The 112,424-nt window shown below is 71.0% G+C and carries 109 protein-coding genes and 1 pseudogene (1 of these 110 running past the window's edge); 46 read left to right on the plus strand and 64 right to left on the minus strand.

Annotation, left to right across the window (positions count from 1 at the left end; all coding sequences use genetic code 11):
• Positions 1–229 precede the first annotated feature (229 nt).
• The gene (locus ABH926_RS07150) at positions 230–595 is read right to left on the minus strand and encodes a hypothetical protein (protein WP_370364580.1); all 366 of its coding nucleotides are present in this window, start codon (positions 593–595) and stop codon (positions 230–232) included.
• Between the two features lie 252 nt (positions 596–847).
• Here ABH926_RS07150 and rpsF point away from each other — a divergent pair, with 252 nt between their 5' ends.
• The 6 genes from rpsF (at position 848) to dnaB (ending at position 6,148) form a co-directional block, all read left to right on the plus strand.
• Positions 848–1,153: a 30S ribosomal protein S6 gene (rpsF, locus tag ABH926_RS07155; RefSeq protein WP_012784585.1), complete on the plus strand. Its 306-nt coding sequence runs from the start codon at positions 848–850 to the stop codon at positions 1,151–1,153.
• Between the two features lie 30 nt (positions 1,154–1,183).
• On the plus strand, positions 1,184–1,828 hold the full coding sequence (locus ABH926_RS07160; protein WP_370364581.1) for a single-stranded DNA-binding protein: 645 nt from the start codon (positions 1,184–1,186) through the stop codon (positions 1,826–1,828).
• 88 nt (positions 1,829–1,916) lie between these two features.
• Entirely contained in the window at positions 1,917–2,153 is a 237-nt protein-coding gene (gene rpsR, locus ABH926_RS07165) for a 30S ribosomal protein S18 (RefSeq protein ID WP_012784583.1), read from the plus strand.
• 18 nt (positions 2,154–2,171) lie between these two features.
• On the plus strand, positions 2,172–2,627 hold the full coding sequence (gene rplI / locus ABH926_RS07170) for a 50S ribosomal protein L9 (protein ID WP_370364582.1): 456 nt from the start codon (positions 2,172–2,174) through the stop codon (positions 2,625–2,627).
• A gap of 156 nt (positions 2,628–2,783) precedes the next feature.
• Positions 2,784–4,403 (plus strand): N,N-dimethylformamidase beta subunit family domain-containing protein, encoded by a 1,620-nt coding sequence (locus tag ABH926_RS07175; RefSeq protein WP_370364583.1) that lies wholly within the window; start codon positions 2,784–2,786, stop codon positions 4,401–4,403.
• A gap of 362 nt (positions 4,404–4,765) precedes the next feature.
• The gene (gene dnaB, locus ABH926_RS07180; protein ID WP_370364584.1) at positions 4,766–6,148 is read left to right on the plus strand and encodes a replicative DNA helicase; all 1,383 of its coding nucleotides are present in this window, start codon (positions 4,766–4,768) and stop codon (positions 6,146–6,148) included.
• A gap of 21 nt (positions 6,149–6,169) precedes the next feature.
• Here dnaB and ABH926_RS07185 read toward each other — a convergent pair whose 3' ends face one another.
• The 9 genes and pseudogenes from ABH926_RS07185 to ABH926_RS07225 all read right to left on the minus strand — a co-directional run bounded on the left by ABH926_RS07185 (position 6,170) and on the right by ABH926_RS07225 (position 13,673).
• Complete coding sequence (locus ABH926_RS07185) at positions 6,170–6,790, minus strand: hypothetical protein (RefSeq protein WP_370364585.1); 621 nt, start codon at positions 6,788–6,790, stop codon at positions 6,170–6,172.
• A 29-nt stretch (positions 6,791–6,819) separates the two neighbouring features.
• Entirely contained in the window at positions 6,820–7,377 is a 558-nt protein-coding gene (locus ABH926_RS07190) for a hypothetical protein (RefSeq protein ID WP_370364586.1), read from the minus strand.
• A gap of 30 nt (positions 7,378–7,407) precedes the next feature.
• Entirely contained in the window at positions 7,408–8,706 is a 1,299-nt protein-coding gene (locus ABH926_RS07195) for an ABC transporter permease (RefSeq protein ID WP_370364587.1), read from the minus strand.
• Positions 8,703–9,431, minus strand: coding sequence for an ABC transporter ATP-binding protein (locus ABH926_RS07200; RefSeq protein WP_370364589.1), 729 nt, complete (start codon positions 9,429–9,431; stop codon positions 8,703–8,705). The genes ABH926_RS07195 and ABH926_RS07200 overlap by 4 nt, the downstream gene beginning before the upstream one ends.
• Positions 9,432–9,447: 16 nt before the next feature.
• Complete coding sequence (locus tag ABH926_RS07205; protein ID WP_370365178.1) at positions 9,448–9,543, minus strand: gallidermin family lantibiotic; 96 nt, start codon at positions 9,541–9,543, stop codon at positions 9,448–9,450.
• A gap of 493 nt (positions 9,544–10,036) precedes the next feature.
• Positions 10,037–10,630: pseudogene (locus tag ABH926_RS07210) on the minus strand (peptidoglycan-binding protein); the annotation flags it as partial.
• Entirely contained in the window at positions 10,521–10,889 is a 369-nt protein-coding gene (locus ABH926_RS07215) for a hypothetical protein (RefSeq protein ID WP_370364590.1), read from the minus strand. The gene ABH926_RS07215 and the pseudogene ABH926_RS07210, both read right to left, overlap by 110 nt.
• 302 nt (positions 10,890–11,191) lie before the next feature.
• Positions 11,192–12,964 (minus strand): sensor histidine kinase, encoded by a 1,773-nt coding sequence (locus ABH926_RS07220; RefSeq protein WP_370364591.1) that lies wholly within the window; start codon positions 12,962–12,964, stop codon positions 11,192–11,194.
• Positions 12,957–13,673 carry a response regulator transcription factor gene (locus tag ABH926_RS07225; RefSeq protein ID WP_370364592.1) on the minus strand — a complete coding sequence of 239 codons (717 nt, stop codon included), beginning with the start codon at positions 13,671–13,673 and terminating at the stop codon, positions 12,957–12,959. Before ABH926_RS07225 ends, ABH926_RS07220 begins: the two co-directional genes overlap by 8 nt.
• A 39-nt stretch (positions 13,674–13,712) precedes the next feature.
• Between ABH926_RS07225 and ABH926_RS07230 the strand changes: the two genes are divergently transcribed.
• Positions 13,713–14,228, plus strand: coding sequence for a hypothetical protein (locus ABH926_RS07230; RefSeq protein ID WP_370364593.1), 516 nt, complete (start codon positions 13,713–13,715; stop codon positions 14,226–14,228).
• Here the strand turns inward: ABH926_RS07230 and ABH926_RS07235 are convergent.
• The gene (locus ABH926_RS07235) at positions 14,225–15,205 is read right to left on the minus strand and encodes an NADP-dependent oxidoreductase (RefSeq protein ID WP_370364594.1); all 981 of its coding nucleotides are present in this window, start codon (positions 15,203–15,205) and stop codon (positions 14,225–14,227) included. The two genes, ABH926_RS07230 and ABH926_RS07235, sit on opposite strands and share 4 nt — an antisense overlap.
• A 120-nt stretch (positions 15,206–15,325) precedes the next feature.
• Between ABH926_RS07235 and ABH926_RS07240 the strand changes: the two genes are divergently transcribed.
• Positions 15,326–15,910, plus strand: a complete 585-nt coding sequence (locus ABH926_RS07240; protein ID WP_370364595.1) for a TetR/AcrR family transcriptional regulator — start codon at positions 15,326–15,328, stop codon at positions 15,908–15,910.
• Positions 15,911–15,974: 64 nt separating this feature from the next.
• Here ABH926_RS07240 and ABH926_RS07245 read toward each other — a convergent pair whose 3' ends face one another.
• Entirely contained in the window at positions 15,975–16,382 is a 408-nt protein-coding gene (locus ABH926_RS07245) for a VOC family protein (RefSeq protein WP_370364596.1), read from the minus strand.
• A gap of 88 nt (positions 16,383–16,470) precedes the next feature.
• Between ABH926_RS07245 and ABH926_RS07250 the strand changes: the two genes are divergently transcribed.
• Positions 16,471–17,454 carry a helix-turn-helix transcriptional regulator gene (locus ABH926_RS07250; RefSeq protein ID WP_370364597.1) on the plus strand — a complete coding sequence of 328 codons (984 nt, stop codon included), beginning with the start codon at positions 16,471–16,473 and terminating at the stop codon, positions 17,452–17,454.
• A gap of 135 nt (positions 17,455–17,589) precedes the next feature.
• Positions 17,590–18,276: a DUF6882 domain-containing protein gene (locus tag ABH926_RS07255; protein WP_370364598.1), complete on the plus strand. Its 687-nt coding sequence runs from the start codon at positions 17,590–17,592 to the stop codon at positions 18,274–18,276.
• Positions 18,277–18,328: 52 nt separating this feature from the next.
• Here the strand turns inward: ABH926_RS07255 and ABH926_RS07260 are convergent, their stop codons facing one another.
• Positions 18,329–19,102, minus strand: a complete 774-nt coding sequence (locus tag ABH926_RS07260; protein ID WP_370364599.1) for an alpha/beta hydrolase — start codon at positions 19,100–19,102, stop codon at positions 18,329–18,331.
• A gap of 191 nt (positions 19,103–19,293) precedes the next feature.
• Positions 19,294–19,749, minus strand: a complete 456-nt coding sequence (locus ABH926_RS07265; protein WP_370364600.1) for a MarR family winged helix-turn-helix transcriptional regulator — start codon at positions 19,747–19,749, stop codon at positions 19,294–19,296.
• Positions 19,750–19,899: 150 nt separating this feature from the next.
• Between ABH926_RS07265 and ABH926_RS07270 the strand changes: the two genes are divergently transcribed.
• The 4 genes from ABH926_RS07270 to ABH926_RS07285 all read left to right on the plus strand — a co-directional run bounded on the left by ABH926_RS07270 (position 19,900) and on the right by ABH926_RS07285 (position 24,963).
• On the plus strand, positions 19,900–21,483 hold the full coding sequence (locus tag ABH926_RS07270) for an MFS transporter (protein WP_370364602.1): 1,584 nt from the start codon (positions 19,900–19,902) through the stop codon (positions 21,481–21,483).
• A gap of 182 nt (positions 21,484–21,665) precedes the next feature.
• Positions 21,666–23,273, plus strand: a complete 1,608-nt coding sequence (locus ABH926_RS07275; protein WP_370364603.1) for a TROVE domain-containing protein — start codon at positions 21,666–21,668, stop codon at positions 23,271–23,273.
• A gap of 60 nt (positions 23,274–23,333) precedes the next feature.
• The gene (locus ABH926_RS07280; RefSeq protein ID WP_370364604.1) at positions 23,334–24,176 is read left to right on the plus strand and encodes a sterol desaturase family protein; all 843 of its coding nucleotides are present in this window, start codon (positions 23,334–23,336) and stop codon (positions 24,174–24,176) included.
• 43 nt (positions 24,177–24,219) lie between these two features.
• Positions 24,220–24,963, plus strand: a complete 744-nt coding sequence (locus tag ABH926_RS07285) for a phytanoyl-CoA dioxygenase family protein (RefSeq protein ID WP_370364605.1) — start codon at positions 24,220–24,222, stop codon at positions 24,961–24,963.
• On the opposite strand, the gene ABH926_RS07290 is transcribed toward ABH926_RS07285, so the two are convergent.
• Positions 24,960–25,490 carry an SRPBCC domain-containing protein gene (locus tag ABH926_RS07290; RefSeq protein ID WP_370364606.1) on the minus strand — a complete coding sequence of 177 codons (531 nt, stop codon included), beginning with the start codon at positions 25,488–25,490 and terminating at the stop codon, positions 24,960–24,962. The genes ABH926_RS07285 and ABH926_RS07290 overlap by 4 nt on opposite strands.
• 57 nt (positions 25,491–25,547) lie before the next feature.
• Here ABH926_RS07290 and ABH926_RS07295 point away from each other — a divergent pair, with 57 nt between their 5' ends.
• The gene (locus ABH926_RS07295; RefSeq protein WP_370364607.1) at positions 25,548–26,018 is read left to right on the plus strand and encodes a winged helix-turn-helix transcriptional regulator; all 471 of its coding nucleotides are present in this window, start codon (positions 25,548–25,550) and stop codon (positions 26,016–26,018) included.
• A gap of 6 nt (positions 26,019–26,024) precedes the next feature.
• Here the strand turns inward: ABH926_RS07295 and ABH926_RS07300 are convergent, their stop codons facing one another.
• Positions 26,025–26,888 (minus strand): TIGR03621 family F420-dependent LLM class oxidoreductase, encoded by an 864-nt coding sequence (locus tag ABH926_RS07300; RefSeq protein WP_370364608.1) that lies wholly within the window; start codon positions 26,886–26,888, stop codon positions 26,025–26,027.
• Between the two features lie 135 nt (positions 26,889–27,023).
• On the opposite strand from ABH926_RS07300, the gene ABH926_RS07305 reads away from it, so the two are divergent.
• Entirely contained in the window at positions 27,024–27,779 is a 756-nt protein-coding gene (locus tag ABH926_RS07305; RefSeq protein ID WP_370364609.1) for a class I SAM-dependent methyltransferase, read from the plus strand.
• A 124-nt stretch (positions 27,780–27,903) separates the two neighbouring features.
• On the opposite strand, the gene ABH926_RS07310 is transcribed toward ABH926_RS07305, so the two are convergent.
• Positions 27,904–28,416: a tetratricopeptide repeat protein gene (locus tag ABH926_RS07310; RefSeq protein WP_370364610.1), complete on the minus strand. Its 513-nt coding sequence runs from the start codon at positions 28,414–28,416 to the stop codon at positions 27,904–27,906.
• Between the two features lie 39 nt (positions 28,417–28,455).
• Positions 28,456–29,895: a sugar porter family MFS transporter gene (locus tag ABH926_RS07315; protein ID WP_370364611.1), complete on the minus strand. Its 1,440-nt coding sequence runs from the start codon at positions 29,893–29,895 to the stop codon at positions 28,456–28,458.
• 77 nt (positions 29,896–29,972) lie between these two features.
• Here ABH926_RS07315 and ABH926_RS07320 point away from each other — a divergent pair, with 77 nt between their 5' ends.
• On the plus strand, positions 29,973–30,386 hold the full coding sequence (locus ABH926_RS07320) for a Mov34/MPN/PAD-1 family protein (protein WP_370364612.1): 414 nt from the start codon (positions 29,973–29,975) through the stop codon (positions 30,384–30,386).
• A 78-nt stretch (positions 30,387–30,464) separates the two neighbouring features.
• The gene (locus tag ABH926_RS07325; RefSeq protein ID WP_370364613.1) at positions 30,465–30,770 is read left to right on the plus strand and encodes a TfoX/Sxy family DNA transformation protein; all 306 of its coding nucleotides are present in this window, start codon (positions 30,465–30,467) and stop codon (positions 30,768–30,770) included.
• 42 nt (positions 30,771–30,812) lie between these two features.
• On the opposite strand, the gene ABH926_RS07330 is transcribed toward ABH926_RS07325, so the two are convergent.
• The 3 genes from ABH926_RS07330 to ABH926_RS07340 form a co-directional block, all read right to left on the minus strand.
• On the minus strand, positions 30,813–31,955 hold the full coding sequence (locus tag ABH926_RS07330) for a peptidoglycan-binding protein (protein ID WP_370364614.1): 1,143 nt from the start codon (positions 31,953–31,955) through the stop codon (positions 30,813–30,815).
• 224 nt (positions 31,956–32,179) lie between these two features.
• Positions 32,180–33,043, minus strand: a complete 864-nt coding sequence (locus ABH926_RS07335) for a LysR family transcriptional regulator (protein WP_370364615.1) — start codon at positions 33,041–33,043, stop codon at positions 32,180–32,182.
• A 90-nt stretch (positions 33,044–33,133) separates the two neighbouring features.
• Positions 33,134–33,766: a TetR/AcrR family transcriptional regulator gene (locus ABH926_RS07340; protein ID WP_370364616.1), complete on the minus strand. Its 633-nt coding sequence runs from the start codon at positions 33,764–33,766 to the stop codon at positions 33,134–33,136.
• A 111-nt stretch (positions 33,767–33,877) separates the two neighbouring features.
• Here ABH926_RS07340 and ABH926_RS07345 point away from each other — a divergent pair, with 111 nt between their 5' ends.
• Both ABH926_RS07345 and ABH926_RS07350 read left to right on the plus strand, forming a co-directional pair.
• On the plus strand, positions 33,878–36,100 hold the full coding sequence (locus ABH926_RS07345) for an MMPL family transporter (RefSeq protein ID WP_370364617.1): 2,223 nt from the start codon (positions 33,878–33,880) through the stop codon (positions 36,098–36,100).
• Between the two features lie 121 nt (positions 36,101–36,221).
• On the plus strand, positions 36,222–37,517 hold the full coding sequence (locus tag ABH926_RS07350; RefSeq protein ID WP_370364618.1) for a M18 family aminopeptidase: 1,296 nt from the start codon (positions 36,222–36,224) through the stop codon (positions 37,515–37,517).
• Between the two features lie 18 nt (positions 37,518–37,535).
• Here ABH926_RS07350 and ABH926_RS07355 read toward each other — a convergent pair whose 3' ends face one another.
• From ABH926_RS07355 to ABH926_RS07365, 3 genes are read right to left on the minus strand one after another with little or no spacing between them, the layout of a single operon-like run.
• The gene (locus tag ABH926_RS07355) at positions 37,536–38,474 is read right to left on the minus strand and encodes a M56 family metallopeptidase (RefSeq protein WP_370364619.1); all 939 of its coding nucleotides are present in this window, start codon (positions 38,472–38,474) and stop codon (positions 37,536–37,538) included.
• A complete protein-coding gene (locus tag ABH926_RS07360) occupies positions 38,464–38,586 on the minus strand; it encodes a hypothetical protein (protein ID WP_370364620.1) in 123 nt (40 codons plus the stop codon). Before ABH926_RS07360 ends, ABH926_RS07355 begins: the two co-directional genes overlap by 11 nt.
• A 52-nt stretch (positions 38,587–38,638) precedes the next feature.
• The gene (locus tag ABH926_RS07365) at positions 38,639–39,028 is read right to left on the minus strand and encodes a BlaI/MecI/CopY family transcriptional regulator (protein ID WP_370364621.1); all 390 of its coding nucleotides are present in this window, start codon (positions 39,026–39,028) and stop codon (positions 38,639–38,641) included.
• 58 nt (positions 39,029–39,086) lie between these two features.
• On the opposite strand from ABH926_RS07365, the gene ABH926_RS07370 reads away from it, so the two are divergent.
• The 4 genes from ABH926_RS07370 (at position 39,087) to ABH926_RS07385 (ending at position 43,374) form a co-directional block, all read left to right on the plus strand.
• Positions 39,087–40,526: a cytochrome ubiquinol oxidase subunit I gene (locus tag ABH926_RS07370; protein WP_370364622.1), complete on the plus strand. Its 1,440-nt coding sequence runs from the start codon at positions 39,087–39,089 to the stop codon at positions 40,524–40,526.
• A complete protein-coding gene (locus ABH926_RS07375) occupies positions 40,523–40,681 on the plus strand; it encodes a hypothetical protein (RefSeq protein ID WP_370364623.1) in 159 nt (52 codons plus the stop codon). The genes ABH926_RS07370 and ABH926_RS07375 overlap by 4 nt, the downstream gene beginning before the upstream one ends.
• Positions 40,678–41,697 (plus strand): cytochrome d ubiquinol oxidase subunit II, encoded by a 1,020-nt coding sequence (locus ABH926_RS07380; RefSeq protein WP_370364624.1) that lies wholly within the window; start codon positions 40,678–40,680, stop codon positions 41,695–41,697. The genes ABH926_RS07375 and ABH926_RS07380 overlap by 4 nt, the downstream gene beginning before the upstream one ends.
• A gap of 150 nt (positions 41,698–41,847) precedes the next feature.
• Complete coding sequence (locus ABH926_RS07385) at positions 41,848–43,374, plus strand: cellulose binding domain-containing protein (RefSeq protein WP_370364625.1); 1,527 nt, start codon at positions 41,848–41,850, stop codon at positions 43,372–43,374.
• 308 nt (positions 43,375–43,682) lie between these two features.
• Here ABH926_RS07385 and bldC read toward each other — a convergent pair whose 3' ends face one another.
• Complete coding sequence (gene bldC / locus ABH926_RS07390; RefSeq protein WP_012784549.1) at positions 43,683–43,886, minus strand: developmental transcriptional regulator BldC; 204 nt, start codon at positions 43,884–43,886, stop codon at positions 43,683–43,685.
• Between the two features lie 404 nt (positions 43,887–44,290).
• Positions 44,291–45,211 carry a hypothetical protein gene (locus ABH926_RS07395; protein WP_370364626.1) on the minus strand — a complete coding sequence of 307 codons (921 nt, stop codon included), beginning with the start codon at positions 45,209–45,211 and terminating at the stop codon, positions 44,291–44,293.
• 266 nt (positions 45,212–45,477) lie between these two features.
• Here ABH926_RS07395 and ABH926_RS07400 point away from each other — a divergent pair, with 266 nt between their 5' ends.
• The gene (locus ABH926_RS07400) at positions 45,478–46,566 is read left to right on the plus strand and encodes a Glu/Leu/Phe/Val dehydrogenase (RefSeq protein ID WP_370364628.1); all 1,089 of its coding nucleotides are present in this window, start codon (positions 45,478–45,480) and stop codon (positions 46,564–46,566) included.
• A 242-nt stretch (positions 46,567–46,808) separates the two neighbouring features.
• The gene (locus ABH926_RS07405) at positions 46,809–47,084 is read left to right on the plus strand and encodes a DUF3073 domain-containing protein (protein WP_370364630.1); all 276 of its coding nucleotides are present in this window, start codon (positions 46,809–46,811) and stop codon (positions 47,082–47,084) included.
• A gap of 177 nt (positions 47,085–47,261) precedes the next feature.
• Here the strand turns inward: ABH926_RS07405 and purM are convergent, their stop codons facing one another.
• From purM to ABH926_RS07420, 3 genes are all read right to left on the minus strand, one after another.
• On the minus strand, positions 47,262–48,377 hold the full coding sequence (purM, locus tag ABH926_RS07410) for a phosphoribosylformylglycinamidine cyclo-ligase (RefSeq protein ID WP_370364631.1): 1,116 nt from the start codon (positions 48,375–48,377) through the stop codon (positions 47,262–47,264).
• Between the two features lie 38 nt (positions 48,378–48,415).
• Positions 48,416–49,933 carry an amidophosphoribosyltransferase gene (gene purF / locus ABH926_RS07415; RefSeq protein WP_370364632.1) on the minus strand — a complete coding sequence of 506 codons (1,518 nt, stop codon included), beginning with the start codon at positions 49,931–49,933 and terminating at the stop codon, positions 48,416–48,418.
• 109 nt (positions 49,934–50,042) lie between these two features.
• Positions 50,043–50,810: a sterol carrier family protein gene (locus ABH926_RS07420; protein WP_370364633.1), complete on the minus strand. Its 768-nt coding sequence runs from the start codon at positions 50,808–50,810 to the stop codon at positions 50,043–50,045.
• Between the two features lie 188 nt (positions 50,811–50,998).
• Here ABH926_RS07420 and ABH926_RS07425 point away from each other — a divergent pair, with 188 nt between their 5' ends.
• Genes ABH926_RS07425 through ABH926_RS07435 form a run of 3 tightly spaced genes read left to right on the plus strand, consistent with a single transcriptional unit; the run spans position 50,999 to position 53,233 of the window.
• Positions 50,999–51,430: a hypothetical protein gene (locus ABH926_RS07425; protein ID WP_370364635.1), complete on the plus strand. Its 432-nt coding sequence runs from the start codon at positions 50,999–51,001 to the stop codon at positions 51,428–51,430.
• On the plus strand, positions 51,427–52,389 hold the full coding sequence (locus ABH926_RS07430; RefSeq protein WP_370364636.1) for a hypothetical protein: 963 nt from the start codon (positions 51,427–51,429) through the stop codon (positions 52,387–52,389). The genes ABH926_RS07425 and ABH926_RS07430 overlap by 4 nt, the downstream gene beginning before the upstream one ends.
• A gap of 31 nt (positions 52,390–52,420) precedes the next feature.
• Positions 52,421–53,233, plus strand: coding sequence for a HEAT repeat domain-containing protein (locus ABH926_RS07435; protein ID WP_370364637.1), 813 nt, complete (start codon positions 52,421–52,423; stop codon positions 53,231–53,233).
• Positions 53,234–53,438: 205 nt separating this feature from the next.
• Here ABH926_RS07435 and ABH926_RS07440 read toward each other — a convergent pair whose 3' ends face one another.
• The 15 genes from ABH926_RS07440 to purD all read right to left on the minus strand — a co-directional run bounded on the left by ABH926_RS07440 (position 53,439) and on the right by purD (position 71,819).
• The gene (locus ABH926_RS07440) at positions 53,439–56,036 is read right to left on the minus strand and encodes a cell wall-binding repeat-containing protein (protein WP_370364639.1); all 2,598 of its coding nucleotides are present in this window, start codon (positions 56,034–56,036) and stop codon (positions 53,439–53,441) included.
• A gap of 119 nt (positions 56,037–56,155) precedes the next feature.
• Positions 56,156–58,519 (minus strand): phosphoribosylformylglycinamidine synthase subunit PurL, encoded by a 2,364-nt coding sequence (gene purL / locus ABH926_RS07445; RefSeq protein ID WP_370364640.1) that lies wholly within the window; start codon positions 58,517–58,519, stop codon positions 56,156–56,158.
• The gene (gene purQ / locus ABH926_RS07450) at positions 58,516–59,202 is read right to left on the minus strand and encodes a phosphoribosylformylglycinamidine synthase subunit PurQ (protein WP_370364641.1); all 687 of its coding nucleotides are present in this window, start codon (positions 59,200–59,202) and stop codon (positions 58,516–58,518) included. Before purQ ends, purL begins: the two co-directional genes overlap by 4 nt.
• Positions 59,202–59,465, minus strand: a complete 264-nt coding sequence (purS, locus tag ABH926_RS07455; RefSeq protein WP_370364642.1) for a phosphoribosylformylglycinamidine synthase subunit PurS — start codon at positions 59,463–59,465, stop codon at positions 59,202–59,204. The genes purQ and purS overlap by 1 nt, the downstream gene beginning before the upstream one ends.
• A gap of 43 nt (positions 59,466–59,508) precedes the next feature.
• Entirely contained in the window at positions 59,509–60,720 is a 1,212-nt protein-coding gene (locus ABH926_RS07460; protein ID WP_370365179.1) for a TDT family transporter, read from the minus strand.
• 106 nt (positions 60,721–60,826) lie between these two features.
• A complete protein-coding gene (locus ABH926_RS07465; protein ID WP_370364643.1) occupies positions 60,827–61,714 on the minus strand; it encodes a phosphoribosylaminoimidazolesuccinocarboxamide synthase in 888 nt (295 codons plus the stop codon).
• Between the two features lie 21 nt (positions 61,715–61,735).
• Positions 61,736–62,506, minus strand: coding sequence for an ABC transporter permease (locus ABH926_RS07470; protein ID WP_370365180.1), 771 nt, complete (start codon positions 62,504–62,506; stop codon positions 61,736–61,738).
• Positions 62,507–62,700: 194 nt separating this feature from the next.
• Entirely contained in the window at positions 62,701–63,630 is a 930-nt protein-coding gene (locus ABH926_RS07475; RefSeq protein ID WP_370364644.1) for an ABC transporter ATP-binding protein, read from the minus strand.
• 8 nt (positions 63,631–63,638) lie between these two features.
• Positions 63,639–64,532 carry a DUF4097 domain-containing protein gene (locus tag ABH926_RS07480; RefSeq protein ID WP_370364645.1) on the minus strand — a complete coding sequence of 298 codons (894 nt, stop codon included), beginning with the start codon at positions 64,530–64,532 and terminating at the stop codon, positions 63,639–63,641.
• Positions 64,533–64,635: 103 nt separating this feature from the next.
• On the minus strand, positions 64,636–65,169 hold the full coding sequence (locus ABH926_RS07485) for a DUF1778 domain-containing protein (RefSeq protein ID WP_370364646.1): 534 nt from the start codon (positions 65,167–65,169) through the stop codon (positions 64,636–64,638).
• Between the two features lie 197 nt (positions 65,170–65,366).
• Positions 65,367–66,677 carry an adenylosuccinate lyase gene (gene purB / locus ABH926_RS07490; RefSeq protein ID WP_370364647.1) on the minus strand — a complete coding sequence of 437 codons (1,311 nt, stop codon included), beginning with the start codon at positions 66,675–66,677 and terminating at the stop codon, positions 65,367–65,369.
• Positions 66,678–66,808: 131 nt separating this feature from the next.
• On the minus strand, positions 66,809–68,368 hold the full coding sequence (locus ABH926_RS07495; RefSeq protein ID WP_370364648.1) for a hypothetical protein: 1,560 nt from the start codon (positions 68,366–68,368) through the stop codon (positions 66,809–66,811).
• Positions 68,368–68,925, minus strand: a complete 558-nt coding sequence (locus ABH926_RS07500; RefSeq protein WP_370364649.1) for a SigE family RNA polymerase sigma factor — start codon at positions 68,923–68,925, stop codon at positions 68,368–68,370. Before ABH926_RS07500 ends, ABH926_RS07495 begins: the two co-directional genes overlap by 1 nt.
• An 80-nt stretch (positions 68,926–69,005) precedes the next feature.
• The gene (locus ABH926_RS07505) at positions 69,006–70,376 is read right to left on the minus strand and encodes a hypothetical protein (RefSeq protein WP_370364650.1); all 1,371 of its coding nucleotides are present in this window, start codon (positions 70,374–70,376) and stop codon (positions 69,006–69,008) included.
• A gap of 165 nt (positions 70,377–70,541) precedes the next feature.
• On the minus strand, positions 70,542–71,819 hold the full coding sequence (gene purD, locus ABH926_RS07510; RefSeq protein ID WP_370364651.1) for a phosphoribosylamine--glycine ligase: 1,278 nt from the start codon (positions 71,817–71,819) through the stop codon (positions 70,542–70,544).
• 61 nt (positions 71,820–71,880) lie between these two features.
• On the opposite strand from purD, the gene ABH926_RS07515 reads away from it, so the two are divergent.
• From ABH926_RS07515 to ABH926_RS07525, 3 genes are read left to right on the plus strand one after another with little or no spacing between them, the layout of a single operon-like run.
• Entirely contained in the window at positions 71,881–72,342 is a 462-nt protein-coding gene (locus tag ABH926_RS07515; RefSeq protein WP_370364652.1) for a MarR family winged helix-turn-helix transcriptional regulator, read from the plus strand.
• Positions 72,339–73,733 carry an MFS transporter gene (locus ABH926_RS07520; protein WP_370364653.1) on the plus strand — a complete coding sequence of 465 codons (1,395 nt, stop codon included), beginning with the start codon at positions 72,339–72,341 and terminating at the stop codon, positions 73,731–73,733. The genes ABH926_RS07515 and ABH926_RS07520 overlap by 4 nt, the downstream gene beginning before the upstream one ends.
• 13 nt (positions 73,734–73,746) lie before the next feature.
• The gene (locus ABH926_RS07525; RefSeq protein WP_370364654.1) at positions 73,747–74,361 is read left to right on the plus strand and encodes an isochorismatase family protein; all 615 of its coding nucleotides are present in this window, start codon (positions 73,747–73,749) and stop codon (positions 74,359–74,361) included.
• On the opposite strand, the gene ABH926_RS07530 is transcribed toward ABH926_RS07525, so the two are convergent.
• From ABH926_RS07530 to ABH926_RS07585, 12 genes are all read right to left on the minus strand, one after another.
• Entirely contained in the window at positions 74,358–74,933 is a 576-nt protein-coding gene (locus ABH926_RS07530) for a hypothetical protein (protein ID WP_370364655.1), read from the minus strand. The genes ABH926_RS07525 and ABH926_RS07530 overlap by 4 nt on opposite strands.
• Before the next feature lie 24 nt (positions 74,934–74,957).
• A complete protein-coding gene (locus ABH926_RS07535) occupies positions 74,958–75,200 on the minus strand; it encodes a hypothetical protein (protein WP_370364656.1) in 243 nt (80 codons plus the stop codon).
• Positions 75,201–75,309: 109 nt separating this feature from the next.
• Entirely contained in the window at positions 75,310–76,704 is a 1,395-nt protein-coding gene (locus ABH926_RS07540; RefSeq protein ID WP_370364657.1) for a hypothetical protein, read from the minus strand.
• 77 nt (positions 76,705–76,781) lie between these two features.
• Positions 76,782–78,155 (minus strand): aspartate aminotransferase family protein, encoded by a 1,374-nt coding sequence (locus ABH926_RS07545; protein ID WP_370364658.1) that lies wholly within the window; start codon positions 78,153–78,155, stop codon positions 76,782–76,784.
• Between the two features lie 88 nt (positions 78,156–78,243).
• On the minus strand, positions 78,244–79,527 hold the full coding sequence (locus tag ABH926_RS07550) for an adenylosuccinate synthase (protein ID WP_370364659.1): 1,284 nt from the start codon (positions 79,525–79,527) through the stop codon (positions 78,244–78,246).
• A gap of 188 nt (positions 79,528–79,715) precedes the next feature.
• Positions 79,716–80,867 carry a hypothetical protein gene (locus tag ABH926_RS07555; protein WP_370364660.1) on the minus strand — a complete coding sequence of 384 codons (1,152 nt, stop codon included), beginning with the start codon at positions 80,865–80,867 and terminating at the stop codon, positions 79,716–79,718.
• The gene (locus ABH926_RS07560) at positions 80,864–81,412 is read right to left on the minus strand and encodes a SigE family RNA polymerase sigma factor (protein WP_370364661.1); all 549 of its coding nucleotides are present in this window, start codon (positions 81,410–81,412) and stop codon (positions 80,864–80,866) included. The genes ABH926_RS07555 and ABH926_RS07560 overlap by 4 nt, the downstream gene beginning before the upstream one ends.
• 93 nt (positions 81,413–81,505) lie before the next feature.
• Positions 81,506–84,526 (minus strand): tetratricopeptide repeat protein, encoded by a 3,021-nt coding sequence (locus ABH926_RS07565; protein WP_370364663.1) that lies wholly within the window; start codon positions 84,524–84,526, stop codon positions 81,506–81,508.
• 9 nt (positions 84,527–84,535) lie between these two features.
• Positions 84,536–86,470, minus strand: a complete 1,935-nt coding sequence (locus tag ABH926_RS07570) for an HSP90 family protein (protein ID WP_370365181.1) — start codon at positions 86,468–86,470, stop codon at positions 84,536–84,538.
• Positions 86,471–86,550: 80 nt separating this feature from the next.
• Positions 86,551–86,760 carry a DUF397 domain-containing protein gene (locus tag ABH926_RS07575; protein ID WP_370364665.1) on the minus strand — a complete coding sequence of 70 codons (210 nt, stop codon included), beginning with the start codon at positions 86,758–86,760 and terminating at the stop codon, positions 86,551–86,553.
• A 252-nt stretch (positions 86,761–87,012) separates the two neighbouring features.
• Positions 87,013–87,219 (minus strand): DUF397 domain-containing protein, encoded by a 207-nt coding sequence (locus tag ABH926_RS07580; protein ID WP_370364666.1) that lies wholly within the window; start codon positions 87,217–87,219, stop codon positions 87,013–87,015.
• Positions 87,216–88,163: a helix-turn-helix domain-containing protein gene (locus ABH926_RS07585; RefSeq protein ID WP_370364667.1), complete on the minus strand. Its 948-nt coding sequence runs from the start codon at positions 88,161–88,163 to the stop codon at positions 87,216–87,218. Before ABH926_RS07585 ends, ABH926_RS07580 begins: the two co-directional genes overlap by 4 nt.
• 631 nt (positions 88,164–88,794) lie before the next feature.
• Between ABH926_RS07585 and ABH926_RS07590 the strand changes: the two genes are divergently transcribed.
• Positions 88,795–88,917, plus strand: a complete 123-nt coding sequence (locus ABH926_RS07590) for a hypothetical protein (protein ID WP_370364668.1) — start codon at positions 88,795–88,797, stop codon at positions 88,915–88,917.
• A gap of 90 nt (positions 88,918–89,007) precedes the next feature.
• Here ABH926_RS07590 and ABH926_RS07595 read toward each other — a convergent pair whose 3' ends face one another.
• Positions 89,008–90,021 carry a hypothetical protein gene (locus ABH926_RS07595; RefSeq protein WP_370364669.1) on the minus strand — a complete coding sequence of 338 codons (1,014 nt, stop codon included), beginning with the start codon at positions 90,019–90,021 and terminating at the stop codon, positions 89,008–89,010.
• 112 nt (positions 90,022–90,133) lie between these two features.
• Positions 90,134–92,362 (minus strand): (Fe-S)-binding protein, encoded by a 2,229-nt coding sequence (locus ABH926_RS07600; RefSeq protein ID WP_370364670.1) that lies wholly within the window; start codon positions 92,360–92,362, stop codon positions 90,134–90,136.
• A 158-nt stretch (positions 92,363–92,520) separates the two neighbouring features.
• Here ABH926_RS07600 and ABH926_RS07605 point away from each other — a divergent pair, with 158 nt between their 5' ends.
• The 3 genes from ABH926_RS07605 (at position 92,521) to ABH926_RS07615 (ending at position 95,389) form a co-directional block, all read left to right on the plus strand.
• The gene (locus ABH926_RS07605) at positions 92,521–93,483 is read left to right on the plus strand and encodes a MurR/RpiR family transcriptional regulator (protein ID WP_370364671.1); all 963 of its coding nucleotides are present in this window, start codon (positions 92,521–92,523) and stop codon (positions 93,481–93,483) included.
• Between the two features lie 95 nt (positions 93,484–93,578).
• Positions 93,579–94,091: an ArsR/SmtB family transcription factor gene (locus ABH926_RS07610; RefSeq protein WP_370364672.1), complete on the plus strand. Its 513-nt coding sequence runs from the start codon at positions 93,579–93,581 to the stop codon at positions 94,089–94,091.
• A complete protein-coding gene (locus ABH926_RS07615) occupies positions 94,091–95,389 on the plus strand; it encodes an MFS transporter (protein ID WP_370364673.1) in 1,299 nt (432 codons plus the stop codon). Before ABH926_RS07610 ends, ABH926_RS07615 begins: the two co-directional genes overlap by 1 nt.
• Here ABH926_RS07615 and ABH926_RS07620 read toward each other — a convergent pair.
• Both ABH926_RS07620 and hutH read right to left on the minus strand, forming a co-directional pair.
• On the minus strand, positions 95,362–95,784 hold the full coding sequence (locus tag ABH926_RS07620; RefSeq protein WP_370364674.1) for a hypothetical protein: 423 nt from the start codon (positions 95,782–95,784) through the stop codon (positions 95,362–95,364). The genes ABH926_RS07615 and ABH926_RS07620 overlap by 28 nt on opposite strands.
• A gap of 346 nt (positions 95,785–96,130) precedes the next feature.
• Complete coding sequence (gene hutH, locus ABH926_RS07625) at positions 96,131–97,681, minus strand: histidine ammonia-lyase (protein ID WP_370365182.1); 1,551 nt, start codon at positions 97,679–97,681, stop codon at positions 96,131–96,133.
• A 99-nt stretch (positions 97,682–97,780) separates the two neighbouring features.
• On the opposite strand from hutH, the gene hutU reads away from it, so the two are divergent.
• The 4 genes from hutU to hutI all read left to right on the plus strand — a co-directional run bounded on the left by hutU (position 97,781) and on the right by hutI (position 103,285).
• Positions 97,781–99,451 (plus strand): urocanate hydratase, encoded by a 1,671-nt coding sequence (hutU, locus tag ABH926_RS07630; protein ID WP_370364675.1) that lies wholly within the window; start codon positions 97,781–97,783, stop codon positions 99,449–99,451.
• 65 nt (positions 99,452–99,516) lie between these two features.
• Positions 99,517–100,710 (plus strand): allantoate amidohydrolase, encoded by a 1,194-nt coding sequence (locus ABH926_RS07635; protein ID WP_370365183.1) that lies wholly within the window; start codon positions 99,517–99,519, stop codon positions 100,708–100,710.
• Entirely contained in the window at positions 100,707–102,104 is a 1,398-nt protein-coding gene (locus ABH926_RS07640) for a formimidoylglutamate deiminase (RefSeq protein WP_370364676.1), read from the plus strand. The genes ABH926_RS07635 and ABH926_RS07640 overlap by 4 nt, the downstream gene beginning before the upstream one ends.
• On the plus strand, positions 102,101–103,285 hold the full coding sequence (hutI, locus tag ABH926_RS07645; protein WP_370364677.1) for an imidazolonepropionase: 1,185 nt from the start codon (positions 102,101–102,103) through the stop codon (positions 103,283–103,285). Before ABH926_RS07640 ends, hutI begins: the two co-directional genes overlap by 4 nt.
• Positions 103,286–103,330: 45 nt before the next feature.
• Here hutI and ABH926_RS07650 read toward each other — a convergent pair whose 3' ends face one another.
• On the minus strand, positions 103,331–104,725 hold the full coding sequence (locus ABH926_RS07650) for a cell wall-binding repeat-containing protein (protein WP_370364678.1): 1,395 nt from the start codon (positions 104,723–104,725) through the stop codon (positions 103,331–103,333).
• Between the two features lie 150 nt (positions 104,726–104,875).
• Between ABH926_RS07650 and ABH926_RS07655 the strand changes: the two genes are divergently transcribed.
• The 3 genes from ABH926_RS07655 to ABH926_RS07665 are packed head-to-tail and all read left to right on the plus strand — an operon-like array spanning position 104,876 to position 107,810.
• On the plus strand, positions 104,876–106,189 hold the full coding sequence (locus tag ABH926_RS07655; RefSeq protein ID WP_370364679.1) for an MFS transporter: 1,314 nt from the start codon (positions 104,876–104,878) through the stop codon (positions 106,187–106,189).
• Between the two features lie 45 nt (positions 106,190–106,234).
• On the plus strand, positions 106,235–106,795 hold the full coding sequence (locus tag ABH926_RS07660; RefSeq protein ID WP_370364680.1) for a SigE family RNA polymerase sigma factor: 561 nt from the start codon (positions 106,235–106,237) through the stop codon (positions 106,793–106,795).
• Positions 106,785–107,810, plus strand: coding sequence for a hypothetical protein (locus ABH926_RS07665; RefSeq protein WP_370364681.1), 1,026 nt, complete (start codon positions 106,785–106,787; stop codon positions 107,808–107,810). The genes ABH926_RS07660 and ABH926_RS07665 overlap by 11 nt, the downstream gene beginning before the upstream one ends.
• A 70-nt stretch (positions 107,811–107,880) precedes the next feature.
• Here the strand turns inward: ABH926_RS07665 and serS are convergent, their stop codons facing one another.
• Complete coding sequence (serS, locus tag ABH926_RS07670) at positions 107,881–109,158, minus strand: serine--tRNA ligase (protein ID WP_370364682.1); 1,278 nt, start codon at positions 109,156–109,158, stop codon at positions 107,881–107,883.
• Between the two features lie 110 nt (positions 109,159–109,268).
• Between serS and ABH926_RS07675 the strand changes: the two genes are divergently transcribed.
• Positions 109,269–109,589 carry a rhodanese-like domain-containing protein gene (locus ABH926_RS07675; RefSeq protein ID WP_370365184.1) on the plus strand — a complete coding sequence of 107 codons (321 nt, stop codon included), beginning with the start codon at positions 109,269–109,271 and terminating at the stop codon, positions 109,587–109,589.
• Here ABH926_RS07675 and ABH926_RS07680 read toward each other — a convergent pair.
• The gene (locus ABH926_RS07680; protein WP_370364683.1) at positions 109,555–110,256 is read right to left on the minus strand and encodes a glycosyltransferase family 2 protein; all 702 of its coding nucleotides are present in this window, start codon (positions 110,254–110,256) and stop codon (positions 109,555–109,557) included. The two genes, ABH926_RS07675 and ABH926_RS07680, sit on opposite strands and share 35 nt — an antisense overlap.
• 30 nt (positions 110,257–110,286) lie before the next feature.
• Here ABH926_RS07680 and ABH926_RS07685 point away from each other — a divergent pair, with 30 nt between their 5' ends.
• On the plus strand, positions 110,287–110,913 hold the full coding sequence (locus tag ABH926_RS07685; protein ID WP_370364684.1) for a TetR/AcrR family transcriptional regulator: 627 nt from the start codon (positions 110,287–110,289) through the stop codon (positions 110,911–110,913).
• Between the two features lie 181 nt (positions 110,914–111,094).
• On the plus strand, positions 111,095–112,255 hold the full coding sequence (locus ABH926_RS07690) for a hypothetical protein (RefSeq protein ID WP_370364685.1): 1,161 nt from the start codon (positions 111,095–111,097) through the stop codon (positions 112,253–112,255).
• 108 nt (positions 112,256–112,363) lie between these two features.
• Here the strand turns inward: ABH926_RS07690 and ABH926_RS07695 are convergent, their stop codons facing one another.
• Positions 112,364–112,424 carry the final stretch of a DUF5926 family protein gene (locus ABH926_RS07695; RefSeq protein ID WP_370364686.1) on the minus strand. The gene runs 938 nt beyond the window's last position, so the window shows 61 of its 999 coding nt (coding positions 939–999); its start codon lies off the right edge, out of view — the gene reads right to left on this strand; it ends in the stop codon at positions 112,364–112,366.

Genomic DNA, 112,424 nt, shown 5'->3' on the forward strand with positions numbered 1-112,424 from the left:
CCTGCGGCCGGGCCCCCCCGGCGGGGGGCGCCGCCGGGTTTCGCCCCCGGGGGCGGGCCCCCCCTGGCGGGGCTCCCCCCCTTCATCTGGCCCCCGGGGGGGGGGGCCCCGGGGCCCCCCCGCCTCCGCGATCGGATCTTCGTTTCCGACGTGGGAGCCAATACGCATAGCCATGGCCTCCACGCTAACCGCTCGCGCCGACAGCTCCGCTCAGGACGGTGCGGCAGGGCTACCAGAGGCCACCGTGGTGCAGGTTGAAGGCGAACGCCACCGCGGCGATCCCGATCGCACAGACGTTCACCATCCGTTCGTAGGTGGTGTCGGACGTCAGCTGCGCGTACAAACCGACCACGATCCCCGCCAGGGAGATCCAGCTGCCCAGGATGTGCCCGCCGGTCCAGCCGATCAGAGCGGCGCCGATCACCGCGAGCACCAGGGCGGTCGTGGTCAGGGCCATTTCGGTCGAGTGGCTGCCGATGTGGAATCCGGGGCGTTCCTTGGGGTCCCCCGCGTAGTCCGCGGCGGTCGATCCGGGCCGGCCGGCCACCTCGGGGCCGTAATCGCCGGCGCCCGCGCTGGGCGTCGTCTGCGTCATGCCTGTCACCTCGCTCACTTGAGCACAGCGGATCACAAACGTAATCGGACCATTACCCAGGATGGGACGAACCGACACGGATTTCAATCCGGACGGCTCGCCGGGGTAACCTTGACCGTTCCCCGAGTGTCAGAGGGCCGGAGTAGCTTCGCCGCAGGCAAGTGATGACGGCACCGATCCGGGGAGACGCGCAAAACCCTCCTGCCACGGAGAGACCGTGGCCGCATAGTCCAAAGGAGGTGGGTTACGCATATGCGTCAGTACGAAGTCATGGTCATCCTGGACCCGGACCTCGACGAGCGTTCGATCGCCCCGGCCCTCGAGGGATTCCTCAAGGTGATCCGCGATCTGGGCGGCAGCATCGAGAAGAACGACATCTGGGGCCGCCGTCGGCTCGCCTACGAGATCAAGACCAAGAGCGGCAAGAAGGTCAGCGAGGGCATCTACGCCGTCGTCGACGTGCAGGCCACGCCGGACGCCGTCAAGGAGTTCGACCGTCAGGCGAACCTGTCCGAGACCGTCGTCCGCACCAAGGTCATCCGTCCCGACCAGCGGTAAGACACCCGCTCTCACGTTTGAGGACCTGACATGGCAGGCGAGACCGTCATCACCGTCGTCGGCAACCTGACCGACGACCCCGAACTGCGCTTCACCCCCTCGGGTGCGGCGGTCGCGAACTTCACCGTCGCGTCCACGCCGCGCACCCTGGACCGCCAGACCAACGAGTGGAAGGACGGCGACGCGCTGTTCCTGCGCTGCTCGATCTGGCGGCAGGCGGCCGAGAACGTCGCCGAGTCGCTGACCCGCGGTATGCGGGTGATCGTCTCCGGACGGCTGCGCCAGCGGTCGTACGAGACCAAGGAGGGCGAGAAGCGCACGGTCGTCGAACTGGACGTCGAGGAGATCGGCCCGTCGCTGAAGTACGCGACGGCGAAGGTCACCAAGGCCAACCGGCCCGGCGGTCAGGGCGGCGGCGGAGGCGGCGGCGGCTGGAGTGGCAACTCCGGCGGCGGCGGCAACTCCGGTGGCGGAGGCGGCGGCGGCTGGAGTGGGAACTCCGGCGGTGGCGGCAACTCCGGCGGTGGCGGAGGCGGCGGTTGGGGTGGGAACTCCGGCGGCGGCGGCAATGGCGGCGGCGGGAACCAGGGCGGCGGCAACGACCCCTGGGCTTCCGGCGGTGGCGGCGGCGGCGACGGCTGGGGCGGCTACGGCAACGACGAGCCCCCGTTCTAGGCCTCCTTGTGAACCAGCGCGCCTCGCGCGCCCGGTCCTTCAAACGGACCCTTGAACTCGTAGTGAAGAAGTAACCAGGAGAGATCCAATGCCTAAGGCACCTCTCCGCAAGCCGAAGAAGAAGGTTTGCGGATTCTGCAAGGACAAGGTCGCGTACGTCGACTACAAGGACACCACGCTGCTCCGGAAGTTCATCTCGGACCGTGGGAAGATCCGCGCGCGTCGCGTGACCGGCAACTGCACCCAGCACCAGCGCGACGTCGCCGTGGCCGTGAAGAACAGCCGTGAGATGGCGCTGCTGCCCTACACCAGCACCACCCGCTAGGAAGGGGGAGGAAGAGAAATGGCTACCACGAAGCTCATCCTCACCCACGAGGTCGGCGGTCTCGGCGAGCCCGGCGACGTCGTCGAGGTCAAGGGCGGCTACGCCCGCAACTACCTCGTCCCGCGCGGCTACGCGATCGCGTGGACCCGCGGCGGCGAGAAGCAGATCGAGCTGATCCGCAAGGCCCGCAAGGTCCGCACGGTCCGCGACCTGGCCCACGCCACCGAGCTCAAGGGCGAGCTGGAGGGCCTGAAGGTCCGTCTGGCCACCCGCGCCGGCGAGTCCGGCCGGCTGTTCGGCGGCGTGACCGTCGCCGACGTGGCCGACGCGGTCAAGCGCGCCGGCGGCCCGGACGTGGACAAGCGCCGGATCGAGATCGGGAACCCGATCAAGACCGTCGGCGCCCACACCGTCGCGGTCCGGCTGCACCCCGAGGTGCAGGCGAAGGTGGAAATCACCGTCGTCGCCGCCTGAGAACCTTCTCGGGATGGTCCGGATATCCTCCGGACCATCCTCGAAGGCTCAACGGAACTGTTTTACACAACCGCTCCGCCGCAGCTCAAACGCGGCGGAGCGGTTTGTCGTACCTGACGTTTGCTTAGTGACGCAAGCACCTGGTTGACTTCGCTCATGCATGCCCCTTCCCGCCGCCAATCGCTGCTGATCCTCGGCAGCCTCGGCCTGGCTGCCGCCGCCGGCGGCGCCTACATGCTGGAGAATCACGGCGGCGACAAATCCTCGAAGCCGACCGCGTTCGGCCGCGGCCGCAGCCGCGGCGGCGCCCAGGACGACATCAACGAGGGCCTCGAGGGCCAGACGAACAACGCGACCGGCGAGACCGTCCCGACCCTGGCGCTGGCGCTGGCCGACGACGGCGCCTGGCGGCCGGACGCGGAGGGCTTCCAGGCCGTCGACGACGAGGGCCACCAGATCAAGGGCTACGCCTCGGCGACCAGCATCAACGTCGGGGAGTCCATCGACTTCCACGTCAGCGTGCGTCCGGTGCAGGGCTTCAAGGTCAAGGTCTACCGGCTCGGCCGCAGCAGCACCGGCAAGGGCTCCGAGCTGATCTTCACCAGCCCCCGGATCAGCGGGACGGCGCAGGCTCCGGCCAAGGTCGTCGAGCCCACCCGGACCGTGGTGGCGCCGTGGAAGCTGTCGTACACGCTGAACGTCCCGAACACCTGGCGCGGCGGCCTGTACGTCGCGACCCTGGAGTCCGACGACAAGTACCGGAGCTGCGTCCCGTTCGTGGTCCGCGAGGACGGCAAGGCGGCCGACCTGCTGGTGGTGCTGCCGTTCACCACGTACCAGGCGTACAACATGTACCCGATCGACAAGCAGCTCGGGTCCAGCCTCTACAACGCCTACCAGCCCGACGGCAAGGAGGGCGGCGCCGACATCTGCTCGACCCGGGTCTCCTTCGACCGGCCCTACCACCAGGACGGGCTGCCCCGGCTGTTCGAGCTCGACCAGGCCTTCGCGCAGTGGGCAGAGGCGCAGCCCTACACGATCTCCTACGCCTCGAGCATCGACCTGCACGCCGGCCGGATCGACCCGACGAAGTACAAGGCGCTGGTGTTCTCAGGCCACGACGAATACTGGTCGCCGCAGATGCGCACCGTGCTCCAAGGTGCGCTCACCGAGGGTGTCAGTGCCGCGTTCATGGCCGCGAACAACGTCTACTGGAACATCCGCCTGGACACCTCGGACGGCGGCTCCCCGTACCGGCAGGTGACCTGCTACAAGCGGCACGAGGACCCGGCGGCGAAGGGCGGTGTGGCGCCCACGGTGCTGTGGCGCGACCTGAACCAGCCCGAGCAGCAGACGCTGGGGTCGATGTACACCGCGATCATCACGGACGCGCAGCCGCAGCCGCTGGTGGTGAGCCAGACCGGGCACTGGTTCTGGGCCGGGACCTCGCTCAAGGACGGGGACCAGATCCCGCACCTGGTGGCCGGGGAGGCCGACAAGGTGTTCCCGCATGTGAAGGGCGGGCCGAAGGCCACGGTGCTGGCGTCGTCGCCGTTCACCGCCGAGGGGCCGAAGAACCAGCCGGTGACGGACACGCAGCAGACGGTGCTGTGTCAGTACCCGTCGGGGGCGTGGGTGTTCGACGCGGGGACGTTCCACTGGAACCACGGGCTTTCCACCCCGGGATTCGCCGATCCGCGGATCCAGCGCGCGACGCGGAACCTGCTGGACCGGATGACGGGGAAGTCGGGGAAGTCGGGGAAGACCGGGGCGTAGCCCGGCGCCCAGGCCCGGCGCTTAGCAAAACCCAGGGGCCCCGAGCAAGATTCTTCCAGGAAAATTTTTCTCCACAGCCGGTGGACGAATCGGCGACGCTCCCGTGCACGTCAGAGCTTCACGATCAGTCGATGGTCAGATTATTCACAGGGGGCTTCCACACTCTGTCCCCAGGTACGTCGGCGTGTCTCCACAGCTTTCCCCAGGTTTTCCACAGGTTATCCACAGGGTGTGTGGACGACCGCCTCGACCCGGGGGGCGCGGTTCCGTACCGTGGAGGCTTCAAGGCTGTGGGGACCCGTCAGGTACAAAAGACATACAGGGTTTCGCGGGTGTAGCGGCACGGGCAAGGGAGGCGGGTAATGAGCATCGACGACCTCCCGTACACCGCCGACGAGGCCTACCAGGGCGGCTTCGAGCGCACGCCGCCGCAGGACATCCCGGCCGAGCAGTCGGTGCTGGGCGGCATGCTCCTGTCCAAGGACGCCATCGCCGAGGTCATCGAAGTCATCAAGCCCATCGACTTCTACAAGCCGGCGCACGAGGCCGTCTTCGGCGCCATCCTGGAGCTCTACGGCCGCGGCGAACCGGCCGACCCGGTCACCGTCGCCGCGCTGCTGACCAAGAAGGGCGACATCAACCGCATCGGCGGCGCGCCCTATCTGCACACCCTGATCAACTCGGTCCCCACCGCCGCGAACGCCGGCTACTACGCCGAGATCGTCAAGGAACGGGCGGTCCTGCGCCGCCTGGTCGAGGCGGGCACCCGCATCGTCCAGATGGGCTACAGCACCGACGGCAGCGACGTCGAGCAGATCGTCGACGCGGCCCAGCAGGAGATGTACAACGTCACCGAGGCGCGCACCAGCGAGGACTTCGTCCCCCTGGCCGACGCCATGGAGGGCGCCCTCGACGAGATCGAGTCGATCTCCAACCGCTCCGGCCAGATGACCGGCGTGCCCACCGGCTTCCACGACCTGGACGCGCTGACGATGGGCCTGCACCCGGGGCAGATGGTGATCATCGCGGCGCGCCCGGCCATCGGCAAGTCGACCCTCGGCCTGGACCTGGCCCGCAGCTGCTCCATCAAGAACGGCCTGACCTGCGTCATCTTCTCCCTCGAAATGGGCCGCAACGAGATCATCATGCGCCTGCTGTCCGCCGAGGCCCGCGTCGCCCTGCACCACATGCGCAGCGGCACCATGACCGACGAGGACTGGGCCCGCCTGGCCCGCCGCATGGGGCCGGTCTCCGAGGCGCCGCTGTTCATCGACGACTCGCCGAACATGTCGATGATGGAGATCCGCGCCAAGGCGCGGCGCCTGAAGCAGCGCCACAACCTGCAGCTGGTGATCATCGACTACATGCAGCTGATGCAGCACAGCGCGGCCAACTCCAAGCGCCCCGACAACCGCCAGCAGGAGGTCTCGGAGATCTCCCGCTCGCTGAAGCTGCTGGCCAAGGAACTCGAAGTCCCGGTCATCGCCATCAGCCAGCTGAACCGCGGCCCCGAACAGCGCACCGACAAGCGCCCGATGATGAGCGACCTGCGCGAGTCCGGCTCCCTGGAGCAGGACGCGGACGTCATCATCCTGCTGCACCGCGAGGACGCCTACGAGCGGGAGTCGCCGCGCGCCGGCGAGGCGGACCTGATCGTGGCCAAGCACCGTAACGGTCCGACCGCGAACATCACGGTGGCGTTCCAGGGGCATTACTCGCGGTTCGTGGACATGGCTCAGAGCTGAGTCAGGGTACTTCGAGCTCCGTCACAGGAAATCGCGCCAGAACGGCACCGTCACCTGCGGATCCGCGTGATCGTCCCAGTTCAGGCCTTGGCCGCCGAACTCCTGCTGGACGTAGTCCAGCAGGTTGAGGCCGTAGCAGATGATGTCGGTCTGCCACACCGACAGCACCGGGTGGCCGAAGCTGCCGTGTCCGGCCGGCAGGAATCGGTGCCCGTACACCGGGACCAGTACCGGGACCTGCGTTAGCGCCTCGCGCGCGATCGCGAGCGCGGCGTCCATGGCGTCCGGACGGGGGCCCCAGGCATCGTCCCAAAAGGCATTCTGCTCGACGTCGAACAGCACGCCTTCGGTCGGCCGGTCCAGCTGATCCCGGAGTTTGGCGCGGTCTCCGTCACGCCAGTCCGGCCACGGCTCGCGCCAGGTGCTGATGACGCCGGGCGGGTCGCTGTGCGGGATGCTCACTGGCAGGCCGGCTGCCAGGAAGGCCCGGTGGTCGTCGGCGAACCGGAAGGCGAACTCGTCCTCGATCCGGGTGAACTCCGCGGAGGTCAGCCCGGGTTCGATCACCCACTCGGTCCCGGCCAGCCCGGCCAATCGCCGGGCCGCCTCGGTCCCCAGTTCCGTACCTTCGTCGGCGGTCACCCGCCAACCCTAGCGATTTGGCCGCCCGTCTAGCCGCGGACGACGATGCCCGTCCACTCCGTGGGGGCACCGCCGTCCAGGGTGAAGCCCGGGTAGTTGAGGCCGTCGGTCGCGGCGGGGTGGGTCTTCTCCAGCAGGGTGACGAGGTTGTCGAGCACGCCGGGCTGGTTCAGCTTGTCCTGCGACATCCGGCCGTTGCTGAGGCGGACCAGGCCGAACGTGTCGTGCTCACGGGCCGCCTCGTCGACCAGGGCGATCAGGTTCAGGGTCTTCGCATCGATCTTGGCGCCCCCGCTCATCAGCGGCTGGACCCGGGCGATCCACTCGGCTTGGCAGTCGGCATCTTGGCCGTGGATATCTCGCCGCCGGTGCCGACCAGGTCCGAGATCGTGTGGCCGGTCGTGGACGGTCCCGCCGAACTGCTGCTGCCCGTCAAGGGGGCGGAGGGGGCCGAGGGGGCCGTCGCGGCCGAAGTCGCCGTCGAAGCGGCGGACGTCGACGCGGAGGCCGACGCGGTCACCGTCGCCGAGGTGCTCGGCGCCGGCTGGCCCGCGGCCGCCGCCGACGACGACTTCGAGCTGGAGCATCCAGCCAGGACCATGACAACAGCCATACCCTCACACAGTCGCCAAAGCCTCCGTGGGCGGCAGCCGCGAAGCGCGCACCGCCGGGTGCACCCCGGCCAGGACGCCGACCGCGAGCGCGGCCGCGACCCCGCCCGCGACGGCTTCGGCGGGGATGACGGCGGGCCAGTTCCGCGACATCGCGTAGCCGGCGGTGCCCAGGATGCCCACCGCGGCGCCGGCCACGCCGCCCATCAGGCACAGAAGGACCGATTCGGTGAGGAACTGGCCTCTGACCTGGCGGCGGGTGGCTCCGAGGGCGCGGCGCAGGCCGATCTCCCGGCGGCGTTCGAGGACTGAGACGATCATCGTGTTGGCGACGCCGACCGCGCCGACCAGCAGGGCCACGCCGGCCAGGCCGAGGAAGAGGCCGGACAGGGCGGTCTCGGTCAGCTGCTTGGCGGCCAGAGCCGCGGAGGGCTGGCTGACCACGATCTGGCCCGGGTTCTGCGCGTACATCGTGGCGGCCAGGACGGATTGGACCGCGTAGATCTGCGATTCCTGGACTCGTGCGTACAGCTGCGTCGGGTGCTCGTCGAAGGCCAGGTAGTGGCGGGCCGCGTCCCAGCCCACGATGACGGACTGCTGGATCTCGGGCGTGAGGGGGCTGGCCGTGAAGATGCCGACCACGGTGAACGCCTGGGAGCCGATCCAGATCTGCGGCGCGGGTTCGCCCTGCGGGAGGGTGGTGATGCCCAGCCAGGTGGCGGCCACGGAGCCGAGGACGACAGTGGGGAACGCTTCGTCCGAGGCGTTCAGGTAGCGCCCGGCGGCGAGGTTGGCTCCGATCACCGCGGGCAGGTCGTAGCCCTTGGCAGCCAGGGCGGTGATCCCCGAGCTCTCCTGGGCCGGGATGGCCTGAGAGCGGCGTACCTCGGCCTGGGTGTTGCCGACCTCGGCGACCTTCTCGACCGGGGGGATCCTGGCGACCATGGCGTCGGCCGTCTTCGGCACCGGCGGCAAAGTCTGGGTCTGCTGGTCGACCACGGCCTGGGCGCTGAGCAGGTTCGTGCCCAGGGCGGAGAGCTGGTCGGTCAGGGCTCGTTGGGACGAAGCCGGGATGCCGACGACCATGATCACGGTGGCGATCCCGATCGAGATGCCCAGGGAGGACAGCACGGCTCGCATCCGGCGGGTGCGCGGGCCGAGCAGGCCCAGGAGCAGGATGTCGGCCGGATTGAGGCGCACGGGCTGGCGCGCGGGAGCGGAACGGACGGTGCGCGCGGTACGAGCGGCGCCGGCCGGGTCCGCGCCACGGCGGGGCGCTGACGGGTGGCGATCCGAGCGGGTCACGGTGCTGATCCCCCCGGGGTGGCAAGAGGCGTACCGGCCGTGCCGGGCATGCCGCGCACCGAGTCCGACCTGATCTTCCCGTCCAGGATCTCCACCCGCCGCGGCAGTTCGTCAGCGATCTGCCGATCGTGCGTGATCAGCGCGATGGTGGTCCCGCCCTGGTTCAGGGCGCTCAGCAGGTCGAGGATGGCACGCCCGTTGGCGGTGTCCAGGGCGCCCGTCGGCTCGTCGGCCAGCACCAGGGCCGGGTCGTTGACCAGGGCCCGGGCGATGGCGACGCGCTGCTTCTCGCCGCCGGAGAGCTGGTGGGGCTTGTGGCCGCGGCGGTGGGCCAGCCCGACCTTGTCCAGCGCGGTCTCGGCGAGCGCTGTGCGGGAGCGCCGGGGCACGCCGGCGTAGAGCAGGCCGGTGGCGACGTTCTGCGCGGCCGTGAGGCCTTCGATGAGTTGGAACTGCTGGAACACGAATCCGATCTCTCTGGCGCGCAATGCGGACAGCTCGCGGTCATTGAGGGTGACGACGTCCTGGTCCCGGATGGACACGGTCCCGCTGGTCGGCCTGTCGAGGGTGCCCATCAGGTTGAGCAGCGTGGATTTGCCCGAGCCGGAGGGTCCGACGATCGCGATCAGTTCGCCGGCCTCGATGACGAGGTCGGCCTCCTCGAGCGCCCGCACGCCCCCGGGATAGTCCTTGGTGGCGCGGTCCAGTCTCAGCACCGGGCTCATGAGACGGTCACGACCTTCAGCCCCTCGGCGATGCCCTGCCCCGAGATCTGGACGAGCCCGTTCGCGAACAACCCGGTCTGCACGCCGACCAGGATGCTGGTCTGCCCGTCACCGGTGACCTCCTGCACCGCGTAGCCGCCGCCCTGGACCGCGACCAGCGCCTCCACCGGCACCGCCAGGACGTTGTCGACCGAACCCGTGGTCACGGTGATTCCGACAGACCCGGAGTCCATGCCGGACAACGCGGATTGGTCCGCGACGTCCACGGTCATCGACGGTCCGGAGGCACCGCCGCCCCCACCGCCACCGCCACCGGACGAACCAGACGACCCGGCCGGAGCCGCCGCGCCGGGCGAGCTCAGCGCGGAAATGGTTCCGGTGGCCTGCTTGCCGTCGGGCAGCGTGAGCGAGACCTTCAGCCCGCGAGTCAGCACGCTGGTATCGACCTGTCTCGGGTCGACGGTCACCGTGACATGCTTCGTGGTCGAGCTCAGGCCCAGCAGGTCGGCCGCGGCCGGCGCTCCGAGCTGGGTGTCGAGCGAGGCGACGCGGACCGGCGCGGGGAGCACGACGAGGTCGCCGATCGCCAGGGTGCCGTTCGCCGCGAGCCCTTTGCTCTGCTGCCACTTCTTGAGCGCGTTCTCGGTGCCCGGGGTGTAGGCGTCGCCGGCCGGCACGAATCCGTAACCGAGGGACCGCAGGTTCGCGTTGACCTCGGCGATGTCCGGGCCGGGCGCGGCCTTGTCGTCGATGGCCCGGTAGAGCGGGGTGGTGCCGAGGAAGAGGGCCACGGGCAGTGCGTCGACGCTATAGAGCGTCTGGCCTTGGCCCACAACTGTGCCGACTGTGGGAAGCCAGGTGACGGTGCCGGCCTTGCGCCCGGTGAAGGGCGTGGATGTGCCATAGCCGAGCGTGCCCTGGAGCGTGACAGTGGTCGACAATGTCGTGCGCGCGATGGTGGCCGTCTGCGGCGGTGCGGATCGCGCTTGAGGCACGGCCGCGGGTTTGAAGCGCAGCATGGTGACGGCCGTGACGGCGACCGCGGACACGGCCACGGCGCCGAGCGCGACAGAGAGCCATCTGCGCACCTCAGTTACCGATCCCTTGGGCGGCGACCTGCTTCTCGCAGTCCGGTGTGTATTTGAGGCCGAGGGTGATCGACTGGGAGTCGTTGTTGGGCCCGCCGAAGGACCACACATAAGCGCCGCCCTGAGGCGAGCCCGCGTCTACGTACTGGACTCCCTTATTGCGCAGGCACTGCACGACCGCGTGGACGAAGTCGCCGGCCTTGGGATTGCTGGCGTCCATCTGCCACGGGGGGAGCGGATTCTCTGAGACGCATGCGTTCTCGGCCTTCGTCATGGCGGCCTCGCCAGGAAACTTCCCCTTGACGAAACCATTCGCGGCCAAACACTGGTTGTACTTGTTGTAGAGCGCGTCGAGTTGGGCGTTGGTCATGTCGAGGGTGATACGTGGCCGTGCGGAAGTGGCAGTGCCCGATGCCCCTGTCGCCCCCGTGGAACCGGTGCCCCCCGCAGCCCCCGCGGCGCCCGGCGAGCCGGGCGACGCCGGCGAGTTCGCCGAAGCGGAGGTGGGCAACGCGGGAACCTGGGCCTGAGGCTTGGAAGAGCCGGACGAGCACGCGGCGAGGGCCAGTATGGCGATGGCCGACACGCCGCCGGCGACAGGCCTGATACGTCGAGTATGAGCGTTCATGGCGCACGAGCCTGCCGAGCAAATGCGAAGAACTTGTGCGGACGCTATGCGGAATCCTTCGTCACCGGCAGCCGGATCGTGAACGTGGCGCCCGCGCCCGGCACGCTGGTCACGCTGACTTCGCCGCCATGCGCCTCGACGAGGTGGCGCACGATGGCCAGTCCCAGCCCGCTGCCGCCGGTGCGGCGGTTGCGCGACTTGTCCGCACGCCAGAAGCGGTCGAACACGTAGGGCAGTTCCTCCGCGGGGATTCCGGGCCCGGTGTCGGCCACCTCGACCAGGACGGCCGGCCCGCTCCTGTGGGCGCGCACCGTGATCCTTCCTTCGGCCGGGGTGTGGCGATCGGCGTTGGCCACCAGGTTCCCGACGACCTGGCGCAACCGCATGGGGTCCGCCACGACCCGCAGGTCCGGAGGCGCCTCCACCACAGCGCGTCCGCCGCCGACCGCCGCGATGTGCCGGAGCAGTTCGCCGAGGTCGAGCTCCACCCGTTGCAGGCGTAGTCGCCCGGCGTCCGCGAGGGCGAGGTCCCGGAGGTCGTCGACCAGGCGCTGGAGCAGAAGGGCCTCCTCCAGCAGCGAGGAGACCAGTTCGTCGTCGAGGGCTGCCACGCCGTCGTGCGCCGCGATCAGCCAGCCCTTGATCGTGCTCAGCGGGGTCCGCAGCTCGTGCGAGATGTCGTTGACCAGTTCCTTGCGCTGCCGGTCGGTTCTGGCGACGTGCTCGGCCATCTCGTTGAACGCCGCGGTCAGCTCGGCGATCTCCCACCGGGAACTGGTCGCGGCCCGGGCCGTGCCGTCCCCGGCGCGCATCCGCCGGGTCGCTTCCGTGAGCGCGCGGACCGGCCGGATCACGCGGTTCGCCAGGAGCATGGCGACGCCCACCGTGAACAGCGCCACGAGCGTCGCGACCTCGGCGATCCGCACGGTGTCGGCCGAGGACAGGCCGACGGCCGCCGGGCCGCCGGTGTGGCCGAGCGGCATGGCCTGCATGAACGCGGCGGGCGCGACATACGGCCGCAGCTGGAGCCGCCGCGCGTTGAGCAGGCACGCCCGATTCCGCGGGTCGTCCGCGGTGCCGGCGGTGTTGACGACCTCACCCGTCCCGGTCAACGTCAGCTGCACCGCGCTGGCGCAGCCCTTCATCGACAGCGACAACTGCGTGAGCGCGGCCTGCTCAGTCGCGGTGGGCGTGACCGATTGCGAGTCTTCGAACCCGAGGTATCCGCCGCCGTAGGCCAGCACGACGCGGCAGCTCTTGGGCACGGCGGCTTCCGCGATGGCCAGGTAGGGCCGACCGCTGGCCACCTCGGCGATCCCCGCGTCGAGCCGGTTCGCGTCGAGGCACGCCGCCTCCTTCTCCGCGAGCACCTCCAGGGTGGCGTGTTCCTGGGTGGTCAGCTGGAACGGACTGGCCACCTTCGGATCGATGCCGTCCGGGAACCGGCTCGCCGCCAGCGCGTTGTCGACGGTCAACGGATCGATGGCCACCGCCGGCTCCGCACCCCGGGGATCCCCGGTCGACGCGGGCGAACTCTCGATCGCCGGGCCGCCGACCGGCGTGACCACGACGCGCACCCCCTCCTCCTGCGCCACGTCGGCCACGACCGGGCCCGCCGAGGCCCAGGTGGTGTGGGTCGCCGCGTAGTCGACCATCGCGTCGTACACCAAGGGGTAGGCGTCGCGGACGACGTTCTCCTGCTGCGCGATGGAGGTGGTCGTGCCATGGACCGACAGCCAGGCCGTCGCCGCGACCGCGCTCGCCGCGACCAGGATCGTCCCGGCCAGCAGGCGGGCGCGCAGCCCGTACTTAGGCATCGGAGGCCTGGTGACCGTCGGTTATCCGATAGCCCACGCCGTAGACCGTCTGGAGGAGCACGGGCTTGCGGGGGTTCGCCTCGATCTTGCGGCGCAGGTTCTTCACATGGGCGTCGGCGGTGCGGTCGGTGACGAAGCTGTCGGCACCGTGCGCCTGGTCGAGCAGCTGCCGGCGGCTGAAGACCCGGCCGGGGCTGGACATCAGGGTCTCCAGGAGGCGGAACTCGGCAGGGGTGCACTCGACGCGCCGCCCGTCCAGCCGGACCTCGTGCCGGACCTGGTCCAGGGACAGCGGCCCGACTCGCAACGGCAGAACGACCGAGCCGCCCGAGGCCTGCGCGCGCCGCAGCAGGGAGCGCACGCGGGCCATCAGCTCCCGGGGGTCGTAGGGCTTGGTGAGGTAGTCGTCGGCGCCGAGGTCGAAGCCGGCGAGCTTGTCGTCGGCCGCGGAGCGGGCCGTCACCATCAGGATCGGGATGTCGTAGTCGCGCCGCACGACGCGCAGCACGTCGAGCCCGTCGAGCTCGGGCATCATCACGTCGAGGATGAGCAGATCGGGGCGCCTGCTGCGGATCTGGTCGATCGCCGCGCGCCCGTCGGAGACCACGAGGACCGCGTGGTCCTCGCGCTGGAGGTAGCGCCGGACGAGCTCGGCTTGTTTCGCGTCGTCCTCGGCGACCAGGACGAAGGCGCCTGCGCCAGGTGTCATGGCGCGAGACCCTACGCTTGCCGGGTGACCTTGGTGTGGGTGACCGGAAACTCGGGGGTCGGCAAGTCAACCCTTTGCGATCTGTTGAAGAGCCGCGGCCTGGCGGCTTCCGACGCCGACTGGGACGGCTTCAGCCACTGGGCGGACCGGGCGAGCGGGCATCCCGTCGCCGATCCGCCGGATCCGGTGCCCGGCGGCTGGCTCGACCGGTTCGGGTGGCGGATCAGCCGCGAGCGCGTTGAGGTACTCGCCGCGCGGATGCGGGGCGACACCGCGTTCCTTTGTGGATCGGCCGAGAACGAGGACGAGGTCCGGGACCTGTTCGATCTCGTGGTCTGTCTCGTGATCGACGAGCGGACGCTGCGCCACCGCCTCCGGACCCGCACGAACAACAGCTTCGGGCAGCATCCGGAGGAACTGGCCGCGGCGCTGGATCACAACAGCCGCGCCGAGTCCGTCTATCGGAGCCTCGGCGCGACCATCATCGACGGCACACGCCCTCCGGCGGAGGTCGCCGACGCGGTCCTCGCGGCCGTGGCGGCGGCCGGACTCTAGCGGTCGAGGCCGGGCAGCAGCAGGAGCTTGCCGCGAGCGTGTCCGGACTCGCTGATCTCCAGCGCCGCCCGCCACCGGTCGAGCGGGAAGGTGCCCGCAACCGGCACGGTGAACTTCCCTTCCGCCGCCAACTGTGCGAACTCCGGGAAGTGGCCGAAGCGCGCTTCGTCGCTGAAGGCCGCAGGGTCCTCGTGGAACGAGTCGCGCACGCCGAGGTCCGCGGCGGCCGTCAAATCGGAGCAGGTCAGGACGCGCTTGGGGTCGCCGCCCGCGGCGCGGACGAGCTCGGGGAGGGCCCCGTTGGGCGGTGCGGTGTCGAAGACGATGTCGACGGGAGTCTGGCCGAGGTCTGCGATGCGGTCGGCCAGGCCGGCGCCGTAGGGGGTGACCGTGGCGCCGAGGTCCTTCAGCCGGCCCGCGTAGGTGTCGCCGGCGGTGGCGATCACGCGCAGGCCGCGATGCAGCGCTATCTGGACCGCCGCGAAGCCGATGGTGGTGCCGGCGCCGTTGACCAGCAGGGTGCGGCCCGCGTCCAGGCCGAGGCGCGCGAGATGCCAGTAGGCGGTACTCAGCGCCATCGGCAGTGCGGCGGCCTGCAGGAAGTCCAGCCCCTCGGGGATGGCGAACCAGTGGTCCATGACCGCCACGTCCGCCGCGCCGGCGCTGGGCTGGCCGGCGTAGTCGGCGGTGCCGAAGACGCGGTCTCCCGGCACGACGTCGGTGACGCCCGGGCCGACGGCCTCGACGATGCCGGCGACGTCGCAGCCGATGCCCCGGGGCAGGTCGCCGGCGAACAGGCCGCGGCACAGCGCCCAGTCGGCGGGGGCCAGGCCGCAGGCGTGGACGGCGACGCGGACGCGGCCGGGGCCCGGCTCGGGGACCGGCGCGGTCTCCAGGCGCAGCACGTCGGCGGGCTCGCCGTACTCGTGGAAGCGCACCGTGCGCATGGTGCGGGTGTCTGGCTTGTGATCGGACATGTCGGTGCTCCTGCCAGGTGTTCGAGGCACGGGGGAAGGGTAAACGGAACACGCTCCGTTTAGTCCGCGCGGCCTATACTAGCCCGATGACCGGCAAAAGTGGAACGCGCTCCGTTTAACATGGCGCCCGATCCCTCCTCCCCCGCCCAGCAGCAGCTCCGGGCCGACGCGCTGCGCAACCGCGAGAGCGTGCTCGCCGCGGCGACCGCGGCGTTCGCCGCCTCGGACGCCGAGCCGTCGCTGCGCGAGATCGCGCGGCGGGCCGGGGTCGGGGTCGCCACGCTCTACCGGCACTTCCCGACCAGGGAGGCGCTGGTCGACGCGGTCTACCAGGACCAGGTCGTCCGGCTGACCGCCGGGGCGCGCGACCTGCTCGCGGCGCACACGCCGGCGCGGGCGCTGCGGTTGTGGATGGACCTGTTCGCCGACTGGCTGGCGACCAAGCGCGGGATGACCGGCACCCTGCTCGCCATGGTCGACACCGGGGAGATCTCGCTCGCGCACACCCGCGGCGAGCTGCTGGCGGCGGTCGGCACCATCCTGGACGCCGGGATCGCCGCCGGCGAGATCCGCGCCGACACCAACGCCGAGGACGTCAGCGCGGCCGTGCTCGGCCTGCTCGCGGTCTCCGGCGAACGCGGGAATCCCGAGCAGGCGCAACGGCTTCTCGACGTCCTGATGGACGGGCTCAAGCAGCAGTCCTAGGTTCTCGCAGTCCCAGGTTCTCGCAGTCCCAGGTTCTCGCAGTCCCACGCCCTCGGCAGCCGCGTCAGAGCCCGAACTTCGCCCGCGCCTGGTCCGTCACCGGTGTGAAGAAGTTGACCAGATTGCCGTCGGGGTCGCGGACCAGCAGCGAGCGGTTGCCCCAGGGCATGGTCTTCGGCTCGGTGACGACGTCGCCGCCGTCGACCCAGGCGGCGAGCTGCTGCCAGAGCGCGTCCACGTCGTCCACCAGGAACTCGATGATCACGCTCTGGTTGGCCGCGGGGGCGGCGCTGCCGGGGGCGAACAGCGGGACGGTGTCGGTGCTGCCGATGGCCAGGGTCGCGCCGCCCGGGGCGGCGAGCTCGGCGAAGTCGGGTGTGAACCAGGTGGCGGCCAGGGTGGTGGCCTTCTCGTAGAACGCGACCAGCGCGGTGATGTCCGCGGTGATGATGCGGGTCGATGCGAGCTTCATGGTTGTCCTCCTTGAGAGTGCCTGTACTTCGCACCGTACGGGCAATAGTGGACAGAATCGGTCCGGTATCGGCGGTAGATTCGGAGACGTGAATCACCCCGCCGGACGTGTGCTGACCCTGCTGGAGCTCCTGCAGTCCGGGGGCGTGCGCACCGCGGCCGAGCTCGCCGAGCGGCTGGGCGTCGACGCGCGCACCGTCCGCCGGTACGTCGAGCACCTGCTGGACCTGGAGATCCCCGTGGAGTCCGTGCGCGGCCGCTACGGCGGGTACCGCCTGGCACGCGGCTTCCGGCTCCCGCCGCTGATGCTGGGCGACGAGGAGGCGCTGGCGGTCCTGCTCGGCCTGCTCGAAGGGCGGCGCAGCGGGCTGACGGCGGCGTTCGGCCCGGCGGGCGAGACGGCGGCGGCCAAGATCCGCCGGGTGCTGCCGGCCCGGCTGGGCGAGCGGCTTCAGGGCGTGCTCGACAGCATCGCCTTCACCGGCGCGCCGGTCCAGAGCGCGCCTTTGGACGCCACCGTGCTGCTCACGGTGTCCGACGCGGTGGCCGCGCGGCGGCCTATCGCCATCGCGTACGGCGACCGTACGGACCGGGTCGTGCACCCGTACGCCATCGTGAGCCACAAAGACCGGTGGTATGTCAGGGCTCTGGATCCGGCGATCGGGCAGGAGCGCACCTTCCGGCTCGACCGGATCGCCGGCGCCAGGACGCTGCCGGGGTCGTTCGAGCCGCCGGAGGAGGATCCGGCGCGCAGCCTTGTCACCGGGTTCGCCACAGCGGACTACCGATATGAGGTCGCGATCCGGGTGCAGGGGACGGTCGAGCAGATCCGGGCCCGTTTCCCGGCCAGCGTGGCAGTGATCGAGCAGGGCGGAACCGAGCCTGTCGTCGGCGATGAACAAGACCAACCCTGGCACCGCCTCGCGATCCGCGCCGAGCGCCTCGACTGGATCCCGCCGACCCTGGCCGCCCTCGATCTCCCCTTCGAGATCGAGGAACCGGCCGAGCTCCGCGATCTCGTCCTGGCGTTCGCCGAACGGCTGGCGGCCCGAGTCCGCGGCGCGTCCGCTTGAGGACACCCCCGAGAATCCAGATCAAGGCCGTCACCTGCAATTAACCCCGCAGCTTGGCCCATCGCCCCGACAGAATCCGCCGCGCCCCGCTACTGTCGGAACGTGACTTCTGCGTTCAGCGATGCCTTCCTCCGTATGGCGGAGCCCCACGCGGCCTGGGGCATGCGCCAGATCGAGGAGTTCAACGAGTTCCTGCCGATCGGGCCGTGGACGGTGAACCTGGACGAGCGCCGGTACCGGCAGTCGGGACGGGAACTGCGGATCAGCGTGCTCGGCAGCTTCGACACCGCGGAGGGCTCGTGGCTGTGGGGCTGGGCCAACCCGGGCTTCGGGAAGCTGCCGGTGGTGGCCGCGGCGGAGGCGCTCAGGGTGTTCGGACAGGAGCACGGCGTCCCGGAGTTCTCCGAGGAACTGGTGGACCTGTCCGGCTTCGAAGACCCCCGCTACGCCGCGGAGATGCTGGCGTTCGGGGCGATGGGAGTGCTGCGCGCCGACGGCTACATCGGGGTGCAGGCCAACGAGACCGGGCGGCTGTACATGGTCCCGGACGACCCGCAGGTGCCGGTGGCCGACCCGGATCCGATAGCGCTGCCCCGACTGCTGATGCAGGGGGCGCAGTTCTTCAACCGGTCGGCGTACGAGGTGGTCGCCGGCTACTTCCACCACTTCGGCATCCCGTGGCGGCAGGAGGGCGACACGATCAGCGCGGAGCTGCCCGGCGGGGCGACCGCGTCGGTCCAGTTCGACGCGCAGGGACGGGTCACCGCGGTGTCGATGGGCTCGATCACCAAGGAGTCCCTGGGCAACACCGCCGGCGCCTGAGCGGTGCGGCATCGGCGCCCGGCCGGGTGGCCGGACGCCGACGTCGCCGAGGTCACGCGGCGGCCGCCGCGGCGGCCGGGGTACCGAGGTGCCGGGCGAAGAACCGGACGGCGCTGTCCGCCTCGAACCGGGGCAGTTGCTTGTGCCGTCCGGCGTTGGCGTGCAGCGTCTTCTCCTTGGAGGCGAAGGCGTCGAAGAGCTCCAGGCCGGCGGCGCGCGGGAGGTGTTCGTCGTCCCACTGCAGGTCGAACTCGATCGGGACGGTGATCCGCCGCGCGGGCTCGACCAGGAAGTCGGGCCAGTGCTGGCCGAACACGGCGGCGGTGATCCGGTCGTCGGAGGCGACGAACGGGACACCGGTCGCGGTGCCCATGTTGATGCCCCAGTAGCCCACCGGCCCGCCGGTCCCGATCTCTGGCAGCTCCTGGAGCGCGTCCAGGGTCGCGCTCCATTCGGGCACGGCCTGCTCGGCCAGGTGGGCGTTGTAGCGCACGATGATCGGGCCCTCCGGCTGGCCGGCCTCGCGCGCCGCGAACATCGCGTCGATCTCGCGTTCGTCGTGGTCGGTGCGCGGGCGGTCGCCGTGCCCCGGCGCGTCGATGGCGGCGACGTGGAACCCGAGGCCGAGGACGAGCCGGCGCGCACGGCCCGCGCTGGCCGGCGCCTTCTTGTGGATGCCGCCGCCGTGGCCGACGAGGACCAGGGGAGCCAGGCCCGGGTCGGATTCCGGGGACCACAGGACACCGGGGATCTCGCCCACGGTGAAGTCGCGTTCGCGGACGCCGTCCGCGCGGGTGTCACTGGTGAAAAGAAGTGAAGAAGACATGGCAGTCACCTTTCGGGAGCACTTGTTATCGGCGCTCCCGACGACCGCTATGTCAGCCGCCTGCCCGCGACAGCACGGGGAGCACCCACGTCGATACCGCCTTCATGGGTCTCACCTCCTCTTGTCCGGTCACGGCGGATGAACATTAACGGCCCGCCGCCGCATCGCGCAATGTCTATTTTCCGCTTCTTCTACGCCCCGCACGACGCGGCCAACGCCGCCATCCACTCGCGGGCGGCCCTGCGCACCTCCGGGCTGAGCCCGGCCTCCAGCTCGTCTTCCCGCCTGCGCACCGCGGGCCGTGCCTTCCGGAACATCTCGCGTCCCGCCTCGGTCGCGTGCACCTGGTGCGCACGCCGGTCCGTCGGGTGCGGGGAGCGTTCGACCAGGCCGTGGGCCTCCAGGCCGGCGACCATCTCCGTCGCGGACTGCCTCGTGCTGCCGCACAGCCGGGCCACCTCGGCGACGGACAGGCCCGGGGAGCCGTCCAGCATCATCAGCGTCGCGAACTGCGGCACGGTCAGCCCGAACTCGGCGAGCTCGTCCTCGATCGCGGCGCGCATGCCGAGCCAGACGTGGCGCACGGCGAAGCTGACGACGCCGTCCTCGCCCCACTTGTCGGGTTCGTTCTCCCGTCGTGCGGACATATCGGGATGCTCCGGTCTCATGATTGACAGGTACCTGACGAGTTTGCCAGGCTGATATCCGACAGGTACCTGTCGATTCTAGCGCGCGGCCGCGCTGCCCCGTGAAGTCACCGTCCCGGCAAGCTCCAGACCCAGGGGGGTCCGCCAGCCATGTCCGCAGCCACGTCCACCGCCAGTCCGCCGTCCGGCCGACGCCAGAGCCTGATCCTCGCCGTCCTGATCTTCGCCCAGCTGCTGATCTGGATCGACGGCACCGTCCTGTCCACCGCCTACGAGACCCTCGCCGACCCGGTGCGGGGCCTGGGCGCCACCCCCGGCCAGCTCCAGTGGGCCACCGGGTCCTACACGCTGGTGCTGGCCACCGTCACCTTCACCGGCGGCGCCCTGGGCGACCGCTTCGGGCATCGCAACACCCTGGTGGCCGGCATGGCGCTGTTCGGCCTGGCCTCGGTGTTCGCCGCGTACTCGCACAGCACCGGCGAGCTCATCGCGGCCCGCGCCGTGATGGGCGTGGGCGCCGCGCTGCTGATCCCGGCGACGCTGGCGGTGATCAGCTTCACCTATGCGCCCGAGCGGCGCCCGCAGGCCTTCGGCGTGCTCAGCAGTTTCGCCGGCGTCGGCATCGCCGCCGGTCCCGTGCTGGCCGGCCTGATGCTGGCGAACTTCTGGTGGGGCTCGGTGTTCCTGATCAACGTGCCGGTCGTGGCGGTCGGCCTGGTCGCGATCGCCCGCACGGTGCCGAACTTCCAGCCGCCGCACAAGCGCGGGCTGGACTTCCCGGGCCTGGTGCTGTCCACCGCCGGCCTCGGCCTGCTCTCCTACGGCCTGATCCGCGCGGGCCAGGACGGCACCGTCACCGAGCCGCAGGTGTGGAGCACGGTCCTGGCCGGGCTGGCGCTGACCGCCGCGTTCGTGGCCGTCGAACTGCGCCGCGCGCACCCCAGCTTCGATCCCCGCCTGTTCCGGCTGCGCCAGTTCGCCGCCGGCAACGTCACGCTGACCCTGCTGTTCCTGGCCCTGAGCGCGAGCGGTTTCTACTTCGCGTTCTACCTCCAGGGCGCCCGCGGCTACTCGGCCCTGCGCGCCAGCCTGATCGGCATCCCCGGCGCGCTCGGCGTCGTGGTCGGCGGCCCGCTCGCCGCGAAGCTCGCGCGCCGCACCTCGGTGCGCCGGGTCAGCGGTACCGCGCTGGTGGTCTCCACGATCACGCTGGCGGTCTTCTCCCGCATCGGACTGCAGATGCCGATCCCGGCCTACATCGCCGTGGCGATCGTCCAGGCCACCGCGATCGGCATGACGATCGCCCCGCTGACCGGCGCGATCCTGGGCTCGCTGCCGCTGACCCAGGCCGGCGCGGGCAGCGCCGTGAACGCCACCATGCGGCAGACCGGCAGTGTGCTGGGCATCGCGCTGGGCGGCACCATCTTGTCGATCGGGTACCGGCACGCGATCAGCGGCTCGGTCGCCGGCCTTCCGGCGGTGGTGAAACAGCAGGCTGAGACGTCGGCGGAGATGGCCCGGAATGTGGCCCGGCACAACAACATTCCCGGTCTCGCGCACCAGGCGGACCTCGCGTTCGTGCACGCGATGCACACCGGCATGATGTGGTCGGCGGCGGCGACCGCCATCGGGGCGCTGCTGGTGTTCGGCGGTTTCGCCAAGCCCAGGACGACGAAGACCGTCACGGTCCAGCCCGAGCCGGAGGCAATCGTCAAGGAATCCGCTTCGGCGTAAAGGAAAAGTGGTGGACGGGCAATGGCCGCCACCAGCATCCTTTGAGGGCACCTCCCGGTGCGCAGGCAGCGGATACTTCCTTAAAAAAGTACTCATCCCGCAGCCGAATCTGATCTCGGGAGTGCGCCCTCGACTTTTCTCGACGGTCGCTGCTCCCTGCATTTCTTCGGGGTGATCCACCGATGGTGAAGTTCAACAAGCTCGCGACCAAGACCACTGCGACGTTCGAGGGCGGCAAGGCGTACAAGCGCGACGCGAAGGCGGACCTGTTCCTGCTCGCCGTCACCAACATGGTCGGCGAGGACACGTTCTACGAGTCCGCCGACTCCCGCGACCAGCGCTACCGCGAGCTCGTGCACACCGTCGCCGTCGCCGACCCGGAGTGGATGCTGCGCTTCGTCGCCTGGCTGCGCCTGGGCGCGAACATGCGCAGCGCGGCCATCGTCGCGGCCTGCGAGGCCGTGCGGGCCCGGCTGGACGCCGGCGCCCCCGGGCACGGCAGGCAGCTGATCGACGCCGCGTGCCAGCGTGCCGACGAGCCCGGCGAGGTGCTCGCGTACTGGACCGGCCGCTACGGCCGCGCGCTCCCGAAGCCGGTGAAGCGCGGCGTGGCCGACGCCGTGGCACGGCTGTACACCGAGTACTCGTTCGCGAAGTACGACTCGGACGCCAAGGGCTTCCGGTTCGGCGACGTCATCGACCTCGTGCACCCGGCCGCCGCGGCCGACAAGCCGGGGCAGGGCGAGCTGTTCCGGCACGCGCTGGACCGCCGCCACAACCGGGACAACCCGGTGCCGGAGGCGCTGCCGATGCTGACCGCGCGGGCCCGGCTGCTCGCGCTGCCGGTGGACCAGCGGCGCCCGGCGCTGCTCGCTGGGGTCGCCGAGGGTGCCGAGGGTGCCGAGGGTGCCGAGGGCGGCCCGGGGCGGCTGGCCGAGGCCGGCATGACCTGGGAGGCGCTGGCCGGCTGGCTGCAGGGCCCGATGGACAAGGCGGCCTGGGAGGCGGTCATCCCGTCGATGGGGCTGATGGCGCTGGCGCGGAACCTGCGGAACTTCGACGAGGCCGGGGTCTCCGACGGGGCGGCCTGGAAGGTCTGCGCGCGGTTCCTGGACGCCGACCAGGTGGCACGCTCCCGGATGCTGCCGTACCGGTGGCTGTCGGCGTACAAGGCCGCGCCGTCGCTGCGGTGGGGGCACGCGCTGGAGGGGGCGCTGGGGCACGCGATCGCGGGCATCCCGGAGCTGCCGGGGCGCACCCTGGTCCTGGTCGACACCTCCGGGTCGATGACCGGCCGGGTCTCGGCGCGCTCGACGGTCACGCACCTGGACATCGGGGCGCTGATCGGGGTCGCGCTGGCGGACCGCGCGGCCGGCTCCGGACGGGCCGGCGACGTGGACCTCGTCGGCTTCGCCGACGGCGTGTTCACCCACGAGCTCGCCAAGGGCGGCAGCGTGCTGCGCGGGGTCGAGGCGTTCGCGCGGCGCTCCGGCGAGGTCGGCCACGGCACGCGCATGGTCGACGCCGTCGCGAACTCCTACGACGAGCACGACCGGGTGGTGATCGTCAGCGACATGCAGACGTTCCCGTACTACTACAACCGGGACAAGGGCGCGGACGCGTTCATCCCGGACACGGTGCCGGTCTTCGGGATCAACACCACGGGCTACGGCCCGAGCGCGTTGCCGCCCGGCAAGGCGAACCGGTTCGAGATCGGCGGCTTCTCGGACAAGGTGTTCACCATGTTCGGTCTGCTCGCCGCCGGCGACGGACCCGCGTGGCCGTTCTAGGCGCCGAGTAAGGAGCGGTAGCGCACTGGCCTATGGCCAGATGCGCTACCGCTCAGTAACATGCGCCGTGTGATCGACGGCATAGACCTCACGACCCTCGCGATCCCGTTCTATGTGCTGTTCATGGCGCTGGAACTGCTCTCGCTGCGGTTCTTCCCGGACCCGGGCGAGCAGGGCTACACCGTCAAGGACACCGCGACGTCGCTGACGATGGGCATCGGCTCGATCGTCTGCAACCTCGGCTGGGGGCTGGTGACGGTCGCCGCGGTGGCCGGGGCGCACGCGGTGTCGCCGTGGCGCATCGGCAGCTCGCTCACCAGCTGGATCGTGCTCTTCGTGGCGTACGACTTCTTCTACTACTGGGAGCACCGCGCGAACCACCGCGTCCGGATCCTGTGGGCCTCGCACGTGGTGCACCACTCCAGCCGGCACTACAACCTGTCCACCGCGCTGCGCCAGACCTGGACCGGCGTCGGCAACACGGTGTTCCTGCTGCCGTTGGCGCTGGCGGGCTTCCCGTCGTACATGATCTTCGCGACGGCGGCGATGAACCTGCTGTACCAGTTCTGGATCCACACCGAGCGGATCGGGAAGATGTGGCGGCCGATCGAGCTGGTGATGAACACACCCTCGCACCACCGCGTGCACCACGGGTCCAACCAGGGCTACCTGGACAAGAACTACGGCGGCGTGTTCATCGTCTTCGACCGGCTGTTCCGGTCCTTCGAGCCCGAGGGCGAGCCGGTGCAGTACGGGCTGACGAAGAACATCGGCACGTTCAACCCGCTGCGGGTCGCAGTGCACGAATACGCGGCGATCGCGCGGGACGTGCGCGGCGCCGACTGCTGGCGCGCCCGGTTCGGGTACGTGCTGCGGGGGCCGGGCTGGTCGCCGGCGGCGTAAAACCCGTCGCACGCCGACCGACACGCTGCATACGCTGGCCGGTGTGCTGAGTGATGGACAGCTGAAAGAGTTCGCCGAGCAGGGGTACCTGGTCGTCCCGGGCGTCGTGGGGTCCGAGCCGGTGGACCGGGCGAACCGCCGGATCGACGAACTCGTCGCCGCCGAGCCGCCGCTGGAAGGCCATGTGGGGCACCACTTCTACTTCCCGAAGGCCGTGGACGAGCCGGCGTTGATCGCGCCACTGATGGAGCCCGGGGCGGACGGGAGGAATGCCTTCGCGTACGCCGAAGCGCTCGCGGATCCCGGGTTGCTGGAGGCGCCGTGGCAGGTTCAGGTGGCGCTGAACATCCCGCCGTTCCCCCACCAGCCGGGGCGGCCGCACATCGACGCCGCTATCAGTGAGCCGACGCCGGGATTCGTGCCGAACACCTTCACGCTGTTGGCCGGGGTGTTCGTCTCGGACCAGACGCGCGAGAACTCGGGCAACCTGTGGGTCTGGCCGGGTACGCACCGGACGCATGCGGAGTACTTCCAGGAGCGCGGCGTCGAGACATACTGCGCCTACCCGGACATCGATCTGCCCGAGCCGGAACAAGTCACCGCGCGCGCCGGTGACCTGTTGCTCGCGCACTATCTGCTCGGGCACAACATCGGTGGGAACTACGAGTCGGACACGACGCGGCGGATGCTGTACTACCGGGTCAGCGGCCGCGGGCATGCCGACCGGCCGGATCGGATCCTGACCGAGCCCTGGTACGAGTACGGGCCTGTCCGGGCCCTGGTTTAAGCGCGGGTGTGCTGGGCCCGGACGACGGTGGCGGCGGCCTGGTGGGCCGGGGCGTCTCCGTCCTCCTTCGGGTTGGGATGCCCCTGGCCGGTCTCGATCAGGGCGCGCAGGCTGCCGCCGATGTAGCCGGCCCAGGCGTTGGAGCACACGTCGTAACACTCGTCCTGCGGGACCAGGCCGACGTGCGTGAAGCGGATCTCGGCGCCGCCGTCGGTCGGCTGGATCTCGAAGACGATGTCGGTCCCGGTCCACTCGGCCTGGTTCTCGATGAAGTCGAAGTAGTTCTCCTCGACGTGCCAGACGACCTTCCGGTCCGGGACGAGCTCGGCGATGCGGACCTTGCAGCGGTGGACGTCCTGGTACCGGTAGTCGAAGACGCCGCCGACCCGGTCGGCGGTCCCCTCGACCGATTCCGACCACCAGCCGCGGACGTTCACGACGGCCTCATAGGCCTCGCGGGGCGTCCGGTCGACGGTGAAGCCGGTGGTGTAGTGCCGTTCCTGCGGTTCGCTTGTGACTTGCATCATGCAACCAGCTTACGGCGCCCAACTTTCATCATGCAAGTGGTTGGCTACACTGGTTCCATGCTGGGGAAGACGTACGACTCGCAGGTGTGCTCGATCGCGCGGGCGCTGGAGGTGGTCGGCGAACGCTGGAGCCTGCTGATCGTCCGCGACGCGCTGTTCGGCGGCGCGACGCGCTACAGCGACTTCCAGCGGAGCCTCGGGATCGCGACCAACGTCCTCAAGACCCGCCTCGACGGGCTCGTCGAGACGGGCGTCATGGAGCGGCGCCAGTCCTCGCGGCAGCCGGAGCAGTACGAGTATCTGCTGACCGACAAGGGGCGGGCGCTGGCGCACTCGCTGGTCGCCCTCTCGGAGTGGGGCGACCGGTGGGCGACCGACGGGGAGCCGCCGATCCTGTATGTGCACTCGGTGTGCGGTACCGGGGTCACGCAGAAGACGGTGTGCGCGCACTGCGGCGTCGTGGACGACCCGGCGGAGATCCGGGCCGAGATCGGTCCGGGGATGCCGGCCGACCGCATTCCGGCGTAGCCCGGATCAGTTCCCTGCCAACTCCTCCACCACCGGCGCCAGCTTCTCCATGAACATCCCGTTCACCGCGATGTAGGAGATCCCGAGGTCGTCACGGCGGCGGCGCAGCGTGTCGGCCATCTCCTGCGGCGTGCCGGTGAGGATGGACGGGGCGCCGGTGCGGATCAGCTCGGCGGGGTCCATGCCCATCTGCTGGCTCAGGTAACCGGGCAGCTCGGTACCCACGCCTGCGAGGTTGTGGCTGAGTTCGAGGTCGTCGAAGCGGGAGCCGGCGACGGCGCGCAGCTCGGCGATCTTCGCCGCGAGGCCGTCCTCGGTGGTGGCCGGGCTCAGGCCGAGGGTGAGGATGTCGGCTTCGGCGGCGGCCAGCTGGAACATCTTCGGACCGGCGGCGGCCACCAGGATCGGCGGGTGCGGCTTCTGCACCGGCTTGAGCGGCGAGCGGCTCGCGGCCGCCGCGGCCAGCTCCTCCTTGACGATGTGGATGGCGTCGGAGAGCTGCTTCACGCGCTCGGCCGGGGTGCCGAAGCGCCGCTCCCGGTGCACCACCTCGTCCTCGGCGCCGGGCCGGCCGGCACCCAGGCCCAGGTCGAAGCGTCCGCCGGAGAGCAGGTCCAGGGCCAGCGCGCGCCACGCGATCTCCGAGGGTGTGTAGAACGGCGCGGGCAGGACGAACGTGCCGACGCGCAGCCGCTCGGTGGCCGTCGCGGCGGCTGCCAGGGCCGTGAACGGCTCCAGGGTGGTCATCGTGTCCGGGGCCAGCAGCGTGTCGTAGCCGAGTCCCTCGGCCCGGCGGGCCAGCCCCTGCCAGGCCTGGGCGGTCGGGGCCTGGGCCGCGACGACGGCGAAGCGGAAGGTGCGGGGGTGCATGGATTCTCCCTGAGTAGGAGTTCTGCGTTCCTGTCTGTCTACGCCGATCCTGCCCCTGCCGGAAGCAGACGGGCGTCCGGCAGGGGGAGGCCGCGCGCATACTCTGCGGGGAGTAGGCGCCGTATCCTCTCCAGCGTGCTTGACTACGATCTTGAGGCCGCGCACTACGACCGGACACGGGGCGGCGTGGACCGGGCACGTGCGGCGGCGGGCGCGGTGCTGGAGCTGGTGCCGGCGGACTGCGCGGTCCTGGTGGACGTGGCCTGCGGCACCGGCATCGTCTCGGAGCTGCTGACGGCGCCCGGCCGCACGGTGATCGGCGTGGACATGGCGGCCGGCATGCTGGCCCTGGCGCTGCCCCGCCTCGGCGGCGGCGGCCGAGCCGTCCGCGGCGACGCGACGCGCCTGCCGGTGGCCGCCGGCGCGGCGGACGCGGTGACCTTCATGTGGCTGCTGCACCTGGTCGACGACGCGGTGGTGGCGGCGGCGATCGCCGAGGCGGCACGGATCCTGCGCCCCGGCGGCGTGCTGGTGACGACGGTGGACAAGGACGCGGCGCAGTTCGAGAGCGACAGCGACGTCGGCGAGATCATGCGCGCCGCACGCCGGGAGCTGGCACCCCGCGCGAGCGACGACAGCGAACGGGTCCGGGAGCTGGCGCGCGCGGCCGGCCTGGAGCCTGCGGGCACGGCCCGGTACGTGGGGCACGGGCAGGGGCGGGCGCCGCAGGAGTGGGTACTGCGGGTCCGGGAGCAGATCGGGTGGGCGAGGCGGGCCGATCCGGACCGGGTGGCAGAGATCTGCCGCGCGCTGGAGGCGCTGCCGGAGCAGGATGTGCGGCGGACGGATCCGGAGTACACGGTCGCGGGGTTCCGGCTCGGCGGCGGATGAGGGCGGCGGGCGGCCCCGGAGAGCACCGTCGCGGATTCCCGGCTCGGCGGCGGGTGAGAGCGGGCTGGCGGATCCGGAGTACACCGTCGCGGGGTTCCGGCTGCCCGCCGCCTCCCCGCGGCCCCTACAGCTTCCCCATAGCCGCCTCGAACGCCTCCCACACCGCCGGCAGCTTCGGACTTCCGATCCGCTGGTCGATCTCCAGCGCGAGCCGGAACCGCAGCGCCGCCTCCACGTGCTTGCCCTGGTCGTAGAAGCTGCGGCCGGAGTGGTGCGCGGCGGCGGCGACCAGGCGGTCGTCCTTCAGGTACAGCGCCAGCTTCTCGGCGCGGTGGAACATCGTGTCGGCCTGGTCCCACTCGCCGCGCCACTGGCGGACGTGGCCCAGCAGGAGGGTGGCGCGGACCATGCGGCGCAGGTCGCCGGCCAGGTCGGCGGCGGCCAGGGTGAGCTCGGCCTCCAGGGCCGCCTCGTCCAGGCGGCCCGCGATGCGCAGGAGGTTGGCGTACTCGGAGCGGGCGTCGGGGAGCTCGTCCATGTCGAGGGCGGACAGGGTCGCGATCCGGGCGGCCAGCGGCGCGGGATCGTCGACGATCTCGCGGAGGGTCTCCGGGTCGGTGCGGAAGTCAAGGCCCATGGGTCCATCCTGCGACGCAGAAGGGTCCTTACGCGACACCTAGCCCATCGATTCCAAGGTTTTTCCCTTCGTTTCCCGGACAAGGTAGTACACGAACGGGATGGAGATCGCCGCGGCGATCGCATAGAGCGAGTACGCGCCGGCCAGGCTCCAGCGGGACAGCGATGGGAACGAGACCGTCACCAACCAGTTCGCCAGCCACTGCGCGCTGGCCGCCACCGACAGCGCCAACGCCCTGATCCGGTTCGGGAACATCTCGCCGAGCAGCACCCACACCACGACGCCCCAGGACATCGCGAAGAAGAACACGTACGCGTTCGCGCTGAGCAGCGCCGTGATGCCCTGTGCCTTGGGCAGCGTCGTCTTGCCGTTGGCCTCGGTGCCATAGGAGAACATCCACGCGGCCAGTCCCAGCGTCACCATCATGCCGACCGAGCCGATCAGCAGCAGCGGACGCCGGCCGATGCGGTCCACCAGCGCGATCGCCACCACGGTGCCGGCGATGTTCACCGCCGCGGAGATCATCGAGATCAGCAGCGAGTTGGAGGTGTTGATGCCGACCGACTGCCACAGCAGGGAGCTGTAGTAGAAGATCACGTTGATGCCGACGAACTGCTGGAGCACTGACAGCCCGATGCCGATCCACACCACGGCCAGCAGGTTCCTGCGGCTGGGCGTCAGCAGGTCCACCGCCTTCGGCTTGATCTCGCCGGCCAGCTGCTCGCGGATCTCGGCGATGCGGTCGGCGACGTTCGCGCTCGTGCCCTCGACCTCGGCGAGCACCGCGCGCGCCTCCTCGTCCCGGCTGTTGGCGACCAGGAAGCGCGGCGACTCCGGCAGCCTGAGGCTCAGGACCCCGTACAGGATGGCCGGGACCACCTCGGCGCCGAGCATCCAGCGCCAGGCCGCCAGCCCGCCGAGGTGGTCGGTGTTGGTGCCGCCGGCCCACTGGTTGATCAGGTAGTTGACCACCGCGGAGATCGCGATGCCGAGCACGATCGCCAGCTGCTGGAAGGAGGTCAGCCGGCCGCGGAAGGCCGGCGGGGAGATCTCGGCGATGTAGGCCGGGCCGATCACCGAGGCGATGCCGATGGCGAACCCGCCGACGATCCGCCAGATCGTCAGGTCCCAGGGCTGGTAGGCGAACATGCTGCCGATGCCGCTGATGGTGAACAGGACGGCGGCGATCTGCATGGCGCGGATCCGGCCGATGCGGTCGGCCAGCCAGCCGCCGGCGATCGCCCCGGCGGCGGCGCCGGGCAGGGCCGCGGCGACGATGAAGCCGGTGGTGCCGCTGCCGACGTTGAAGTCGTGCTGGATGCCGGTGACCGCGCCGTTGATGACCGCCGAGTCGTAGCCGAACAAGAAGCCGCCCAGAGCCGCGGCGGCGGCGATGAACACGATGCGCGGCGCGACACGCTCGGACGCGGACGGCTCCGACGGGTTCGGGCCGCCGGAGCGGCCGGTCCTGGTGGTCATACCCGTACCCCTGCCGCCGATCCCGCCAGGCGATGCGGCGATGCGCCCGATCGGGTGGTTGGCCTACCGTGGTCGGCATGCTGACCGTCCCGCAGGAGATCTACGACGCCATCGTCGCCCACGCCCGCAAGGACCACCCGGACGAGGCGTGCGGAATCGTCGCCGGCCCCGAGGGCTCCGACCGCCCCGAGCGCTTTGTGCCGATGACCAACGCCGAGCGGTCGCCGACGTTCTACCGCCTGGATCCGGACGAACAGTTCAAAGTGTGGAAGGAGATGGGCAACCGGGATGAGGAAGCGGTGATCATCTACCACTCGCACACCTCGACCGAGGCCCATCCCTCGCGGACCGACATCACCTATGCCAACGAACCCAATGCGCATTACGTGCTGGTGTCCACGCGCGACACTGACAAACTCGGCGACTTCCAGTTCCGCTCGTTCCGGATCGTCGACGGCGAGGTCGCCGAGGAGCCGGTGACGGTCGTCTGAGACACCGCCCGACGCTCCCGCTCCCCTGACGGGTCAGTCCGGGATGCCCGCTTCGGAGTCCCGGGTCAGGCTGGAGGCGTGAGTTCGACTGAGACGGTCACCCCGATCCAGAACGCCGTGAACATAGGGCCGGTGCTGACACAGCGGCTGCGCGACGTCGGCGTCACCACCCTGGACGAGGTCCGCGCGCGCGGCGCCATCGAGGTGTGGCAGCTGATCGCCGACACCGCCGAGGGCAACGAGTGCGCGCACATGCTGCTGGCGTTGGAAGGCGCGCTGCGCGGCCAGCGCTGGACGTCGATCCCCCGCTCCGAGCGCGACGCGCTGCTGGTCGAGGTCGGCCTGAAGGACGCCTCGGAACTGCGGGCGTCCAAGAAACGCTAGCCGCCGCCAGGGCGGCGGCCGGCGTTTCTCAGTCCCCGGGCCTCAGCCGGTGATCCTGCCCTGCTGCAGCGCCGCCCACATCGGGCCGTTGACGACCCCGTCCGCCGCCAGGTGCATGGCGCTCTGGTACTGCACCACCGCGCTGAAGGTGTCCATGTCGTACTGGCCGGTGGCCTTCACATCCGTGTTCAGCGCGGCGGCCAGCGCCTCCTGCAGCCTCTTGACGTCCGCGGCGCTGGCCGGCTTGTGGTGCTTGTCCCCGCCGAACGGGCCGCCGGGCAGGTTCGGCAGCTGGGGCGTCAGGGTGGGCTTGCTGCCGGCGGCGATCAGCGCGGTCTTGGTGGACCGGCCGACGACGCCCGAGGGGTCGGAGGCGTGGCTCCGGGCCTGGAACGCGGCGACCGCGGCCTGCGTGGCCGCGTCGAAGGTGCTGTTGATCGGTCCGTTGTACAGCCCCAGCTGGTGCAGCCGGGTCTGGATCCACTTCACCTCGGGGCCGGAGTCGCCGAGCTGCCACTGGCCCGGGACCCGCTCGGCCGGCGTGCTCGCCGAGCTGCTCGGGGTGGACGAGGTCGGGGCGTTGGCCACCGCCGACTGCGCCGACGAGCTCGGCGGGGTGGTCGGGGTGGTGACCGACCCGGGGTTGATCGCCGGGCCGGCGGACGGGGTCGAGCTGCCGCCGCCGAGGGTGATCAGGGAGACCACGATCACCACGACCGCGGCGGCCGCGACGCCGATGCCGATCTTCGCCCCGCGGTTGGAACGGGGGCCGTTGCCGGGCCCGCCCGGGTAGTCCTCGGTGTATCCGCCCTCATAGGGCTCGCCGTAGGCACCGCCGCCGGCCGCCTGGTAGTCGATCGGCTGGTCGTAGGCGGGCTGGTCGAACGCCTGCTGCGGGTAGTCCGACCGGCCGAAGTCCTCCGGGACCGGCGCCATGACCTGCGTGGCGTTCGGGCGGGGCCGCTCCGGACCGCCCTCGGGGCGGTACAGGTGGGCGTACGGGTCCGGCTCGGGCGGAACGTTCTGCGCCGGGATGGCCTGGGTCGCCTCGTCCTGCGGCTGCGTCGGCAGCTGCCACGTCAGCCCGCGCTCGGGCGGAGCGCTCGGCCCGCCCTGGCCGCCGGCGCCCACGGCCGCGTAGGCCTGGGTCGGGTCGGACACCCCGGCCGGAGTCTGCGACGACATCTCGCCGCAATTCGGGCAATAGCGGGCTCCCGGCGTTTTCGGCAGGACGGTCCCGCAGTGATGACAAGTCTCCATGGTGCTCGGAACCCCCTTGGGCAGACCCGCCAACTGTAGAACACGCAAGCAAAGCCCGTATCCGCTCTGGCGCGCCGTCCCAGGCGGGCACACGTCAGGCCGGTGGTTCTTGGCCCAGACTTGACCATCGCTTTGCCAACCGGCGGCCGCTACCAGCGGGAGGCGACGGCCACCAGCCGGTCCCGGACCCGCGCCACGGCCGCCGACCGGGCCCGCTGCCCGCGCACCGCGACGAAGATCGTCCGGATCGGCGGGATCTCGGGTTCGTCGAGCAGGACCAGCGTCCCGTCGTCCAGCGCCGGGGCGCACAGCGGCCGGGGCAGCACGGCCACGCCGCAGCCGCTGACCGCCGCATCGAGAACGCCGCGCAGGTCGGGGATGACCAGCGCGGCGTCGGAGGGGGGACGGGTGTCGTATACGGACGACCAGTAGCGGCCTATATAAGGAAGATCCTCGGAGAGGTCGATCAGCGGGGCGCGGCCGGTGCGGTCGAACGGCTTCCAGCGCGGCGCCCCGACCAGTGCGTACTCCTCGTCGGCCAGCGGGATCACCGCGACCCCGGGCAGCCGCGGCCGGCTGACCGCCAGCGTCAGGTCCAGCCGCCCGGCCGCGAGCTGCGCGATGAGCTCCTCGCCGCGCCCGCCGGCCACGACCACACGAAGGCCCTCGTCCAACAACGGGGCGAGGGCCGGGAGCAGAAGCGTCGTGGTGAGGCTGGCCGGACAGCCGAGCCGGACCGCGGCGTGCGGTCCGGAATCCGGGATCAGCGTCTCGTGCGCGACCGCGGCGAGCGCGTCCAGATGCGGGGCGACGGCCCGGGCCAGCTCGTCGGCGGCCGCCGTGGGCGCGACGCCGCGCGGCAGCCGGACGAACAGCTCGCGGCCGACGCGCTGTTCCAGCGTCCTGATCTGGGCGGTCACCGCGGGCTGGGACACGCCGAGGTCCGCGGCGGCCCGGGTGAGCGAGCCGGCGCGGTGGACGGCGAGGAACGTCCTCAGCAGCGCGAGATCCATCCCGACCAGGATAGAGGTGGCGGGCCCTGGTGAATCAGGGTTTTTCATCACCCTTCGAGCGGCGCCGGGGCCGGCCGGCGGGCCGGGCGCTCACCCGGAGCCGGAGCGCAACACCGCGCGCGCCGCGTCCATCAGGATCCCGGCGAGCTCGGCGCCCTCGGGGTAGTCGGCCGGAGCCGGCAGCCCCGCGGCCGCCTGCGCGGCCCCCTCGACGTCCGGGCGCGCCGGATCGGCCCCCGGCTCGACCCGCCGCGCGACCATGAAGCCCTGCGATATCGCGCCGAACGCGGCCGCGGCGCGGATGTAGTCGGCGGGCTGCGGATCGGGTCCGGCCAGCCGCCGGACGACGTCGCGCCGCAGCTTCACCGAGCGTTCGACCAGCTCGGCGGCGGCCAGGCAGGCGTGGTCGTTGGCGACCAGCTGGAAGACCGCCTGGTGCCGGTGCAGCAGGTCGACGTAGGAGCTCAGCAGCGTCTCGGGATCGGGGTCGCCGGCGACCAGGGTCTCGAACTCGTCGATCAGCGGCTGCGTGACCGACTTCAGCAGCTCCTGCTTGGAGGCGTAGTGGTAGTAGAGCGCGGCTTTGGTGATGCCGAGGCGGTCGGAGATCTCGCGCAGCGAGGTCTTCTCGTACCCGTGCAGCACGAAGAGCTCCAGCGCGACCTGCTGGATGCGCTCCTTGGTGCCGCCGGGATCGTGTTCCGACTGTGAGTTGCGTCTCATGGACCCTCTCGGGGGCGAATTCTCGAAGCCCAGTCTACTTGCCGCACGGTAAGTTTGTGAAAGCTTGCACAAGACATATCTCGAAACCGAAACGCCCTCAGGAGTTCGCCCATGTTCGGACGGCTCGGACGCTTCGTCGTCCACAACCCCTGGAAGATCATCGTCGGCTGGATAATCGCGGCCGTGGCGCTCGTCGCGCTCGGCCCGCAGCTGTCCAGCGTCACCAACGACAACCAGTCCTCCTTCCTGCCTTCCAAGTACGAGTCCGTCAAGGCCATGAACGCCCTGGACGCGGAGTTCCCCTCGGCCACCGGGCAGGTCGCGACCATCGTCATCCGCCCGGTCGGCGACGGCACGCTCTCGGCCGCCGAGCAGCAGAAGGTCACGGACCTGGCCGGCACGCTGACCGGCGACCACATCACCGGCGTGGCCGGCGTGCAGGCCGGTCAGGTCGCGCCGAAGCAGACCGCGCAGCTGATGTTCGCCAAGCTGACCGCCGACCAGGGCGACCAGAAGGCGAGCAGCGACGCCGTCAAGGCGCTGCGCGCGGACCTGGCGAACAAGCTGAACGGCACCGGGATGAAGGCCGAGGTGACCGGGGACGCGGCCATGGGCCTGGACACCTCGGACTCCTCGAACAAGGCCACCGGCATCGTCATGATGGCCACGCTGCTGCTGATCATCGTCCTGATGGGCTTCATCTTCCGGGGCGTCATCGCGGTCCTGCTGCCGATCCTGTCGGTGTTCCTGGTGATGATGGTGTCCCAGCCGGTCATCGCGCTGATGGCCGAGGGGTTCGGCCTGCACGTGCAGTCCTTCCTGCAGATCATGCTGGTCGTGGTGCTGTTCGGGATCGGCACCGACTACATCGTGTTCCTGCTGTTCCGGCTGCGTGAGCGGCTGCGGGCCGGGGACTCGATCGAGCAGGCCGTCCAGACCACCGTCGAGCGCGTCGGCGAGGCCATCGCCTCGGCCGCGGCCGCCGTCATCATCGCCTTCTGCGCCCTGGGCCTGGCCACCTTCAAGGCCTTCACCTCGCTGGGCCCGGCCCTGGCCATCGCGGTCGCGGTGATGCTGCTGGCCGGCCTGACCCTGGTGCCGGCGCTGATGGTGAAGCTGGGCACGAAGATCTTCTGGCCCGGCAAGAAGTGGCGCAGGATCCCCACCGCGGGACCCGCGCGCAAGGTGGGCAACCTGGTCGGCAAGCGTCCGGCGGCGGTGGCCGCGGTCTCCTTCGTCATCATGGCGGGCCTGGCGATCGGCGCCACCGGCTTCAAGGCCGACTACGACCAGCAGTCGCAGATGCCGGCGGGCGTGGAGTCCACGATCGCGATCAAGGACATGCAGAAGGCCGGGTTCGCCCAGGGCGCCACCGCCGCGACCGACGTGATCGTCACCTCGACCGACGGCAAGGCGCTGAACCAGGCGCAGATCCAGAGCTACGCGACCGCCCTCGGCTCGGCCTCGCCGGAGCTGGACGGCCTGATGCCGTTCCCGGTCAAGCCGGGCTCCCCGGCCGGCGCCAAGGGCGACACGGTGCAGTACAACCAGGCCGGCACCGCGGCCCACATCCAGGTGCTGACCAAGGACTCGCCGTTCGCGTCCGCCGCGATGCACGCGGTCAACGGCCCGCTCAAGGACCTCGCGCACAGCACGGCCCCGGCCGGCACCACCGCGCTGGTCGGCGGCGGGACCGCGGCCCTGGCCGACATCCAGGCCGCGAACAACTCCGACCTGGCGCTGATCCTGCCGGTGGCCGGCCTGCTGATCTTCCTGGTGCTGGCGCTGCAGCTGCGGGCCCTAGTCGCGCCGCTGTACCTGATGGTGGCCGTGGGGCTGGGCTACGCCGGCACCCTGGGCGCCTCGGTGCTGATGTTCCAGAGCGTCCAGGGCAAGCCCGGCATGATGTTCATGCTGCCGGTCATGGTCTACCTGTTCGTGGTGGCGATCGGCACCGACTACAACATCCTGATGATCTCCCGGCTCCGCGAGGAGGCCCGCGAGGGCAACGAGCCGCGGCGCGCGGCGGCGCTGGCCGTCGAGCACGCCGGTCCCTCGGTGGCCTCGGCCGGGCTGATCCTGGCCGGCACCTTCGCCTCGCTGATGCTGGGCGGGCTGTCGATGATGCAGCAGATCGGGTTCGCGGTGTCGATCGGCATCAGCATCGCGGCGTTCATCATGTCGATGTTCCTGGTACCGGCCTTCACCGCGCTGATGGGCGCCAAGGCCTGGTGGCCCGGCCACAAGGCGGTGGCCTCCGGCGGCGACGGCGGGCGGCCGCCGCGGGTCGGCGACCTGGACGACGAGAGGGTCGGCGCGAGTTCCCGCGCGTAACACCCTGCAAGGGCGCTCCTGTCACTCCCAGTGACAGGAGCGCCCTTCTCCCACCCGTCTCCCCCCCGCCACCCGTCAAGGTGCCGCTCCGCGGCGCTGTGTTGGATTTATTCTCTAAACCATGCCGATATTCGACCGCGCCCACACGGACGACCTCCTGTCCTTCCTCGCCGCCTCGCCGACCCCGTACCACGCGGTCGCGAACGCGGCCGCCCGCCTGGAGGCCGCCGGGTTCCGCCAGTTCAGGCAGTCCGCCGGCTGGGAGCGCGCGGACGGCGGCGGGTTCTACGCGATCCGCGGCGCGGCGCTCATCGCCTGGTACGTCCCGGAGGGCGCGGCGGCGCACACCGGCTTCCGGGTCGTCGGCGCGCACACCGACTCCCCCAACCTGCGGATCAAGCCGCTGCCGGACACCGGCTCGGCGGGCTTCCGGCAAGTGGGGGTCGAGCTGTACGGCGGGCCGCTGCTGAACTCCTGGCTGGACCGGGACCTGGGCCTGGCCGGCCGGCTGGTGCTGCGCGGCGGCGATGCGGCGCTGGTGCACGTCGACCGGGCCCTGATGCGCGTGCCGCAGCTGGCGGTCCACCTGGACCGCGGCGTGAACGACAGCGGCCTGCTGCTGGACAAGCAGCAGCACCTGACCCCGGTCTGGGGCCTGGGCCCGGTGCAGGACGGCGCGCTGATCGAGTTCGCGGCCAAGGAGGCCGGGGTCTCGGCCGCCGACGTCCTGGGCTTCGACCTGATGCTGCACGACGTGACCCCGCCCACCTACCTGGGCCGTGACCTGGAGATGATCGCCGCCCCGCGGATGGACAACCTGGTCTCGGTGCACGCCGGGGTGCAGGCGCTGATCGCGGCGGCGTCCGGCACCGCCGGTGCGCCCTCGGCGATCCCGGTGCTGGCCGCGTTCGACCACGAGGAGACCGGCAGCGAGTCGGACACCGGCGCCGGCGGCCCGCTGCTGGGCAACGTCCTGGGCCGGGTGGCGCAGGCGCAGCTCGGCGGCAGCGCGGACGACCACGCCCGGGCCCTGGCCGCGACCGTGGTCATGTCCAGCGACATGAGCCACGCGGTGCACCCCAACTACCCCGAGCGCCACGAGCCCGGCCACCGGCCCCGGCTCAACGGCGGGCCGGCGCTGAAGACGAACGTGAACCAGCGCTACGCCACCGACGGCCTCGGCCGCGCGATCTGGACGGACGTCTGCGAGCGCGCGGGGATCCCGACGCAGTACTTCGTGGGGAAGAACTCGATGCCGTGCGGCACCACGATCGGGCCGATCACGGCGGCCAAGCTCGGGGTGACGACGTTCGACGTGGGGATCACCTCGCTGTCGATGCACTCGGCGCGCGAGCTCGGCGGCGCGGACGACCCGCACCTGCTGGCCTCGGCGGCGGCGGCCTTCTACACCGGCTGAGCGCGGGCAGGCCCGCGGTCAGCGCAGGACGTACCAGGTCGGCCCGGCGACGAGCAGGACGGCGGCGAGCCAGGCCGCCGGGCCGACCAGCCGCTCGCTGAACGCCGCGGCGGGCGCTTTGACCAGGCGCTGCACCCGGTCCAGGGTCGGCGTGGCGCGGGCCGCGCCGGGACCGTCCGCACCCCGATCCTGCTCCGCGCGCTGATTCGGCACGGGCCCCGCGGTCCCGCCGATGGCGACCAGCGCGCGGGCCAGCGCGGGGCGTCCGACGGCGCGGGCGGCGTGATCGTCGGCGAGCATCTCGACGAGCGCGGTGACCGAGGCGGTGGCGCGGCGCGCCGGAGGCAGCGGCAGGGCCGACTCCCAGGCGACGAACGGCTGGACCACCAGCTCGTGGCGCCACTTCGCATGGGCCCGCTCGTGGGCGAGGACCGCTTCGAGCTCGTCGGGCGCCAGGGCCGCGATGGTGCCCTCGGTGATGACGATGCGGGGCCGCGTGCCGGGCAGGCAGTAGGCGGCGGGCGAGGCGTGTTCCAGGACGCGCAGCTGGCAGTCGGCGTGCTCAGCGGCGAGGTCGACCGCGTCGCGCTGGCGCCGCAGGTCCCGTTCTATGCGCAGCGCTGAGAGCAAGGTCACGCCGACCAGCCGCAGCGTGAGGACGGCGGCCAGCGCCAGCGCGGCTTCCTGAAGCAGCCCCAGTGATGCGGGCACCCGCAGGTGGAACGCGTCCCGCCAGAGCACGACCAGGCCGGTCCGCAGGTGCCGGTCCAGGGGCGCGACCCCGACCGCCAGCGGCGCGCCGATCAGCGCCAGGCCGCCGGCGATGCCGACCGCCTGCCACAGCGCGATCGCGGCCCGGGCGTGGCGGCGCGGCCAGGCGGCGCGGGCCAGGAACACCGGGACCGGCCAGGCGAGCAGGATCGCGAGGACGGCCAGCGGCCAGGCGTCAGAGAACATGGCCGGCCGCCCGGGTCGGGTCGGTCGGCAGGTCCGCGGCGGTCAGCAGGCCGGTGGCGGTCAGCAGGCCGGTGGCGGTCAGCAGGCCGGTGGCGGTCGGCGGAATGCTCATCGCCACCAGCTTCCCAGACCTGCCGCGCCGCACGTCATGCTGTCCGCGCCGCCTACTCCTCCAGCCCCGCCAAGGCCTCACGCAGGAGCGCTGCCTCCTCGGCCGAGACCGAGCCCGCGAAGCGCACCAGCGCCGAGCGGCGGTCGTCGGTGGTCTCCAGGACGGCGAGCATTGAAGCGGCGATCACGTCGTCCCGCGTGCGCGCCGCCGTATAGCGATGCGCACGCCCGACCCGCTCACGCGTCACGAAATCCTTGCGCCGCAGCCGGTCCAGGACGGTCAGCACGGTCGTCGTCGCCAGCTCCGCGGTGCCGTCGCGGGCCGCCAGGCGTTCGACGATCTCTTGCGCGGTGCTTCCGTCGGGGGCGTTCCACAGGACGTCCATCACCGCGCGCTCCAGTTCACCCAGTCTCGGGGGGCCACCCGCGCGCTCGTTCGCCATGAGGGTTACTCTACAACCGGTAGAACTTCTACGAGCCGTAGAACACTGGAGTTTGCCCATGCTAGGCAGCACGCTCACCGACGCCAGAGTCGAGACCGGGTTCTCGCTCGCCTTCCACATCGTCTTCGCGGTCTTCGGGGTGGGCCTGCCCTGGCTGCTGCTGGTCACCGAGGGCCGCTGGCTGAAGACCGGCGACCCGACCTGGCTGGCGCTGACCCGCAAGTGGTCGCGGGTGATGGCGGTGCTGTTCGCCATCGGCGCGGTGTCCGGGACGGTCCTGTCCTTCGAGTTCGGACTGCTGTGGCCGGCGTTCATGGCGCGCTACGGCGGGGTGCTCGGGCTGCCGTTCACGCTGGAGGCCTTCGCGTTCTTCGCCGAGGCGATCTTCGTGGGCCTGTACCTGTACGGCTGGAAGCGCCTGTCGCCGCGCGCGCACTGGCTCACGCTGTGGCCCATCGCGATCTCCGGAACGCTCTCGACGCTGTTCATCGTCACCGCCAACTCCTGGATGAACGTGCCGACCGGCGTGAAGGAGGTCGGCGGCAAGGTCGTCTCGGCCGAGCCGCTGGCCCCCCTCACCGGCCCCGGCGCACTGCCGGAGTCACTGCACATGCTGCTGGCCGCGATCATGTGCACCGGCGGCGTGGTGGCCGCGGTCTACGCGGTCGGGATGCTGCGCGGACGGCGCGACGACTACCATCGGCGCGGCTTCCGGGTCGGCCTGGTCACGGTCCTGGCCGCGGCCCCGTTCCAACTGGTGGTCGGCGACCTGGCCGCGCGCGTGGTGGAGAAGTACCAGCCGGCCAAGCTGGCCGCGATGGAGGCGCTGACCCACACCCAGAGCCACGCCCCGCTGACCCTCGGCGGGATCTACGACCCGGGCACCGGCAAGACCCGCTTCGGCATCGAGATCCCCGACGGCCTGTCCCTGCTGACGGGCTTGCGCACCGACAAGACCATCCGCGGCCTGGACATCCTGCCGCCCAAGCAGCAGCCGGCCACACCGGTGGTGCACCTGGCCTTCGACACCATGGTGGCCGGCGGCATGGCGATCCTCACGCTGGCGGGCCTGCTGACCCTGGTCGCCCTCTGGCGCCGCCGCAAGGGCGTCCGCCCCCTGATCCCGCTGTCCCGCCCCTGGCTGCTGGCCGGCGCCCTCACCGGCCCGGCCGCGATGGCCGCGATGCTGGCCGGCTGGGAGGTCACCGAGGCCGGCCGGCAGCCGTGGATCGTGTACGGCCGCATGACGGTGCGCCAGGCCGCGACCACCAGCGGCGGCATCGGATGGTCGCTGATCGCCACCATCGTGGTCTACCTCGGCCTGGCCACGGCGCTGCTGCTGATCCTGCGCCGGCTGGCGACCGGCGCGCCGCCGGAGCTGGCGGAGGGGGCCGAGGCGCCGGGGCCGGAGGACCCTGAGACGCCGGGGCATGAGGATCAGGACTCGAGCTCCGCGGACTCCGGCAGCGGGCGCGAGTTCGAGGGGGCGGCCCGGTGACCGGGAGCGGCGGGGGTTTCGCGGCCGAGCGCCGCCCCGCCTCGACCATCGTCGGCACCCTGCCGCCGGAGCGCCGGACAGGACCCATGCCCGCCGCCCGCAAACCCGCCCGCAGCCCCGCCCGCAAGCCCGACCTGGAAGGACCGGCCCGATGACCGCCGTCAACCTCCTGCTGGGCGTGATCGTCTGCGCCCTGGCCGCCTACGCCCTGCTCGCCGGCGCCGACTTCGGCGCGGGGGTCTGGGACCTGCTGGCGCGCGGCCGGCACGCCGATCGTGAGCGCCGCCTCATCGCGCACGCGCTGGGGCCGGTGTGGGAGGCCAACCATGTGTGGCTGATCTTCGTGATCGTCGCGACGTTCAGCGGGTTCCCCACCGCCTTCGGCATCATCGCGCGCGGGCTGGAGTTGCCGTTGGCTCTGGCGCTGGCGGGGATCGTGCTGCGCGGGGCGGCGTATGTCTACCGCGCCTACGGTGAGGGTGCCGCGGGGCCGGACAGTCTGTGGAGCCGGGTCTTCGCGGTGGCCTCGTCGATCACCCCGTTCATGCTCGGGGTCAGCGGTGCCGCGCTGGCTACCGGCAAGATCACCGCCGACTCGGGTCCGCTGACGCCCTTCAGCTCGCCGTTCACGCTGGTCGCCGGGGTCTTCGCGGTCGTCGTGACCGCGTTCCTGGCCGCCGTCTACCTCTGCCACGACGCCGGTACCGACCCGGACACCGAGGACCTGGTCCCGGCGTTCCGGCGCAAGGCGCTCGGGGCGGCGGCAGTGGCCGGCGCCGTCAGTCTCGCGCTGCTGCCGCTGCTGTATCAGGACGCGCCGACCGTCGCGCACCGCTTCACCGAGCGGTCGATCCCGTTCGTGGCCGTGGCAGTGGTCTGCGGCTTCGGCTCGATCGCGGTGATCTGGAAGCGGCACTACGTCCTGGCCCGCGCCACGGCCGCCACGGCGGTGGTCGGCGTGCTGCTCGGCTGGGCCGCTGCTCAGTACCCTGATCTGGCGGTCGGCGCGGCGACGGCCAAGGACTCGGCGGCCGGCCCGGCGAACCTGCACGCGCTGCTGATCGCCATGGGGTTCGGGCTCGTGGTCATCCTGCCCGCGTTCTACCTGCTTCTGAAGGTCTTCTCAGGGCCCGAAGGGGCGGCCGCGGTACAGGGTCCGCAAACTAAGTAAAGGAGACCCCAAGAACACCCGTGCGAATGCCAAGACGCGGTCAAGATCCGCACCGGATCGCTTTAACCACCTTCCGTGTCCGAACGTCCTTGCGGTTGGCTCGCTGTGCCACCACCTACTCGCACAGCCGCAAGGAGACACCACAGGATCATGGGACTGTCGAAGCGCGCCCGCGTCATCGGGATCTCGTTGGCCACCGCCGCCGTCGTCGGCGCCGGCACGATCGCCGCCTTCACGGCCGGCGCGGCTGGAGGCAGCGACGGCACCGTCACCGCCTCCTTCGCCAAGACCTCGGACTGGGGCAGCGGCTTCCAGGGGCAGTACACGATCGCCAACGGGACCGGGCAGACCGTGCACGGCTGGACCGTCTCCTTCGACCTGCCGGCCGGGGAGCGCATCAGCTCCCTGTGGAACGGCACCATGACCGCCGCCGGGCAGCACATCACGGTCGCCAACCCGTCCTGGTCCGGCGACATCGCCACCGGGACCAGCGCCACCTTCGGCTTCGTGGTGGACGCCGCCTCCGGGTCCGCCGCGCCGGTGAACTGTCTGGTCAACGGCGCGTCCTGCGGAGGCGGGACGCCCGGCGGCGGTCCGAGCTCGGCGCCGAGCACTGCCCCCGGCTCGGCGCCGGGCTCGAGCACGCCTCCCAGCGGCGTGCCGTCGAGCTCGGCGCCGAGCAGCGCGCCGTCCTCCCCGCCGTCCTCCCCGCCGTCCTCCGCCCCGTCGTCGGTGCCGGCCCCACCGGCATCCGGCGCCGGCTACGGCTTCGCGCCCTACGTGGACACCAGCCAGCGCCAGGACCTCGGCGCGCTCGCGGCGGCGGCCGGCACCAAATACGTCACCGCGGCCTTCATGCTCGCCGGCGGCAGCGGCTGCACCCCGATCTGGAACGGCACCGCGGACCCGGCGTTCGAGGCGAGCCTGAAGTCCGGCATCGCCGACCTGCGCGCCAAGGGCGGCGACGTCATCGCCTCCTTCGGCGGCGCCAACGGCACCGAGCTGGCCCAGGCCTGCGCCGACGTGCCGCACCTGTCGGCGGCCTACAAGGCGGTGATCGACACCTACGGCCTCACCCACGTCGACTTCGACATCGAGGGCGCGGCCGGCACCGATCAGGCCTCGATCACCCGCCGGGCCCAGGCGCTGGCGCAGCTGCAGGCGGACTACGCCGCGGCCGGCAAGACCCTCGACGTGTCGCTGACCCTGCCGGTCCTGCCCTCCGGGCTGACCCAGGACGGTGTGAACATCGTCACCGCGGCCGCGAAGAACGGCCTGAAGGTCTCTGTGGTCAACGTCATGGCCATGGACTTCGGCGACTGGGCCGCCCCGAGCCCGGCCGGGAAGATGGGCCAGTACGCCGACCAGGCCGCGCAGTCCGTGCACGACCAGCTCAAGACCGTCTACCCGGACGCCTCCGACGCCCAGCTGTGGGCGATGGTCGGCATCACCCCGATGATCGGCGTCAACGACACCTCCGACGAGGTGTTCCAGGTCTCCGACGCCAAGGTCGTCGAACAGTTCGCCGCGCAGCACCACATCGGCCGGCTGGCCATGTGGTCGCTGACGCGGGACCAAGCGTGTGCGCAGCCGTCGTCGTGGGCCTCACCCACCTGCTCCTCGATCCAGCAGAACGCGTACGACTTCGCGCACACCTTCGAGGCCTTCACCGGCTAGCCCCCACCCCACTGGAGCCTCGAAGCACCAGGTGCCGGCACCGTCCCCACAGGCGGTGCCGGCACCTGACTTTCGTGACGCGCGCACGACAACGCCCGCCTCCTGGGACATCGGCCAGGTGGCGGGCGTTACGTTTTTCTCCCACGTGGGCGCCAACGGGAGTTCGGGGCGGGGGCGCCTTGTGGGTCGTGACCCGAGGTGGTGGCAATGCTGGGGGCTACTTATGCGAAACGCTCCAAGGGGCCCGTCCCTTGGAGCGTCGCCTGTACGTCCCCCGTTGGGTACTACGACGAGATTCCCTGGGCGGGTCAGCCCTCACGCTGCGGCGGGATGCCGTTCAGCAGAGCGCGCACCTCCTGCTCGCGGTAGCGGCGGTGGCCCCCCAGGGTGCGGATAGAGGTCAGCTTGCCGGCCTTGGCCCAGCGCGTGACCGTCTTGGGGTCGACGCGGAACATCGTGGCGACCTCTGCGGGCGTGAGCAGAGGCTCGGCGTCCGGCGTACGTGCGGTCATATGGACTCCTCCTGACGGAAACGGGCACCCAGCGCGCCCGATTTCTCGTGGACCCTCCCCGATAGCCTCGCTTGCCCGGTCCCGGGAAGACCGTGCGGCCGTGTCGGTTATAGGACGAACGGCTTGTCGTTCACAGTACAAGTACACCATCCGACCGGGGCCGTGGGCGATATCTATGAAATCGATACACAAAACCCGCACCGGCCGGTCGCGGACGTAGGGGCCGATATACGGACAGCTTCACCCCTGTAACGCTGTGTCGATCGAGGACAGCATCAGCTGGTTGCTTCACCCGCCATGCCCGGTTTCGACCCCGCGCCGGGGTCGGGAAGCGACCGGTGAAGTGATCTTGACACGGAGTACCGCCGGCGCGGAAGACCTCTGATCATGCTGTGCGAGCCTTGCTAGTTCGCGCGAGCCAGCACCCGCACCGCATCCCACTTAGCGCGATAGCGCAGATACGCAGCGGTAACCCCCGTATCGTCACTCTGAGCCAGAGCAGCGAGACCGTCCGCCACATAACGGACGGAACAGTCCAGGACGATTCCGTCTACCCGTTCCTCGGCACCCAATGCGTCCTGAGCCACCAGCAACCCCATCAGACCCCCGTAATCAAGCTCGACGACCGAGTGCGGGTGGAACTCCTCCAGCCACATCCCCAGCGTCTCCACGGCCTCCACAAGCGGTCCCGCTCCGAGCGCGCGCTTAAGCACTCGCAGCGCCCTGGCACAGCGCTTGCGGGCCTGGCTCATCGCTGTCCGGAACTGGAGCGTCACCGCGACGAGCTTCTCGTCCCCCTCGGCCGCCTCGCCGCCGGCCCGGGCCCCGCCCCCGTCGCCGGTCACCGCGTCCTCCATGCCGAACAGGACCAGCCAGCGGATCGGCACCTGCCAGGACGCGGTCAGGATGTGCGGCAGCGCCTCCGGGTCCTCGGCCCACCACCGTTCGTACTCGCTGTCGGCGCGCTCCAGCACCCCCTGCGGCCAGAACAGGCGGACGCCGCCGTCGCCGTGGACCGCGCGCAGCTCGGTCAGCGCCAGCCAGGACCGCAGCCGCGGCTGCCACGGGCACAGCAGGGGCGTCTCGCCGCTGTCCAGGACGTAGGCGACCCGCGGCTCGTTCTCCGGGACCGCGATGGGGGGCACCGCCACCAGGCCGCGCAGGGAGGCGCTCTGCTCCTCGGCGAGGGTCTTCGGCTCCGGGTTCCGCCGCAGCCAGGACTCCCACTCCGCGCGCTCCGCGGCCGGAAAGGCGGTCAGCGGTTCGTACACCCGCAGGTAGGCCATGTAGGGCGCCGGAATCGCGCCGCCGGGGGATGCGCGCACGTAGTGATGCTCTCACCTATGGCGCTCCCGCGCGTCGGCATGGGGCCCGTGGACCGGGGCGAACCGGGGCGGACCGGCCGCCGTGCGGACTCGCTCCGCGCCACCTTCGCCCCTCGCACCCGTTCGCCGTCCGACCCCAATAGGCTTCCTCCATACTGCCTCCATCCCCTGGGGTTCAGGCCGGGCGACCCCCGGGCGCTCCAGAAGGCGGAGGCCTCTCCCACAGCAAGCCTCCCCGACCACCAGTCACCAACAGGAGCAACGCAGTGTCTGACAAGCCTGACAACGACGTCAGCGAGGTATTCGCCAGCGACCACGAGCAGGTCGTGTTCTGCCGCGACGAGGAGACGGGCCTGAAGGCCATCATCGCGGTCCACAACACGCTGCTCGGCCCGGGGCTCGGCGGTACTCGCTTCTTCCCCTACGCGAGCGAGCAGGACGCGCTGAAGGACGTCCTGCGCCTGTCGCGCGGCATGTCGTACAAGAACGCCCTCGCCGGTCTGGACCTCGGGGGCGGCAAGGCCGTCATCATCGGCGACCCGAACGAGATCAAGTCCGAGGCGCTGCTGCGCGCCTACGGCCGTTTCGTGCAGTCCCTCAACGGGCGCTACTACACGGCGTGCGACGTCGGGACCTACGTGCAGGACATGGACGTCGTCGCCCGGGAGTCGAAGTTCGTCACCGGCCGCTCCGTGGAGTCCGGCGGCGCCGGCGACTCCTCCGTGCTCACCGCCTACGGCGTGTTCCAGGGCATGCGGGCCTCCGCCGAGCACCTGTGGGGCTCCTCCTCGCTGGCCGGCAAGCGGGTCGGCATCTCCGGCGTCGGCAAGGTGGGGCGCTACCTGATCGGGCACCTGATCGAGGACGGCGCCTCGATCGTCGCGACGGACCCCTACGAGGGTGCGATCCAGTGGCTGCGCGACAACTACGCGCAGGTCGAGCTGGTCTCCTCCACCGAGGAGCTGATCGCGGCCGACATAGACGTCTACGCCCCGTGCGCGCTCGGCGGAGCCCTGGACGACACCACGGTCGCCGCGCTCACCGCGAAGATCGTCTGCGGCGCCGCGAACAACCAGCTCGCCCACACCGGCGTGGAGAAGCAGCTGGAGGCCCGCGGCATCCTGTACGCCCCGGACTACCTGGTGAACTCCGGCGGTGTGATCCAGGTCGCGGACGAGATCAACGGCTTCGACTTCGAGCGGGCCAAGCGCCGCGCGTCGGGGATCTTCGACACCACGATGCGGATCTACTCCCTGGCGTCGGAGGAGGGTGTGCCGCCGTCGGTGGCCGCCGACCGCCTCGCCGAGCGGCGCATGCGCGACGTCGGCCGACTGCGGGGCGTATACCTCCCGTAGGCCTTCCGAAAGGACGCCTCGTCAGATACCCCCGGTGGCGCGTGGCATCGATGCGGGTATAAGCGCTATCGTGGGGTCGTGCCTGTGACACCCGAGTAACGCGGTCGGCTATGCCTGTTCGTGCCGATCAGCCGTATGGCTCGTACCGATCGGTTGGGGAAACAGGTACCGTGAATTCTCACGACTGACCGTATGACCGGAGCAGGGGCAGACCAGCCCCGATCGTTGAGGGGGTCGAGCCAATGGGGCGCGGCCGGGCCAAGGCCAAGCAGACGCGGGTCGCCCGAGACCTGAAGTATCGCGACGTGGGGACCGATCTCACGCAGCTCCAACGTGAGCTGCAGAAGGACGGCGTACACACCACGTCCAACGGGCATTCCGCCGAGGCACCGTCGCAGGACGACGACGACGCGGACGACGACGAGTTGTACGCGAAGTACGCCGACGACGACGATGACGACGACTTTGACAGCGAGGACGACGGCGGCTCTGTCCGCAGTCACCACCGCCGCGGTTGAGGCTGGACCGGGCCACCGAGCACCGGTTGAGTAGGCCCGTCCCACTGGGACGGGCCTTCGTCACGCCTGAAACGGGGCACACGCGTGAAGCGTGTGGTACTCGTGAGATGAATGAAGCGCCCCGGCGTTCGATCGCCGAGGCGCCCTTGATGCTTTCCCGGAAACCGGGCCCGGCTACTACGCCGCGTAGTCGCCGTGCAGGGACGCCGCGCCGTCGCCGCCCTTGGCGCCGCCGACGGTGGTCGCGCCCTCGGATGCCACGACCTCGCCGCACACCCAGCTGGGCAGCCCGCGCCCGGCCAGCAGCTCCAGCGCCGGGTCCACCGATTCGGCCGGCAGCACCGCGACCATGCCGACGCCCATGTTCAGCGTCTTCTCCAGCTCCAGCGTCTCGACGCCGCCGAGCCGGCCGACCGTGCCGAACACCGCCGGCGGGGTCCAGGTGCCGCGGTCCAGCCGCGCCTCCAGGCCCGCCGGGATGATCCGGGCGATGTTCGCCGCCACGCCGCCGCCGGTGATGTGCGAGAACGCGTGCACCCCGGGCGCGCCGTCCCGCTCCGTGGCCGCGATCAGCGCCAGGCAGTCCAGCGAGTAGATCCGGGTCGGCTCCAGCAGCTCCTCGCCGAGCGTGCGGCCGAACTCGGGCACGTCCCGGTCCAGCTCCCAGCCCGCGACCTGGAAGAACACGTGCCGCAGCAGCGAGTATCCGTTGGAGTGCGCGCCGGAGGAGGCCATCGCGACCAGCACGTCGCCCTCGCGGACCCGCTCGGCGCCCAGGACCCGGTCGGCCTCGACCACCCCGGTGCCGGCCCCGGCCACGTCGTACTCACCGGGCTCGAGCAGGCCCGGGTGCTCCGCGGTCTCGCCGCCGACCAGCGCGCAGCCGGCCAGCACACATCCCTCGGCGATGCCCTTGACGATCCCGGCGATCACCTCGGGCACCACCTTGCCGGTGGCGATGTAGTCGGTCATGAACAGCGGCTCGGCACCGCAGACCACCAGGTCGTCCACGACCATGCCGACCAGGTCGCGGCCGATGGAGTCGTGCTTGTCCAGGCGCTGCGCGATCGCGACCTTGGTGCCCACGCCGTCGGTGGAGGTGGCCAGCAGCGGCCGGTCGTACGCCTTCAGCGCGGAGGCGTCGAACAGGCCCGCGAAGCCGCCGATGCCGCCGAGGACCTCCGGCCGGCGGGTCTTGGCGACCCACTCCTTCATCAGCTCGACCGCGCGGTCGCCGGCCTCGATGTCGACGCCGGCCGCGGCGTAGGTGGCGCCAGTGGGTCCAGTGGACATGGTGAATTTCCTTAAATGTGGCGTCAGCCGCGTGCCTGCTACGGCCGCGACAGGGCGTCGGTGCGGGCCAGCGGGTCGACCGCGATCTCCAGGAGGTGCTTGCCCAGCAGCTCCTCCTCCGGCAGCTCGATCGGGTACACGCCGTCGAAGCACGCGCGGCACAGCCGGTCGGCGCTCTGGTGCGTGGCCTCGGTCATGCCGTCCAGGGTGATGTAGGCCAGCGAGTCGGCGCCTATGGACTTGGCGATCTCGTCGGTGCTCAGCCCGTTGGCGATCAGCTCGGCGCGGGTGGCGAAGTCGATGCCGTAGAAGCACGGCCACTTCACCGGCGGGGAGGAGATCCGCAGGTGGACCTCGGTGGCGCCGGCCTCGCGCAGCATCTTGAGCACCGCGCGCTGGGTGTTGCCGCGCACGATCGAGTCGTCCACCACCACCAGGCGCTTGCCCTCGATGACCTCGCGCAGCGCGTTCAGCTTCAGCCGCACGCCGAGCTGGCGCAGGGTCTGGCTGGGCTGGATGAAGGTGCGGCCGACGTAGGCGTTCTTGACGAAGCCCTGGCCGAAGGGGATGCCGGACTCCTCGGCGAAGCCGATCGCGGCCGGGGTGCCGGACTCCGGCGTGGCGATGACCAGGTCGGCCTCCACCGGCGCCTCGCGGGCCAGGGTGCGGCCCATCTCCACGCGCGCGGCGTGCACGTTGCGGCCGGCGATCGTGGCGTCCGGGCGGGCCAGGTAGACGTACTCGAAGACGCAGCCCTTGGGCCGGGGCTCGGCGAAGTGCCGGGAGCGCAGCCCGTTCTCGTCGACGGCGATCAGCTCGCCGGGCTCTATCTCGCGGATGAAGCTCGCGCCGACGGTGTCCAGCGCCGCCTGCTCGGAGGCCACCACCCAGCCGCGGTCCAGCCGGCCGAGCATCAGCGGCCGCACGCCCTGCGGGTCGCGCGCCGCGTAGAGCGTGGTCTCGTCCATGAAGACCAGGGAGAACGCCCCGCGCAGCTGCGGCAGCACCTCGGCGGCCGCGTCCTCCAGGGAGCGGTCGGAGTAGGACGCCAGCAGCTCGGTCATCAGGCCGGTGTCGGAGGTCATGGCGTGCTTGTCGGTGACACCGGACTTGGTGCGCCGCTCGGCGGCCAGCCGGGCCAGCTCGCCGGTGTTGGTCAGGTTGCCGTTGTGGCCCAGGGCCACGGCACCGTGCGCGGTCGCGCGGAAGGTCGGCTGCGCGTTCTCCCACACCGAGGAGCCGGTGGTGGAGTAGCGGGCGTGGCCGATGGCCAGGTAGCCCTGCAGGGACTGCAGAGTGGCCTCGTCGAAGACCTGGGAGACCAGGCCCATGTCCTTGTAGACCAGGATCTGCTTGCCGTTGGACACGGCGATGCCGGCGGATTCCTGGCCGCGGTGCTGAAGCGCGTACAGGCCGAAGTACGCGAGCTTCGCGACCTCCTCGCCAGGGGCCCAGACGCCGAAGACCCCGCATGCGTCCTGCGGGCCGGTGTCCTGGGGGTCTAGTTCGTGGGTGAGTCTGCCATCGCCGGGGCGGAAGCCGGAAACGTGGATCACATACCGAGTCTAAGCCACGGACTGTGATGATCCTTCCGGCCGATAAAGCCGCCGATCTGCATATATGACGATCCGGCCCGGTAATGAGACCCACGCCACGGCCACGGCCTCAGCCCATCAGCGGCAGGAACTCCTTCAGATCCGCCCGCTGTCCCGAAGCCGACACCAGGGCCTCGGCCATGGCCTGGTCCCAGGTCATGCGCCCGGCGGCGAGCCGGATCCAGGTCCGCGGCGCCATCTCCACCACGTTCGGCGGGGTCCCGCGGGTGTGGCGCGGGCCCGGGACGCACTGCACGGCGGCGAACGGCGGCACCCGCAGCTCCACGGAATTCCCCGGGACCTTGGCCGCCATCGCGTCGGCCAGCTGCCGGACGGTGATCGCCAGCGCCTCGCGGTCGTGCGGGAACTCGATCCCGGTGGACCGCTCCAGGTCGTCGGCGTGCACCGTGGCCTCCACGATGCGCGAGACCAGGAAGTCGTCGAAGCGCATCGGGCCGAAGCGCATGGCGATCAGGTCCTCGTCGCCGTAGCGCGCCATGACCTCCTCGGCCCCGGCCACCTCGTCGGCCAGCACCACGCCGTCCGCGACCAGCTCCCGGGTGCCGGCGTCGACCTGGGCGCTGGCGGTCGGCGTCGCGGTCATCCAGTCGTAGACCTCGGCCTGCTCCCCGGCGACCGGCTCGGCGGCCCGGGCCAGCACCGTGTGCACGGTGAAGGCGACGTGCCCGACCAGGGTCTTCACGTCCCAGCCGGTCAGCTTCGAGGGCTCCGCGAGCTGCTCGGCGCTCAGCGCGGCCGCGTATCCGACGTGGGCCCGCCACTGGTTCACGACGGCTTGGCGGACCTTGGCGGGGGCGGGGCGGCGGGTCTTCGGCATGTTGCGGAATATAGCGGAGGGCTGAGAGGGCCAGGAGGGCCACTTCGACTGCTTTGGCATGCGGAGGAGTTGCTCGGACGTCCTCCTTTCGGCCCTGTTCCCGACTCTGGAACAAACTCATCCATTACGGTGAATCGTCCCCGCGATTCGCGATGATCTGTACGTTTCGCGACTAGCGTGCTGTCACCGTGATCACCGCCGAGACCCCCGCCCCCACTCCCGCCGACGCCCCCGGCGCGGCCCCCGAACGCGCGGCGCTGGCCGGTGCGATCGACGCCCAGGCGCGCCGCATGGACCAGCTTTCCGCCGCGATCGTGCGGGCCACGGCGCAGGTGACGTGGTCCGGCCGGGCGGCCGAGCGCTTCCGGGCCCGGGCCGCCGAGCGGGCGCGGGAGTGTCTGCAGATGGCGGTGGCGCTGCGCGCGTCGGCCGAGCGGGTGCACGCCGCGGAGACCGCGCCGCTCGCGGCGCACCCGGGGCAGGCCCGGACGGAAGCGCAGGTCAGCGGCCACGCGCAGATCGTCGCTGGAATCACCGGCCTGGTCGGCACCCGGATGGGCGGCGATCCGATCGGCGCGGTCCCGGCACCGGGACCCGGCGAACCGGGGCCGCAGCGGTGAGCCACACGGCGCCGGAAGGCGCCAGCTTCTACGCGCTCGGACCGGAATTCGAGTGGCTGGCCTCCGCCTGGGACGGCTTCGCCCGCGAGCTGGCCGAGATCAGCAGCACCCTGCGGCACATCGTCGAGGCGGCGACAGCGGATCCGCAACTGGCCGCCGAGTCCTCGGGGCTCGCGGCCCTGGAGTCGGCGACCGACAGGCTGGTCCGCGAACTTGTCGACGACGCCGCCCGCATCCGCCACACCCAGGCGACCTACGAGCATGCCGACGACACGGTCCACGCCGCGGTACCCCCGGTACACACGTCGGCGCAGATGCCGCCGGGCCACGCTCCGGGGGCGGACGTCCCGGTGTTCGGCGCCGGCATCGTGACCGGGCATCAGAGCGCCGCCGGCCCGGACGGCGCGGGGTACGCGGGGTACGCGGGGTACGCGGGGTACGCCGGGTGCCCGGACACGCCCGCATACCCCCCCGGGGCCGCTCCCGCTCCCGTACCCGACGGCTCAGGCCTCTGGCACCCGGCCGTCTCCCAGGACCTCTCCGAGACCGCCCTCGGCACCCTCAGCCGCCTCCGCCGCGAGATGATCGCCCGCGCCGAACACTGGGTCGGGCAACACGTTCCTTACAACCAGGGCGCCTGGCACGAGGGCTACCGCACCGACTGCGCCGGCTACGTCTCCATGTGCTGGGGACTGCGGGACTCCCTGGTCACCTCGACCATGCCGCAGGTCGCGCACCGGATCAGCAAAGAGGACCTGCGGGCCGGGGACATCCTGCTGAACACGGACGTCGCCACTGGCCACGTCATCCTCTTCGACCGCTGGGCCGACTACGCGCACAACTCCTATGTGGGCTACGAACTGTGCCCCCAGGGGACGCTGCACCATGTGATCCCGTACGCGTACTACAACGGGTTCGGCGTATACGAGCCCTACCGCTACAACAATGCAGGTGACTGAGGAGCGTTGGCGCCCTTAGCGTGGACGCACTATGGCCTGGTTCGTACACCTGACTCCGGAGAAGAACTCCGCACGCGTCCGCCGCTCCGGCCTGTCCCCGGTCAGCCGTTCGCGCAGTGAAGACCCACGCCCCGGTCTCTACTGCACGCCACTCCTGGCGGACTATACGTTGACCTACCAGTGGTCCCGCGAGATCAAGCGCTGGAAGTCGCACCGCTTGGTCGCGGTCCACTTCCGGATACCGGACGACACCGCTGTCACGGTCGGCTACTACGGCAACGCCCCTCAACCGGTGACTGCCGCACAGGCGGTAGCCCGCTTCCTGTCCCTGTCTCCGGAGGAGATGCGCGGATACGAAGTCTTCCTTCCCCGTGGCGTGAGCGCTCAGGAGATCCGACGCATCAGGTCTCTCAACCGCCCGATCGGCTGGCGCTACCGCCCGAACGCCCACGGCTACCGGCCCTGCGCCTGCCCGGCCTGCCTCGACAAAGGCGAGTACCGGGCCTCCCGCATCCGCGACAAGTCCTCGTACTACGACACGAGCCATCTGCTGCCCCGCCAGGAAGTCCTCGAGAAGCTCCGCACCGCCGAGGACGGCCCGGAGATCGTCACCCTGCTGGACCACCTCCGAGGCCGCGGCCAAGGCGACGTCTTCCGCGTCGCGCACCTGACCGACCACCCGGACCCGGACGTCCGCGAAGCCCTCGCCTACGCGCTCTACGGCTTCAACAAAAGAGCCGCTGCAGAGCTCTTTGAAAAGCTCCGCAGCGACGCGGTCCAAGACGTCCGCGAGGCCGCCGGAGCGGACGAGGACGAGGACGAGGACGAGGACGAGGAACGCTAGGGCCTCAAGCGACCCGCTTCAGCCTCGACATGACCACCGCCTCGCGCCTCAGCCTGATGAAGGCCACGGCGTCATCCAGCACATACACCCACGGCAGCACGGAGGCCACGCACCCGCCGAGCGCGAGCCAGACCTTGCAGCTGAACCAGGCGGGGCCGCCCCGGAAAACCGGAGCGGCCCCGCCACCGCCTGTCAGGCCCTCGCGTCACCCCTCGCGGGACACCGTCGCCACCTCACCGCCGTGCGCCGTCCGCCCCGCCGAACCTGCCGGGGCACCGGCCGGCGCGGAACCAGTCGCACCGCTCTTCGTGTCAGCCTTCGTCCCGACCCCGGCCGGCGTCTCGGCGCCCGCCGCGAACGCGCCGCCGACGCGCACGTGCCCCGGTAGTCCGATCACCCCGGCGACCTGCTGAGCGATCGTGTTCGGCAGCGCCACGGTGCCGCCCATCAGGAACGCGTCGTACAAGCTCGCCGACTGACCGTGCAGGTACGACAGCATCGCCGGGCTGACGCCGGTGGGCGCCGTCAGCAGCAGCGGGCCGCCGCGCAGGCCGATCATCGCGCCGCCGGACAGGGCGTCCGGCCAGGTGGCACCGGTGGCCAGGGCCACGTTGGAGTTCGCGGCGAAGAAGTCCTGCGCGACCATCAGGGACGTCGAGTACCGGTCCGCGCCGGCCAGCTTGCGCCGCGAGATCTCCGACGGCCAGGCCGGCATCTTGCCGCTCTGGTAGGCCGAGATCAGGGCCGCGTCGCCCGGTCCGCCGATGGTGACCAGTTCGGTGCCGCCGGCCGTGTCCGGGTCCGGGTTCAGCGTCTTGAGGTAGTCCAAGGTCTCCTTCGGCATGGCCCCGCCGTCGGTCAGCAGCACCGGTTCGCCGGTCGCGCCGGCGGCCAGCGCGTCCGGGAACTGCGCGCCGGTCGCGATCATCACCATGCCCGGGCGCGGGTTGATCTGCTTGGCGATGGCGACCGCCGTGCCGTAGCGGGTCTGCCCGGCCAGCCGCACCACCGTGTAGTGCGACAGCGCCGAGGCCACCGCCGGCGACAGCGCCTGCGTCCCGCCGAGCAGATACACCTTCCCGCCGGGCGCCAGCACGCGCGAGATCTCCGCCTTCACCGCCGGGTCCAGGCCCGCCGAGCCGGTGATCAGCAACGGTGCGTCAGTGCGGACGGCCAGCGCCGAGCCGCCGAGCGCGTCGGCGAAGGTGTCGCTGCGCGCGAGCACGACCGCCCCGGCCGGGATGCGGCCGTCGGCGGCGCCGTGGTTCGCGAAGTTCAGCTGTGAGGCCGCGATCGCGGTCCCGACGCGGTCGGCGCCCCACTCTCGCAGGACGTGGGAGTCGAGGACCGGCGGTGTGAAGTCCGGGTCGTCGGCGTCGGGGATGCTGCCGACCGGAGTACCGCCGGCCGCCGGGATCTCGAGGATCTCGTGGAAGGTCTCGTTGGCGTACGCGAGGTATTTCCCGTCCGGCGACCACGCGGGCTTGCTCGCGCCGTTCGGGTCGTGCGACACCTGGGTGACCCCGCTGCCGTCGGCGTTCGCGGTGAAGATCTGCGCGATGCCGCTGCCGTCCGGCCGCACGAAGGCGATCTTCGACACGTCGGGCGAATACGCCGGCTGCGAAGAGTTCGGGATCAGCTGGCTCGCGCCGCTTCCAGTGAGGCGGTACGTCGAGTGCGCGTCGCCGGTGACGCACTCGTAGATCAGCGACCCGTCCGCTTCGAAGCTCGGGCTGTGCTCCTGCTGGCAGGCGGGGCCGGTCGGGAGGCGGTAGGCGTGGCCGGCCGTGGTCCCGTCGGTGTTCTCCGAGACCAGGTTCGCCACAGCGCCGCCGTCGCCTTGTACGAACACGACGAGGGAACCGTCCCAGCTCACCGCCGGCTCGCTGTCCTTGGTCCGCACCCCGGGCACCCCGGACACCTCGGTCAGCGGCGCGGCACCGCTGCCGTCCGGATGCACCGTCGACAGGCCCGGGTCTGAGCTGTACAGCAGCCGCGTCCCCAGCGGGTTCCACGCCGTGCGGCCCTCGGACTCGGAGGAGACGGTCGCGAGCCGGGGCCCGTCCACGGCCCCGGCCGGCGCGGCGATGATCGACGTCCCGCGCCGGAACGTCAGCGGCGCGACGGTGCCCTGGCCGGCGGGCAGCGGCTGCCCGGTCGGCGCGCCGGGCGGGACCGGGCCGGTCTCGTTGAAGCGGAACAGGCCGCGGGTCGCCGGGCCGCCGTGGCAGGACTGGCTGAACTCCAACTCCATGCTGGCGACCTGGCTGTTGGGACCGTTGGTCCAGGTCAGGTCGTCGATCTTGACCGTGCCCTTGTCGTCCTCGGCGCCGATCTCGTCGCTCGGGCGCCCGCACGGCCCGGTGTTGAACTGGCTGAAGTAGAACCAGGGCTGGGTACCGCCGCCGTAGACGATGCCCTCGGTGTTCGTGTACGTCTGCCCGACGGCCCACTGCTGCCCGGACGGCATGTGGAACGAGAACCCGAACGAGGTCGGGTCCGAGGTCTCGCCGTTGTGGATCGACTGGAAGCTGATGTCGGACGACGGCGGAATACCCCCGCCGTTCAGGTCGGCATTGGCCGTCATCGCGTACGCGGAGCCTTGCTCCACCCCGGTGAACCCGCCGGTGACCATGTCCCCGGCCTGGCCCTCGACCACCAACTCCGTCGCGGGTGCCGCGGCAGCCGCGGCGGTCCCCTTCGGTGCGGCAGTCGCGGCCTGAGCCGACATCGCGGTGTAAGGCGCCGCCCCCAGAACAGCCAAGGCCCCCACAGCCAAGACCGACAATCTCTGCGCGCGCATAGGCGCACCCTCCCCAGGTGAGAATGACGAGCCGAGAGTTTTTCGTGAACGTTATAGCGAAAGGACCCCTGCTGAGCAGGGGTCCTTAGGCGTATCTTCCTACGTCAGGCGTCTACCGATCAGGCGTCGACCACCGAGTGCCCGAACAGCTTCCGGAACGGTGCCTCGTGCGCCGCCCGCAGCTCGGCCAGCGGCACCGTGAACTGCCCCTGCACCTCCAGGGAGTCCCCGTCCACGACGCCCACGCGCGCCACGGGCAGCCCGCGCGCCACGCACATGTCGGTGAACCGCAGTTCCTCGCTGCGCGGCACCGCGACCAGCGCGCGCCCCGCCGACTCCGAGAACAGGGCGACGAACGGGTCCAGCGTGCCGCCCTCGGCGTCCGTCTCCGGCAGGACCAGGCGGGCGCCGTGGCCGCCGCGCAGGCAGCCCTCCACGACCGCCTGGGCCAGGCCGCCGTCGGACAGGTCGTGCGCCGCCGAGAGCATGCCGTCGCGCGAGCCGGCGATCAGCACCTCGCCGAGCACCTTCTCGCGGCGCAGGTCCAGGCGCGGGGGCAGGCCGCCGAGGTGGCCGTGGACCTCGTGGGCCCACTCCGAGCCGCCGAACTCGTCGCGGGTGTCGCCGAGCAGCAGCAGGATCTCGCCCTCGCGCTCGAAGGCGCCGCGGGTGCGGCGGTCGACGTCGTCGATCACCCCGAGCACGCCGACCACCGGGGTCGGGTGGATGTTCACGTCGCCGGTCTGGTTGTAGAACGACACGTTGCCGCCGGTGACCGGGGTCCCCAGCTCCAGGCAGGCGTCGGCCAGACCGCGGCAGGCCTCGGCGAACTGCCACATGACGTCCGGGTCCTCCGGCGAGCCGAAGTTCAGGCAGTCGGTGACGGCCAGCGGCTTGGCGCCGGTGGCCGCCACGTTGCGGTAGGCCTCGGCCAGCGCCAGCTGCGCGCCCTGGTAGGGGTCGAGCTTGGTGAACCGGCCGTTGCCGTCGGTGGACAGCGCCACGCCGAGGGTGGTGCCCGGCAGCGCGGCGTCCAGCCGGACCATCCCGGAGTCCTCGCCGTGCCCGAGGACCGTGTTGCCCTGGACGCGGTGGTCGTACTGCTCCACGGCCCAGGTCTTGTCCGCCAGGTTCGGCGAGCCGACCAGCCGGAGCAGGGTCTCGCGCAGCTCCTCGGCTCCTCCCGGGCGCTTGAGGCGCTCGGCGGTCGGCACGTCGGCCTGCAGCGCGTCCTGCCACTCCGGACGCGCGAACGGCCGGTTGTACACCGGGCCCTCGTGCGCCAGGGTCCGCGGCGGCACGTCCACGATCAGCTCGCCGTGCCACCACATGCGCAGCCGGCCGGTATCGGTGACCTCGCCGAGCGCGGTGGCGGTGACGTCCCACTTGTCGCAGACCGCCAGGAACGCCTCGACCTTGGCCGGTTCGACCACGGCCATCATCCGCTCCTGCGACTCCGACATGAGGACTTCCTCAGGGGTCAGCGTCGAGTCGCGCAGCGGCGCGGCGTCCAGCCGCACGTCCATGCCGCCGGTGCCGGCCGCGGCCAGCTCGGTGGTGGAGCAGGTGAGCCCGGCCGCGCCCAGGTCCTGGATGCCCACGACCAGGTCGGCCGCGAAGATCTCCAGGCAGCACTCGATGAGCACCTTCTCCATGAACGGGTCGCCGACCTGCACGCTGGGGCGCTTGGCCGGGCCGTCCTCGTCGAAGGTGGCGCTGGCCAGCACCGAGGCGCCGCCGATGCCGTCGCCGCCGGTGCGGGCGCCGAACAGGATCACCTGGTTGCCCGGGCCCGGGGCCTTGGCCAGCTTGATCTCGTCGGCCCGCATGACCCCCACGCACAGCGCGTTGACCAGCGGGTTGCCCAGGTAGCAGGGGTCGAAGACGATCTCGCCGCCGATGTTCGGCACGCCCAGGCAGTTGCCGTAGCCGCCGATGCCGGCCACCACGCCGGGCAGCACCCGCGCGGTGTCCGGGGCGTCGGCCGGGCCGAAGCGCAGCGGGTCCATGACGCCGATCGGGCGGGCGCCCATGGTGAGGATGTCGCGGACGATGCCGCCGACCCCGGTCGCCGCGCCCTGGTAGGGCTCGACGTAGGAGGGGTGGTTGTGCGACTCGACCTTGAAGGTGACGGCCAGGCCCTCGCCGACGTCCACGACGCCGGCGTTCTCGCCCGGGCCGACCAGCAGCGCGGCGGTCTTCGGGGCCTTCTCGCCGAACTGCTTCAGGTGCACCCGGGAGGACTTGTACGAGCAGTGCTCGGACCACATGACCGAGTACATGGCCAGCTCCGAGGAGCTGGGACGGCGGCCCAGGATCTCGCGGACGCGCAGGTACTCGTCCTCGGTCATGCCGAGTTCGCGGTACGGCTGCTTCACGTCCGGCGTCTCAGAGGCCTTCGCGACGGTGTCGAAAGCGACGGCGGTGTCCACGAAGACGTCCGTCGTGTCGAACACGTTCTCGGAGGAGTTGCCGGTGCTCATGCGGAAACCAAGCTCTTGAGGATCGAGGTGAAGAACGGCAGGCCGTCGGTGCCCGGACCCGGGTGGGGGCCGGTCAGGTCGTCGATGGCGTACTCGGGGTGCGGCATCAGGCCGACCACGTTGCCGGCGGCGTTGGTGATGCCGGCGATGTCGCGCGCGGCGCCGTTCGGGTTGGCGGTGTAGCGCGCCAGCACCCGGCCCTCGGCCTCCAGCGCGTCGAGCGTGTGCTCGTCGGCGACGAAGCGGCCGTCCATGTTCTTGATCGGGATGACCGCCTCGGCGCCGGCCTCGTAGTCCGAGGTCCACGCGGTGCGGTTGTTCTCGATCCGCAGGGTGACGTCGCGGTTGATGAAGTGCAGGTCGCCGTTGCGGATCATCGCGCCTTCCAGCAGGTGCGCCTCGCACAGGACCTGGAAGCCGTTGCAGATGCCCAGGACCGGCAGGCCGCCGCGGGCGGCGTCGATGATCGTGTCCATCACCGGGGAGAACCGGGCGATGGCGCCGGCGCGCAGGTAGTCGCCGTAGGAGAAGCCACCGGGCAGCACGACCGCGTCCACCTGGTGCAGGTCCTGCTCCTTGTGCCACAGCGCCACCGGCTCGGCCCCGACCGCCGCCGCGGCGCGCAGCGCCTGCTGGTCGTCCAGGGTCCCGGGGAAGGTGACGACGCCGATGCGCGCGGGCATCAGGCGTTCTCGACGTCGGACGACAGCACCGTGACCTTGAAGTCCTCGATCACGGTGTTGGCGAGCAGCTTCTCGGCCATCTGCTCGGCGGTGGCCCGCAGGGTGGCCGGGTCGGCGTCCGCGAGCTCCAGCTCGAAGCGCTTGCCCTGGCGGACGTTGGTGACGGAGTCGAAGCCCATGCGAGGCAGTGCGCGCTGCACCGCCTGGCCCTGGGGGTCGAGGATCTCGGGCTTGAGCATGACGTCGACGAGGACGCGGGCCACGGGTTCTCCCATTCGCTTCAGCCGCGGCACGTCCGCGCCGGGGCTATTGGGTGGCGGTGATCCCCAGTCTACCGGCGGTTATGTGTGCTTCCGCCCGGCCGAGGAGCAGCTCGCCGGAGGCCGCGCCGCGCGCCGTGCGGACCGCCGTGACGGCCCACGCGCCGACCAGCAGCACATACAGCGCGCAGGCGAGCCAGGCGTACGCGGCCAGACCGGTGTGCCGCCACAGCCCCGTGGCCCCGGTCACACAGGTCCCCACCGGGAAGGTGAACGCCCACCAGGTCATCGCGAACGGCAGACCGCGCTTGGCCACGTCCGCGACCACCAGCAGCGCCATGAGCAGCCAGATCATCGCGAAGCCCAGCACCGGCACGCCGTAGATCACGGCGAACGGCTTCAGGGCGGCCGCCAGCTGCGGGCTGACGGCACCGTGCGCGACGTCGGCTAGGTTGTTCACCGCGGTCACCGACTGCCCGAGCGGGCCGAGGACCAGGAACAGGCCGGGGGCCGCGATGGCCGCCCCGACCTTGTGGTGCACCAGCTTGGCGAAGACCACCGGCAGGATGATCATCGTCGCCAGCAGGCTGATGCCGAACATCGCGTAGCAGCCCAGCAGCATCGTCTCGCGCGCCTGGCCGGCCGCCAGGTGCGGGATCAGCTGCGGACCGGTCGCGGCCGAGACCATCGGCGCGACGATCGCCAGCAGCCAGGCCGGAGCGGCACTGCCCTCGGGCAGCTCGTGCCGGGTCATCATCAGGTACGGGACCACGACCGTGGTGGCCAGGCCGACCAGGGTGCCGGCCAGCCACAGCGTCCAGGCCAGGCCGAGCGCCGCGCCGGTGCCGATCCACGCCCGGCCGACGATCATCGTCCCGGCCGAGACCGCGGTCAGCGCCATCGACAGGCAGCCGTAGAACGGGGCGACGGCGGGGTCGAGGATGTCGCGGCGGGCCTGGTCGGCGTGCCAGCGCCAGTGCGCGGCCCGGGCCGCCAGGACCACCGCGAGCCAGAGCGCGGCCAGCGCCCAGACCGCGGTGGCGGCCGCGCGGGGGACGCCGCGCTCGAACCCCGGCAGCCCCGCGCCGGCGTTGGCGATGATCGCCGTGCCCATGACGGAGGCGTACCAGTTCGGTCCGACGCGGCGGAAGACGTCGCGCGCGGCGACGCCGGACCATCGGGAGGCCGGTCCGGCGCCGCGGGGGCGGTGGGCCGTCGGGGAGACCGGAGTCGTCGACGTCACCGGAAGCTGGATCATGTGTGCCATGCCTCCAGCCTCGCCCGCGGCGGCCGGCCGGACTAGACCCCAACTGGGCATGAGGTCATAGAGGTCCTCTATGACCCGATGCCGTGGCCAGCGGCTTCTAGTCGAACTTCACTCCGGTGAGCCGTTCGTAGGCCTCGACGTAGCGGGCCCGGGTGGCCTGCACGACCTCCTCCGGCAGGGCCGGCGGCGGGGTGTCGGACGCGCGGTCCCAGCCCGAGGCCGGGGAGCTGAGCCAGTCGCGCACGAACTGCTTGTCGAAGGACGGCTGCGCACGGCCCGGCTTCCACTCGTCGGCCGGCCAGAAGCGGGACGAGTCCGGGGTCAGCACCTCGTCGGCCAGGACCAGGGTCCCGCCGCGCAGCCGCCCGAACTCGAACTTGGTGTCGGCCAGGATGATTCCGCGCTCCTCGGCGATCTCGCGGGCCCGCGAGTAGACGGCCAGCGTCACGTCCTTCAGATGCGCGGCCAGCTCCGGGTCGGCGATCCGCTCGGCCATCTCGTCGAAGGTGACGTTCTCGTCGTGCTCCCCGATCTCGGCCTTCATCGCCGGGGTGAAGATCGGCCGGTCCAGCCGGGAGCCGTCGACCAGACCGGGGGGCAGCGGCACGCCGTTCGCGGTCCGGTTCCGCTCGTACTCGGCGAGCCCGGAGCCGGTCAGGTAGCCGCGCGCCACGCACTCCACCGGGATCATGGCCAGCTTGCGGCAGAGCATCGAGCGGCCCCGCAGCTCCTCCTTGTAGGGCGCGAGCTCGGCCGGGAACTCGTCCACGTCGGCGCTGATCACATGGTTCGGCACCAGGTCGGCGAGCTGCCTGAACCACCACATCGACAGCTGGGTCAGGATCCGGCCCTTGTCCGGGATCTCTTGCTCCAGCACGAAGTCGTAGGCGGAGATCTTGTCGGAGGCGACGAGCAGGAGATCGTCGCCCACCGCGTACAGGTCGCGGATCTTGCCGCTGGCGAGGTGGTTCAGGCCGGTGATCACGCCCTGAAGCCTACCGGCGCTTCAGCCCGCCTTCGGCTCACGTTCGTACAGCCGCCGCGACCAGGCGTAGGACACCACCCCGATCCCGACACACCAGGCGAGCGTGACGACCAGGTCGCCGCCGATCCGGGTCCCGGTGAGCAGCCCGCGCAGCGTCTCGTTGACCGGCGTGAACGGCTCGTACTCCGAGAACCAGCGCACCCCGGCCGGCAGCGAGTCGGTCGGCACGAACCCGCTGCTCAGGAAGGGCAGCAGCATGAGGAACATCGGCGAGTTGCTCGCGGTCTCCACGCTCTTGGCGGACAGCCCGAGGCCCACGCACAGCCAGGTGACGGCCAAGGTCAGCAACAGCACCACGCCGAGGGCGGCGAACCACTCGGCCGCGTTCGCGTGCGGACGGAAGCCCACGGCGATCGCCGCGCCGGTCACCACCACGATGCCGATCATGGTCTGGATCGTGGCGCCGACCACGTGCCCGGTGAGCACCGAGGACCGTGCGACGGCCATGGTCCGGAAGCGGGCGATGATGCCCTCGGTCATGTCCTGCGCGACGGCGATCGCCGTGCCCTGCGCGGCGGCGGCCACCGCCATCACGATGATCGCGGGGGCGACGTACGCGGCGTAGGCGGCGCGGCCGCCGTGCACGCCGGCCGGGGTGCCGCTGCCGAGGCCGGAGCCGAGCGTGCCGCCGAAGACGTAGACGAACAGGAGCAGGAAGACCAGGGGCATCAGGGTGACCATGAGGGTCAGCGACGGGTAGCGCTGCATGTGGCGCAGGTTGCGGCGCAGCATGATGCGGGCGTGGATCAGGGCGTGCGAGCGGGTGTCGGGCCGGCCGTCCTTGCCGGGCCTGCCGATCTTGCCGGGCCCGCCGATCTTGCCGGGCCTGCCGTTCCTGCCGGTTTCAGGGGCCTTGCCGGTCCTGTCGGTCCCGCCGGTCTCGCTGTCGTCGAAGCCGCTACCGGCCAGTGTCGAGGTGCTCATCCTCAGGCTCCTTTCTTGCCGGTCAGCGCGAAGAACACGTCGTCGAGGTCCGGGGTGTGCACGGCCAGCGCCTCGACCTCGACCGAGGCGTCGTCCAGCTGCCGCAGCAGGGTCCGCAGGGTGCCGACCCGGCCGTCGCCGGCCAGCTGCAGGGTGAGCGCGTCGTCGTCGCGGCCGGTCGGCACGAGGACCAGCGCGGCGGCGTCGAGCGCGGCGCGGTCGGCGAAGGTCAGCTCGATGTGCCCGCCCGGGATCCGGGTCTTGAGCTCGGCCGGCATCCCCTCGGCGACGACGCGCCCGTCGTCCAGCACCGCGACCCGGTGCGCGAGCTGATCGGCTTCGTCCAGGTACTGGGTCGTCAGCAGGATGGTCGTCCCCTCCGCGACCAGCCCGCGGATGATGTCCCACATGACCCGGCGGCTGCGCGGGTCCAGGCCCGTCGTCGGCTCGTCGAGGAAGATCACCTTCGGGTCCCCGACCAGCGTCATCGCCAGGTCGAGCTTGCGCTTCATCCCCCCGGAGTAGGTGGCCGCCGGCTTGCCGGCCGCCTCGGTCAGCTCGAAGCGCTCCAGCAGGTCCTCGGCCCGCCGCCGCCCCGCCGGCCTGGGCAGCAGGTGCAGATCGGCCATCAGCATCAGGTTCTCGCGCCCGGTCAGATAGCCGTCGACGGCGGAGAACTGCCCGGTCACCCCGATCGACCGGCGCACCGCCTGCGGATCGGCCGCGAGGTCGTACCCCGCGATCCGGATGTCCCCGGCGTCGGGGCGCAGGTAGGTGGTCAGGAGGTGGACGGCGGTGGTCTTGCCGGCCCCGTTCGGGCCCAGCAGGGCCAGGATGGTCCCGGCCGGCACGCTCAGATCCATGCCGTCCAGCACGGTCTTCGCGCCGAAGGACTTGCGCAGGCCGCGGGCCCGGATCGCGAGCTCGTCCATCCCCGCGCTCACTCCTCGTCCAGGCGCGGCGCGCGGCGGACGGTGACCTCGCCGAGCTTGGTGCTGGCGTGGATCTCGACCTTGTCGACGGGCTCGCCGGGCGCCGGCTCCTCGGCGGCGTCGAGCTCGTTGTGGACCCGGCCGACCTGGGAGCTCAGGTCCAGCCAGGCCGCGCTGCCCTCCCGGACCCCGACCTCGACGTAGCCGTTCTTGGAGGTGGCGGTCACCTTGCCACGCACCACCTCGCCGATCCGCACCTCGCCGTTGGACGTGGAGGCGGTCAGGTCGGACAGCGCGCGCTCGACGTACACCCCGCCGTTCGCGGACTTCACCGTCGCCGGCCCGGTCACCAGGCCGACCTGCACCTTGCCGTTGCTGTTGGTCACCTCGGCCGCGCCGTCCACGGCGCGGAGCCGGATGACCCCGGACCCGCAGGTCACCGTGGCCGCGCCGCTGATCTCCTCGACCGAGATCTCGCCGACCCCGGAGCGCAGGTCCACCGGCCCGGTCTGGGCCAGCCGCACACCGCCGACGCCGGTCTTGAGCTGGAAGGTGCCGAGCACGCCGACCGACTCGAACTCGCCGATCTCGGCCTCCCCCCGCACGTCGGACTCGGCCGGCACTTCGATGAGCAGGTCGATCGACTCCGGCCGCCTGCTGCTGAAGTTGACGAAGCGGTTGCGCGGCTTGCGGGTGACGACGGTGAGCGTGCCGGTCGCCTCGTCGTACTCGACGCGCGTGTTCTCGGCGGCCTTGATGTCGGCGGCCTTGTCCGGGTCGCTGGGCCGCACCTCGACGACGGTGTCGGCGCGCTCGGAGGCGGCGATGCGGACGTCGGCGACGTAGAGGTCCAGCGCGATGTCGATCGCGGAGGGCGTGTTGAAGGTGGAGGTCCGGGACATGAGAAGGCTCCTTCGCTTGATGTGGTCCGGCTTGGCCGACTCGGCCGACTCGGCCGACTAGGGCGGCTTGGCCGACTAGGCCGACTTGGCCGGCCCGGCCTGATCAGCGGGCCCAGCCGCTGTAGCTGTCACCGACGATCCGGTCGCTCTTGTGCGACCCCTTGCCGCGCGCCGCGCGCCGGTCCTCGTTGGCCAGTCCGGCGGCGGCCGCCCGCACGATCCAGGCATTGACGGACAGTCCCGACGCGGCGGCCGCGTCCTCGATCAGGGCCTTGAGATTCGAGGGCAGCCGCAGGTTGATCCGCACCATGGTGGCGTCGTCGCCCTCGGCGACAGGCAGCCGCACCTCCCCGGGCGCGGACTCGCCGCCGGCGTCGGACGCGGCGGCCTCGGACGGCGCCGGGGTCACGACGAACCCGGCGTTCCCACCCCGCAGCCGCACGTCCACCGATCCGGGGGCGAGCTCGGCCGAGATCTCCTCGGCCGCGGCCGACAGCGCCTCCAGGAGGGTGAGCCGCACCGCGGCATCGAGCGGGGCCACCAGCCGGTCGGCCAGCGCACGCGTCGCCTCGCCGCCGACCTCGGCCGCGGTCGTCAGCTCCCGGCGGAGGCTTTCGACGTATCGGGTGAGTTCCATGGCTCTAGTGTGGCACCACTATGGCACCACTGCAACTCATTGTGGCTCAGCTTGGCACTACGACCTGCCATCCGTGGTGCCACCGCCGATGTTTCACGCGAAACATCCGTGACAAAATGGCCCGTTCCACCCCCGGAAACGCCGAAGCGGCTGCCAGACCGTGGTCTGGCAGCCGCTTCGGCTTGGCTCAACTCATCTCAGCTCAGCTTCGCCAGCTTCTCGAACATCCCGTCCAGCCGCTCCACGAACCGCTCCGGCCGCGTCGCCTCGTCCAGCCGCGCCTCGTCGATGGCCAGCCCGGCGGCGTCGGCCTCCTCGCGCAGCGTCTCGCGGAAGGGCCGGCCGGTCTCCCAGGTCTTCATCGACGCGCGCTGGGTCAGCGGGTAGGCCTGGGTGTCGCGCTCCAGGCCCATCTCGACCAGCTCCAGCAGGACCGTGGAGCTGTAGACCAGGCCGCCGGTGGAGTCCAGGTTGGCGCGCATCCGGTCGGCGTCCACGACCAGGCCGCTCATCAGCCGGATGGTCAGGTTCAGCATGTAGTCCAGGGCGATCGAGGCGTCCGGCAGGGCGATGCGCTCGGTGGAGGAGTGCGAGATGTCGCGCTCGTGCCACAGCGGGATGCCCTCCATGACCGGGACGATCTGGGCCCGGACGATGCGGGCCATGCCGGCCAGGCGCTCGGAGATGATCGGGTTCTTCTTGTGGGGCATCGCCGAGGAGCCCTTCTGCCCCTTGCCGAACGGCTCCCAGAGCTCGCGGACCTCGGTGCGCTGGCCGTGCCGCACCTCCAGCGCGACGGCCTCCAGGACGGTGGCCATGATCGCCAGCGCCGACACCCACTCGGAGACGCCGTCGCGCAGGATCACCTGGGTGGAGACGTCCGCCGCCGTCATGCCCAGCTTGTCGGCGACGAAGGCCTCGATGGCCGGGTCGATGTTGGAGTACGTGCCGACCGCGCCGGAGATCGCCACGACCCCGACCGCCTCGCGCGCGCGGCGCAGCCGGTCGCGGGAGCGGGCCACGCCGAAGGCGAAGTCGGCGACGCGGTGGCCCCAGACGTCCGGCTCGCCGTGGATGCCGTGGGTCCGGCCGACGCGCAGCGTCGCACGGTGCGCCAGCGCGTGGTCGCGCAGCACCGCGACCAGCTTGTCCGCCTTCTCCAGCAGGATGTCGGTGGCCTCGGTGAGCTGCAGCGCCAGCGCCGTGTCCAGCAGGTCCGAGGACGTCATGCCGAAGTGCACGAACGCGGCCGCCTCGCGCGGCTCGGTGTTGTCGGCCCACGCCGACAGGAAGGCGATCACGTCGTGCTGGGTGACGGCCTCGATGGCGGCGACCGCCTCCGGGGTCGGCGGCGCGGCCTCGCGCACCGGCTCCACGGCCGACTCCGGAATCGTGCCGGCAGCCGCGTGCGCCTCCACGACCAGGGTCTCGACCTGGGCCCACAACTCGTACTTGTGGGCTTCGGACCAGACCCGGCCCATCTCGGGCAGGGTGTAACGCTCGATCATGGCGGCGGCCTTCCTGGGCTGTGTCGGCTGGGGACCTGTGGCGGGAGGTCTTGACACCCGATTCTCCCAGGAGGGCGCCACCCTTCCTAACCGTCGCAGCTCAGCACCGGTGTGATCTGGCTCAAAGCGGCTCAGCCGGCTTTCGCGGCGCCGGTGTAGCGGGCCGCCATCGCCCCGGCGATCTGCCGCAGCCAGGCCCGGTCGGCGTCCGAGGTCAGGGTGAGCCGCGTGTGGTCGGCGCGGGTGATGTCGGTCTGCAGGATCGTGTCGCCGATCCGGACCGTCACCCGTACGCCGCCCTGCTGCGGCTGGTTCTCCACGAACGCGCCATCGCCGATCCCCGCGGGCAGCTCCGTCACCGTGTCCTGGGAGTAGCCGCCGGCCTTCGACGCCGGGTCGCAGCCGCCCCGGCTGTAGGTGCGCGCGTCCTGCATCGTCTTCGCGCCGGTCCCGGCCGGCAGCCGGTATTCGCCTTCGAACCCGGTGGCCTGGGTGCCGTCCGGCAGGCTGCCGAGGTAGGCGAGGGCCCGGCCGGGGGCCAGCCCGAAGATGCTGTGGTCCGGGTCGCAGCCGTTGTCCATGACGAACTCCCCGGTGCTCGTCCCCCCGCCGGAGGGGTCGTAGGCCCAGTCCGAACCCACGTCGGCCGGCACCAGCAGCCTGCCGTCCGCGTTCGGCGGCGGCTGCGGCGCGAGCACCGGCCCCACCCCCGGATCGGACAGCGCGGCGCGGAGCCCGGACTCCGACCACGGCGACGGTGTCATGACCTCGTCGGCCGACGGCACCCACCCCGGCGCCGCCCCTGGTACCGGAAAGTTGGAGCCGACCAGGGCCACCACGTTTCCAGAACCGAAGATCCGCACCGCGGCCGTCTCCGTGCCCGGGCCGACCGGCGCGGACGCGGTGCCGATCCTGGAGCCGTCGGACAGCACCGTGTACTGACAGGACGACCACTTGGGCGGCGGCGTTTTGCCCGTCTGGTCGATCGGGTCCTCGTAGCTGCCCACGGCCAGACCGCACGGCCCGGAGTCCGCTGTGCTCCGCAGCAAGTTCACATCGTCGAAGAACTCATAAGAGAGCCGCGCGCGCGTCGGTCCGGTCCGGTCCGTGGTCCACGATGAGCTCAGCACAAAGGTCGTGGCGCCCTTCAGCCAGGGATCTCCGTCCCCGACGATCCGGGGCTGCGTGGTGCCGGGGTCGTCGTGCACGCCCCGCAGATGTGCGCCACCCGGATCCAGGTGCCCGAGCATCGCCGCCAGGTCCACCGCCGCCGACTTCGGCACGTGGACCCACCAGTTCCCGTCGTTGCCCGTGAAAGAGCCTCCCGAGGGCTCGACGTAGCTGAAGACGTCCTGCAGCGGCCGTCCGCCCCAGCCGCCGCCGGGCCCGGCGGCGGCGCCGTAGTCCGTGGTCCCGGCGCCCAGCGTGACGGCCGCGGCGGTGGTCACCGCGAGCGCCGCCAGCACTCCGCCGCCGGCCCGGACCCGGCGGACCCGCCGCCGCTTCGACCCGGCCTTCCTGATGACGCCGAGGTCCAGGGCCCACGCCGGTTCGGCCTCGCCGCGGGTGCCGTCGAAGAGCTCGTGGCCCCAGGCGAGTTCCTCGGCGGTGACATCGGGGGTGGCCTCGGGGGCGGCATCGGAGGCCTGCCTGCTGTCCGCCGCGTCGGTGATCTCGGTGATCTCGTCCATCAGGGTCGTGCCTTCCCTTCCGCCCTCGTCAGCAGTCCGCCGGCGGCACCCGCGCCGAGCCTCGCCCGGAGCGTGCCAAGCCCGCGCGAGGTCTGGCTCTTCACGGTGCCGGTCGAGCACCCGAGCGCCTGCGCCGTCTCCTCCACGCCGAGGTCCTCCCAGAACCTCAGGACCAGCACCGCGCGCTGGCCGGGCGGCAACCCGCGCAGCGCGGCGACCAGCGCGTCGCGATCGGACAGCGTCTCGGGATCCGGTTCGCCCGGGGCCTGGACCGTGTCGGGCAGGTCGTCCGAGGCCGGACGCTCCCGCCGCCACCGGGCTCTGCGTTTCTCGTCTATGCAGGTCCGCAGCAGGGTCTTGCGCAGATACGCGTCGATATCGTCCCGGCGCTGCACCCGGCCCCAGGCCGCGTGCAGCTTGATGAACGCCTGCTGCACCAGGTCCTCGGCCTCGTGCCAGTCGCCGCACATCAGATACGCCGTGCGGCGCAGGGCGTGCGAGCGCGCCACGACCAGCCGGCCGAACTCGTCGTCATCGGAGCCGTCGGTCTCGCGCATCGGACCCCCCTTCCTCGGACCTGCCCACACTCGCTACACGAGGGTGGGGCCGCATCCGGTTGTCAGGGTTCGATCCCTGCTCAGGGGGTGTTTCTGGCCAGCCAGTCCGACAGTCGGGAAACATCACCGACGTCCGCGAGCGCCGCCGCCATGTCGTGGATCGGGACCGTGTCGCCGGCCCGGTCGCGCAGGACCGGACCGTCGAGCCAGTCCAGTCCCCAGGACGCCAACCGCGCCTCGACGAGCCTGACCGCGAGATATGCGGCGAGGCTGTCGATGTCCGGTTCCAGGGCGTCCCCGGTCTGGCCCGCGCCGGCTTCTCCCACACGCGGCCCGGGAATCACCGCGCCCACCGCCTCGCCCCGCCGCGCCCCCGGTACCCCGGCCTCGGCGATCAGGGTCCGTATCCGCTTCGCGGCGGGGTGCTCGTCGGGCACCGACTCCGCACGCCGCACCAGCTCCGGCTCGGTGACCGAGGTGACGTACCGCTCCCAGGTCACCGTCCGCTCGATCCGGCGCCCCTCGAACAGCTCCGCCGCCATCCGCGACGCGCGGGCGTCCACGTCGCCGGGCTGCTCCAGCAGGTCACAGGCCGGCCGCTCGCTCAGCCGGGTGGCCAGCGAGCCGGCCATCCGGTCGCGCCGCCCCAGCGAGGTCAGCGCCCCGACCAGCGCCACGTTCAGCCCCACCGGGCAGTAGCCCGACTCCCACGCCGGCTGCGCCAACCGGGTCAGGACCCGGTCCCACCCGGCGGCGGCCATGTTGATCTGCTCGTGCGCGTAGGCGCGGGCGGCCGGCTCGATCATCCGGGAGGCCGCCACCGCTTCCCAGGCCACCACCCGTTCCAGCACCTCGGCGCGGGCTTCGAAGTAGCCGGCCAGGCGCCGCCGCATCGTCGGGAACGGCCGTGGCGTCCGGCCCGGACGGCCGTGCAGCGCGCCGATGCTCCGGTTGGCGAAGGCCCGGGCCCGCACGATCCGCTCGTCCCCGGCCGCGGCCATCCCGGCCACCAACGGCGCCAGCAGCCCCCGCAGTTCGCTGACTCGCAGCCACCACAGGAACGGCGCCCCGATGACCAGCACCGGACCGCCGGGACGCGGGTCCAGCCAGGCGTCGCAGTCCGGGGACAGCTCGATCCCGGCCGGGGTCGGCACCTGCAGTTGCAGCGCCAGCTGCCGGACCAGCAGTTCCAGTTCGGGAGCCGATTCGCCGGCCAGCGGCACGGTCTTCGGCGGCGCTATCGCGCTCCGGTGCAGCCGGATCGCCGGTGCCGCCCACAGCAGGCACACCACGGCGGCCGCTATTACCGCGCCGGGTCCGAAACCGCCCCAGCCGCGCAGCCGCGCCAGGCCGATCAGGCCCGCGCACGCCGCGGCAGCGCTCAGGGCGTATGCCGCTATCACCCACGCGCGGACGCGTAGTAGTGCGCGGGCCGCCCTGTGAGCACTCACCCGCGCCGTCGTAGCCGTCACCGTGCTGATGGATCCCCCAAGCGTCCAGGCCGCTTACGAGCCTGTTGCGAAGGCTAGCGCGAAACACCCACAGCGGTTAGCGGCGTGGCGTGAATACACACTTTCGGATGGCGGGGTAAGGGATCCGTGCCTCAGCGTGACGTATCAGGCAGCTGCTTTCGCCGCCTCCGCTGCGATGTCGGTGCGGTACTGCGAGCCGGCGAAATCGACCGCCGCCACGCCGTCGTAAGCCTTGGCGCGCGCGGCCCCGAGGTGGTCCGCCACCGCGGTCACCGCCAGGACCCGGCCGCCCGCGGTGACCACCTCGCCGTCCGCGTTCAGCGCGGTCCCGGCCTGGTTCACCACGGTGCCCAGCCGCTCGGCGGTGTCGATCCCGAGGATGACGTCGCCGCCGCGCGGGGTCCCCGGGTAGCCCTCGGCGGCCAGGACGACGGTGACGGCGGCGCCGTCCCGCCAGCGCGGCGCAGGGGCGTCGGCCAGGGTGCCGGTCGCGGCCGGATACAGCAGCTCCGACAGCGGGGACTCCAGCATGGCGAGCACACTCTGGGTCTCCGGGTCGCCGAAGCGCGCGTTGAACTCCACGACGCGCAGGCCCTTGGAGGTGAGCGCGAGACCGGCGTAGACCAGCCCGGCGAAGGGGGTGCCGCGCCGGCGCATCTCGTCGACCAGCGGCTGGATCACCGTCGCGACGACCTCTTCGGTCAGGCCCTCCGGCGCCCACGGCAGCGGGCAGTAGGAGCCCATGCCGCCGGTGTTGAGGCCGGTGTCGCCGTCGCCGATCCGCTTGAAGTCCTGCGAGGGCATCATCGGGACGACCGTGGTCCCGTCGGTGACGCCGAACAGCGAGACCTCGGGGCCGTCGAGGTACTCCTCGATGACGACGCGCCCGCACGCGCGCGCGTGCTCCAGGGCCGCGGCCCGGTCCTCGGTGACGACGACACCCTTGCCGGCCGCGAGCGCATCGTCCTTCACCACGTAGGGGCTGTGTCCAATAGCGCCTTCGGCGCGGGCGCCGAACTCGTCGAGCGCCTTGACGTACTCGTCCTCGGTCTCGCAGACATAGGACTTGGCGGTCGGGATGTGGGCGGCGGCCATCACCTCCTTGGAGAAGGCCTTGGACCCCTCCAGCAGCGCGGCCGCCTTGGACGGGCCGAACACCGGGATCCCCGCCTCGCGCACCGGGTCCGCGACCCCCGCCACCAACGGCGCCTCCGGACCCACCACGACCAGGTCCACGCCGAGCTCCACGGCCAGGTCCCGCACCGCGGCCGGGTCCATGGCGTCGACCGGGCGCAGCTCGGCGACCTGCGCGATGCCGGGATTACCGGGCGCGCAGTAGAGCGCGGTGACGGCGGGGTCGATGCTGAGGGCGCGGGCGAGGGCGTGCTCGCGGCCGCCGGTGCCGATGACGAGGACCTTCATGGTCGTTAGGGTACCGGCGGGGAAGATAGACAGTTTGGACTGTGCAGTTTAGACTGAAAGTATGGACGCTCAGAGTGCACAGGGACAGCAGGCCGGCGCGAGCGCTGAGGCCGCGCACGCCGCCCGGGAGCTGCGCGTGCTGGTCGGCCGCCTGCGCCGCCGGCTGCGCGAGGTGGACAGCGTGCACGAGCTCACCGCCTCGCAGCTGGCGGTCCTGGGCCGGCTGGACCGCGACGGCCCGGCCTCGACCAGCGACCTGGCCAAGGCCGAGCGCGTCCGGCCGCAGTCGATGGCCGCGACCGTGGCGGTGCTGGAGGAGCGCGGCATGATCGCCCGCCGCCCGGACCCGGACGACGGCCGCCGCCAGCTGATCGAGCTGACCCCGACGGCCGACGAGACGGTGAGCGGATCGCGGCGGGCGCGCGACGAGTGGCTGGAAAGCGCCCTGCGGGAGCGGTTCTCGACGGAGGAGCTGGCGACGGTGATCACCGCCTTGGGGCTGCTGGAACGGCTCAGCGAATGACCGCGACCGTCGACAGGGCCCAGGACACCGCCGCCACTCAGGACACCGCCACCCCGACCCCGCCCTTCAACCGCCGCCTGATCGTCCCGCTCCTGTTCGGCGCGACGCTCAACCCGATCAACTCCTCCATGATCGCGATCGCGCTGGTGCCGATCGGTGCGGCCTTCGGCGCCTCGCCCGCGGCGACCGCGTGGCTCGTCTCCGCGCTCTATCTCGCGACCGCTATAGGGCAGCCGGTGATCGGACGGCTTGTGGACCGGTTCGGGGCCCGGCCGCTCTACCTCGTCGGGGCCGCGTTGGTCGGGATAGCCGGGGTCATCGGGACGGCCGCGCCGTCGCTCGCGGTGCTCATCGTGGCGCGCGTGCTGCTGGGCTTCGGGACCAGCGCGCAGTTCCCGGCGGCCATGCACACTGTGCGCGGCGAGGCACAGCGCACCGGTATGAAGACTCCCGCTGGGATCCTCACCGCGCTCTCCATATCTGCGCAGAGCACGATGGTCATCGGCCCGACGCTTGGCGGTGCGCTCATCGGTGTCGGCGGGTGGCGCCTGGTGTTCGCCATCAACATCCCGCTGGCGTTGGTCTGCATAGCGCTCGGCGCACGCAGACTCCCCAAGAGCGCACCTGCACACACCGAGAGCCGTATCGACCTGGTGGGCATGGGCCTGTTCGCCGCGATGCTGACCAGCCTGTTGCTCTTCCTCATGGACATGAGCGTCGGCAACCTCTATCTCCTGGCGATCGCCGCTGCGGTGGCCGCGCTGTTCGTCCGTATAGAGCTCCGCTCGGGGGAGCCCTTCATAGATATGCGCGTCTTCGGCGGGAACACCCCGCTGCTCATGACCTACCTGCGCCAGACGCTTACCTACGTCCTCACGTACTGCTTCATCTACGGATTCACGCAGTGGCTGGAAGAAGGCCGCGGCCTCAGCGCATCCGCAGCCGGGCTCGTCGTCCTGCCGACGTCCCTCACGGCGATCGTCGTGGCCTGGTTCACCGGCCGACGCAGCGGGATGCGCAGCAAGCTGTTCGCCGGCACCATGTCGATGATCGCTGCGTCCGCGGCCCTGTTGGTCCTTAACCGGGGAACCGCTATATGGGTTCTCATAGCGGTGGGTCTACTGGCGGGTGCCACACAGGGCATGAACGGTCTCGCCAACCAGAACGCCTTGTTCCGTCAGGCAGATGCGGCGCGTATGGGAACCGCTTCAGGGCTGCTGCGGACATTCCAGTACCTCGGCGCCATCCTGTCCTCGGCTGCCGTGGCGATCGTCTTCCGCACCGGGGCTTCTTCGGGCGGCCTTCACGAGCTCGCCGTCATTATGATCGCGTGCGGCGGGCTGTTGCTCGCCGTGGTCCTCGCCGACCGCTCGCTGTCCCTCCGCCGATAAGGATTTCCGCGACATGGCGCTGACGACACTGGACCCGAAGACCGCACTCGTCCTGATCGACCTCCAGCACGGCATCGTCGCCCCGCCCTCGGTCCCCCTCAGCGGCGCCGAAGTGGTGGCGCGCGGCAAGGAGTTGGCCGATGCCTTCCGCTCGCGCGGTCTCCCGGTGGTCCTGGTGAACGTCGCTTTCTCTCCCGACTTCGGCGATGCCCCGAAGGGCCGCGACGACGAGGAGCCCGAGCCGGACGAGGACGACGACGAGGACGAGGACGAGGACGAGGGCATGCCCGCCGACTTCGCCGTCATCGTGGACGAGCTCGGCGCACAGGCCACCGACATCCGCGTCACCAAGCACCAGTGGGGCGCCTTCCACGGCACCGGCCTGGACACCCAGCTGCGCCGCCGCGGCGTCACGCAGATCGTCCTGGCCGGCCTGGTCACCAGCCGCGGCGTCGACACCACCGCGCGGGAGGCGTACGCCCACAACTACAGCGTCGCGTTCGCCGTCGACGCGATGGCCGACCGCGGCATCGAGGTGCACGACAACGCCATCGAGCGGATCTTCCCGCAGATCGGCCAGCGAGCCACCACCGCGGAGATTCTGAAGTTGCTGAGCTCCTGGAGCTAGTGCGGATTCCCTAAGGGCTCCGACACTTCCTGCAGAAGCCCATAGACGAACCGCGCGCTGCGCCGCTCCAGGCCGCCCCGGCCGTCGTCATACCCGTACTCGCTGTGCCACCGCGTCGGGGCGTCCTCCGGCAGATGCCGCACCTGCGGATACATCCGCTCCAGATCCCCGACCACGTACGACCACGGCTCCAACGCATTGTCCGGCGGGGCCGCAGGCGGCTCCGTACCGGGCGCCCGCACCAGCCACTCCTGCCAGACCTGTCCGCCGGGCCCGACCACGATCTCGAACCGCAGCTCCGGCCACAGCGGCAGCGTCCAGTGGTGGAGCCGGCTGACGAGGTCCCCGGTGCGGAGTTCGAGTTCGGCCTCCGCCGGTCCCAGGAGCGCCCTGAAGCGCTCCGGTCCGCGGGGCGCGGAGCGCGCCCGCAGATAGCGTTGCCACCAGGCGTTCGCCTCGCGCATCTCCGTGACGGAGAAGCCCAGGCCTTGCCGAGCCTGCTCCACCAGACCGGGCTGGTAGTCGGCCATCCGGCGGAGCAGGATCAGCTGGAATTCCGAGCGTGAGATCATCGCGCCCGAGCTTAGTCCGGAACGCTAGCGGGCCCCTGCCAGATCGGGACTCTGCCGGTTCATGTACGTGAAGTAGCGGTTGTGGCCCAGCGCCGATTCCTCAGTGTTGGTCGCGACACTGTTGACCGCGCCGGCCACCGCAGGACTCGCCGCCTGTGCGACGCCGGGCAGCCCGACAAGGCTGCCGGCGGACACGGCCGTGAGGGCGAGGCCGCCGAACGCCACGGTTTTGGGCAGGCGGAAGCGTGAGGATGCTGACGAGGGCATGGGTCGAACATAGGCGCGGTGATCATCGGCGGGATCGGTAAGAGGGGTGACCAGGCCTACGCTGTTGCGGCTATCGAGCTGGTGCCATGGGCGAGCCGGGGCCGGAGCCCTACCAGTCCGGAGGAGATTCCGGCGGCGTCCTGCGCGCCGGCGGCCTCTGATCGTCCGGCGGCGCGGAACGCCGGGGCTGCGGGGGCTGCGGGGACTGCGGGGACTGCGGGGGCTCGCCGGCCCGGCGGCCGTCGCCGCGACGCGGCGGCTGGTCGCCACGCTGCGGCTGGTCGCGACGCTGCGCGCGGGAGTCCGGGGGCGTGCTGCCGCGGGGCTCGGGGCTTCCGGGACGCGGCACCCACTCGGCTCCGGGCGGGGTACTTCCGCGCTGCGGCTTCTTGGCTCCCTTGCCACGGCGCAGCCAGCCGCCCGAGCTCGGCTCCTCCGGCGGGCGGGAATCAGGGTTCTGTCGCGGACGGGGCGGTACCTTCTCACGGCCGCCGGCGCCCTCGGGTGCAACTCGACGCTGCCGGCCGGGATCGGCGGGCGGCCGCTGGTCTATCGGCGGCCGCTGATCGCCGGATTTGCGCGGCCTCCCCGATATCGCAGGATCCTCGCGACGCACCGGCTGCCCGGTACGCCGCTGTTCCGATTCCCGGCTGCGCGCCTGCTGGCCGCCGGAATCCGCGCCCCGCACCGGCTGTCCGGCTCCGGCTCCGGATGCGGCTCCGGCCCCGGCTCCGCGCCCATCGGCATCCCGCCGATCCCTGCCCCGCGCGTCCTCGCTACGTCCCGACGGATCGACGCGCTTCAAACGCCCCGCACTCGTCGGCGGGCCCGCATCGGCAGCCGGCCGCCGTTCCGGGCCCTTCCGTGGCTGCCCCGAATCGCTTCCCTGCCGCGATGCCGGCTTCTCACCGCGCCGCTTTCCTTCGGCCGGCCGCTCCTCAACCCTCTGCCGCCCGGAATCCCCACCCGCGGACGGCCCGGCGCTCAACTCCCGCCGCGTGGAGCTCCGCCCTGTCGGCAGCGCGTGGCCGACCGGCACCGGGCCGCGCGCCTGCGCCTGCCCCAGCGCCCGCTCGCGGCCGCGCAGGTAGCCGGCGACGAACTTCTCCAGCCCCATCTCGGCCAGCGGCGTGCGCTGCTGCGGGTCGTACGCCGCCAGGCCGGTGTCGGATTCCACCGCGTGCGCGAAGCGGAACGCCATCGTCGCCGCCATGCGCGCCACCGGGCCGTCGTACCAGTACGGCAGCGCGATGACGCCGTCCTCGCCGAAGAACGTGAACCGCAGCCGGGTCACCGGGTGCACCAGCTCCCGCTGGCCGCGGCCGCGGTACTCCTCGATCTGGCCGAGGATCTGCGCGGCGTGCAGCACGAGGTCGGGCCACGGCTCCAGGCGCGCGGCCACTATCCTCGGGTCCTCCTCGCGCGCCGCGGTCCGCGCGGCGGCCAGGGCCTGGGACCAGGTCTGGCCCAGGATGTGCGGGAGGAACACCACCTCGTGGCTCATGTGGCAACTTTAGTGGTGTTCACCCCTTGAACGATCTCAGGACGCGAACGCATCCGTCTTGGCAGATGACAGGGGTGTCAGCTCGCGTAGACGTCCACGACCGACAGCGCCTCGTCCAGCGCCGCCAGTCCCTTGCGCGCGTCCTCCTCGGAGATGGTGCACGGCGGCACCACGTGCAGCCGGTTGAAGTTGATGAACGGCCACACGCCGCGCGCCTTCATCGCCGCCGCGAGCTCGTTCATCGGCGCCGCGTCCGCGCCGGAAGCGTTGTAGGGCACCAGCATCTCGCGCGTCTCCTTGGAGCGGACCAGGTCCAGCGCCCAGAACGCGCCGACGCCGCGCACCTCGCCGACGCTCGGGTGCTTCCCGGCCATCGCGCGCAGCGCCGGGCCGAAGACCTCCTCGCCGAGCCGCGCCGCGTGCTCGATGATGCCCTCCTCCTTCATCGCGTTGATGGTGGCGACGATGGAGGCGCAGGCGAGCGGGTGCCCGGAGTAGGTCAGGCCGCCGGGGTACACGCGGTCCTTGAAGGTGTCGCGGATCTTCTCGGAGATGATCACACCGCCGACCGGGACGTACCCGGAGTTGGAGCCCTTGGCGAAGGTGATCAGGTCCGGGGTGACGCCCCAGTGGTCGAGCGCGAACCAGGCGCCGGAGCGCGCGAACCCGGCCATCACCTCGTCGGCGATGTAGACGATCCCGTACTTGTCGCACAGCGCCCGGACGCCCGCCAGGTAGCCCGCCGGCGGCATCAGCACACCGGCGGTACCGACGATGGTCTCCAGGATGATGGCCGCGATGGTCGCCGGGCCCTCGTACTGGATGGTCTGCTCCAGGTGCAGCAGCGCGCGCTCGCATTCCTCGGCCTCGGTCGTGGCGTGGAAGTGGGAGCGGTACAGGTGCGGGCCGAAGAAGTGCACGGCGCCGCCGGTGGACTGGCCCACCGCGTCGTTGGCCCAGCGGCGCGGGTCGCCGGTGACGGAGATGGCCGTCGAGGTGGAGCCGTGGTAGCTGCGGTAGGCGGAGAGCACCTTGGTGCGGCCGGTGTGCAGCCGGGCCATGCGGACGGCGTTCTCGACGGCCTCGGCGCCGCCGTTGGTGAAGAAGACGTAGTTCAGGTCGCCCGGGGCCAGCTCGGCGATCAGCCGGGCGGCCTCGCCGCGGACGTCGTTGGCGAAGGCCGGCGCGATGGTGCACAGCTTGCCGGCCTGCTCCTGGATCGCCGCGACCACCTTGGGGTGCTGGTGCCCGATGTTGGTGTTCACCAGCTGGGAGGAGAAGTCCAGATAGCGGTTGCCGTCGTAGTCCCAGAAGTAGGACCCCTCGGCGCCGGCGATCGGGAGCGGACTGATGGCCCCCTGCGCCGACCAGGAGTGGAACACGTGGGCGCGGTCGTCGGCGAGAACTTGCGCGCCGGCCGCCTTCAGCTCGTCGGGGGAGATATCAGTCATAGCCCGAACGTACATGGTGCGGCCCCCCGCTCGGGAGGCCGCAACATGTCAAGGAATCGACCGCGCGCCCTTACAGAACTGCCAACGACTACAGGAACGAGCGCAGCTGGATCGTGGCGTTGCGCTCCGGGCCGACGCCGATCGCCGAGATCGGCGCGCCCGACATGTCCTCCAGCGCCTTCACGTACGCCTGCGCGTTCTTCGGCAGGTCCTCGAAGGACTTGCAGCCCGAGATGTCCTCGGTCCAGCCCGGGAGCTCCTCGTAGACCGGCGTCGCGTGGTGGAAGTCGGTCTGGGTCATCGGGATCTCGTCGTGCCGGACGCCGTCCACGTCGTAGGCCACGCAGACCGGGATCTTCTCGAAGCCGGTCAGCACGTCCAGCTTGGTGAGGAAGAAGTCGGTCAGGCCGTTCACCCGGGAGGCGTAGCGCGCCACCGGCGCGTCGAACCAGCCGCAGCGCCGGTCCCGGCCGGTGGTGACGCCGTACTCGTGGCCGATGCGGCGCAGCGCCTCGCCGTTCTCGTCGAACAGCTCGGTCGGGAACGGCCCGGCCCCCACGCGCGTCGCGTACGCCTTCAGGATGCCGATGGACCGGGTGATGCGCGTCGGGCCGATGCCGGCGCCGGTGCACGCCCCGCCGGTGGTCGGGTTCGAGGAGGTGACGAAGGGATAGGTGCCGTGGTCCACGTCCAGCAGCGTGCCCTGACCGCCCTCCAGCAGCACGACCTTGCCCTCGTCCAGCGCCTTGTTGACGACCAGCGAGGTGTCGGCGACCATCGGCCGCAGCCGCTCGGCGTAGCCCAGGTACTCCTCGACCACGGCCTCGGCGCTCAGCGCGCGCCGGTTGTAGACCTTGACCAGCATCTGGTTCCGGTCCCGCAGCGCGCCCTCGACCTTCTGCAGCAGGATCGAGGGGTCGAACAGGTCCTGGACCCGCACCCCGATCCGGTTGATCTTGTCCGCGTAGGTCGGCCCGATACCGCGCCCGGTGGTCCCGATCTTGTTCTTGCCCAGGAACCGCTCGCTGACCTTGTCCATGGTCCGGTGGTAGGGCGTGATCAGGTGCGCGTTCGCCGAGATCAGCAGCCGCGAGGTGTCGACCCCGCGCTGGTCGAGCCCGTCGAGCTCGGCGAACAGCACGGCCGGGTCGATGACCACGCCGTTGCCGATCACCGGCACGCAGCCCGGCGAGAGGATGCCGGAGGGCAGAAGGTGGAGGGCGTACTTCTGGTCGCCGATGACGACCGTGTGGCCGGCGTTGTTGCCGCCCTGATAGCGGACGACGTAGTCGACCGAGCCGCCGAGCAGGTCCGTGGCCTTACCCTTGCCTTCGTCGCCCCACTGGGCGCCGACTAGCACGAGAGCGGGCATGGGAGATGCACCTCATTTCCATCAGCACAGTCAACGCTTAGACGCCTACTAGCTGCCAAGCGGTCCCTCTAGGGCGACGCGTCTTGTGTAAAACGACCGAAGCCCCTGGTCGCAAGCGGCGACAGGGGCTCTTGCGGCAAGAGTTTACCGCGTCGTGACCGGGGATGGCCATTCCGGTCCGACAGGTGTCACCCGCCGTTGGTCTGCACCGGAAGCGGTTTGCCGGCCGCGTCGAAGGCCGTGACGCCAGTCGTCTGCTTGTCCCCGGACAGAACGTAGGCGAAGAACCGGTAGCCGCCGAGGCTCTTGATGTCGATGGGGCTGCTGGTGCCGTCGGCGTAGTCCAGCTGCAGGCGGGCGACCTGGGGCGCGACCAGCCCCGACGCGGCCATCGCGGCCTTCCCGGACGAGCTGACCTCCTGCGAGGAGCCGATCTCACTGCGCATCGAGCCGGTGATCGGCGTGGCATGGGTGCAGTCGGCGTTCAGACTGGCTGCCATGTCCGTCACGATGCACGGCCCCGACGGCCCGGTGTAGGCGGTGATTACCATGTTGTCGGCACCGAACTTGCCGCGGGTCAGTTCGACCGGACCCGCGGCCGGCGGCGGCGTCTCACCGGGCTTGTACCACCGGCCCTCGACGCTGAAGCTCCCCTTGATGCTGAACGGGCTCGAGAAGGCGATCTCGGCGCCCCGGGCGTCGAAGACCTCGATCTTGGCCACCCCGAGGCCGGGCGGCAGGGCGAAGAGCGCCACCGGTGTCTTGGCCACGGGCACGGCCTCGAAGTGCAGGACCTCTCCGTCCGCCAGCGTGACGTTGACCGTCGCCACCTGCTTCTGCAGGAAGAGCGTGTAGTTGTCGGGTTCGCCCGCGGACGCGTTGACGGTCAGGGCGGCGTACTTGACGTCCGGCCCCTGGTTGTCGAAACCGCAGGTCCACTCGATGTAGTAGCAGTTCTTGTTGTCGAAGCCGATGCTCCACTTCTTTCCGTCGATCGTGCCCGAGAACTGCCCTTTGCCGTGGGTCAGGATCGTCGGGTTCACCGTGACGCGCCCCGGGGTGCTGGTGGCCGCGTACACCCCGTCCGGGCCGCCGCTCGCCGAGCTGTAGCCCGAGCCCCCGCCGGCGACCGCGACCGGCACGCCGATCGACAGCGCCGCCGCGATCGCCAGGGCGCCGCCGCCGACCACGCGGCGGCGCCGGCGGATCGTCCGGCCCTGCTTCAGCGTGGCGTCCACCGGGATGGTGCCGACCTCGAAGCGGCCCAGGTCGGCGAACAGTGCTTCCTCGCCGCTGCTGTCGCCGCCGTCGGTGTCCGGTCCGTACTGTTCGTCGTTCACGAGATCGCACTCCCGTCCTGAAGCTGTGTGCTGGCTCGGAGCTTGGCCAGGGCCCGCGAGGCCTGGCTCTTCACGGTGCCGACCGAACAGCCGAGCACCGTGGCGGCCTGGGTCTCCGTCAGGCCGTCCCAATAGCGGAGCACGACGACCGCGCGCTGTTTCGGCGGCAGCTCCATGAGGGCCGCCACCAGCGCCTCGCGCTGGTCGAAGGCGGCGGTGCCGTCGGTGACGGCGGGTTCGGCCGGCGCCTGGCCGGAGCGCTCGTCGACCCGGCGTTTGCGGAAGCGGTGGTGGTTGGCGTTGATCAGGATCCGGCGGACGTAGGCGTCCGGGTCGTCCGCGCGCCGCACCCTGGGCCAGGACGCGTACGCCTTGGCCAGCGCGGTCTGCGCCAGGTCCTCGGCGTGGCCGCGGTCGCCGGTCAGGCCGTAGGCGAACCGGACCAGGCCGCCCCACCGGCTGACCATGAACTCGCGGAACTCGGCTTCCTCGTCGGCGCGTTTCTCGTCCCTGCCACGTTCCTTGTCACGCTTCTCACCCCGCATCCGTCCCCCTCGCGTCATCGTTCATGTCGCTGAAGAGGGCGGGCTGTGCACGGATCGTTGCATGGAATACGGATCGTTGCATGGGAGGGGACTTCAGTCCGCCAGCTGCTCCAGGAACGCCACGCAGCGCACCGCCTCGACCCCGGCCTCCGTGCACGCCGCGATCGCCTCGCGCAGCCGCTCGACCGCGGCGTCCCGGCTGCCGTACCGGTCCAGCAGCCAGGCGACCATCTGCTCGGAGAAGTCGTAGTCCATCGCGCTGTGCGGGAGCAGCGCCCGGAAGCCCGAGGCGGCGCGCTCGGCGTACGGCATCGCCTTGTCGGACAGGTCGGCGTTGAGGTGCAGCCGGGCCAGCTGGTCGTCGGTCTCGGCCAGTTCGTAGGCGATGACCTGGGCGTCGCGCTCGTAGTCGCCGGAGCCCTCGGCCGCCTCCAGGACCTGCGCGGCCTCCGCGAACAGCAGCAGCACCTGGTCCAGGACGTCCTCGCGCTCGCTGTCGTGCCCGGTCTCCTCCGACTCGCCGAAGGTCACCCAGGCCAGGGCCCTGAGGGTCTTGGCCAGGTTGATCGGATCCGGCAGCACGCGCAACAGGATCACCGCCCGGTCGAACGCCCGCCGCGCCTCCTCTGGGAGCCCGGCGGCGCGCAGCGCGTGCCCGGCGGACGCCGCGAGCATCGCGTGCCCGCCCTGCTGCGGGAATTGCTCGGCGGCGGAGGCGGCCAGCAGGTACTGCTCGGCGGCGCCCCGGTAGTCCTCCAGGCGTCCCAGGCAGCGGGCCAGCGCCCAGCGGGCGTTGACCACCGTCGGGTCGTCGAGGTGCTCGATCATCTCCGGGAGCGCGGACTCCAGGATGGCGGCGGCGTCGGCGTCCCGGCCCAGTTGCTCGTAGGCGAACGCCAGGCTGTGCCGCGCGCTGGCGGCCAGGTCGGGGACGCCGTGCCGGTCGGCCCACCCGACGGCTTCCAGCGCGTGCTCGGCGCTGTCGGCGTACCGCCCCTGCGCGCCGCTGGCGTTGGCCAGGACCTGGCGCGTGTAGCCGGCCGGGAACCGCTGCTCGGGCCAGCGTTCGGCGATCTCCAGGGCCGCCAGCCCGGCGTGCTCGGCGTCGGCGTCCCGGTCGGCGGCCAGGTAGGCCTGCGCGAGGAGCATGTTCGGGTGCAGGTTCGCCCACGGCCGCTCGGCGCGGTCGTACAGCGCGATGGCCGCCAGCAGCTCCGGCACCGACTCCTCGGGACGGCCGCGCCGCTGCGCGATCTCCGCCCGCATGGTGTGCGCGGCGGCCGCGCGGGCCGGCACGTCGAACTCGACGGCGTCGGCCAGCAGCGCCTCGACGCTGGCCGCGAAGTGGTCGAAGGCTGATTCGCGGCGGGCTTCGAAATCGGCCTCGCCGTCGGGGTCGGCGCCGATCTCGGTCGTCCGACGGGCTTCGAAAGCCTGGGCCCGGCGGACGGTGAGCACGTCCTCGGGTTCGGCGAGGCCGCGCGCCTGCAACACCCGGGCGGTCGCGTACAGAGCGGCCAGCGCTTCCTCTTGTAAGGGCTCGCAAGTCTTCTTCTGCAACGCCTCGGCCAGCAGCTTGCGCGCCTTCACGGCGACAGCGCGGCCTTCCAGCCCGCCCTCCTCATACCGCTCGACGGCCTCGCCGAGCAGCCGGACCGCCCGGTCCATGTCCTCGCGGTCGAGCGCGTCGGCGGCCCGTTCCTCGGCCAGCCGGCCCTGCGCCTCCAGATCGAGCTCGATCCCGCGGCGATCGGCCGCGACCGCCACCCGCTCCCACATCTTCATCGCGCCGGGGTGCGCCACGTCGAACAGCCGGCGGGCCTCGGCGAGCAGGTCGTCGAAGTCGGTGTCGGTGTCCGGATCGGCCAAGTCAGCCGGTTCGGCCGTTTCGGCCGCTGACTCACGCTGGATAGGCAGCGCCGGCGGCTCCGGTGTCTCCCGCCGCGCCTCCGGCACCCTCGGCCGCGCGGCGACGACCAGCGGCAGCTCCGCCACCAGCCACGTCTGGTCCATCGTGGCGGCGACGCGGGAGCTCACCGCGTCGGTGCCGTTGCGTGCGTCGAAGCGCCGGGTGAGATCTTCGATCTCGGACCGCACGCGGTCCAGCAGCTCCCCGACCGGCCAGTCGCGGCCTTCGGGTCCGGCGACGGACGCGGTCGATCCGGCTTGGACCTGGCCGCGCAGCAGCAGGGCGACGCAGGACAGGAACTCGAGGTAGTCCAGCGGTTCGAAAGGCGGGTCGAACAGGCACCGGTTCTCCGCGAGGATCTCCAGGCCGCGTGCGCCGTTGCCGGACAGCACACAGAACTCGATGTGGCGTCCGAAGGCGGTGCGCAGCTCGACGTGTCCGCGCAGCAAACGGTAGCCGCGCAGGTGGTTCGCGCGTGCTTCGTCGTACCGGCGGAGCCTCAGCAGCGGTTTCAACGACCCGGCCAAGGTGCTGGCCGGCTCGTCCAGGCACGAGATCTCGTTCTCGATCGTCGGCCGCCACAGCCGCATCGCCGCGAGGTCGTCGCCGCGGTCCGCCCGCCACGCCCCCTGCGCCAGGTGCTCGCAGGCCCGGCAGTCGCTCATCAGGTCGCGCTCGGCGGCCAGCCAGCGGCCGAAGTGCGTCTCAGCCTGCGCGGTGTCCCCCAGGTGCTCCGCTATGCGGAAGCGCTGCGCATGGACGGCCCGCATGCCGTAGCCGGCCAGGCGGTAGCGGCGCTCCATCTCGTCGACGAATCCGTGGACCGTGGCCAGCGGGACTTCGGGGACGGAGAGCAGGTCCGAGGTCATCCACTTGAAGACCCAGTGCGTCTCGTACTCCAGACGGCTCGCGTCGCGCAGGGTCTTGCCGTGCCGGTCCCACAGCCGCAGGAGGCGCGAGAACAGGACCGGCGAGCGGAAGCTCTCCCCGCCCCGCTCGTAGGCCTCGATGACGGTGTGCAGAGCGCGGATCTGGATCTCGGGGTCGCCGAGCTTGTCGGCGGCGGCCAACAGCGCTTCAGCTCGCACCGAACGGGCCCGGCCCGCGGGCTCGTCCTCGTTCGCCTCCAGGGCCGTGCGCAGTTCCCCGGCCGTCCAGGACGGTCGCTGGAACGCCGACTCGCTCGTGCTGGGCAGGATGGGCATCGCGCGGACTCAGTCCTCTTCCTCGGCCTCGGGGTCCCGGCGCCGCCCGACCGCGTGGCCGAGCAGCCCCAGGAAGGCCCGGTTGAGCAGCGCCGTCTCGCTGGACCGGATCGGCCGCTTGGACAGCAGCAGCGCCTGACCGTAGACCGCCTCGACGCCGGTGGCGGCCAGCTCGGCGTCGTCCAGCTCGACCAGGCCCTGGATCAGCGGGCTGCGATGGTTCAGCACCAGGCGGGCCCGCGGCCCGACGGTCCGCAGCGCGCCGAGGATGCCGGCCCACAGGTCGTCGCCGTCGGCGGCGGCCTCGGCCTCGGCGTCGGCCCGGGCCCGCTCGTGCCGGGCGTCGCGGCCGTCCAGGAGCAGCGCGGGGATGGTGACCGGGTGGAACGCGCGCAGGGCGACGTCGCAGTCCAGGGCGTCCAGGACCCGGCGGGCGGTGGCCAGCAGCGGACCGGCGGCCAGTTCCTCGGTGCTGTCGACGGTGTCCAGATGCGCCGCGACGGTCTCCGGATCCAGGTCCAGGACGGCGACGCCGGGCAGCGCGCGCGGCAGCTTGCGGACCAGGTCGGCGTCATAGGTGTAGCCGCCGTTGACGACACCGAGGCCGACCGCCGCCGCGATCTGCGAGACCTGCTGGAACTCCTCGTCGCCGGCCGTCAGGTGGATGACACTGTGCTGGTCGGCGAACGCGGTCAGCGGCAGCCGCCCGGACGTGGTCTCGAACGGGAGCCACGGAAGAGTGAGGGCAAACAGATCGTCGTCGAAGCGCGCCAGCGCCTTGACCCCGAGGTAGTGCACGGCCAGCAGCCGGTTCAGGCGCGGCGGATCGGTCGCGGCCAGCCCGGCGAGCCAGTCGCGGACCCGGTCGCCGAGGGCCTCGCGCACCGCGGCCAGGCGGTCGTCCTCGTACAGGGCCTCCCGCGACGCGGTGGGACGCAGCGTGTCGGTGTCGATGACACAGCGCACGAAGAAGGCCCAGTCCGGCAGCAGGCCCCGGGCCTGGTCCGTGAGCAGCATGCCCTTGATGTGGACCCGGTGGCCGCCCTGATCGGAGGTGGTCGCCGCGGTCGGGAGGATGTAGGCGGCGCCCTTGATGCCCAGCAGCGGGATGTTGAGCTCGATGACGTCCAGCGGCGCGAACCCGAGCGTGTCCTGGCAGTAGGCGGCCAGCGCCTCGAACCGGGTGCCCGGCGAGGGGTACTCCCGGTCCCAGACCGGCGGGGTCTCGGTGATGCGGTAGGTGTAGCCGGCCTCGTCCTCGAGGACGGTCTCGTAGGGCAGCAGACTGCCGAAGTCCCGCGCCAGCTCCACGACCCGCGGCGCCTGGAACCAGAACTCCTTGCCGGGGCTGGGCTTCAGGGTGACAGTGGTGCCGGGCTGCTCGGGCGTCTCGTCGGGAGCCAAAGTCCTGATGTCGTAGTGCCCGTCGGCCGCGCCTCGCCACTCAACCGCCGGCGCCGCGGGGTCCACAGCCGACCTGGTGACGACGGTGATCTCATCGGCGACCACGAAGCACGCCAGCAACCCGATCCCGAACCGCCCGAGGAAGTCACCCCGCCCCAGCTCCAGCACACTGGCGGCATCACCGAGCCCGTCACCGAACCCGTCGCCCCCCACCCCGCCCCGCTTGGAACTCCGCCCGATCGTCGCCAGAAACCGGTGCACCTCATCCTCGGTCAACCCGATCCCACTGTCCCGCACCTGCACCCGAGCCCCATCGGCGACGATCCGCACCACAGCCGGCGCCGCCCCGTCCGAAGCACGCCGAGCAGTGATCGCATCCACCGCATTCTGCAAAAGCTCCCGCACGAACACCCGCGGACTGGAGTAAAGATGATGTGAAAGCAGATCAACGATCCCCCGCAGATCCACCTGGAAGGCATGAGCGGACGGAAGACCACGCCCACCGGCATCAGTGGCGGCGGACGCGGACTTGGAGACCAGCGGCTTCTCGGACGACACGCGCTCGATGCTACGCACCCGCGGCGACACCCGACGCCGGAATGGCCGCAACCGCGACGGTTTTAGACGATCGCGTCGAACTCCCCGGCCTTCACACCGGCGACGAAGGCGACCCATTCGGCTTTGGTGAAGGACAGGACCGGGCCCTCGGGGTCCCGGCTGTTGCGGACGAGGATCTCGTCTGCTTTGACGCTGGTGGTCTCGACGCAGGCGCCATTGCCGCTCGACGCGCTGGACTTACGCCAACCTGTCTTGAGCTGATCGATTTCCATGGGCTGCCCTCCCGATTTGATGCGCCGTACCGGGAGTTATTCCTACCCGCTAGTACGGGGAGCAATCGCCGCAAGTCCCCCATGACCAAGTCTTTGCCGAGCTGAGAGGGCCGTCGGACACACCACGAAGTCATGCGAACGCCCCTGCGCCTTGTGGGCTTGGAGCGTTCGGCTGCACCTCTCGACCGGGTCGGCGGCGGGTGGAAACGCTAAAGAGCGTCGGTCGACATCTGTTGTCGCCAACGCCACTGATCAGGCCAGGTCGTCGAACTCTCCGCGCTGTGCTCCGTCCAGGAACGCGGCGATCTCCCTGCGGGTGAAGGTCAAGACAGGGCCGGAAGGGTCCTTCGAGTCCCGCAGGTAGACGGCACCGGTATCACCGGCGGCCAGCTCCACGCATGACCCGTTCCCGCTGCTCGCGGCGGCCTTGCGCCATTGCAGGCCGTCGTTTTCGATCATGACATCGCTACCTTCCCTAAGCCCGCCGGCCCGGTTGGCCGTACGGAGGACCAGTGTTCGTAATTTCCCCGGAGAAGACGCATGAGAAATTTTCGGCTGTCCCCCGCGCTCAGTGCCGTTTCGGCCATGGCCGCGAACTTCTCCCCGATAGCCGTGATCTCGCCGTGGCCACGGACGAAGAGCTCACGGAACACGCCTTCGACATAGCAAGCGCTACTGGTCTTGGGCCCTTCGTCGAGATTCAGGAGATGAATCGTGGCCCCCTCCATACCCTGATAGAAACCCGCACCATACGGGATGATCTGAAGGGTCACGTGCGGCAGGCGCGTCGCCCGGATGAGCCGATCGATCTGTTCTTCGCGCATGGCGCGGGTCCGGGGATCGACCCCCGCCGGGCGCCAGAGAACGTTCTCGTCCACGATGAAGTGAGCCCTCAGCGAGCTTTCTTCGTTCCAAAGCCTCTTCTGCCGATCCATACGGATCTGAACCCGGGTCTCCACCTCAGCCGCTGCGCGGTTGTCGCCGTTCCGCGTGATCGTCTCTCGGGCGTACCGCTCGGTCTGAAGCAGTCCGGGAATGAAGGTCATCTCGTAGTTGCGAAGGCTTCGGGCCTGGGATTCGAGCGCGATGAAGGTCGAGTATTTGGCCGGGATGGGGGTCGTCCCCTTGTCCGCGTCGACGGCCTCCCGGCTCAGCGCCATCAGCTGGTCCCGCCGCTGCGCCGGCACTCCATAGAACTTGCACAAGTCGCGCACGTCCCGTGCGACGGCCCCGCGCTGGCCGTTCTCCATCCGGCTTATCTTCGCGTCCGAGCACTCCAGACACCTGGCGGCGTCGGCGATGCTCTTGCCGGCCGCGAGGCGGAGTGTGCGCAACTCGCTGCCGAGCTCCCAGCGCAGAACGTTGATCCCGGTCACCGGCTGGTTCCGCTGGTTGGCTCGCACCTGGGCCTCCTCGCCCGTCAGGCAGGTTCCGTACGCAAGTTCAGTGGGCATCTACACCATGCAGGTGCCTGTTGCAGATTCAGGCTGAAAGTGCTCCTGGCAATTGACACCCTACCGAACGAGGAGCATCGTACAACTACGACAGGGGTACGCGACAGGGTTCTGTGAAAGAGCCACTCGCCTGGACCAACGAGAAGGCCGGGCCGACGTAGTGCGGCGTCGACCCGGCGAAGAAAGGCCCCCAGCCGATATCACTCGAAGAGAACGGAAGAGACCTCGTGGAGACATCTACCCCCACGCCCCGTGACCAATCCCCATCAGCGGGTCTCGAGGACTGCCCGCGATGCGTAAAGGGCCGGATCGGGAAGGCCCGGCTCACGTGCACCCTGTGCTTCGGCGCCGCCCTGGTGCAGCCCTGGGTCGCCGACCAGGAGCGGGCCCAGCAGAGGAGTTGGGCGGCCTACCTGGCCGCGCGCCGGGAACCGATGCCCGACGGCGCGGACCCCGCGCTGGGCGAATGCGCCCGGTGCTGGCCGTCCCGGTGCCCCCAGTGCCCGTGGACGCCGCCGGCGGATCAAGGGGCCGGCGGGCTCGGGCTCGCTGCTTGAACCGGTGGGAGGTGAGGAATCCCATGGAAGTACTGATCATCTTCGGTGTCGTATACGGAGCGTTCCTGACAGGACGCGTTCTCCAGTACCTGTCCGACGCCAAGCGCGTTCTGGGCAGGGGTGTCGACCGGAACGGGAAGCGGTAGCGGCCGCTCCCGGCCATTAGCGTCTGACGAAAACGGCGCGCCCCCCGTGGTCAACGGGAGGCGCGCCTCAGTTATGGCAGCCGGTCCGTATCAGTCCGCCTGGATCTTCGCAGTGTTCTGCACCACGTTCACCTGGATGTTGTGCGTCGAGGTCTGGTCCTCGTGCACCGGGCTGCTCAGGTCCTGCGTGATGTCCCCGGCGGCCCCGGTGCAGTGCCCCGCCGGGACGCACGAGATGCGGTACCCGCCGGCCGGCACGGTCAGCGTCACCTCGGCCGGCTGGCCGGCGGTCACCCGGATGTTCTGGATGTTCGAGATGTCGCCGGTGACCTGCAGGTTGATCCGATCGCCGATCGGGGCGAAGACGTCCAGGTTCGCCGCGCTCACGTCCGTGGCCTGGACCTGTCCGTTGGCCGTCACGCTCACGTCGGAGGTGGTGGCCAGGTGGTTCACCGTGACGTTGCCGCGGCCGGTGAACAGCTGCACCGCCGCGTCCAGGCCGGTGGCGGTGATGTCCGCCTGGTCGCTGGAGTGGTCCATCATCGCCTCCACCGACATGGAGCGCGGGACCTGGATGTCGTACTTCGAGGAGCACTCGCTGTTCGGGCAGTGCACGCTCACCAGCAGATACCCGCCGGCGCTGATGATCTGGCGCTCCACCGGGTCCAGCAGGGTGGCGCGGTCGGTGGCCTTCACGGTCACCTGGTCGGTGTCGGAGCCGGTGACGTTGATCGAGCCGTTGCCGTCCACGGCTATCAGCATCCGCTGCACGTTCGTGTACGTGTACGTGTGCTTGCTGGTCCGCGGGTAGCGGTTGATCAGCACGTTGCCGACCGCCGCCAGCCCCACCAGGACCAGCACCGTGATCGCCAGCGTGCGCGTGAAGCGCCAGACCCGCGACCCCCGCTGCCGCCACTCCGAGGGCGGCTCGGGCGGCAGGACCGGTCGGCCGCGGGTCGGCAGCGGCGCGGTCGTCCCGTCGTCGGGTTCGTCGTAGTCGTCGTCATACTCGGTGTCGGTGGACGCGGAGGTCGGATACCGCGGTCCGTCGTCCCTGGTCCGGCTCAGGTCGTCCCCATAGCCGTCCGGCTCGTCGAAAGACACTGAAGCCCCACCTCCGCGGTATCCCATACCCTGCGGAGGCGAGGCTAGCAGCGTCGAACTGCTGATCGTCTCCCGGTCGAGGTTCTTTGTTACCCCTTTACCGGGAGCTCATTCAGGCGGTGGCGGGCTCCCGTGCCGGCTTGACGGAAGTCAGCAGCAATTGCGCGACATCGACCACTTCCATCGACTCCGGCACCTCGCCGGCCTGCTTGCGCGCGGTGATCGAGTCGCCGAGCATCACCAGGCAGTACGGGCACGCCGTGGAGATCACGTCGGGGTTCGTGGACAGGGCCTCGTCCACGCGCTCGACGTTGATCCGCTTGCCGAGGCGCTCCTCCATCCACATGCGCGCGCCGCCGGCGCCGCAGCAGAAGCCCTTCTCCTTGCAGCGGTGCATCTCGGTGTTCTTCAGGCCCGGGACCTTGGCGATGATCTCGCGCGGCGGGGTGTAGACCTTGTTGTGGCGGCCCAGGTAGCACGGGTCGTGGTAGGTGATGTTCTGGTCGATCGGGGTCACCGGGGTCAGCTTGCCCTCGGAGACCAGGGTGTCCAGCAGCTGGGTGTGATGGATGACGTCGTAGTGGCCGCCGAGCTGCGGGTACTCGTTCGCCAGCGAGTTGAAGCAGTGCGGGCAGGTCGCCACGATCTTGCGCTTCTCGCGGGGGGTGTCCTCGCCGAAGACCTCGTTCAGCATCTCGACGTTGCCCTGGCCCAGCATCTGGAACAGGAACTCGTTGCCCAGGCGGCGGGCCGGGTCGCCGGTGCAGGACTCCATGCCGCCCAGGACGGCGAACTTCACGCCGGCGATGTGCAGCAGCTCCGCGAACGCCTTCGTGGTCTTCTTCGCGCGGTCCTCCAGGGAGCCGGCACAGCCGACCCAGTAGAGGTACTCGACCTCGGAGATGTCCTCCAGGGTCTCGCCGAAGACCGGGACCTCGAAGTCCAGTTCCTGGATCCACTCGGTGCGCTTCTTGGGCTGCATGCCCCAGGGGTTCTGCGCCTTCTCCAGGTTCTTCAGCATCGTGCCCGCCTCGGACGGGAACGAGCTCTCGATCATCACCTGGTAGCGGCGCATGTCGACGATGTGGTCGACGTGTTCGATGTCCACGGGGCACTGCTCGACACACGCACCGCAGGTGGTGCAGGACCACAGGATGTCCGGGTCGATGACGCCGTTGTCGTCCGCGGTGCCGATCAGCGGGCGCTCAGCCTCGGCGCGGACCAGGTCCGGCAGCGACAGCCACTTCTCCTCGGCCAGCTTCTCGTTGCCCTCCAGGTCCCGGCCGCCACCGGCGAACAGGTACGGCGCCTTGGCCGCGGAGTGGTCGCGCAGGGCCAGCATCAGCAGCTTCGGGGACAGCGGCTTGTCGGTGTTCCACGCCGGGCACTGGTCCTGGCAGCGGCCGCACTCGGTGCAGGTGGAGAAGTCGAGCAGGCCCTTCCACGTGAAGTCCTCGACCGCGCCGACGCCGAACTTGGCGTCCTCGGCCGGGTCCTCGAAGTCGATCGGGACGCCGCCGGAAGCCATCGGGCTCAGCGCGCCGAGGGCGGTGCCGCCGTCGGCCTTCTTCTTGAACCAGATGTTGGGGAACGCCAGGAACCGGTGCCAGGCCACGCTCATCGTGGAGTTCAGACCGATGGTGATGGCCCAGATCATCGAGATGACGATCTTGGCCATCGCGATCGCGTAGATCCAGTTCTCCAGCGAGCTCTTCGACATGCCGTCGAAGGCGTGGATCAGCGGGTAGCTGATCGGGTAGTGCAGGCTGTAGGAGGTGTGGCCGCCGAGCGCGCCCTCGAAGCCGCGCAGCAGCATGATGCACACGCCGATGGCGAAGATGACCCACTCGACGAAGTAGCCCTGCCACATCGTGGAGCCGAAGAAGCGCGAGCGCTTCCCCTTCTCCTTCGAACCGGCCCCGGCCGGGCGGTTGCGCAGGCGGATCCCGATGAGCCCGGCGATCGCCAGGATCATCACGAAGCTCACCACCTCGGTGACGAACTCGAAGGGCCACCAGCGGCCGATCAGCGGGATCGCGAAGTCCGCCGAGAACAGCTGGCCGTACGCCGTCACCAGGGTGAAGAACAGCAGGCCGAAGCCCACCATGACCACCCAGTGCATGGCGCCGATCCAGCGCTTGCCCTTGCGGGCCAGCCGGGTGTGGCCGAGGAACTCCCGGAAGAGGTTCTTGGTCCGCTCCAGCGGCTCGTTGCTGCGCACCCCGGGCGCGGTCGACTGGCCGAGCTTCACGAACTGGTAGATATAGACGGCGGTCCGGCCCAGCAGACCGAAGCCGATGACTGAGATCACCAGCGAGACGACGATGGCTGCGAGCTGCATAGCCTCGGTCTCCTCCTACGCGTGCGTATCGACGGACACATCCCGATCACCGTCCGTACGGAGGGTACGGTAGTCGAGGCCCCAGATTATCCTACTGACGAGTAACTTCTGGCGCGCCACAAGTGATGTTGGCAGCACGATAGGGAGGAGGGAAGGCTGTGGCGGCTCCTGAGCCTGTGACTCCTACTACATCGGCAGAGATTGCTGCTCCGTCCGCTGTGACTCCTGCTACATCGGCTGCCGTGCCGTCCTCCGCCCGGACCTCCTCCTCGCTGCCACCTGCGGATGAGCTGCTGGCCCTGCTCGACGGCCGACGGCTCTCGCCGGCGCAGCGCCGGATAGCGCACTACCTGTTGGAGAACCTCCCCGAGGTCGCCTTCCTGTCGAGCATGGAGCTGGCCGAGCGGGTCGGAGTGAGCCAGCCGTCGGTGACCAGGTTCGCCGCGGCATTGGGCTTCTCGGGGTACCCCGAACTGCGCGCGGCGCTTAGGCCGATCGCGCTGCGGGTTCCCGAGACGGGGATACACGGGGAACGCATAGCGGGGAACGAACTGCACTCCGCGCTGGAGAGCGACCAGGCGAACCTGGAAGCGCTCCACAAGTACGCCGCCGATCCGGCGCGACTGTCCCGTCTGGGCTGCGACCTCGCCGCCTCGGAACCGCTCTCGGTGATCGGCTTAAGGATGTCCGCGCCTGTCGCCTCCTACTTCGCGTACGGAGCGGCGCGCATCCATCCCGACGTCCGAGTGATCGACACCCCGGGCTCGCCGGCGGACGAGGCGCTGCTGCAGGCCGTCGCGGCCGGCGGGACCTGGCTCGTCGCCTTCGTGCTGCCGCGGTACCCGACCGAGTCCGTCGCGGTTCTCCGCAACGCGCAGGAACTCGGGCTCAAGACGGCCGTCGTGACGGACGTCCCGCTGGTGCCGTTCGCTCATTTGGCGGACGTGCTCCTGCCGGTCGGAGTCGGGTCGCGGTCGGTGTTCGACTCGCACGCCGCCCCCATGGCGTTCGCCGCGCTCCTGCTCCAGGCGCTCGCCGACGCCGCTCCGGAACGGACGCAGGAGCGGCTGGAAGCGTACGAGGCGCTCGCGGAGACCCGCGGCTTCTACGTCAGCAAGTGAATTGACACCCTGAACCCGGTCATACCGGCGGCTCTCGCGAAACCAGTCGGTCAAGAACTCTTGACCGACGGTCAAGAGTTCTTGACCATAGGGGTGTGACCACCGATGACCCAGACAGCATCCACATCCAGAGCGATGAGCAGCTGCGCGCCATAGCCAGCCACACTCGCCACCGGATCCTGCGCGTGCTGCGCGACAAGCCGGCGACCATCACCCAGATCGCCGAGCGCCTGGGCATCGCCAAGGGGAGCTCCAACCACCACGTGAAGATCCTGGCCAAGGCCGGTCTGGTGGCGGTCGTGGAGACCCGCAAGGTCGGCGGCGTCACCGAGCAGTACTACGCGATGACCGGCCGGACGATCGAGCTGCCGGAGACCGGCGCCGGACAGCCGGAGACGCTGATGCGGCACGCCCTGGCCGACGTCGAGGCCGCGCCGCCGAACGACCAGAAGTTGATGTTCCTGAAGCACGCACGGCTAAGCCCGGAGGCCTGGGACGAATTCAGTAAGCGATGCAGCGCGCTGATCGACGAACTGGCCGCGATCTCCGACCCCACCCAGCCGGCGGCCGACCTGTTCGTCGCCTTCTACCGCCCGAAGGATGTCTGATGACCGGCAAGCTTCCCGCGCGCTTCCGCCGGATATGGAGCGCCTCCGCGGTATCGGCGCTGGGCGACGGCATCTACTTCGCCGCGCTGCCGCTGCTCGCGCTGACCATGACGCACAATTCGATCCTGTTCGGCGCGATGGAGGCGTGCGCGCTGTTGCCGTGGCTGTTCTTCGGCATGGTCGGCGGCGCGCTGGTGGACCGCTGGGACCGGCGCCGCACGATGGTGATCGCCGACATGTGCCGGTTCTCGTTGCTGGTGCTGGTGACCGTGCTGGTGGGCGCCGGCGCCGCGAACATCTACCTGCTGTTCGCGGTCGTGTTCCTGTTGGGGATCGGGCAGGTCTTCTTCGACACCGCCTCGATCGCGTTCCTGCCGGAGGTCCTGGACCGCGACCTGGACACGCTGCAGGTCGCCAACTCGCGGCTGCAGGGGACCCAGCAGGCGTTCGGGGGCTTCGTCGGTCCGCCGACCGGTTCGCTGCTGTTCGGGCTGGGACGGTTCGTGCCGATCCTCGGGGACGCCCTGTCGTTCCTTTTCAGCTCCCTGACGATCTGGTCGCTGCCCAAGTCTGCGCCGAAGCCCGCGAAGGAGCGCGGTTCGCTGCTGCGCGAGGCGCGGGAAGGCGCGGCGTACCTGTTCGGGAACCGGTTGCTGGTGGGGCTGTCGCTCCGGCCGGCGGTGGGGAACTTCGCCTTCCTCGGCGCGAGCGCGGTGCTGGTCCTGTTCGTGAAGGACACGCTGCACCTCGGGACCAGCGCCTACGGCGTGTACCTGACGGCCAACGCGATCGGCGCGCTCGGCGGGTCGGCGGTGGCGCCGCGAGTGGCGGGCAAGCTCGGCACCGGCGGCACGCTGACGCTGACCGCCTGTGTGGAAGCCTTGTCGCTGCTGGGGATCGGCCTGTCGCCGAACGCCTGGACGGCCGGAGTCGGCGAGGCCGTCCTGGGCGCCGCGATGGGCACGACGATGGGACTGGGCCCGTCGGTGCGGCAGGCGATCGTGCCGGACCACCTGATGGGGCGGGTCGCCGCGACCGGCCGGCTGATCGCGCTGTGCGCCGGCCCGGCGGGCGCCGTGTTCGGCGGCTGGCTGGCCCACGTCGCGGGGCTGCGCGCGCCGTTCATCGTCGGGGCCGGGATCCTGGCGACGATGACGGTCGTCGCGGCGCGGCTGACGAGCAACAAGCGGATCGAGGCGGCCCTGGCCGAAGCGGCCGAGCGACGGGAGCGCGAGAGCGCGGAGGCCGCCGAAGCCGCCGAGCGCGCCGATTACACGTCGTACCAGCGAGCGGTCTGACGCGCGATCCCCGCGCAGGCCGCCGCGAGCGGTATCTCGAACACCACCGCCAGGATCAGCGCCTGAGCGACGTCCCCGCCGGTGGAGAGCATCACGTCGAACCAGGCGTCCATGCCGAACAGGGTCGCGGCCACGGTGGCCGCGGTGCGGGCCCGGTGGTCGTGCCGGACCAGCAGGATCCCGAGCGTGGCCAGGGCCAGCGCCTCCATGGTGTCCAGGCCGATCCACACGGTCGCCCAGTGGCTCACCGTCGCCTTACCGTGCAGGGTGTTGGCCAGGAACACCATCCAGCCGACCAGCACGATCGCCGAGCCGACGAAACCGATCGCCATCTTGTGGCGGGCCGCCTGGGACGCCATCAGGGTCCTCGTCCACACCGAGAATCTCAGCCGCATGGGATTCATGATCCAGCCTGCCGGAGGCACTGCGCCATGACGGTCGCCCCCGGACCGGGGTGGTGCCAGCCCCACCCCGGGACCCACTCATGTGGTGATCCGTGCTTTCTCAGACATCGTATTCCCCGTTCGACGAGGTCGCCTACCCGAAACGCCGGCACCGGGGGCCTCCGTGTTCCTGCGACAGGATCAGCTCCCTGACGCAGCGACCTACGGCTGTTCCCGGCAACGCCTCGAGAACCCGTAGCGGTCCAGCGATCCAGCGGTCCACGGGAAAAAGCGACGCGCGCCAGCGGGATTGAAACCCACGGGCGCGCGCCGGTCAGGGATGAGGCAGCCACGCGCCTCAGTTCAGCGGCCCCACCGCCGCCTCGACGGCCGCGAGCACCGCGCCGGCCTTCACCGCGTCCTCGGCGGCGCGCAGCTCCGGCGACAGGAAGCGGTCCGGCCCCGGGCCGCCGACGCCGGCCTCGCGCAGCGCCCGCACGGCGGCGCCGGTGCCGGCGGCCGGGTCCAGCGGCGCGCGCAGCTCCAGGGCCCGCGCGGCGGCGACGAGTTCGACGGCCAGGATGCGCCGCAGGTTGTCGACGGCGGTGCGCAGCTTGCGCGCGGCGGACCAGCCCATCGAGACGTGGTCCTCCTGCATCGCCGAGGACGGGATGGAGTCCACGGACGCCGGGACGGCCAGCCGCTTGTTCTCGCTGACCAGGGCGGCCTGGGTGTACTGCGCGATCATCAGGCCGCTGTCGACGCCCGGGTCGTCGGCCAGGAAGGCCGGCAGGCCGTGCGAGCGCGCCACGTCGAGCATGCGGTCGGTGCGGCGCTCGGCGATGGAGCCGAGGTCGGCGGCGGCGATGGCGAGGAAGTCCAGGACCATGGCGACCGGGGCGCCGTGGAAGTTGCCGTTGGACTCCACGCGGCCGTCGGCCAGCAGCACCACCGGGTTGTCGACGATCGAGGCCAGTTCGCGCTCGGCCACGGTCGCGGCGTGCGCCATGGTGTCGCGGGCGGCGCCGGCGACCTGCGGGGCGCAGCGCAGCGAGTAGGCGTCCTGGACGCGGGTGCACTCGTTGGGCTCGCGGTGCGACTCCATGATCGCCGAGCCGTGCAGCACCTTCAGCAGGTTCGCGGCCGAGGCGGCCTGGCCCGGATGCGGGCGGATGGCGTGCAGTTCGGGGCGGAACACCTTGTCGGTGCCCAGCAGCGCCTCCACCGACATGGCCGCGGAGATGTCGGCGATCTTCACCAGCTCGGTCAGGTCGCCCAGGGCCAGGATCAGCATGCCGAGCATGCCGTCGGTGCCGTTGATCAGCGCCAGGCCCTCCTTGGGGGCCAGCTCCAGCGGCTCGATGCCGTGCTCGGCCAGGACCGGGCCGGCCTCGATCGCCGACACGCCGTCGGCGCCGACGACCTCGCCCTCGCCCATCAGCACCAGCGCGACATGCGACAGCGGGGCCAGGTCGCCGGAGCAGCCCAGCGAGCCGTACTCGCGCACGGCCGGGGTGATCCCGGCGTTCAGCAGCGCGGCCATGGTCTGGGCCACCGCCGGGCGCACGCCGGTGTGCCCGGTGGCCAGCGTCTTGAGCCGCATCAGGACCAGCGCGCGGATCACCTCGGGCTCGACCAGCGGGCCCATGCCGGCGGCGTGCGAGCGGATCAGCGAGCGCTGCAGCTGCGCGCGCATCTCCGGGTCGATGTGCCGGGTGGCCAGCGCGCCGAAGCCGGTGGAGATGCCGTAGGCCGGGGTCGGGGCCGCGGCCAGCTTGTCGACCAGCGCCCGGCCCGCGGCCAGCGCCTCCAGGGAGGACGCCGACAGCTCCACTCGAGCCCCGCCCCGGGCCACGGCGACGACGTCGCCGAAAGTGAGATCCGCCTCACCGATCACCACTGTCTGGATCGTTGGCACTGTCACCCTGCTCCCTTGTGCGGTTCCGACTCCGTCTGAATGAATGAGATCATACGGTCGATCGCCCGAATGAATGAGAGGGGTCCAGGAATGACCGCGACCAGTGGTCCGCGCCCGGTCCGCGCCGCCCGTGGGACGAGCATCACCGCACGGGGCTGGCAGCAGGAAGCCGCCATGCGGATGTTGATGAACAACCTCGACCCGGAAGTCGCCGAGCACCCCGACGAGCTGGTCGTCTACGGCGGCACCGGCAAGGCGGCACGCAACTGGCCGTCCTTCGACGCGATGGTGCGCACCCTTCAGACGCTGAAGAACGACGAGACCATGCTGGTGCAGTCCGGCAAGCCGGTCGGCGTCATGCAGACCCACGAGTGGGCCCCGCGCGTCCTGCTGGCCAACTCCAACCTGGTCGGCGACTGGGCGAACTGGGAGGAGTTCCGGCGCCTGGAGGCCCTCGGCCTGACCATGTACGGCCAGATGACCGCCGGCTCCTGGATCTACATCGGCACCCAGGGCATCCTGCAGGGCACCTACGAGACGTTCGCCGCCGTCGCCGCCAAGAAGTTCCACGACACCCTGGCCGGGACCATCACCCTGACCGCGGGTCTGGGCGGCATGGGCGGCGCGCAGCCGCTGGCCGTCACCATGAACGGCGGCGTGGCGATCTGCGTCGACTGCGACGAGCGCTCGATCGACCGCCGCGTCGAGCACCGCTACCTGGACGTGAAGGCGAACTCGCTGGACCACGCGCTCCAGCTGGCCACCGAGGCCCGGGACAAGCGCGAGCCGCTGTCCATCGGCGTCCTGGGCAACGCCGCCGAGCTGGTCCCGCAGCTGCTGGCGATGGACGCGCCGATCGACATCGTCACCGACCAGACCTCGGCGCACGACCCGCTGGCGTACCTGCCGATCGGCGTGGACTTCCACGACATGAAGCAGTTCGCCAAGGACAAGCCGGCCGAGTTCACGCAGCGGGCCCGCGAGTCGATGGCCAAGCACGTGGAGGCCATGGTCGGCTTCCAGGACAAGGGCGCCGAGGTCTTCGACTACGGCAACTCGATCCGCGGCGAGGCCCAGCTGGCCGGCTACACCCGGGCCTTCGACTTCCCCGGCTTCGTCCCGGCCTACATCCGTCCGCTGTTCTGCGAGGGCAAGGGCCCGTTCCGCTGGGCCGCGCTGTCCGGCGAGGCGAGCGACATCGCCAAGACCGACAAGGCGATCCTGGAGCTGTTCCCGGAGAACGAGTCGCTGGCCCGCTGGATCAAGATGGCCGGCGAGCGCGTGCACTTCCAGGGCCTGCCGGCGCGCATCTGCTGGCTCGGCTACGGCGAGCGCGACAAGGCCGGCGAGCGCTTCAACGACATGGTCGCCGACGGCACGCTGGCCGCGCCGATCGTGATCGGCCGCGACCACCTGGACGCAGGTTCCGTGGCCTCGCCGTACCGGGAGACCGAGGCGATGGCCGACGGCTCGGACGCGATCGCGGACTGGCCGCTGCTGAACGCGATGGTGAACGTGGCCTCCGGCGCCTCGTGGGTGTCGATCCACCACGGCGGCGGCGTCGGCATGGGCCGCTCGATCCACGCCGGGCAGGTGACCGTCGCCGACGGCACGAAGCTGGCCGGCGAGAAGGTTCGCAGGGTGCTGACGAACGACCCGGGCATGGGCGTGATCCGGCACGTGGACGCGGGCTACGACCACGCGGACGAGATCGCCGACGAGCGCGGTGTGCGCGTGCCGATGCGTGAGGGTGACGCGTAACAGTGGCTTCGGCAGAAACAATCCACAGGGCTGTGGACGAGGCGGAGGCGAGTGGCTACCACCAGATGTGGCGCTCGCTTCTGCCCCTCGGCCTGAACTCCGACACCGGCGGCTACCGCCGGTTCGCCTGGAACACCGCGGATCTGGCGTGCCGCGAGTGGTTCCGCTCCGAGGCCGCCGCGCGCGGCCTGGAGGTGGAGACCGACCGCAACGGCAACCTGTGGGCGTGGTGGGGGCCCAAGGGCCCCGGCGCGATCGTCACCGGCTCGCACCTGGACTCGGTGCCCGACGGCGGCGCGTTCGACGGGCCGCTCGGCGTGGTCTCGTCGTTCGCGGCCGTCGACGTGCTGCGCGCTCGCGGTTTCACTCCCGCGAAGCCCTTCGCGGTGGCGTGCTTCTCCGACGAGGAGGGCGCCCGCTTCGGCATCGCCTGCGCCGGATCCCGGCTGATGACCGGCGCGCTGGACGCCGACAAGGCGCGGGGCCTGTGCGATCTGGACGGCGTCACGATGGCCGCGGCGATGGAGCAGGCCGGCCAGGACCCCTCGACGCTGGGCCGCGACGACGAGCGCCTGGAGGGCATCGCGGCGTACGTCGAGCTGCACGTCGAGCAGGGCAAGGCGCTGGCGTTCACCGAGTCGCCGGTCGCGGTGGCCTCGGCGATCTGGCCGCACAGCCGCTGGCGCTTCGAGTTCGCCGGCGAGGCCAACCACGCCGGCACCACCCGGCTGGAGGACCGGCGCGACCCGATGCTCACCTACGCCAACGCCGTGCTGGCGGCCCGCAAGAAGGCCAAGCTCGGCGGCGCGGTGGCGACGTTCGGCCGGCTGGTCGTGGAGCCCAACGGCACGAACGCCATCCCTTCGCGGGTGCGCGCCTGGCTGGACGTTCGGGCCCCGGCCGATGAGATCCTGACAGCCGTGACCGAGGAGATCATCAAGGCCGCGGACGAACGGGCCGGCCGCGACGGCACCGTCCTGAGCACCGAACGGGAATCGCACACGCCGATCGTGGAATTCGACGACGTTTTGCGGAACCGTCTTGCGGGCACTCTCCGTCACAGTTTCGGCGCCGTCCCCGTGCTGCCGACGGGTGCGGGGCACGACGCCGGGATCCTGGCGGCGGCCGTACCGACCGCGATGCTGTACGTCCGCAACCCCACCGGCGTGTCCCACGCGCCAGGCGAGCACGCGGACGACCGCGACTGCCTGGCCGGGGTGTCCGCGCTCGCCGACGTGTTGCAGGAGCTGTGCCAGTGACTTCCCCCGAGAACCCGCAAGCCCCGCAGACCACTCAGGACACACAGGCCCCGCAGCGGTTCTGGTGCCAGCTGGCCTGGATCAACGGCGAGATCAAGAGCAAGGTGCTCATCGAGGTCGCGCAGGGTCGGATCTCGTCGGTCACCTGCGGGGTGAAGCCCCGTCCCGACGACGCCGAGAAGCTGGCCGGCCTGACCATCCCGGGCCTGGCGAACGTGCACTCGCACGCCTTCCACCGGGCCCTGCGCGGCCGCACCCAGGTCGAGTCCGGCACGTTCTGGACCTGGCGCGAGCGCATGTACGAGGCCGCCGCGCACCTGGACCCGGACTCCTACCGCGACCTGGCCACCGTGGTCTTCGCGGAGATGGCGCTGGCCGGCGTCACCGCGGTCGGGGAGTTCCACTACCTGCACCACTCGCCCAAGGGCGGGCTGTACCAGGACCCGAACGCCATGGGCCACGCGCTGGCCGAGGCCGCCCACGCCGCCGGCATCCGCATCACCCTGCTGGACACCTGCTACCTGTCCGGCGGCTTCGACACCGAGCTGAACGACGTCCAGCGCCGCTTCTCCGACGGGGACGCCGGCCGCTGGGCCGACCGGGTCGAGGCGCTGCGCAAGGCGTACGCGGGCTCGGACACGGTACGGATCGGCGCGGCGGTGCACAGCGTGCGCGCGGTCCCGGTGGACCAGCTGTCCCCGGTGGTGGCCTTCGCGGCGGAGAACGAGATGCCGCTGCACGTCCACCTGTCCGAGCAGCGCGCGGAGAACGACGCCTGCCTGGCCCGCCACCACAAGACCCCCACCGAGCTGCTCCACGCCCACGGCGCGCTCGGCCCCCGCACCACGGCCGTCCACGCCACGCACCTTTCGCAGATGGACATCGACCTGCTGGGCACGTCGGCCACCGCGGTCTGCATGTGCCCCACGACCGAGCGCGACCTGGCCGACGGCATCGGCCCGGCGCACGCCGTCCACCTGGCCGGCTCCCCGGTGAACCTGGGCTCGGACTCGCACGCGGTGATCGACCTCTTCGAGGAGGCGCGCGCGGTGGAACTGGACGAGCGCCTGCGCACCGAACGCCGCGGCCACTGGCCGGCCTCGGAGCTGCTGCGGGCCGCGACCGAGGCCGGACACGCCTCGCTCGGCTGGCCGGCCGCGGGCCGCCTGGAGGTCGGGGCGCTCGCGGACTTCACGACGATCGCCCTGGACACCGTGCGCCTGGCCGGAGTGCAGCCGGCGCACGCCGCCGAATCGGTGGTTTTCGCGGCCACCGCGGCGGACGTGCGGCATGTCGTGGTCGGCGGGCGGTTCACGGTGCGCGATCATCGGCACGCCCTGGTGGACGACGTGCCCGGGCGGCTGGCGGCGACGATCGGGGCGATCTTCAAGTGACCACCACCTTGTTCACCGGCATCGCCGAGCTCACCACCCACGCCGGGCTCGGCACCGACGCCGAACCCGCCACCGAGGCCGGGGCCGGCACCCTGGCCGACGCCGCCCTCGTCGTCGCCGACGGCCGCGTCGCCTGGACCGGACCGGCGGCCCAGGCCCCCGACGCCGACGAGCGCGTCGACCTCGGCGGCCGCGCCGTGATCCCCGGCTTCGTCGACAGCCACGCGCACCTGGTGTTCGCCGGCGATCGCGCGCAGGAGTTCGCGGCGCGCATGACCGGCACGCCGTACAGCGCCGGCGGCATCCGCACCACGGTGGCGGCCACCCGCGCCGCCTCCGACGAGGCCCTGCGGGCCAATCTGAAGCGCCTCACCGGCGAGATGCTGCGGCAGGGCACGACGACCGTCGAGTGCAAGTCCGGCTACGGCCTCACCGTCGACGACGAGGCCCGGGCCCTGCGCCTGGCGCGCGAGCAGGCCGAGGCGGTCACCTACCTCGGCGCGCACGTCGTCCCGGCCGAATACAAGGACCGGCCCGAGGACTACGTCGAGCTCGTCAAGGGCCCGATGCTGGACGCCTGCGCCCCGTATGCCGACTACGCCGACGTCTTCTGCGAGCGCGGCGCCTTCGACGAGGAGCAGACCCGCGAGATCCTCACCGCGGCCCAGGCCAAGGGGCTCGACGTGCGCCTGCACGCCAACCAGCTCGGCAACGGCCCCGGCGTCCAGCTGGCCGTGGAGTTCGGCGCCGCTTCGGCCGACCACTGCACATTCCTGGACGACAAGGACATCGAAGCTCTGGCCGGATCGCAGACCGTCGCGACGCTTCTGCCGGGCGTCGAGTTCTCGACGCGCTCGCCCTACCCGGACGCCCGCCGCCTCCTGGAGGCCGGCGCGACCGTCGCCATCGCCACCGACTGCAACCCGGGGTCCTGCTACACCAACTCGATGCCGTTCTGCATCGCGGTGGCTGTCAGGGACATGCGCATGTCGCCGGCCGAAGCGCTGTGGGCGGCGACCGTCGGCGGCGCCAAGGCACTGCGCCGCGAAGACGTCGGCCACCTGGGCATCGGGGCCCGCGCGGACTTCGCCGTCCTGGACGCCCCGAGCTTCATCCACCTCGCCTACCGGCCGGGCGTCCCGCTTGTCCACAGGGTGTGGAAAAACGGGACGCCCGTCTAACCGTTCCTTCAGCCGTTCCTTCTTGCCCGACTACCGGCTACCGCCTCACGGGTTGTACTGGCCCGTGTGGGCGGCGTCGGTGATCTGCTGGTACACGGTGTCCGTGATCGCCTTCGGCCCGCCGAACACGTCCACGTACGAGATCCCGGCCTGCTTGCCCATGGCGTCGAAGTAGGCGCCGATCGAGTCGGGCAGGCTGTTCGGGTCGGTCAGCAGCAGCGGCTGCTGCACGTTCGCCACGTACGCGGCGCCGGTCAGGGCGTCGGCGAAGGTGGTGCCGCTGGCCACGCCGACCAGGTAGGTCAGGTCGAACTCGCCGAAGACCTTCGCGGAGGTCTCGTAGCGGTTCGCGCCGTACAGCTCGCTGTCGCACTGCCCGTCGGCCAGCGCGTGCAGCGCGTGCACCGCCGAGCCGCCGACGGCCGTGACCGCCTTGCAGTTCGAGGTACCGAGCTTGCTCTTGACGTACGCCGAGGTGCTCGGGTCGAAGAAGCTCGAGCCGTTGGTCAGGATGATCGCGGCCGGCTGCGGCTGCTGGCCGGCGACCTCGGTGGCCCGGGGGCCGGCGGCCAGCGGGCCGGCCGACAGCGCGTCGGGGAAGTCGGTGCCGGTGGCCACCACGACGTTCGCCGGGTCGCCGAGGCCGAACTTCGCGACCTGCAGCGCGGTGTCGAAGCGGGTCTGGCCGGCGAAGCGCTGGACCTTGTAGCCCTCGTTGATCAGCTGCTGGTCGACCGAGGCCGGGACCGCCGCGTAGCCGCCGAGGATGAAGATGGTGCGGCCCTTGGGGACGACGCGGTTGATCTCGTCGTTGGCCGGGCCGTACAGGGCGGTGTTCGCCGGGGTCAGCAGCAGCGGACCGCGCTTGTAGGCGGCCAGCGGACCGCCGGCCAGCGCGTCGGGGAACGTGCCCGAGGTCGCGATGACCGCGGTCTGGGCCTGGCCCCAGCTGCTCTTCGGATCCGCCGTCAGCCACTGCTTCTGCGAGATCTTCACCGCGGTGTCCAGCCGGTCCGCACCCGCGATCCGGTTGATCTGCGCCTGACCGGCGGCGCCGCCGACCAGCAGGTGGCCGCTCTCGACCGCCGGGGAGTAGCCCGGCCACTGGAGCGTCAGGGTGACGCGGTAGTCGCCAGGGTTCTGATACGTGTGCGCGACGTCCTGGTCCGTCGACAGCTGGGCCGACGTTCCGTCGCCGAAGTCCAGGACCGCCTTGCAGCCGTTGCCGGGGTCGATCGTGTTGCCCGCGACGCTGATGGCGATGTTCGCGGGTGCCACCGCGGCAGAGGGCGAGAAGCTGATCGGACCCTGTTTCTCAAAACCGGACGCACAGGTCCCCGAATTTGCCGCGGCCTGCGCCGGCACGGCGGCAAGTGTCGAGGCGGCCGCTCCCGACACCAGCGCGACAGCGGTGAGCAGGCTGGATGTTCTGCGTTTCATTGGCGACGAGCTCCCAGCGGACGAGATGGGACGGACGGTGTCCTCAGGAGCCTCGCGTACTTCGCGTACGTCATCAAAGGTAAGACGGCGTATAGACAGTCGCTTAAACGCTGTGGGTAAATGTGCCGACCACGGGGAGGGCGTCGGCGTATGCGGACCATCATCAATCGCGATTTCACAAGGCTCTGGTATGGCCAGGCTGTATCGAAGGTCGGCGACTACGTCTTCAATACGACGCTGGTTCTGTGGATCGCCACAAAGCTGGGCTACCACCAGAGCTGGGCCGCCGCCGCGGTGTCCGGAGTCCTGATCTCGGGGCTGGTGGCGATGTTCGCGATAGCCCCGGCGGCCGGGGTCTTCGCGGATCGCTGGAACCGGAAACGCACGATGCTGCGGATGGACGCGATCCGGGCCGTCCTGGTCGGCGCGCTCGCCGTCGTCGCCTTCCTGCCCGCCGACAAGCTCCCGGTCGCGGCATGGCTCACGCTGATCTATGCCGTGGTCTTCGCGGTCAACACGGCGGGGACGTTCTTCGGTCCGTCGCGCATGGCCGTCGTCCCGGATGTGGTGAACGGCCCGGAGGAGATCGCCAAGGCGTCCGGGATCACCCAGTCCACCGACGCGCTGGCCGGGATGATCGGCCCGCCGCTGGCCGCGCCGTTGTTGTTCGCCGGCGGCGTGCAGTGGGCCATCGCCATCAATGCCCTGTCTTACGTGGTCTCCTTCCTGGCGATCCGCTCCGTTCCGATACCGGACAACGCCCCGAACCCGGCCGAGACCGCCGCATCGAATTTCTGGGCCGAGTTCACAGTGGGGCTGGCCTTCTTCGCCAAGACCCGGGTGCTGATCGTCGTGATCGTCTCGGCCTGCATCGCCAACTTCGGCGGCCAGGCGATGAACACGCTGGACGTCTTCTTCACCACCCAGAACCTGCACGCGGCGCCCAAGCTCTACGGCCTGCTCGGGATGGCGGCCGGCGCCGGGGCCATCGTCGGCGGCCTGCTGGCCACCCGGGTGGTGGCGCGCATCGGCACGGCGAACGCGGTCTGGACGACCGTCGGAGCCTCCGGCCTCCTCGTCCTGGTCTATGCCCGGCAGACGTCCATCTGGGCCGCGCTCCCCGTCATCTTCCTGGGCCTCCTGCCCATCGCGATGGTCAACGCGGCCATCGAACCACTGGTCATCCAGGTGACGCCGCGCGCGATGCTGGGCCGGGTGGTCTCGGTCTTCATGCCGATCATCAGCGCCACGCAGCTCGGCTCGACCATGCTGATCGGCTGGCTGATGAGCACGGTCATGCTGGGCTTCCACGCCGACGTCGCCGGACTGCACATGGGCCCGATCGACACCATGTTCTCGATCACCGGTCTGCTGTTCATCCTCGCCGCGATCTATGCCTTCGTCATGCTGCCGCGCAAAGACGTCGCGGTCCGAAGCAACCAACTGGACGCCTCAACACTCTGAAGCGGCTGTCATGAACGACAGCACACCACAGAGGGCGGGGATCCGGTGTTAGGCAGGCTCACCCAGGACGAGCTCGCGGACTTCACCGAGTTCGCCCACGCTCGGCAGCGGCACCTGATGCGGACGGCGTACCTGCTGTGCGGGAACCGCCAAAGCGCACAGGACCTCACGCAGACGGCACTGCTGGACCTGTGCCGCGCATGGCGGCGGGTACGGCGCGTCGACGACGTGGATGCCTACGCCCACCGGGTCCTCATCAACGCGTACCGGACCGCGGCGCGCAAGACGGACCGGGAGCGCAAAGCCTTGTGGCGCAAGGCCTGGGAGTCCGGGTGGCCCGAGGACGGCGCCGCCCCGGACCGCACCGTGGGCGTGCGCCTGTCGCTGCTGGCGGCGCTGGACCGGCTGCCGCCGAGGGCACGGGCCGTGGTCGTGCTGCGGTACTGGGAGGACCTGAGCGTGGAGGCCACGGCCGCCGCGCTCGGGTGCTCGGCCGGCACCGTCAAGAGCCAGTCCTCACGCGCCCTGGCCAGGCTGCGCGAGCTGCTCGGCGACGAGGCCGCCGCCACCGATTCCGAGCACTGGGAGATCTCGTATGGGAACTGAACAGCCCGACACCGAAAGGATGCACCGGCTCTTCGACGACGCGCTGGACGACGTCGACCTGACCGGGGACGTCGTGCCCGGCGTGCTGACCGGGTACGCCCACCGGGTCAAGGTCCGGCGCTACCAGGCGGCCGGCGTCGCGCTGGCCGTGCTGGCGACGACCGGCGCCGCGGTCAGCGCACTGCCACACCGTGGAGACGCGGTCGCACCGGCCTCGGTTTCTCAGGAGGCGGACTACTGCACGCACCAACACTGGGTCTCCACGCCCAACCCGGGCACTGTTGTGGTGAACGACCTCGCCAAGAGTCCGGCGGCCGACCAGGCGAACTGCGAGGCGATGCGGGCCGCGCTGCGCTCGGCGTTCCCGGGCGCACAACTGATCCCGGACTACCAAGCCGACCTGACCCTCGATTCCCGCATCGACCAGACACTGGTGAAGAAGGACCATGACGAGCTCAGCTACGTCGATCCGATCAAAGGCTCCGCCGACCAGACGAAGGACTTCGGCTCGGAGCTGAAGTACCTGGCGGTCCACCCGGAGGATCCGGCGAACGTCTACTACCCCGACGGCTACACGCTGGTCACCGCTGCCGGCCGGGCACAACTCTCGATCCGCTCCGCGACCGACGCGACGCTGGGGAAGACCACCCGGTGCTCGACCGTGGGTGTGACCGGCGGCTGGCACGGGCCGTTGTGCCAAGCGTACGGCTACAACACGACGTGGCAGCTGTCGGCGGTTCTGACCGGCCGGCAGGGCAAGACCGTCGAGTTCGCCTTCGGCGACGACGACACCGCCTGGTACCGCGAAGGGGCCTACACCGGGACCCTGGCCGACCGCGCCGACAAGAACACGAAGTGGATCAATCGCTGGACCGGCAAGACGGCGGTCGGCCAGAATCCACCCGTCTCGCACGTCGTGACCCTGGAGCAGGCGGGGTCCTTCCTCGACTCCTCCGCGTTCCAGAAGTACGCCGACGGATACCTCGCCTACCTCGACAACCTGCCGACGTCCTGAGTGGCTGGTTGAAGACACAAAGCGGCGCTCAATCGAATCCAAGTCGATTGAGCGCCGCCCTCGCATTCTGTCAGGCCGCGACCGGCTCCAGCTTCTCGCGCCCGCCGAGGTAGGGTCGCAGCGCCGCCGGCACCGTCACCGAGCCGTCGACGTTCTGGTGGTTCTCCAGGATCGCCACGATCATCCGGGTCATCGCGCACAGCGTGCCGTTCAGCGTCGCCAGCGGGCGCACGCCGTCGGCGTCGCGCATCCGGATCTGCAGGCGGCGGGCCTGGAACTCGGTGCAGTTCGAGGTCGAGGTGACCTCGCGGTACTTGCCCTGGGTGGGGATCCAGGCCTCGCAGTCGTACTTGCGGGCCGCCGAGCTGCCCAGGTCGCCGGCCGCGACGTCGATCACCCGGAAGGGGATCTCCAGCGCGGTCAGGAACTCCTTCTCCCAGCCCAGCAGGCGCAGGTGCTCGGCCTCGGCCTCCTCCGGGAGGACGTAGGAGAACATCTCGACCTTCTCGAACTGGTGCACCCGGATGATGCCGCGGGTGTCCTTGCCGTAGCTGCCGGCCTCGCGGCGGTAGCACGAGGAGTAGCCGGCGTAGCGCAGCGGCAGTTTGGCGGCGTCCAGGATCTCGTCCATGTGGTACGCCGCCAGCGGCACCTCCGAGGTGCCGACCAGGTACATGTCGTCCTCGGTGAGGTGGTACACGTTCTCGGCGGCCTGGCCCAGGAAGCCGGTGCCGGCCATCGCCTCCGGCTTCACCAGCGACGGGGTGATCACCGGGGTGAAGCCGTACTTGGTGGCCTGGGCCATCGCCATGTTCAGCAGCGCGATCTCCAGCAGCGCCCCGACGCCGGTCAGGTAGTACTGCCGCGCGCCGCCGACCTTGACGCCGCGCTCCAGGTCGATGGCGCCGAGCAGCTTGCCGAGCTCGACGTGGTCGCGCGGCTCGAAGCCCTCGGCCGCGAAGTCGCGGGCGGTGCCGACGGTCTCGCGCAGGACGAAGTCGTCCTCGCCGCCCTCGGGCACGCCGTCGATGACCACGTTGGACAGCGCCAGCTGCAGGCTCCTGAGCACGTCGTCGGCCTCGTGCTGGTGGCTCTCGGCGGCCTTCACGTCCTCGGCCAGCTTCTTGGCCTGGTCCAGGAGCGCGGCCTTCTCCTCGCCGGCGGCCTTCGGGATCTGCTTGCCGAGCACTTTCTGCTCGTTGCGCAGGGTGTCGAAGCGGGAGACAGCCGCGCGGCGCGCCTCGTCCGCGGACAGCAGCGCGTCGACGAGGGCCGGGTCTTCACCTCGGGCGCGCTGCGAGGCGCGGACACGCTCCGGGTCTGTGCGCAGGAGTCGCAGGTCAATCATGGACCAAGGCTAGCCGGTCCGGCAGGCCCGGCCGTAATGCTTTGATGGATGTCCCGAGCCGGAGCCGGCCGCCCCGAGGCCCATCCGCGCCAGACCAAGGAGTACACATGCTGGCCACGACCGACGTGAACTCGCTGCCCGAGGGCGGCCTGCTGCTCGACGTCCGCGAGGACGACGAGTGGGCGGCCGGGCACGCGCCGACCGCGACCCACATCCCGATGTCGGAGTTCGTCGCCCGCAAGGACGAGCTGGGCACGCCCGAGGGCCCGGTCTATGTGATCTGCCGCGCCGGGAGCCGCTCCGCGCAGGTGGCGCAGTACCTGACCCAGAACGGCGTGGAGGCGGTCAACGTCACCGGCGGCATGCAGGCGTGGGAGGCCGCCGGCAAGGCCGTGGTCACGGACTCCGGGGCGGCAGGGACCGTGATCTGAGGGCCAGCAGCACGTCCCGGTACTGGCGGGCCCGGTGCATCTGGGACCGCCAGTCCTCGCCGGTGACCCGGTGCCGCAGGTCCGCGGCGACCTCGGCCACCTGGTAGCCGGCGCGCAGCAGGTCGATGGTCAGGCCGACCTCGACGCCGAAGCGCGGCGCGTACCGGACGGCCTCGGCGGCGTCCCGGGTCAGGCAGCGCTGCCCGGACAGCGGCGCCGCCGCCTCGAAGCCCGTCAGCCTCTTGATCCCCTCCCGGGCCAGGCCGACGACCAGGCCGTGGCCGCCGCCGGGCTGCGGCGGCGGCAGCGCGACCGCCATGTCGCAGCCGCCGGAGCGGACCGCCTCGACCAGCGGGCCGGCCCCGGCCGCGGTGTCCTCCAGGTCGGCGTCCAGGAACAGCACGTAGCGGGCCTGGTCCGGGAGCGCCGCGACGCCGGCGGCCATCGCGGCGCCCTTGCCGAGGTTGCGCCGGGTGGTGAGCACGCGGGCGCCGGCGCGGCGGGCGATCCGCGTGGTCGCGTCGTGGGATCCGTCGTCCATGACCAGCACCGGTCCCAGCCCGGCGGCGGCGCGCACGGTGGCGGCGATCCGCTCCTGCTCGTTCCACGCCGGGATGATGACGAAGACGTCACTCGATGTGACCTCTGTGACAGGTTCCGCCTCCATGCCCCGAGCCTAGAGGTAGCGTGACGGACGATGGACCGCAGCCGACACAGCGACGACAAGATCCTGGACGCCGCGCAGAGCGCGTTGCTGGACCTGGGACTGCGCAACACCACGCTGGCCGAGGTGGCGCGCCGGGCGGGCGCGTCCCGGATGACCCTGTACCGGCGCTATCCCGACATCGACGCCCTGCTCACCGAGGTGCTGGGCCGGCAGCTGATCCGGGTGGTGCGGCGCAACGCGGGCCTGCAGGAGCTGGCCGGCGGCGACCGCAGCGCGCGCGACCTGCTGGTCACCGGGACGGTCGAGGTGGTGCGGGCGTTCCACGGCGACCTGCTGATGCACAAGATCCTGGAGTCCGACGCCGAGTTCCTGCTGCCCTACCTGACCCGCGACTTCGGCCCGCTCCAGCATTACGCGCTGGACCTGCTGTCGGTGCGGCTCGAGCAAGGGCACGAAGACGCCTCGATCCGGGCCGGCTCGGTGGCGCTGCAGGCGCGGACGGTGCTGCTGACGGCGCAGTCGTTCGTCATCTCGGCGCGGGCCGCCGGACCGGTGCCGATGGACCGGCTGCTGGAGGAGCTCAGCGGGATGCTGGACGCGTATCTGCGGCCCGATGGAAACGGTGCGCGACCGTCCGGCTCCGGGCACGAGGAGTAATAGCCGCAGACCCGTCAGCACCTAGACACCCGGGCGCTGGCGACGGGGGATGCACCAGCGACCGGGCTGGAAGCACAGTACCCAGGCCGATGGTTCAACGCAAAACAAGTTTGTTCGAGACGCGAATCGGCGGCGGGCGAAATGCCGGATCCGCCGCTGTCCGTGCGATTTCATGGCCGCCATGGCACTTTCACGCACGGCCCCACCGCGCGCCCTGGCCCCGCTCGCGGCCGCCGCGGCAACCGTTGTCTGCGCGGCGGCGCTGGCCGGCGCCGGCCTGCCGGCCTCCGCGGCCGCCATGGCCGCGACGGCCGCGACGGCCGCCACCACTCCGCGGGCGGCCGCGAGCACGCTGGTCACGGTGACCGTGGACAGCATCCCGGCGCTCTCGCTCAATGCGTTTCAGGGCTCGTACGCGACCAGCACCGTCGCGCAGAACGGCGGGGACGCCTCCGCCGACGGCACGCAGGATCCCGCCGGGGTGCTCGACCGGATCACCGTGGACCAGCCGGCGCAGTCCAAGACGCATTCGGACCCGGCGAAGAACTGGGCCGACGCGCAGCCGTCGGTGGAGTACACGCTGCACGGGAAGAAGCTGTACGCGATCTCCTCTGTGGACGCGCACGCCGAGTGCACTCCGTCGTCGCAGGGAGCCAACAACACTTATGTGCACACGGCCCCCACTTCGGTGACCGTTCTCGGGACGAGTGTCGCGACCGGTAAGACCACACTGCCGGTGACCGGGGCCCAGCTCGGGATGACGAGTGTGGATCACGGAAGCCTTGATGTCTCGTACACCACCACCGCCACGCAGGCGCAGCAGACAGCGGCCACGTCGGCGCACGCACATCTCGACCTGAGTATCAGCGGGGTCTTCTACGACAGCGCGGGCAAGCAGCTCTATAGCGGACCGGTACAGAAGCTGCGGCTCGGCGATGTGCAGGTGGCGTGTCAGAGTTCGGGGGCGACTACGCCCGCGCCCACCCCGACAGCAGGAACATCATCCGCGCCGGGGAGCCCCGCGGCCAGTACTCCTAGCGACGGTCAGCAGGCTGCGGGGCCCGCTGTGCCGTCAACGCTTAAGGGCGCCCCGGGCCCGGCGGCGTATGTCCCCTCACCGCATAGCGTGCGACACAGCGGACATCTTCGGGGCGGCGCTAAGAGCGAACCCGGACCCGCCGCGCCGGAGAACGGGCCGATGCTTCCCGCTGCTAAGGCGGCCAGCACGTCGGCGTCGGATGGTGGCGACGCTTCGCTGTGGTGGGCATTGCTGTCAGTGCTCGCACTCGGCTGCGGCACCGGACTGTATTTCGCTACGCGGCGGCGTGGATCGCATCAGTAGCCCCATAACAAGCACAAGCAGAAGCGCGGGAAGCCTTAAGGGTTCCCGCGCTTCTGCTTGTGCTTCTCTGTGTACTTCTTTGTGGCTTCCCTGTACCGCTTACCGCTCTTAGCGCAGCGTCACCTGTCGGCTCACCAGACCGGCCCGCGCACGGCGCTCCTCGTTCGTC

It is taken from the genome of Catenulispora sp. GP43 (assembly GCF_041260665.1).
Classification (GTDB): Bacteria; Actinomycetota; Actinomycetes; order Streptomycetales; family Catenulisporaceae; genus Catenulispora.

Bases quoted from the DNA above. Each gene is read 5' to 3' on its own strand.
- ABH926_RS07280 (WP_370364604.1), top strand. From the start codon at position 23,334: ATGCGCCGTGTGATCGACGGCATAGACCTCACGACCCTCGCGATCCCG.
- ABH926_RS07240 (WP_370364595.1), top strand. From the start codon at position 15,326: ATGGCGCCCGATCCCTCCTCCCCCGCCCAGCAGCAGCTCCGGGCCGAC.
- purM (WP_370364631.1), bottom strand. From the start codon at position 48,377: ATGTCCACTGGACCCACTGGCGCCACCTACGCCGCGGCCGGCGTCGAC.
- ABH926_RS07265 (WP_370364600.1), bottom strand. From the start codon at position 19,749: ATGTCCGCACGACGGGAGAACGAACCCGACAAGTGGGGCGAGGACGGC.
- ABH926_RS07215 (WP_370364590.1), bottom strand. From the start codon at position 10,889: ATGACCAACGCCCAACTCGACGCGCTCTACAACAAGTACAACCAGTGT.
- ABH926_RS07260 (WP_370364599.1), bottom strand. From the start codon at position 19,102: ATGTCTTCTTCACTTCTTTTCACCAGTGACACCCGCGCGGACGGCGTC.
- ABH926_RS07600 (WP_370364670.1), bottom strand. From the start codon at position 92,362: ATGCAGCTCGCAGCCATCGTCGTCTCGCTGGTGATCTCAGTCATCGGC.
- ABH926_RS07295 (WP_370364607.1), top strand. From the start codon at position 25,548: ATGCTGGGGAAGACGTACGACTCGCAGGTGTGCTCGATCGCGCGGGCG.
- ABH926_RS07540 (WP_370364657.1), bottom strand. From the start codon at position 76,704: ATGAGCCACGAGGTGGTGTTCCTCCCGCACATCCTGGGCCAGACCTGG.
- ABH926_RS07665 (WP_370364681.1), top strand. From the start codon at position 106,785: ATGGGAACTGAACAGCCCGACACCGAAAGGATGCACCGGCTCTTCGAC.
- ABH926_RS07315 (WP_370364611.1), bottom strand. From the start codon at position 29,895: ATGACCACCAGGACCGGCCGCTCCGGCGGCCCGAACCCGTCGGAGCCG.
- ABH926_RS07535 (WP_370364656.1), bottom strand. From the start codon at position 75,200: ATGCCCTCGTCAGCATCCTCACGCTTCCGCCTGCCCAAAACCGTGGCG.
- ABH926_RS07330 (WP_370364614.1), bottom strand. From the start codon at position 31,955: ATGTCGTCGCAGACTCCGGCCGGGGTGTCCGACCCGACCCAGGCCTAC.
- ABH926_RS07275 (WP_370364603.1), top strand. From the start codon at position 21,666: ATGGTGAAGTTCAACAAGCTCGCGACCAAGACCACTGCGACGTTCGAG.
- ABH926_RS07515 (WP_370364652.1), top strand. From the start codon at position 71,881: ATGGACGCTCAGAGTGCACAGGGACAGCAGGCCGGCGCGAGCGCTGAG.
- purD (WP_370364651.1), bottom strand. From the start codon at position 71,819: ATGAAGGTCCTCGTCATCGGCACCGGCGGCCGCGAGCACGCCCTCGCC.
- ABH926_RS07580 (WP_370364666.1), bottom strand. From the start codon at position 87,219: ATGATCGAAAACGACGGCCTGCAATGGCGCAAGGCCGCCGCGAGCAGC.
- ABH926_RS07575 (WP_370364665.1), bottom strand. From the start codon at position 86,760: ATGGAAATCGATCAGCTCAAGACAGGTTGGCGTAAGTCCAGCGCGTCG.
- dnaB (WP_370364584.1), top strand. From the start codon at position 4,766: ATGAGCATCGACGACCTCCCGTACACCGCCGACGAGGCCTACCAGGGC.
- ABH926_RS07310 (WP_370364610.1), bottom strand. From the start codon at position 28,416: ATGGGCCTTGACTTCCGCACCGACCCGGAGACCCTCCGCGAGATCGTC.
- ABH926_RS07560 (WP_370364661.1), bottom strand. From the start codon at position 81,412: ATGCGGGGTGAGAAGCGTGACAAGGAACGTGGCAGGGACGAGAAACGC.
- purQ (WP_370364641.1), bottom strand. From the start codon at position 59,202: ATGCCCGCGCGCATCGGCGTCGTCACCTTCCCCGGGACCCTGGACGAC.
- ABH926_RS07470 (WP_370365180.1), bottom strand. From the start codon at position 62,506: ATGCTGCGCCGCAACCTGCGCCACATGCAGCGCTACCCGTCGCTGACC.
- ABH926_RS07350 (WP_370364618.1), top strand. From the start codon at position 36,222: ATGCCGATATTCGACCGCGCCCACACGGACGACCTCCTGTCCTTCCTC.
- ABH926_RS07520 (WP_370364653.1), top strand. From the start codon at position 72,339: ATGACCGCGACCGTCGACAGGGCCCAGGACACCGCCGCCACTCAGGAC.
- ABH926_RS07485 (WP_370364646.1), bottom strand. From the start codon at position 65,169: ATGGAACTCACCCGATACGTCGAAAGCCTCCGCCGGGAGCTGACGACC.
- ABH926_RS07440 (WP_370364639.1), bottom strand. From the start codon at position 56,036: ATGCGCGCGCAGAGATTGTCGGTCTTGGCTGTGGGGGCCTTGGCTGTT.
- ABH926_RS07150 (WP_370364580.1), bottom strand. From the start codon at position 595: ATGACGCAGACGACGCCCAGCGCGGGCGCCGGCGATTACGGCCCCGAG.
- ABH926_RS07335 (WP_370364615.1), bottom strand. From the start codon at position 33,043: ATGGATCTCGCGCTGCTGAGGACGTTCCTCGCCGTCCACCGCGCCGGC.
- ABH926_RS07590 (WP_370364668.1), top strand. From the start codon at position 88,795: ATGGAAGTACTGATCATCTTCGGTGTCGTATACGGAGCGTTCCTGACA.
- ABH926_RS07235 (WP_370364594.1), bottom strand. From the start codon at position 15,205: ATGTCCGATCACAAGCCAGACACCCGCACCATGCGCACGGTGCGCTTC.
- serS (WP_370364682.1), bottom strand. From the start codon at position 109,158: ATGATTGACCTGCGACTCCTGCGCACAGACCCGGAGCGTGTCCGCGCC.
- ABH926_RS07290 (WP_370364606.1), bottom strand. From the start codon at position 25,490: ATGATGCAAGTCACAAGCGAACCGCAGGAACGGCACTACACCACCGGC.
- ABH926_RS07615 (WP_370364673.1), top strand. From the start codon at position 94,091: ATGACCGGCAAGCTTCCCGCGCGCTTCCGCCGGATATGGAGCGCCTCC.
- ABH926_RS07175 (WP_370364583.1), top strand. From the start codon at position 2,784: ATGCATGCCCCTTCCCGCCGCCAATCGCTGCTGATCCTCGGCAGCCTC.
- ABH926_RS07270 (WP_370364602.1), top strand. From the start codon at position 19,900: ATGTCCGCAGCCACGTCCACCGCCAGTCCGCCGTCCGGCCGACGCCAG.
- bldC (WP_012784549.1), bottom strand. From the start codon at position 43,886: ATGACCGCACGTACGCCGGACGCCGAGCCTCTGCTCACGCCCGCAGAG.
- ABH926_RS07420 (WP_370364633.1), bottom strand. From the start codon at position 50,810: ATGCCGAAGACCCGCCGCCCCGCCCCCGCCAAGGTCCGCCAAGCCGTC.
- ABH926_RS07690 (WP_370364685.1), top strand. From the start codon at position 111,095: ATGGCACTTTCACGCACGGCCCCACCGCGCGCCCTGGCCCCGCTCGCG.
- ABH926_RS07245 (WP_370364596.1), bottom strand. From the start codon at position 16,382: ATGAAGCTCGCATCGACCCGCATCATCACCGCGGACATCACCGCGCTG.
- ABH926_RS07680 (WP_370364683.1), bottom strand. From the start codon at position 110,256: ATGGAGGCGGAACCTGTCACAGAGGTCACATCGAGTGACGTCTTCGTC.
- ABH926_RS07360 (WP_370364620.1), bottom strand. From the start codon at position 38,586: ATGAGCATTCCGCCGACCGCCACCGGCCTGCTGACCGCCACCGGCCTG.
- ABH926_RS07525 (WP_370364654.1), top strand. From the start codon at position 73,747: ATGGCGCTGACGACACTGGACCCGAAGACCGCACTCGTCCTGATCGAC.
- ABH926_RS07300 (WP_370364608.1), bottom strand. From the start codon at position 26,888: ATGCACCCCCGCACCTTCCGCTTCGCCGTCGTCGCGGCCCAGGCCCCG.
- ABH926_RS07340 (WP_370364616.1), bottom strand. From the start codon at position 33,766: ATGAGACGCAACTCACAGTCGGAACACGATCCCGGCGGCACCAAGGAG.
- ABH926_RS07225 (WP_370364592.1), bottom strand. From the start codon at position 13,673: ATGACACCTGGCGCAGGCGCCTTCGTCCTGGTCGCCGAGGACGACGCG.
- ABH926_RS07480 (WP_370364645.1), bottom strand. From the start codon at position 64,532: ATGTCCCGGACCTCCACCTTCAACACGCCCTCCGCGATCGACATCGCG.
- purB (WP_370364647.1), bottom strand. From the start codon at position 66,677: ATGATCGAGCGTTACACCCTGCCCGAGATGGGCCGGGTCTGGTCCGAA.
- ABH926_RS07685 (WP_370364684.1), top strand. From the start codon at position 110,287: ATGGACCGCAGCCGACACAGCGACGACAAGATCCTGGACGCCGCGCAG.
- ABH926_RS07475 (WP_370364644.1), bottom strand. From the start codon at position 63,630: ATGGACGAGCTCGCGATCCGGGCCCGCGGCCTGCGCAAGTCCTTCGGC.
- ABH926_RS07655 (WP_370364679.1), top strand. From the start codon at position 104,876: ATGCGGACCATCATCAATCGCGATTTCACAAGGCTCTGGTATGGCCAG.
- ABH926_RS07530 (WP_370364655.1), bottom strand. From the start codon at position 74,933: ATGATCTCACGCTCGGAATTCCAGCTGATCCTGCTCCGCCGGATGGCC.
- ABH926_RS07320 (WP_370364612.1), top strand. From the start codon at position 29,973: ATGCTGACCGTCCCGCAGGAGATCTACGACGCCATCGTCGCCCACGCC.
- ABH926_RS07220 (WP_370364591.1), bottom strand. From the start codon at position 12,964: ATGCCTAAGTACGGGCTGCGCGCCCGCCTGCTGGCCGGGACGATCCTG.
- ABH926_RS07345 (WP_370364617.1), top strand. From the start codon at position 33,878: ATGTTCGGACGGCTCGGACGCTTCGTCGTCCACAACCCCTGGAAGATC.
- ABH926_RS07650 (WP_370364678.1), bottom strand. From the start codon at position 104,725: ATGAAACGCAGAACATCCAGCCTGCTCACCGCTGTCGCGCTGGTGTCG.
- rpsR (WP_012784583.1), top strand. From the start codon at position 1,917: ATGCCTAAGGCACCTCTCCGCAAGCCGAAGAAGAAGGTTTGCGGATTC.
- ABH926_RS07565 (WP_370364663.1), bottom strand. From the start codon at position 84,526: ATGCCCATCCTGCCCAGCACGAGCGAGTCGGCGTTCCAGCGACCGTCC.
- rplI (WP_370364582.1), top strand. From the start codon at position 2,172: ATGGCTACCACGAAGCTCATCCTCACCCACGAGGTCGGCGGTCTCGGC.
- ABH926_RS07365 (WP_370364621.1), bottom strand. From the start codon at position 39,028: ATGGCGAACGAGCGCGCGGGTGGCCCCCCGAGACTGGGTGAACTGGAG.
- ABH926_RS07620 (WP_370364674.1), bottom strand. From the start codon at position 95,784: ATGCGGCTGAGATTCTCGGTGTGGACGAGGACCCTGATGGCGTCCCAG.
- ABH926_RS07545 (WP_370364658.1), bottom strand. From the start codon at position 78,155: ATGACTGATATCTCCCCCGACGAGCTGAAGGCGGCCGGCGCGCAAGTT.
- ABH926_RS07405 (WP_370364630.1), top strand. From the start codon at position 46,809: ATGGGGCGCGGCCGGGCCAAGGCCAAGCAGACGCGGGTCGCCCGAGAC.
- hutU (WP_370364675.1), top strand. From the start codon at position 97,781: ATGACCGCGACCAGTGGTCCGCGCCCGGTCCGCGCCGCCCGTGGGACG.
- ABH926_RS07460 (WP_370365179.1), bottom strand. From the start codon at position 60,720: ATGATCCAGCTTCCGGTGACGTCGACGACTCCGGTCTCCCCGACGGCC.
- ABH926_RS07355 (WP_370364619.1), bottom strand. From the start codon at position 38,474: ATGTTCTCTGACGCCTGGCCGCTGGCCGTCCTCGCGATCCTGCTCGCC.
- ABH926_RS07255 (WP_370364598.1), top strand. From the start codon at position 17,590: ATGGCGGAGCCCCACGCGGCCTGGGGCATGCGCCAGATCGAGGAGTTC.
- ABH926_RS07500 (WP_370364649.1), bottom strand. From the start codon at position 68,925: ATGCGCGAGACCGACGGCTCCGATGACGACGAGTTCGGCCGGCTGGTC.
- ABH926_RS07370 (WP_370364622.1), top strand. From the start codon at position 39,087: ATGCTAGGCAGCACGCTCACCGACGCCAGAGTCGAGACCGGGTTCTCG.
- ABH926_RS07635 (WP_370365183.1), top strand. From the start codon at position 99,517: ATGTGGCGCTCGCTTCTGCCCCTCGGCCTGAACTCCGACACCGGCGGC.
- ABH926_RS07200 (WP_370364589.1), bottom strand. From the start codon at position 9,431: ATGAGCCCGGTGCTGAGACTGGACCGCGCCACCAAGGACTATCCCGGG.
- ABH926_RS07495 (WP_370364648.1), bottom strand. From the start codon at position 68,368: ATGGACGAGATCACCGAGATCACCGACGCGGCGGACAGCAGGCAGGCC.
- purL (WP_370364640.1), bottom strand. From the start codon at position 58,519: ATGAGCACCGGCAACTCCTCCGAGAACGTGTTCGACACGACGGACGTC.
- ABH926_RS07550 (WP_370364659.1), bottom strand. From the start codon at position 79,527: ATGCCCGCTCTCGTGCTAGTCGGCGCCCAGTGGGGCGACGAAGGCAAG.
- ABH926_RS07190 (WP_370364586.1), bottom strand. From the start codon at position 7,377: ATGCTCCAGCTCGAAGTCGTCGTCGGCGGCGGCCGCGGGCCAGCCGGC.
- ABH926_RS07435 (WP_370364637.1), top strand. From the start codon at position 52,421: ATGGCCTGGTTCGTACACCTGACTCCGGAGAAGAACTCCGCACGCGTC.
- rpsF (WP_012784585.1), top strand. From the start codon at position 848: ATGCGTCAGTACGAAGTCATGGTCATCCTGGACCCGGACCTCGACGAG.
- ABH926_RS07380 (WP_370364624.1), top strand. From the start codon at position 40,678: ATGACCGCCGTCAACCTCCTGCTGGGCGTGATCGTCTGCGCCCTGGCC.
- ABH926_RS07160 (WP_370364581.1), top strand. From the start codon at position 1,184: ATGGCAGGCGAGACCGTCATCACCGTCGTCGGCAACCTGACCGACGAC.
- ABH926_RS07385 (WP_370364625.1), top strand. From the start codon at position 41,848: ATGGGACTGTCGAAGCGCGCCCGCGTCATCGGGATCTCGTTGGCCACC.